Below are 115,343 nucleotides of genomic sequence, written 5' to 3' on the forward strand. Positions count from 1 at the left end.
CGGAATTGGTCTCGTGTTGGTATTATTTTATTAGGTATTATTTTAATGGTAATTATAATTGATTTGATTTCAAGCTCGATTCGGAAACGGATTGTTTAACTTATTTGAAAAGCATCGAAGTTAGATGCTTTTTTATGTTTTTAAAAACTTATTTAAAAAAGTAAGTATAGAAGGAATTTGTATAAATATACAGATAATTCCCTTTCTTTTTAAAATAAAAATAATGAAAAAGTATGTCATATTGAATGCCCATACATTCCCGGAAACATTGATTTTTTTATAAAAAATCAAAAAAATATCAACATATTTGTCGATACATGTTGTATAATCTTGCGTGGGAAGCTATCATATAAATGTATAAAACGTTTACTAATATAAGCGAAGGGAAGAATAGCATGTCACATTCAATCGAACAACTTTCTATCAACACGATTCGCACATTATCCATCGATGCGATTGAAAAAGCAAACTCTGGTCACCCAGGAATGCCAATGGGTGCAGCACCAATGGCTTATACATTATGGACTCAATTTATGAAACACAATCCAAATAACCCAACGTGGTTTAACCGTGATCGTTTCGTATTATCTGCAGGTCATGGTTCAATGTTATTATACAGTCTACTTCACCTATCTGGTTATGATGTAACAATGGATGACTTAAAGAACTTCCGTCAATGGGGAAGCAAAACTCCAGGACATCCTGAGTACGGTCATACAGCTGGTGTAGATGCAACGACTGGTCCACTTGGACAAGGTATTGCAACTGCTGTAGGTATGGCAATGGCTGAAAGACATTTAGCTGCTAAATATAACCGTGATGCGTATAATGTAGTAGATCATTATACATACGCTATTTGTGGTGATGGAGATTTAATGGAGGGCGTTTCTGCTGAAGCATCTTCATTAGCTGCTCATTTACAATTAGGTCGTCTTGTTGTGCTTTACGATTCAAACGATATTTCATTAGATGGCGATTTAAATCGTTCATTCTCTGAAAGTGTAGAAGATCGTTACAAAGCATACGGATGGCAAGTAATCCGTGTTGAGGATGGAAACGATATTGAAGCAATCGCGAAAGCAATTGAAGAAGCGAAAGCTGACGAAAAACGCCCAACGCTAATTGAAGTAAGAACGACAATTGGTTTCGGTTCTCCAAACAAATCAGGAAAATCAGCTTCACATGGTTCTCCACTTGGTGTAGAAGAAACAAAATTAACGAAAGAAGCATATGCTTGGACTGCTGAGCAAGACTTCCACGTAGCAGAAGAAGTATATGACAACTTCCGTAAAACAGTACAAGATGTTGGTGAAACTGCGCAAGCTGAGTGGAACACGATGCTAGGTGAATATGCACAAGCATACCCAGAATTAGCAAACGAATTCCAAGCAGCAATGAACGGTCAACTTCCAGAAGGTTGGGAGCAAAACTTACCGACTTATGAATTAGGATCAAAAGCAGCAACTCGTAATTCTTCTGGTGCTGTAATTAATGCAATTGCAGAGTCTGTACCATCATTCTTCGGTGGATCTGCTGACCTTGCTGGTTCTAACAAAACATACATGAATAACGAAAAAGACTTTACAAGAGATGATTACAGCGGTAAAAACATTTGGTACGGTGTACGTGAGTTCGCAATGGGTGCAGCAATGAACGGTATTGCACTACATGGTGGTTTAAAAACTTACGGTGGTACGTTCTTCGTATTCTCTGATTACTTACGTCCAGCAATTCGCCTTGCAGCATTAATGCAATTGCCAGTAACGTATGTATTCACACATGACAGTATCGCTGTTGGTGAAGATGGTCCAACACATGAACCAATCGAGCAATTAGCAGCGCTTCGTGCAATGCCAAACGTTTCTGTTATTCGTCCTGCTGATGGTAACGAATCTGTTGCAGCTTGGAGACTAGCTTTAGAATCTACAAACAAACCAACTGCTTTAGTATTAACTCGTCAAGACCTTCCAACATTAGAAGGTGCAAAAGATGATACGTATGAAAAAGTAGCAAAAGGTGCATATGTAGTTTCTGCAAGCAAGAAAGAAACGGCTGATGTAATCTTACTTGCAACTGGATCTGAAGTAAGCCTAGCTGTTGAAGCTCAAAAAGCATTAGCAGTAGACGGCGTTGACGCAGCTGTTGTCAGCATGCCATCTATGGATCGCTTCGAAGCTCAAACTGCAGAGTACAAAGAATCTGTATTACCAAAAGCAGTAACAAAACGTTTCGCAATCGAAATGGGTGCTACATTCGGATGGCACCGTTACGTAGGTCTTGAAGGAGATGTGTTAGGTATCGATACATTCGGTGCTTCTGCTCCTGGTGAGAAGATTATGGAAGAGTATGGATTTACTGTAGAGAACGTTGTTCGTAAAGTAAAAGAAATGCTTTAATGATTTTAGAAAAATCTCTCCAGCATGGAGAGGTTTTTCTATGTAAATGAGTTTTTTCGACAGAAAAAGTTTTTTATCTCTCCGCAGTCAGACAATCATTGCAAATTTTCTTATATATAATGAAGAGAAAAGGTTGTCCAGATTGGGAGTGGAAAAATGAAAACGTATGAATTGTATTTAATTCAAGAGGATATTGCGAAAGCTTATTTTGGTCGTGAATATTTGTTTTTTGATTTATTTGCTCGATTTTCAGAATCTGGGTCCCTTTCGGAGAAAAAAGTGTTATATAAGCAAATGATGTATATAACGATGCCATTGCAAGTAATGAAAATTCATCATAAATTAGAACAAGCTTTGCGCGTTCTTGGTAAATATGATAGAACACATCATACACATACACTTTATACGGGAGCGGAGTACGGCGAAATAATGGTGAAACCGCACTATATTCGTATGAATACCTCTGGAAATGTCTCTATGGAAACGACGTTCTTTGAGGTGTTAAGAAAGTGTGAATTAACATTTTTAGCTATGGATTATGAAAATACAAAGTACGGATGGCTGAATCCTCTAAAACAAGTACGAACATATGTGTAAAAAATGTCGAATTGTATCTTGTCTTATTGAAAAGGTTTTAGTACACTGTAAGGTAGACAACATGAAGGAGGAAAATATATGCCAATTTGGTTAGGTATTCTAGTGGGCGTAGTAGCACTAGTAGCAGGCGTGGCGTTAGGATTTTTCATTGCCCGCAAATACATGATGAATTACTTACAAAAAAATCCACCAATTAACGAACAAATGTTAAAAATGATGATGATGCAAATGGGACAAAAACCTTCCCAAAAGAAAATCAATCAAATGATGAGCGCAATGAACAAGCAACAAATGAAATAAGCGCTAAAAGACACTCGCTAAGAGTGTCTTTCTTTTTGTTAGTTATAGTTTTTAAAACTTTTAAAAATTCTGTATTTTTGGTAAACTGAAAACATCGCTCATTTTAAGGGAGGAGGAAAAAAATGAAAGTATTTATGAATTTAGCGTGGTTTTTTAAACAAGAAAAACGAGCGTACATAACCGGAATTATTTTATTATTTGGCGTTGCACTTTTAGAACTGGTAGCACCAAAAGTAATTGGGATTGTTGTAGATGAAATTAATGAGGGAACATTAACGACTGATAAGTTACTAAAATGGGTCGTACTCTTAGTAATTGTAGGTATTACGATGTACATATTACGTTACGTATGGCGTATTATGATTTTCGGGTCTTCATTAAAGTTAGCTCGCCAATTACGGAAAAATTTGTACGAACATTTTACAAAGATGAGTCCATCTTTCTACCAGTCAAATCGCACGGGGGATTTAATGGCACATGCGACTAATGACATTCAAGCCATTCAGCAAACTGCTGGAGCAGGTGTTTTAACACTTGTTGATTCTTTAGCTGTTGGGGGATGTGTACTCGTAGCGATGGGGTTTACAATTAGTTGGAAGTTAACATTGTTAAGCTTAATTCCGATGCCGATTGTAGCAATATCGACAAATTATTACGGATCTTTATTACATAAAAGGTTTCATAAAGCTCAGCAATCGTTTTCGGAAATCAATGATAAAGTGCAAGAGAGTATGAGTGGGATGAAGGTAATTCGATCGCTTGGACAGGAGAAAGAAGATTTACAAGCGTTTCGAAAAAAATCAGAAGATGTCGTACATAAAAATATGTTAGTTGCACGTATTGATTCGTTATTTGATCCAACAATCGCTCTTATCGTAGGATTTTCTTTTTTAATCGCAGTATGTTACGGGTCAGTATTAGTTGTGAGAGGTGAATTAACAGTAGGTGATCTCGTTACATTTACGACGTATTTAGGTACCCTCGTTTGGCCAATGTTAGCGTTTGGATGGCTGTTTAATATTATGGAGCGTGGGCGTGCTTCGTATGACCGTGTAGAAAAAATCCTCTCGCAAAAATCAGATGTAGTAAATAGAGAAAATGCTGTACATACAATAGCGAGCGGTAATGTTTCGTTTGCCGTTGATTCATTTTCGTATAAGAAAAATGAATTGTTACATTTAAACGATATTCACTTTGATTTGAAGAAGGGCGAAACGCTAGGAGTTGTAGGACGTACAGGCGCAGGAAAAACGACTTTATTAAAATGTTTAATCCGTGAGTATGATCATTTTAATGGTGAATTAAAAATTGGGGAGCGAGATATTCGAGATATAACACTTCATGGTGTCCGTTCTGCCATTTCATACGTGCCGCAAGATCATTTTTTATTTTCAGCAAGTATTGGCGAGAATATTGCCTTTGGAAAGGCGGATGCTACATATAATGAAATTACCCAAGCAGCAGAGATTGCTTGTATTCATAATGACATCCTCCAATTTTCAGAAGGATATGAAACAGTAGTAGGGGAAAGAGGTGTTTCGTTATCTGGTGGTCAAAAACAGCGAATCTCTATTGCTCGTGCTTTATTAACAAATGCTGAAATTTTAATTTTGGATGATTGTTTATCAGCGGTAGATGCAAAAACAGAAGAGACGATTTTAAGTGCCCTAAAGAGGGAGAGAGCAGGGAAAACGACGATTATTACTGCACACCGATTAAGTGCAATTCAGCATGCCAATCTTATTCTTGTTGTTGATGAAGGTAGAATTGTACAAAGAGGTACACATGAGGAATTAATGAAGGAAAACGGCTGGTATAAGGAAATGTATGAAAGCCAGCAATTAGAGGCTTTAGTCGAGAAAGGAGGCGTATGATGGTAGAGAAGAAGCGAAGTGATTTAAGTAGATTGCTTTCCTATATGAAGCCATATAAAGGGTTACTATCTTTAGCATTTATCTTTTTAGTTGGTGCGACAGTAACGGAAATGATGGGTCCTTTTTTAATTAAACAATTCCTCGATGAACACCTAGTACCGCGGGATTTTGAACGATCAGCGCTTGTTACTTTATTTGTAATTTACATAGTTGCTCATTTATTAAAAGTACTATTTACGTATTTAAATCTATTGTACTTTCAGAACATTGCTTTTAAGATTGTTCAAGATATGCGAGTTGAAGTATATGAACATGTTCAAAAGCTGTCATTAAGTTTCTTTGATCGTACGCCGATTGGTACACTTGTATCGCGTATAACAAATGATACGGAAGCGATTAAAGATTTTTATGTCAGTGTATTATCAACATTTGTAAAAAATGTAGTCTTTTTAGTAGGTATTTTAGTAGCGATGTTTTTATTAGATGTAAAATTAGCGCTATTTTCTCTCGTATTAATTCCGATAATGTTTGCGATTATGGTATTATATCGCCGGAAAAGTGCAGCTTTTTATTTAGAAGTACGTAATCAACTAAGCGTGTTAAATGCAAAGTTGAACGAGTCCATACAAGGAATGAATATTGTTCAAGTGTTCAGACAAGAAAAACGTATGAGAAAAGAGTTTGAAGAAGTGAATAATAAACATTATAGTGCAGGGCGACGTACTTTGAAGTTAGACGCATTACTTTTACGACCAGCTACGGATTTAGTACATATTGTAGCTATTGCGTTAGTACTAGGTTTATTTGGGATTGATGCTTTAAAGAGCCCTGTTGAAGTAGGAGTTTTATATGCTTTTGTTAACTATATACATCGTTTCTTCCAACCTGTAAATGAGATGATGATGAAATTGTCCTTCTTCCAACAGGCACTTGTTTCGTCATCACGTGTATTTCATTTAATGGACGAGAAAGATTTAGCACCGGTTCAAAAAGGTAATGAGAATCCTCAAATCGTGGATGGAGATATTGAATTTAAAAATGTTACTTTTTCATATGATGGAAAGCGTGACGTTTTAAAAAATGTATCATTTCACGTGAAACAAGGGCAAACGGTTGCTTTTGTTGGGCATACTGGTAGCGGAAAAAGTACGATTATGAATTTGTTAATGCGATTTTATAATATTAAGTCAGGAAATATTGTAATAGACGGTGTAGATTTAGAAAAATTTGAAGAACGAGAAATTAGAAAGAAAATAGGACTCGTATTGCAAGATGCATTTTTATTTGCTGGAAATGTAAAGCAAAATATTCGTATGTATAATGAAGAAATTACGGATGAAGAAGTAAAAGAAGCTGCTCGATTTGTGCAAGCGAATACGTTTATTGAAAAGTTACCAAAACAGTATGAAACAGAAGTAGTAGAAAGAGGTGCAGCATTTTCAAGCGGTCAACGACAATTAATTGCTTTTGCTAGAACGATAGCAACGAATCCGAAAGTATTAGTATTAGATGAAGCAACAGCTAATATCGATACAGAAACAGAAGAGGCTATTCAAACAGCGTTGCAACAAATGCGAAAAGGTAGAACGACGATAGCCATTGCGCATAGGTTATCTACAATTCAAGATGCGGATCAAATTTTTGTGATGCATGATGGAGAGATAGTAGAGAGAGGGACACATCAAGAATTATTAAGTGAGCAAGGTTTGTATTATAATATGTATTTGCTACAAAATAAAGTGAGTTTGCAAAAGGCCTTGTAATACAAGGTCTTTTTTATTTTGTATACAAAATATGTTTACTCTTTGTTTCTATAGCATAAATGTCGTGTCCTCTTATGAAACTTGTACATATTGTATGTATACGAAGTAAAAAAATGATAGGAGATTTTATATGCAAAACAGATCAAGTTCAAATGTTACGTTTATTGATGTGTCTCATTGGGAAGGGAATATTGATTGGAATGCAGTGAAGGCATCTGGAATTCCAGCAGCGTATGCAAAAGCGACAGAAGGTGTAAACTACATTGATCCTACTTTTACTAAGAATGTACAAGCAGCACGAAATGCGAATGTATTAATTGGTGCATACCATTTTGCACGCCCAGAACAAAATGATGCAATTTCAGAGGCAAAATATTTTGTGAGTATATTACAAAATAACCAGACAGACTTAATGCCAGTTCTGGATTTAGAATCACCAATAGATCCGAGTAACAGTAATTTAACTGGTAACGCTATATCGAATTGGGCAAGAAGCTTCATAAATTATGTGAAACAGGCTACTGGAAAAGATGTAATGTTATATACAGGAGTTTGGTATATTAATGAGTTCGGAATTAGCGGATTAAGTGATATACCGCTTTGGATTGCTAAATACTCGAGTACACCGCCTGCTGATGCTGGTGGATGGACAACGTGGACAGCGTGGCAGTACACAGATTCTGGACAAATTTCAGGCGTAGGAAATTGTGATGTATCAGCTGCAGTTTCATTAGAAGCTTTAAAAGGGAATGGAGCAAGTGGTGGAGGTAATGTTTCCCCGCCTAATAATGCAACTCCAGTGTACGGGGTTGCTATAATTAATGGAGATAATGTGAATTTGAGAAGTGGACCATCTTTGCAGTCTAGTGTAATTCGCCAATTGAATCGTGGCGAAACATATGAAGTTTGGGGAGAACAAGATGGATGGCTTTGTTTAGGGACAAATCAGTGGGTATATAATGATCCGAGTTATATTCAGTATAAACATTATGTGGCAACTATTACTGGTGATAATGTAAATTTGCGTGATGCTCCATCATTAAATGGAAATGTTATAAGACAGTTACATCATGGTGAATCGTATCGAGTATGGAGTAAGCAAGATGGATGGCTTTGCTTAGGGACAAATCAATGGATATACTATGATCCAAGTTATATTCAGTATGGTGTACAATAGAGTGAAAATAAAAGGTGCCCCGTCAGAGGTGCCTTTTATTAAAAATATACAACTTTTACAAAGTCTATATCGAAACCATAGTATACTATAATAGATATATTTATAAAAATAATCGAAAATGAAATAAAGGGGTAAAAATATGAATTATGTGCTAATAGGTGCGGTTTTAATATTATTAGCTGTAGTATTTGTGCTGTTTTATAAAAATAAACAGTTAGAATCAGAGAGTCAGCAAGTAGAATTTGAAAAGAAACAAGCGATTGAAACGTATAAAAATGAAATTGCAGCTACGGTGATAGAGCATAAAGAACAACAAAATAATTTAAAAAATATGGAACAGAAAAAATACAATGATTTACAAGTAAGTGCAAATAGAGAAATTGAAAATATGCGTATGATGAAAAATCAATTAGCTGTGCAGCATAGTAAAGAACGTAGTGAAATGCAAAATAAACATAATAACGAAATACATATGTTTCAAAAACTAATTGCAAATCTACGAGAATATACTAAAAACGGCGCTGAAATGAATACGTACGAAACATTACATTATATGAAACGAGGATTCATAGAGCAAGGCACCATATTAGATGCTGAAATTCAAATCATGCCGAATGTTTTTATTAAAAATAATAGTGAAATAAACGATAATCGAATCCATCATCTCATCTTGTGCAAAACTGGTATTTATCTACTTGAGACGAAAGAATGGGAAGAGAAATTAATTCATGGTTTAACGAAAGAAAATGCTGGTATATATTCATTTATGATTGATGAAATGGGTAAGTATCAACAAGAAGTTGAAAAAGAAGAGACATTTGAATATATAGTAGGTAAAGATTCGTCAACTATACAAGTGAAAAATGAAGGGAATCCAGTATATAGGGCGAAGAAACTATCTCAAATTTTATACAGTGCTTTGAAAGAAATGCAGGCTAATAGTATAAAAGAAAAAGTAAAACCAGTTGTATATTTTTATAATAAAAATGGAAAAGAAATAGTAGACCTTTCTAGTGAGGAAACACCTAGATTAAAAGATCGGGAGCAAATTGTAACGTTCTTTAGAAATGAAATATTAGCAGGGGAAGTATTATATACAGTGCAAGAATTAGAACAGATTCAAGAAATGATTAGCCGGATGAATTATATAGTGAGTTAAAAGGGGAGATCTTTCTGAACGCTATGCTACGTGGCATTTTGTATGTCTCTTTTTGTTTATATATAGTAATGTACATTGTATTTATATTCGTCATTGATATGGTCCATATACCCTTAAGTGTAAGCAGCATTTTTGTAGTATTCATACCATTTGTTTTATTAGTCATGATTCAAAGGGCTATTTTATATGTTTCTAAAAATCGTAATGAAGAAAAGAAGCAAATGTTGGGGGGGTTAATAGTAGCACTCATACCATTAATAGTGTGCACTGTACAACTAAGTGTAAATGAATATACATCAAAGTTTAATCAAAATAGATGGTTAAATCATGCAGATAAGCGGGTACATATGGTAGATGATCTATTACAAAAATATAAATTAAAAGGGAAATCAAATGAAGAAATTACACAATTGTTAGGAGCCCCAACGGAAACGAGAAGTGGGGGAGAAGGAGTTATCACTTTGTATTATCTTGGGACTGAACGTGGCTTTATCCCAATAGATAGCGAACAGCTTATTTTACAATTTGATAGAGATGGTAAAGTCATGGAATATACGGTGCATAAAGATTAAAGAAACGTGGAGGGTAGCTATATGTTATAGCTTCTTTTTTATTTTTCAATATGTCAAGGAAGGGGGAGAAGGTTTTTGAGTGGAATAAGGAATGAAAGCGGAGGTGATGCATATATATAGATGCATTGGGCGATTATTCGCCCGATTGGTGAGGGTTAATAATCAATAAGTACGGACAAAAACCCCACTGATGAAAGTTTCACTTTATCATATTGTATAAATGAAAAGGAGGTAAGACGGTGAAAGCAATCCCGACTGATGTCCTGAGTAAAGAATTGATGGAAAGAGAAGGAGTTATATCTATTACAGTAAAGGAATTTGAAAAAATAGAAGTAGCTGGAGTAGTAGTAGCTGGTCCAGCGGTTATTTTGATTAATCAAGATTAAGTACATATCATTGAAATAAAAAGCATCCATCTAGGATGCTTTTTATTTGTATGTAAGGATAAATATGATGGATAATTGTGTTACTGGAGGGAAAGTCTGTGGCAATTATTATAACAATGTTAGTAATGGGTATTTTATTAGGATTTGTTGGAGCTGGAGGAGCTGGGTTTATTATCGCGATACTCACTTTAGTATTTCATATTCCTATTCATGTTGCTCTTGCAACATCTTTAACTGCAATGGCGTTTACGACATTATCAGGTGTTGTCAGTCATTACCGTGAAGGTAATGTAGCACTTATTATAGGCGGGATTGTTGGGGGATTTGGCGCAATTGGCTCTTATATTGGTTCTAAATTTGGTTCACTTATACCAGCACATCTTCTTCATTGGTTTACAGCTGGGATGTTATTTTTATCGGCAATTTTTATGTTTATTAAATTAATTATGTTCCAAAACAAAGAACAGTCATCTTTATATAAGCATAAAGAGTTTTCCATGAACTACTTGTTGAAATGTATATGCCTTGGATTAGTTACTGGAATGATGGCTGGTTCATTTGGGATTGGTTCTGCACCGTTTATTCAGCTTGGATTAATGGTTCTATTGGGATTAACGATTCAGCAATCTGTAGGGACAACAATGCTTGTTATATTACCGATTGCAATTGGAGGCGGTCTAGGATATAGTTCGGAAGGATATTTAGATTATATATTGTTATTGCAAGTATTAATTGGGACCATGTTAGGGGCATATATTGGCGCGAAGTTTACAAATTATGCACCGCGAATGCTTTTGAGGTTTTCGATGATTATGACACCGGTTTTAGCTGGATGTATGCTATTGATGGAGTAAGGTGAAATTATAATAAGTAGGGGGTTACTGCTTACAAATAGCGGGATAAAATTAATATAGCAAACTATTAATATATTTTACGAATGAATTATGTAGGTAATTCATATTTCCCATATAAAAGGATTTGTTTTAATATTATGAGTGTAAAGTTCGAGTATTCGAAGTACTACTTGAATTATATCCCTATCCCTTTTCTAAAAATGCGAACAAGTTTTGCCCTATTCTATTCAATAGTTAATTGCATAGAAATATATTGTTCGATGACCATTATGGAACGTACATAATGGGAAAATCCCGATCCTTAAAGAGGATGCCCCTAATCTTCATGTGAAAATATGATCGGATAAGAAAGCTGACCAATTTATGGTCGGCTTTCTTTTTGTTCAAAAACAATTTTTTCTTTAATTTCTGTTTGTAATAATACAGTTTTTCCGAAGCGACGTTTGCATTCCGCACGCACTTTTTCAATGGCTAGTAGCTGAGTAGTCGCGGGAACTGTGACAATAGCTTGGCGAGCCTTTCGATTTTCTTCACAAAAGACACATTCCACAACATAATTAGAAATCATATTTTCATCCTTCCAGTTTTAATTTCTAAAAAAGGATTGTCTATGAAGTTGATGTAATTTTTCGTCATTGTTTTTTTATTTTCCTCTTTTTTTCAAGGGGAAAATAAAAAAGAGGGCGAATTTTAGTAGGGGAGGGATGTTTATGGAGAGATGGATAGGTAGTGCAGCGGTATGTGTAAATGAAAGAAATGAAGTTTTAATGGTACTGCAGGGCAAAGAGGGAGAAGAAAAAAGATGGTCTGTCCCAAGTGGAGGACTTGAAAAGGGAGAGACAATAGAAGAATGTTGTATCAGGGAAGTTTGGGAAGAAACAGGTTACAATGTGGAAGTGGTAAATAAAATATATGAAAAAGAGGGTATTACATACGGTGTTCCAGTGTATGTCCATTATTATTTTGTTAAACAAATAGGCGGTAATATGAAAATCCAAGATCCTGATGAGTTAATACATGAAATTGCTTGGAAAGGGATACATGAAATTGAACAATTGTGTTTAGCTTTTCCAGAGGATTATGAATTGCTGTGCCAATATATAGATAAAGAAGCAAGTATGTAAATACTTGCTTCTTTAATGTATCCAAGACAAGAAAAGCGGAACGATAACTAAACTAGCGCCTGCTGTTAAAAGCATGGATAAACTTGCAATTGTTCCTTCCACAGGACCGATTTCGAATGCTTTTGATGTACCGGTTCCATTTGCGCTCGTTCCTAACATAATACCTTTTGCGATTGCTGTTTTAATGCGGAAAATGCGTATGAGAGAAGGACCGAGCAATGCTCCTGTTAAGGCAGTTAAAACGACAAATACAGCAGTTAATTGTGACATACCACCAATCATTTCTGAAATAGCCATTGCGATTGGTGTTGTTACGATATGTGGCGCTAAACTATGTTCTAGTGATGAATCAATTTGAAAATAATTTGCTAGTAGTGCTGAAGTAATGACTGATAAAAACGAACCGACAATGACATTAAGTAAGATAGCCATTCCATGTTTCTTTAATAAATCAAAATATTTATAGATTGGCCATGCAAAAGCAACTGTTGCAGGCTTTAATAATTCAGTTAACCAGTGACCACCAGATTCATATGTTTCATAAGGTGTATCTAATCCGAGCAATAAAGCAATTAAAATAATGGGACAGACGAGAAGAGGAGAAAGTAGACTCCAATTCCAACGTTGATACATTTTTTTTGATATCCAATATGTGAATAGTGTTAATAGTAAACAAAGAAATCCGATCATTGCGTTGATCCTTTCCGCTTTAGTAGCAATTCTGTTAAAAGTCCTGTAACTAAGGTAACGCAAAGAGTGCTAATCATAATAATTAAAATGAGATCGATTCCATATTGTGTTAGTGTATCTCTGTAACGTATGACAGCGACTGCAGAAGGGATGAAAAATAAAATAAGTTCTTTTAATAAAAAATCTGCTCCGTCCTGTATCCATGCTTTCTTAACTAGGTTAAATTTTAATGAAATTAATAATAAAAAAATACCGATTATACTTCCTGGAACTGGGAGGTGTGCCTGTTTTGCAATCCATTCACCTGTCCAAGCGAAACAAAATAGTAACAAAATTTGTCCGCTTAACTTCCACCATTTCATACAGTAACCACCTCTTTCTTTTTTTACATAAAAATTGTAAAAAAGAATTAACAATTTCTACTATACGTTCATTCAAAATATTTGTCTAATATATAAATTATATGTTATTAATATATTAGACATATTAATCGAAAGTGAAAAGGGTGTCCAAAAATGGAATTACGGCATTTGCAATATTTTGTTGTTGTGGCAGAAGAGTTACACTTTGGACGGGCAGCTGCTCGTTTACAAATGACACAACCACCACTTAGTCAACAAATACAGCAATTAGAAAAAGAAATGGGAGTTACATTATTTTCAAGAACGAAAAGAAAGGTTGAACTAACAGAAGCAGGAGAAATGTTTTTAAAAGAAGTAAAAAAAGCGTTTGAACAAATTGAAAAAGCAGTAGAAGTTGCACAAAGTGCGCAAAGGGGAGAAGTAGGATCACTTTCAATTGGTTTTGTAGGTGCGGCGATATATGATATTTTACCATCAATTGTTAGGGAATATAGAAAGAAATTTCCGAGAGTGTCTGTTGCATTACATGAATTGTCAACACCAGATCAAGTTCATGCACTTCATGATAATCGTATTGATATTGGCTTTTTACGTCCACCAATTCCAACACAATTATTAGAATTAGAGCCAATTCAAAGGTTATCTTGTACCTTATGTTTACCAAAGGCACATCCACTTGCAGAGAAAGATGAAATACATATAGAAGATTTACGAGATGAGCCGTTTGTATTTATTACGAGACCAGTATGGCCAGCTTTGTATGATACAATTTTATCTCTTTGCAGAGAAGTTGGATTTAGTCCACGTATTGTACAAGAAGCAACAGAGTATCAAACAGTTATGGGGCTTGTAGCGGCAGGGATTGGAATTACAGTAATACCCGTATCGGCAAATAAGTTATATAAAACAGAAGTTGTATATAAAGAATTATATGATTCTAATTTTGTGGCAGAAATGTCAGTGGCTTACAAAAAAATGAATAGTAATCCAGAGTTGCTAGAGTTTTTAAAAATTGCAAGAGAGAAGAAAAGAATAGAAGTAGAAGATGAGTAATAGTAGTAACAGAAAATGAAGTTAATTCAGATTTATAAAAGTACACCTTGTTAAACAATAAAGCGGAAGTGCAACTTAAGTTGCATTTCCGCTTTATTGTTCTTTTTTTAGCTCGATACTAAATAGATAAACGTGTTCATTTTCTTTTAAGAGTAGATCAATACCTTTGTCTTCGTCAATTGTAGGGACGCTTACAGTTTCTTTACTTGTTTGGATTACAGCAGCTAAAATTGTTTTTTGATTGTATTTTAAATTTTTTATAGATTGGATTGTAGTAGTTGCGGAGCTATTTACGCTTGGTGGTGCTTCTTCATGAACAAGCGTTGAAGCACCTTCAATATTCATATACCACTGCCTTTTTTCTTGTATATCTTTATCGAATTGGAAATGTGGTGGTAAAAAAGAAAGCTTTACTTTCTTTTTTGAAAAATGTGAGGTAGCTATATTAGCAATTTCTTTTGTTTTTTTACCATTGTTATAATAATCAATTGTAGCATTTATTTCATCTTTATCATTTTTAAGCGTAACGTTATAAAACATGCTATTTCCTTCTTGAAAAGGAGTCATTTGTAAAATAGAAGCTTGCTCTTTTGTTAATTTGTATGGCTCAACAATGGCAACTTCATTGTTTTTTATTTGGCTACAACTTGTGAGTAATAATAAAAACAAGATTGATAGTAATTTTATACGCATGCAATCTCCTCCTTTTTACAATTATATTCTAAATGTGATTTTTTATCATTTCGTTTTCTAGGACTAAAGACTTAGAAGAAATTCCGATTGTAGTGCGATGTTTAAAATGTCATATTTTTATACACTAGTAGTATAGAATGCGTATGTAATAAGGTAGGGGAAGAATTTTATGTCTTTATGTCGGTTAGCGAGAAAAAATATTAGAACATTTGCTACCAAAAGGATGAAGCAATTTATGTGGATTGCTATGAGTATTATGATTTTGTTTTTTATGATATCGTTACAATTTAATGAAGGAGCTATTTTGAAAGTAGGGGATGCATTTGTATTTCAAATGTATTTTTACACACTGTTTATTGTACTAATTTTCATATGTATTTTTACTACATATAAAATGATGTACTCCTTTGCTAGTGAGGAGAGAGGAGTTTATATCTTATGTAGCAGAAAATATAAAAAGAAAAGAAGTGCTATGTTTATTATGTCAGGAGCAATTATTCATTTATGGAGCAGCGTTTGTTTTGGATTAGTTAATGGGATGTTATTTTTAAAATTATTTACGATTATCTTTATAAGAATAGCAGGAATACAAGGGATAAATAGTGCACCGATTACAATATATGCAATAGTAGTAGTGAGTATAATTATGATTGTTATCCTTCTATTATCCATGGTGCAATGTTTTCGATTTGTTCAAAGTTTACAAGATAAAAATTCGTTGCATTTCAAGAAAAAGGCATGAGAAATCATGCCTTTTTCCATTTTACACATAAAAATAATCATGTTACAGTGAAAAGACCTGACAAAGAATGGGAAGGAAAGGTTGTATAGAATGACAAATGAACAATCAATTGTAAAAGTCGATCGGTTAACGAAGCGAATCGGATCAAAGACACTTGTACAAAATATTAGTTTTGAAGTGAAAAAAGGCGAGGTTGTCGGTTTACTCGGACCAAACGGTGCTGGAAAAACGACTTTAATGAGAATGATGGTTGGTATGATCCGTATGACAGAAGGTGAGGTATGGATTGATGGTCAATCTGTGAAACAGCAATTCGAAAAAACAGCTGCGAAAATTGGAGCGGTAATTGAGACACCTGAATTTTATCCTTTTTTGAGCGGCTATGAAAATTTAACATATTTCGGACGAATGAATGGTAATGTGACCGAAGAACGTATCGATGAAGTAGTGAAATTGTTAGGGATGGGACAAGTAATTGATCGCAAAGTAAAAGCGTATTCACTCGGCATGAGACAACGTTTAGGAATCGCTCAGGCACTTATTCACGATCCAGACGTGTTGATACTAGATGAACCGACAAATGGATTAGACCCTAGTGGAATACATGAAATGAGAATGTACATAAAAAAAATTGCACATGAACAAGGAAAAGCTGTACTTGTATCAAGTCACTTACTTTCAGAAGTTGAATTAATGTGTGACAGAGTTATCATTATTCAGCACGGGGAATATGTGGCTACGCAAAATATTCAGCATAGCCAAAGCGAAGAGATGGAGACGATCCGTATACGTGTAGATGATGCGAATAAAGCAGCAGAAATATTAGGGCATGATGTTTTAGTAAAAGATAATGAATTACTTATTAATGTAAAAGATGAAGAAATCCCAAATGTTATTCGTACATTGCTTGAGAAAAATATTCAAGTGTATCGTGTATATGAAGAAAGAAAAACGTTAGAAGAGCAATTTTTAGAATTAACAGGGGGAAAAGATATTGTTTAATTTAGTATATAACGAACTGTATAAAATATTTAAGCGGAAGCGAACGATTATTCCATTTGCAGTTATTGCAGTATTAATAATCGGATTAGGATGGGTTACGGTAAAGTATTTTGAACCGGAAACAAAAGGATGGAAAGTAGATTATACAGAACGAACTGTAGAAATTGAGAAAAAGCTTGGCATGAAAAAAGAAGCTATTTTAGCAGAAAAATCAGGGGATGAGCTTGTAAAAGAATACCAGCTTAAGATGAAGCATTTAGATACGGATACAGCACCGGCAAGCAGTTCTCCACTTTCTTTCATGAGAGATACAGGTTTTATCGTATTTCCAATTTTGCTCCCATTTATCCTCGTGTATGCAAGTACAATTTTTGCGAATGAATATAGCTGGGGAACATATAAATTTTTAACGATACGACCAGCGAGTCGCTTTAAAATTTTAACAGCAAAATTTTTAGCAATCGTTATATTTGCAGCTTTATTATTTATATTTAATATGATCTTCTCCGCTTTATGTGGACTTGTTATTTATAAATTCCAACAGCCTGCATGGAGTGAGTTTATTTTCCAAGATGGAAATATAATAAAACAAAACATTTTTGTAGAAGCAAGTAAATATTATGTTTTATCGTGGTTACCAACGGTTGTGTACGCATCGTTTGCATTTATGATTTCTGTGTTAACGAGATCTAGTGGAGGTGCAATTGGTATTTCACTATTCCTTGCTTTATCAGGCAATATTGCGTTATTAGCAGCCACTAGATATAACTGGGCGAAATATTTATTGCCAGCAAACACAGATTTATATAGTATTTCAAAGAACGGAAGTTTTATTGATGGAGTAACATTCCCGTTTGCATCATGTATGTTGCTACTTTATTTGTTCGTATTTTTATGTATTTCATATACTGTGTTTTTAAAACGTGATTTAACTTAATAAGAAAAGCCGTTCAGGGTGCTGAGATGCACTTTGAACGGCTTTTTTTATGAAAATTGTTTAAGTGCTCTTTCGGCTAGTAAAGCAAAGTATTCTGCACTTATAGGCAGTGCCTCTTCATTAATTGTAAAAGCAGGATGATGCCATTCATGTGTACCGCTCGTTCCCATAAAGACGAATGAACCTGGTATTTCCTGTTGGTAAAATGAGAAATCTTCTCCAGCCATTGATAGACTAGGCGAGATGATATTAAGATTCATCTTTGTGGCAACTTGAGTAGATAAGTCTGTAAGAGCTTTATCGTTGTGAACAGCAGGAGGACCTGAATAAAAACGGAATTTCGTTTTTACACCTAATGCATCAGATACACCTTTAATAATACGCTCCATGAGTGCTGGAATCTTTTCACGTGTTTCAGCTTGGAACGTGCGAATCGTTCCTTCTAACGTAGCTTTTTCAGGAATTACGTTCCACGTATTTCCTGCGTGAATATTTGTAACACTAACAACCGCATTATGAGATGAACTTATATTTCGGCTTACAATTGTTTGCAGTGCCATCACAATTTGAGAGGATGCGACAATAGGATCTACGCCAGCATCTGGTACAGCCGCGTGTGTACCAACTCCGTGAATTTCAATTTCAAATCGATCAACTCCAGCCATCAGTGGACCATCTTTAATGCCAATTGTACCTACTGGTAAATCAGGTTTATTATGCATGCCGAAAATCGCTTGCACATTACGTAAATGTCCAGCATCAATAACTTTGCAAGCGCCATTACTACTTTCTTCAGCTGGTTGGAATATGAAGCGAACCGTTCCATTTAGGGAAGATTCTCTTTCTTTTAATAAGAAAGCAGTACCTAAAATGGCAGCTGTATGAAAATCGTGTCCACAAGCATGCATTTTTCCTCGTACTTTAGATGCATAGGACAAATGTGTTTCTTCTTGAATAGGAAGGGCATCAATATCAGCACGAACTGCTACAATTGGCCCGTTTTTATTACCAGACACTTCAGCGATAATTCCTGTTTCTAAATTGGAGTCAATGATAGTAATGTTTTTTTCTTCTAACCAATTTTTTATTGCTTTTGTTGTTTCGAACTCTTCATATGATAGTTCTGGATACTCATGTAAATGTCGACGGATGGAAATAAGTTTTTCTTTTAGTTGATTTGAAATAGATACCATGTAGTATGCCTTCTTTCTTCAGCAAAATATTTATCATAAGTATACAACAATAAAAGAGAGGATTCTCAAATGAAAATCCTCTCTCGTTTATCCCGTATTAATGGGCAGTCCGATTGGTTCAACTAATTAAAGTTTCGCTTTATGCTGCGACTTTTTTATGCGTATGATGTTTACGATAACGTCCACGCATTGCGTATGCAATTTGCGGGATTGCAATCCCGATTAAAATAAGTGATACACCGAACCATTGTGAAGATAGTACAGCCTCTTTTAAAACGAATACGGACATAATTGTTGTAACTGGTAGTTCCGCTGCACCAAGAATAGTTGCTAAGCCAGAACCGATTTTTGGAATACCGATTGTAAAGGCAATAGATGGAATTACGATACTAAATGTTCCTAATCCTAAACCGTATTTCCAAAGACCTTGAGAAATGGCACCATTAAAAATAAATGTTGGTGGGAATACAATCATGACTAAAGTTAAAGCACCAGTCATTAAGAGAACACCGCGCGGTAATGAAGGTACTTCAACAGCAACTTTTCCGCTCACGAAAATGTATGTTGCGAATGTAACAGCAGATAATAAACCTAAAATGATCCCAGTCGTATCGAAAGCACCTGCTGATTGTTCAAGTAAACCACTTGATAAAAATGTCCCTACAAGTAAGAAAATAACAGAAATAACTTTTTCTCTTGAAGGTAATGTTTTTGTTGCGACTGCTTCAATGATAATTCCGACCCAAACAAATTGGAATAAAAGAATAATTGCAATAGAAGCTGGTACAGTTTTTAATGAAGCATAATAAAAAATCCCGGTAAAACTTGCAGATGTTCCTGCAACGAATAAAAGTAGTGCTTGCTTTAAAGGAACGCGATGTCTAGAAAATAGAAGTGTAATAGCAAGCAAAATAATCCAACCGAACAAATATTGGCTGCCAATTACCTCTCCAAGTGAAAATCCTTCTGCATATGCAAGCTTAACAAAAATAGCTAAAATTCCATAACTACACGCTCCTAATAAAACTAAAAGAGAATAACGAAGCATGAAAAATTCCTCCCATCTATATGAAGTTGTTCCGTATCGAAAATATATAACTAGAGGGAAGTATACAAAATTAGAAATAAAGGGTCAAATGAAAGAAAAGTATGACATTTTATAGAATAATAATAAAAGTATGATATTTATGCATAATCTTGAAATTATTAATAGTAGAAGTATTATAAAATCAACTTTGCATTGTATAGAGCCAGCATTTGAAAAAATATTTTTAAACCAATATGTATATAGACGTACTAGTAACGTGCTAATTATTTGAGAAACTATGTTACCTTTGTTATGGTAATGACAATTAAAGGAGTTTCATAATCCATTTGAGTTTTTTCTATATAATAGAAGGAAATGAAAACGTTTTATTAGAAACTGTGAGGAAGTACGGTTTTTCTTATTGCCACGTTGTAAAAGTGATTTCACGAATTGTTCATAGTATTTTTATGTGTTTTTGTTACAATATTTAGGGAGAGGAGTGGAATGATGCAAGATATTAGTATTTTTTTAGCGTTTGGCGCCGGGTTCTTATCATTTATTTCCCCATGTTGCTTACCGCTTTATCCGGCATTTTTATCGTACATAACAGGTATGTCGGTTTCTGAATTGAAAGAAGAAAATGCAATGCTTCGCAAAAGAAGTATGATACATACAGCGTTTTTCTTACTTGGATTTTCAATTATATTTATTGCAATTGGATTTGGTACAAGTTTTATTGGAGGAATCTTTACTGACTATAAAGATTTAATCAGACAGTTAGGTGGTATATTTATCATCGTGTTCGGCTTAATTATTGTCGGGGTGTTTAAGCCGAAATTTTTAATGCAAGACCGTAAATTTACATTTAAAAATCGTCCAAGTGGCTATTTTGGATCAGTACTAATTGGATTAGCCTTTGCAGCAGGGTGGACGCCATGTACCGGACCAATTCTAGTGTCCGTAATTGGATTAGCAGCAACAAACCCAGAATCAGCAATGATTTACATGATTGCTTACATACTTGGATTTGCTATCCCGTTTTTCGTACTGTCATTCTTTATTACGAAAATGTCTTGGATTAAAAGAAATAGTATGGCCTTCATGAAAGTCGGAGGATATATTATGATTGTTATGGGGGTCTTCCTATACTTTAACTGGATGACGAAAATTATCGTATATTTCTCAAGTTTATTTGGTGGTTTTACCGGTTTTTAGTATTATTCTGCGAAAATGTTGGAAATACTAACGGAAAAGCATATAATGAAAGTATATTTTGCATATAGCCACAAAAAAGGATGAGAAAATATGAACATAGTTCTTTTATCAAGTATCGTTGCTGTTTGTATGGCTGTCGGTGCGATGTTTATTCGTTTAAAAGCAGCTAAGAAACCTGCAACATTGAAAAAAATTATACTTCCGCCATTTTTTATGAGCACGGGAGCATTGATGTATGTTTTTCCTGAATTTCGATTAACTCCAGCGGAAATGTTAGAAGCAATTGGCGTCGGTTTGTTTTTCTCTATTTTTCTTATTAAAACATCTAAATTTGAAATTAGAGGACAAGAGATTTATTTGAAGCGTTCCAAAGCCTTTGTTTTTATATTAATTGGATTACTTGTCGTGCGGATTGTATTTAAAACATACTTAAGCCAATCTCTTGATTTAGGACAACTTAGTGGCATGTTCTTTTTACTTGCGTTCGCGATGATTGTGTCATGGAGAATTGCAATGTATCGTTCCTTTACGAAATTACAGAAGGAAATGGAAAAAGAAGATGGTTTTTATAATGAAAAAGATATGAAGCTAACTTAAAAACTGTATATGTACCAAATAAAAAGACAGCGTCAAAGGCGCTGTCTTTTTTATCGAAAATAATATGAAGTTACTTTGCGAGTAAAGATCGATAGTTAGAATAATCAATCTTTTTTTCTTGTAGTTTTTTAATTAAAAATTTATGGTCACGCTTTGGTGTGGCAATGATATATCCTTTAATAATTAAGTCTTGTGTAATTTGAGAGGCATTTTCTTGTAATGCAAGTTCCCCGATTTTTCCAGCGATCTTTGATTTTGCAACATCGCGAAATAGTTCTGGAACAGGGCTTACAAGCTCTTCTAACAATTGTTTTTGTTCGTCAGCCCATAAATGTCTCGTTTTATTTATGTAGTGTTCTTCCCAATCCAAAATGGACATGCCGTCTTCTTTTGGTAAACGTTTTAAAAATTTTCTGAACATAAAGTATCCACCGATAGACATAAGCCCTAATAAAATAACCGTCCATAATACAATGAACCAACTGAACCATCCTTCAAGCAAGCATATCCCCCCTTAATGATAGCGGTTTTCTTTTATTCATATTATATACAGTGAGATTCATAGAAAGCAAGAACGCTTGGTCATTTTGACCAAGCGTTATCATTTAAACAAAGTATAGTTGTTCCACATGTAAATTATTATTATCATCTTCTACATATTCAATGATTAATGTGCCAACTTTACGATCTTTATCTTCAGTTGTGAAAATAGAGTAAGAAGTAAAACGTGTTTTTGATAGGCCGCTTATGTGTGTAGGTAAAGAAATGTAGTCGTTATCGCGGAAGAATTCCATCAGTTCAATATCCTCAAATTCTTTTCGGTCAACTTGTTTGTTTGTATAGCGGCGTTGAAGTTGTTTTAAAGATTCATTCCAAGAAATTGCTTTTGTGTCGTATACCATTGTTCTATCTCCTTACTGTATGTAATTATTAAGAACATACGTTCTAATCTAGTATACTCTTTTTATTAGAAAAGGGAAAGCAAAAAATAATGTAAGCTTGGATTTCCAAGCTTACATTATTGATGCGTCCGTCATAATCTCTATTTTTCATTATAAGTTAGATAAGAATAAGAAACAAGATGATATATATAATGTTGATAGTTTTCAAGATTCTGTATATTATAGTTTTACTAAAGCGCAAGGGAATGAGAGGAATGGCATATGTAATTTCACTCCAAGGACCGATGGCAAGCGGAAAAACGACATTGGCTAAAAGGTTAGAGCGATGTGGGTTTTCAGTTATATATGAAAATCCTTATCCAATTGTAGAAAAGCGAAAGCGATTAAAGTTGGATATGAATTCAAAAGAAGGGTTTATAGCAAATCAAAAAATGTTTATAGAAGCTAAAATAAAAGATTTTCAAAATGCAAAAGGTTCAGTCGTGATTTTTGATCGTGGACCAGAAGACATCGAATTTTATACACTTTTTTACCCAATGGTTATAGGGAAAGAGTGGGATATAGAAAATGAATTGAAAGATGAATTATATAAATTAAGAGAATGCCGTTCGGATGCTATTTTTTATTTGGATGTATCGGAAAGTAATTTATATGATAGAAAAAATAATGATAGAACAAGAAACAGAAGTACATTTGAGGAGCAATTTAAATTAGCAGAAACTGAAAAAGACTGGTATAAACAATTTCCTGTAACTTATGTGGACACGAATAGATTAACAGTTGACGATTTAGAGGTATATTTTATGGACTGGTTAAAGGAGAGAGGGCTATGAAAAAAATACTTTTATTTGTATACCCAACATTTGCGGAGTTTGAAATAACAGTAGCGACGGCATTGCTGAAAAATAAATTTGAAATCATTACAGCGGGCTTAACAAAAGAATTGATTATAAGTGAAACAGGTTTGCAAGTGCAACCACATATAGAAGTAAGTGAAGTACGTGTAGATGAGTATGAGGGGGTACTTATTCCAGGTGGAGAAGAAGTACAGTTGAAAGATGCGAAATCTCTTTTTTCAGTCATTCGTCAATTTCACGAACAAGAAAAATTAGTGGCGGCAATTTGTGCTGGACCGTATGCGCTAGCAAAAGCAGGGTTATTTAAAGGGATTTCTTATACTGCGACTATAGATTATCAAAAATTCGATTGTTTTCCAGTAGAAAATTTCGTGTATGAAGAAGTTGTGCAACACTCAAATATCATTACAGCACAAGGGCATGCATTTGTACCATTTGGAATAGCGATTGCCTCTTATTTTGGAGTGGCAGACGAACATAATACAGATTTTTATTGTGGTAAAGGCAATGTAGTAATGGAGAAACTTTTACGAGAAAACGTGTAAAAGCTAGCAAATGCTAGCTTTTTTACACCGATAAATTACTAACGTTTTTGGATCGCGCCATATACCGTTATGAAGCGATAATTCCTTGTTGATTTCTTCTGTTAGCCATTCTTTCATCTCGACTTGAAGATACATATTATCGGGTATATTTAACGATGGAAACATGCTGGAAATATAGTTTACTATTGGGGTAGCATGATGAAAAACGAGCGCATTATGAATAACTGTTTCTTCAACCATTGGAAAAGCAGATGCTACTATCTCTTTACCATTTTCTAAACAAAATGGAGAGACTGCTGGTGATGTTTTCGGTAGATCAAATGCGTCAAGCATGTTGTTACACATTTCAACTATACGAGGTAATGAAACTTTAGAATTTGTTGTAGCTAAAAGTGTTCCGCCAGGACGAATGACTTTATAAAAGCCTTGAATTGTTTTTTCAACATCTTTCACATGGTATAACATATGTCTTGCGATTATTAGGTCATAATAATTTGTTTCGAAAGGAAGTTTACTAGCATCCCCTCGTTTCCATTCTATTAAGTTACTCGTCTTAGCAGCTTCAGCAAGCATAGCTTCGGATTGATCAAACCCGGTTAATGGGCCTTTATGACCATTTGTTTGTAAAAGAGAAAGAAATTTTCCACTAGCGCACCCAACCTCTAATATGTTTTCATCCCCTTGAAGGTGTAAATGTTCAATGACGATCTTATCTAAATCTACGTGTTTTTCTTCGTAATGGGTATGTGTGTCGATGCGTGTTTGTAAATGGTTGCTAACGTTATATTGTCGTTTTACATCATTCATTTTGTCACATTCCACCTTTGTGCAAAATTGTTGGATTGCATGTGTTAATACATCTGTTTTCTTTAAACCTTCGTAATGGAGTGCTGATTCAAACCTTTCAAGTAATTTCTCTTCAATTCGAAAATGAATATCTTTTCGTTTTGTCACTGAAATTTCGCCCCTTTGCATCTGTTAGTGAGACTATAGCACGTCTGGAAATTTTGTGTAAATCATTTGTGTACACAAAATTAGGGGGATGAAAAAAATGTTTGAATATGATTTTAAACTATTGACGATTTAACCGTTTTCATATATTCTTAAATTAAGTAATATTCAAATAATTCAAAAGAAATGAGAGAGTCACATGCTTCTTCAAGGAACACATCGAATTGGTCGTATGGCCATGCTGTTGGCACTTGCGGATGAGAATGAAAGTCCTGTATTATCCATTCCAAAAGGTTGGAAGTATTGTACGGGGAAAGTGGGTTCGATGAATTCGCAAAAGGTTGTCGCAGCAATGGAAACAGCGGCTAAAAGCAACCAAGTTATTGAAACAGACGTTTACAGAGAAACACATGCACTTTATCATGCAATTATGGAAGCTTTGTACGGAGTGACGAGAGGTCAAATTCAGTTAGCAGACGTTCTTCGTACAGTAGGACTTCGTTTTGCGATTGTGCGCGGTACACCATACGACGGGAAAAAAGAAGGCGAATGGGTTGCTGTTGCATTATATGGAACGATTGGTGCACCTGTAAAAGGATCTGAGCATGAGGCGATTGGTTTAGGAATTAATCACATATGATTTGCCCATAGTCTATTAGTTAGAAGGGGGCCTTACTTTTTTAGGACAGAAGTCTGTCTTAAAAAGATAAGGTCCCCTTTTGCCTTTTTAAGGAGGAAAAATGATGATTACGTTAACAGGACATACATTGACAGTTGAAGAAATGAAGAGGTTATTACTGGAAGGAGAAGGTGTAACAGCTTGTCCAACTAGTATGCAAAAGGTAGCGGAGTGCCGCGAAGTAGTTGAGAAAATTGTAGAGGACGGAAAAGTCGTTTACGGTATTACAACTGGATTTGGAAAGTTTAGTGATGTGCTTATCCAAAAAGATGATGTAAAGGCACTTCAACATAATTTAATTCAGTCACATGCATGTGGGATAGGTGACCCATTCCCGGAAGAAGTATCGCGCGGAATGTTAATTTTACGAGCGAACACGATGCTTAAAGGAGTATCAGGCGTAAGGCCGCTTGTTGTAAATATGCTTCTTGAGTTTGTAAATCGTAAAATTCATCCAGTCGTTCCGCAACAAGGTTCACTTGGTGCAAGTGGAGATTTAGCACCTTTATCTCATCTTGCGCTCGTATTATTAGGCGAAGGTGAAGTGTTCTATAAGGGGAAACGCGTTCATGCAATGGTTGCTCTTACAGAAGAAGGGCTTGAGCCAATTGAACTTGAAGCGAAAGAAGGTCTTGCGTTAATTAATGGTACGCAGGCGATGACAGCACAAGGAGTTCTTTCTTATATAGAAGCAGAAGCAACGGCGTATCAAGCTGAACTAATTGCTTCGATGACAATTGAAGGGTTACAAGGCATTATTGATGCATTTGATGAAAATGTTCATAAAGCACGTGGCTATAAAGAGCAAGTGGATGTAGCAAGCAGAATTCGTGACATTCTTCATGATAGTAAGTTAACAACAAAACAAGGAGAACTACGTGTACAGGATGCCTATTCACTTCGTTGTATCCCGCAAGTACACGGTGCTTCTTGGCAAGTTTTGAATTATGTGAAAGAAAAATTAGAAATTGAAATGAATGCCGCAACAGATAATCCGCTAATCTTTGATGGCGGGGAAAAAGTAATTTCAGGTGGTAATTTCCATGGTCAACCGATTGCATTTGCGATGGACTTCTTAAAAGTAGGAATGGCAGAACTTGCAAACATTTCAGAGCGTCGTATTGAGCGTTTAGTAAATCCGCAGTTAAACGATTTACCGCCATTTTTAAGTCCAGAACCAGGACTTCAGTCTGGTGCAATGATTATGCAATATGCTGCAGCGTCACTAGTTTCTGAAAATAAAACGTTAGCACATCCGGCGAGTGTTGATTCAATCCCGTCATCAGCTAACCAAGAAGATCACGTAAGTATGGGAACAATCGCTTCACGTCATGCACATCAAATTATTCAAAATGTAAGACGTGTTCTTTCAATTGAAATGATTTGTGCGATGCAAGCGGCAGAATATCGCGGGATTGAAAACATGAGTACAGTGACGAAGAGCTTCTACCATCAAGGGCGTCAGCAAGTACCATCTATTACAAATGATCGCATCTTCTCAACGGATATTGAAAATATTGCACATTGGTTAAAAACGAATTATTCGATAAAAGAAAGATTGGATGTAAACGCAGCACTATAAAACGAGAAAAGGGAGAGATTGAAATGGAAAAAGTACAACAAACAATTCGCGCGCCAAGAGGTACAGAGTTACAAACGAAAGGGTGGGTGCAAGAAGCTGCACTTCGTATGTTAATGAACAATTTAGATCCGGAAGTTGCTGAAAAACCAGAAGAATTAGTTGTGTATGGCGGAATTGGCCGTGCAGCTCGTAACTGGGAAAGCTATCAGGCGATTGTAGATTCATTAAAAACGTTAGAAAGCGATGAAACGTTACTTGTTCAATCAGGAAAACCAGTTGCCATTTTTAAATCACATGAAGATGCACCTCGCGTTCTGTTAGCGAACTCAAACTTAGTACCAAAATGGGCAAACTGGGATCACTTCCGAGAACTAGAGAAAAAAGGTCTTATGATGTACGGACAAATGACAGCTGGTAGCTGGATTTACATTGGAACACAAGGGATTCTACAAGGAACATATGAAACATTTGGTGAAGCAGCTCGTCAACATTTCAAAGGTTCATTAAAAGGTACATTAACACTTACTGCTGGTTTAGGTGGTATGGGTGGTGCACAACCTCTTGCTGTAACGATGAACGGCGGTGTTGTCATTGCTATTGATGTTGATAAGCGCAGCATCGATCGTCGTATTGAAAAGAGATATTGTGACATGTATACAGAATCATTAGAAGAAGCATTAACTGTTGCGAACGAGTATAAAGAGAAGAAAGAACCAATTTCAATTGGCTTGCTAGGAAATGCGGCAGAGATTTTACCAGAACTAGTGAAGCGTGATATTACGCCAGATTTAGTTACAGATCAAACATCTGCTCATGATCCATTAAACGGTTATATTCCAGTAGGTTACACATTAGAAGAAGCAGCGAAACTTCGTGAAAAAGATCCAGAACGTTACGTACAATTATCAAAAGAAAGTATGACAAAACATGTGGAAGCGATGCTTGCGATGCAAGAAAAAGGTGCAATTACATTTGATTATGGAAATAACATTCGCCAAGTTGCTTTCGATGAAGGTTTGAAAAATGCTTTCGATTTCCCAGGATTCGTTCCAGCATTTATTCGTCCATTATTCTGTGAAGGAAAAGGGCCATTCCGCTGGGTAGCACTTTCTGGTGATCCAGAAGATATTTATAAAACAGACGAAGTAATTTTACGTGAGTTCGCTGATAATGAACATTTATGTAACTGGATTCGTATGGCACGTCAACAAGTTGAGTTCCAAGGACTTCCATCACGTATTTGTTGGTTAGGTTACGGTGAGCGTGCGAAATTTGGTCGCATCATTAATGAAATGGTTGCAAATGGTGAATTATCAGCACCGATTGTTATTGGTCGTGACCATTTAGATTGCGGATCAGTAGCATCTCCAAACCGTGAAACAGAAGCGATGAAAGACGGTAGTGATGCAGTAGCTGACTGGCCAATTTTAAATGCATTAATTAATAGTGTAAACGGTGCGAGCTGGGTATCTGTTCACCACGGTGGTGGCGTTGGTATGGGTTATTCACTTCACGCTGGAATGGTTATCGTTGCAGATGGAACAGAAGCAGCAGCAAAACGTATTGAGCGCGTATTAACTTCTGACCCTGGTATGGGTGTTGTTCGTCACGTTGATGCAGGGTATGACTTAGCTGTGGAAACTGCGAAAGAAAAAGGCGTTAACATTCCAATGATGAAATAAGGAGGAGAAAACATGCTGGACACTTTACTAATCAATATCGGTCAATTACTAACAATGGATCAAGAAGATGGCTTGTTAAGACGAGAAGCGATGAACACGCTTCCTGTTATCGGAAACGGTGCGGTTGGAATTGAAAATGGTGTAATCACTTTCGTTGGAACAGCGGAAGAAGCGAAAGGATTACAAGCGAAAGAAGTTATTGATTGCGGGGGGAAAATGGTTTCTCCTGGTCTTGTTGACCCGCATACCCATCTTGTATTTGGTGGATCGCGTGAAAACGAAATTGCGCTAAAATTACAAGGAGTTCCGTACTTAGAAATTTTAGAACAAGGCGGAGGTATTCTTTCAACTGTAAATGCAACGAAAAAGGCGTCGAAAGAAGAACTTGTTCAAAAAGCGAAATTCCATTTAGACCGTATGTTATCTTTCGGCGTTACAACTGTAGAAGCGAAGAGTGGTTACGGATTAGATGATGAGACGGAATGGAAACAATTAGAGGCAACTGCACAATTACAAAAAGAGCATCCGATCGATTTAGTTTCCACATTTTTAGGTGCTCATGCAGTTCCGAAAGAATATAAAGGTAGATCGAAAGAATTTTTACAATGGATGTTAGACCTATTACCAGAAATGAAAGAGAAACAATTGGCGGAATTCGTTGATATTTTCTGTGAAACAGGTGTGTTCTCAGTAGAAGAATCAAAAGAATTTTTATTAAAAGCGAAAGAGCTTGGCTTTGATGTGAAAATTCATGCAGATGAAATCGACCCTCTTGGTGGTGCGGAAGCAGCGGCAGAAATCGGTGCAGCATCAGCAGACCATCTAGTTGGTGCTTCTGATAAAGGGATTGAAATGCTTGCAAACTCGAATACAGTAGCAACATTATTACCAGGAACAACTTTCTATTTAAATAAAGAAAGCTTTGCTCGTGGTCGTAAAATGATTGATGAAGGTGTTGCAGTTGCGTTAGCTACAGACTTTAACCCAGGTAGCTGTCCAACTGAAAATATTCAGCTTATTATGAGCATTGCGATGCTAAAATTGAAAATGACACCAGAAGAAGTTTGGAATGCCGTAACGGTTAACTCATCATATGCCATTAACCGTGGTGATGTAGCTGGGAAAATTAGAGTTGGTCGTAAGGCAGATTTAGTTTTATGGGATGCTTACAATTATGCTTACGTACCGTATCATTACGGCGTAAGTCATGTGAATACAGTATGGAAGAATGGTAATATTGCATATACAAGAGGTGAACAATCGTGGAGCACGGCCACTATTTAAAGAAAAACGCAAAGTTTATTGATCGTGAAGTGACAAAATGGAGTGAGATGATTAAAGATTGGGAGGAAGGTGTAGAAATATTCGGTGCTGCCTTAATTGGAGCACCCCTTTCTAAACCATCTATTAGTCATTCAGGAGCGAGTTTTGCTCCAAAGACAATTCGTGCGATGTTAGATGCATATAGTACATATGCAATTACAGAAAAACACGATATGAAAGAAAGTGTCTTATATGATTGCGGCGATATTACGATGCATGTGACGGATATAAAAGAAAGTCATAAACGAATTGCGAAAACAGTTGGTCATGTAACGAAAGTAAACCCGAACATGATACCAATCGTTCTTGGTGGTGACCACTCGATTAGTTTTCCGAGTATAACAGGTTTTGCAAACAGTAAAGGAAAGGTCGGGATTATTCAATTTGATGCTCATCATGATTTACGTAATTTAGATGATGGAGGCCCGTCAAATGGTACACCATTCCGTAGTTTACTAGAAAATGATGTCATTACAGGGAAACAACTTGTTCAAATTGGAATTCGTAATTTTTCTAATGCACGTGCGTACCATGAATATGCAATAGAGCATGGTGTAACAGTGTATACAATGAAAGACGTACGAGAGCGAGAAATAAAAGATATTATCACGGAAAGTATTGAATTATTAAGAAATCAAGGTGTGACTTCTATTTATATTTCTCTTGATATGGATGTGCTAGACCAAGCGTTTGCACCAGGTTGTCCAGCAATTGGGCCTGGTGGAATGGATAGTGCGACTTTACTAGATGCGATTGAATTCCTTGGTAAAGAACCGCTCGTTCAAGGGATGGATATAGTAGAGATTGATCCAACTCTTGATTTCAGAGATATGACGAGTAGAGTAGCAGCGCAAGTGATTATGAGTTTTCTTTTAGCGAGGGAAACGGTTAGTAAGCAGGTTAGCATATAGACGGAAAAGTAGATCTTTATTTATGTCTTATCAAAAACACATCACTACTTAAATGTAGTGATGTGTTTTTGTATTAAAAGAGAATGAATATGTGTGTGGAACCGTTAATGGAATTGCGATTTTTATAGTGTATTGTGTAAATTTAATTTCTTGCTTCTGAAGTGTTGACGTGTAAAATAATTTTATGATAAAATAAAAATTTTGCTAAAAAACTAAAAGTGTGTTAAGTTTGAGAAGGTTACCATATATGGAGGTGGATTATTTGTTTCAAATTGGCGATAACATTGTTTATCCAATGCAGGGAGCAGGTATAATTAAAGCCATAGAAGAGAAGGAAATCTCAGGAGAAAAACAACAGTATTATGTTATAAAAATGTCGGCTAGTAATATGGAACTAATGATTCCAGCAGGGAGAATATTGAATTCGAATATACGTCCAGTTACGGATATAACCGCATTAGCACACATAATGGATATTTTTCAACATGGGGAATCAGATAGATTACTTACATGGAAACAAAGGTATAAATTGAACACTGATAAAATAAAGACGGGTAAAATGCAAGAAGGTGCTGAAGTTGTGCGTGATTTAATGCGTATACAGAAAGAAAAAGCACTTAATGCAAGCGAAAAGAAGATGTTAGATAACGCATATGAATTTTTGATTAGTGAACTGGGATTAATTGAAGGTATCACAGAAAATCAGATAAAAAGCTTTTGTTAAGGTTCATTACAAATAATGTATTATATCCCAAAAAAGATCTTGAATTTTTTGGGAACATAATTATAGAAAATTTATCATTTCAAAGACATTCAACTCTTTCAAACCACTTTTAGAGCATTACCTCTATTGTTATTACTACAATCAAATCCATTTTTATTTTTTAATTTCATTTATGAATGTTCGAAGTTTAATTGAATACTTCGATAAAATAGTTACTTGATTTTTGCAATCCTGATTCACACTGGCACGGACGAGGAGCCGTAAGGATGAAAGAGAGGTAGGGCTTTCATTGTTTTAGGTATATAAGTTATTATTTTTAGAAGAATACTGAACCATTTTCACTTCTATTGATAAGGTGTTTTTTTATTAAAGAGATAAACGAATTGACAGCCATATATGGTCAACAAAAAAGGTTTCCTCCTAAGGAAACCTTTTTAATATTATTTATAGCATTTTATTTTTTGGATATTCGAATTTTTTTATTGTAAAGTCGTAAAAATTGACGTTACTATCTAAAAGTAAGTATGATGCGATTATAGTAAGATTTTTTAGGGGGAAGAAAAATGACAAGTTCAAGTAATAAAGCAGCGAGTATTTATGAAGGAACAAATGTAAATGCTGGGGGATTTTTTGGAAACGTTGAAGAAACAAAGTTGTTTGATCCAATTCAAGTTGGAGCTTGGTCTCTTCGTAATCGTATAGCGATGGCACCGATGACAAGATGCTTTGCAGATAATGAGACTGGAGTAGTTGGTGCGGATGTAGTGGAGTACTACAGAAAACGTGCTGCAGATGGAATTGGACTAATTATTACAGAAGGAATTGTCATTAGTCCGAGAGCAAAAGGAAACCCAGGAGTACCAGGTATTTATACACAAGAACAAATCGATTCTTGGAAACCTGTTACAGAGGCAGTACATAAAGAAGGCGGGACGATTATTGCTCAAATATGGCATGTTGGGCGTATGAGTCATCATGAAATAATTGGTGGTCAAATGCCACAAGCACCGTCGGCTATCGCTGCAGAGGGAAATGTTCCACGCTTTCGTAAACCGTTTGATACGCCAGAAGCAATGACGTTAGAAGAAATACAAGAAGTGATCGATCAATACGCACAAGCTGCGAAAAATGCGATCGAAGCTGGATTTGATGGAGTAGAAATTCACGGTGCACACGGATATTTAATCGATCAATTTACGTATGAGTTTGCGAATAAGCGAACAGATAAATATGGCGGTGATTTAAAACAAAGGTTAACGTTTATGAAAGAAGTAACGGCTGCTGTAATAGAAGCTGTTGGAGCTAATAAAACACTTCTTCGTTTCTCTGCTTTCAAAGGTGATAATCCTACTTATATGTGGGAAAACCCTGAGTTTGCAATTGAAACGTTCATAAATATGTTTAAAGAGGTTGGGTTAACGATGATCCATCCTTCAACGATGAATTATACCCAAGAGATTGCTGACGGAAAGAATTTTCATCAACTAGTAAGAAAATATTGGGATGGTACGATTGTTGGGGTTGGTAATTTAAATCCGAAAGAGGCCGAAGAAGCGTTGCAAGAAGGAACGATTGATGTAGCGGCATTCGGAAGACCGTTAATTGCTAATCCAGACTTTGTTCATCGAATTAAACACGCTGAAAGTTTAGTTGAATATGACGCGAAAGAGCATCTTGCTACGTTAGTATGAATAAAGATAAAAGGAGAACACATCTAGTGTTCTCCTTTTATTATGGAATTTCATAGGGGGAAGCGGGATGAGTGAAACGCTACTCGTTATTATTAGTATATTACTATTTTTAATGTTGCTTTTAATCGTCTTTTTTATCATTACATTTTTTATAAAAAAACGAACACATCATTCTATTTTAAAATTACATCCGTACTTAGGAAGAATGCGCTACTTACTGGAAAAGATAGGGCCTGAATTTCGACAATATTGGTTTGATCATGATACGGATGGAAAGCCTTTCTCACGTTATGATTTTCAAAGTGTTATGTTTTTAGCAAAATATCGCTCTGAAATACTTGGTTTTGGATCAAAACGAGATTTTGAAGCTTCTGGATATTATATTGCTAATACATTATTTCCGATATTAACGGAGGAATTAAGTGTGAATCTCACGCAAGAGCGAGAAGGTAAAAAGTACGTGATTCATAAAGAAGGGTTATTTTCAAGAAGAGAAAAATTGACAGCGGATACAACGAATCTTTGGCTGTACGAAGAAGATGATGCAATTATAGTCGGTGAGAACCGTAAATATCCGTGGAAGCTACATGGCATGTTTGGTGCATCTGCGACTTCTTATGGTGCGATTGGAGAAAATTATATTTTAGCGAGTGGTCTTGGAGCAAAAATGGCAGGCGGATCGTGGATTAATACGGGTGAAGGTGGCGTTATTCCAGAACATTTACATACAGGAGCGAATATCGTTGCGCAAATTGGTCCAGGGTTATTTGGATACCGTGATGAAGACGGTAATTTTTCAATGGGAAAATTCATGGAGAAAGTGAAAGAAAGTAATATTAGAGCATTCGAATTGAAATTTGGGCAAGGTGCTAAAATACGTGGTGGTCATTTAGAGGGGCAAAAAGTAAATGAGAAAATTGCGTTTGTTCGCAACGTCCGAAAGGGAGAGACGATTAATTCACCGAATCGATTTTCATTTTTAAAGAATGCAGCGGATACACTTTATTTTATTCAACAGTTGCAAGAAAGCGGCGGTAAACCAGTTGGAATGAAAATTGTAATTGGTCAGCAGAAGCCTTTGGAAGATTTAATAAAAACAATGAAAGAACTAAACATTTATCCAGATTTTATTACAATAGACGGTTCAGAAGGCGGGTCAGGGGCAACGTATAAATCGATGGCAGATTGTATGGGACTGCCGCTTATTCCAGCATTACTTACATTTATTGATACAGCAAACCATTATGGTGTTCGTAACAAGTTTAAAGTATTTGCATCGGGTAAATTAATCACACCAGATAAAGTAGCGATTGTTTTAGCGATTGGGGCGGATGCTGTAAGTTCAGCCCGCGGATTTATGATGGCAAGCGGCTGTATTATGGCCCTTCAATGTAATTCTGGCCAATGTCCATCTGGTGTAGCCACGACGAATCCGCATTATCAAAAAGCGTTAGATCCGTATGAGAAGAAGTGGCGAGTCATGAATTATATTATTAGTATGAGATATAGTTTATTTTCATTAGCGGCAGCGGCGGGAGTGAAGAGCCCGCGCCATTTAACTAGAGAGCATATTGTGTTTAAAGACGAGGTGGGGAGAGTAGTTCCTCTTTCGGAATTGTTTCCTATAGTAAATCAAACCTAAAAGTATATTTGATATGTAAGATTTTTTTAAGGAATAATCATATTTTTGGAAAAATTAGGAGTATAATAGGGAAGTATTTTTAAAAATGACTATTTTTAGGGAGAGATTCACTTGCAACAAGGTTCTTACAGTATTACAATTTTTTTACTCGTCATAGGGCTCGTTATATTTAGACGCATGCGCTCTATGAATCGACCAATTAATAATAAAGGAAGACGACTACTATTGCCATTATTTTTCTTATTACCAGGTTTTTCTTTATACGCAGCACCGATACAACTTGCTGGTTGGCAAATTTGTATAGCTGCTGGGATCGGACTGCTATTGTCAATTCCACTTATTATTTTAAGTGGGTATGAAGTCAGAGAAGATGGTCAAATTTATGCAAAAAAAAGTATCGCTTTTATTGCTACATTTTTAGTTATCGTTCTTTTACGTGCTTATTTTAGAAGACATTTACAAGGTCTAGATCCAAAGTCAATCGGCATTCTTTTCTACACTCTTGCGGTTTGTTATATAGTACCTTGGCGTATTGGATGTTATATGAAATTTCGTAAAGTATATGTAGAGAAAGAGAAAATTGAGACGTCAATAAGCTAAAAGTCATACATTTGTATGGCTTTTTTCTTTTAAAATTTATCGGGTAAACGAATGAAAATAAGGTGTGAAAAAACACCGTTTAATTTTCTGAATATTATTACTTTAATTCCTTAAAAAATCATTGTAATCCACTGGGATAAAGGCGTTTATAAAGGTTTTCACATGTAATAAAAAGTGCTCGTTCACTTGAAAGAACAAAAAATGTTTGTTAAGGTAGGGAACCATAAGCGAAAACAAGAAAATAGAAAAAGTCATTTTTCGAAATTTTGAATGGCTTATGGACTAAGGGAGAGATTTGGTGAAGATTGAAATTATGGTATCGCTTGCTATTTATATGGCAGGTATGTTGTATATCGGATATTGGTCTTATAAGAAGACATCCGATTTATCAGATTATATGTTAGGCGGGAGGGGACTCGGTCCAGCAGTTACAGCTTTATCAGCTGGTGCTTCTGACATGAGTGGTTGGATGCTAATGGGATTACCTGGTGCGATGTATGCAACAGGATTATCAAGTGTATGGATTGCGATAGGTTTATTAATAGGTGCGTATGCAAACTATTTAATCATTGCCCCGCGTTTACGAACGTATACAGAAGTGGCAAATGATTCAATTACGATTCCAGACTTTTTAGAGAATCGGTTTAAAGATCGTACGAAAATACTTCGTTTTGTCTCCGCTATCGTCATTTTAGTATTTTTCACATTTTATGCGTCGGCTGGTTTAGTTTCAGGTGGACGTTTGTTTGAAAATTCTTTTAACCTTGATTATAAAATTGGTTTATTTGTAACAGTGGGTGTCGTTGTTGCGTATACACTATTCGGTGGCTTTCTAGCCGTAAGTTGGACGGACTTTGTGCAAGGTTGTATTATGTTTATTGCGCTTGTATTAGTGCCAATTGTTGCTTTTACGGATGTCGGTGGTGTAACAGAAACATTTAATACGATTAAGCAAGTCGATGCATCGCATTTGGATATGTTTAAAGGGACTACAGTATTAGGGATTATTTCCTTTTTAGCATGGGGCCTTGGATATTTTGGTCAACCACATATTATTGTCCGCTTTATGGCAATTACCTCTATTAAAGATTTAAAAACTTCTCGTAGAATCGGTATCGGTTGGATGACGATTTCAATTATAGGTGCAATGCTTACTGGTCTAATTGGTATCGCCTATTATGCTAAAAATAATGCGACATTACAAGACCCAGAAATGGTCTTTGTAACATTCTCAAATATTTTATTCCATCCGTATATTACAGGATTTTTATTATCAGCTATTTTGGCTTCGATTATGAGTAGTATTTCCTCACAATTACTTGTTATTTCAAGTGCAGTAACGGAAGATTTCTATAAAACATTTTTCCGTCGTAATGCAAGTGATAAAGAACTTGTATTTATCGGTAGGCTGTCAGTATTAGTTGTAGCGATGATTGCAGTTGTTTTAGCGTATCATCCGAGTGATACAATTTTAACGCTTGTTGGATATGCTTGGGCAGGATTTGGATCAGCATTTGGACCCGCTATTTTATTAAGTTTATATTGGAAGAGAACGAACAAATGGGGCGTTCTTGCTGGTATGATTGTCGGTGCAGTAGTTGTTATAGCATGGGTACAAATTCCAAGTTTAAAAGCAATTATGTATGAAATGGTACCTGGATTCTTCTGTAGTTTATTAACTGTTATCGTTGTAAGTTTATTAACGAAAGAACCCGTTAAGGCAGTTCATCGTGAATTTAATGAGATGGAAGCAGTACTGGAAGAAGAAACGAAATGATTTGAAAAGAGAGTAGACGGTGAATAACGTTTACTCTCTTTTCTTTTTAAATGAAATAAGTAACTTATTGACAAGGAAAAGTAAGTAACTTATAATAAGTATTGAGGTTGAGATAAATGACATTCTAAATCAAGTTTTATTATGATTTTAGAGTGAGTAAATGTTTTTTGGAAACTATCTTGAAATCGAGATAATCCCGATAAGTTAGACGCTAATGTGTAATTTTGTAATTAATATCTCGAATTCGAGATAAAATTATTATAACGGATTTTACTTTGTAGCATGGACAAAATGAATAATGAATTTAAATGTAAAAGAATTTTTATAATGAAATAAAAAAGGAGTGGAAGAAATGGAAAAGAAAACAATGGGAATCCATCACATTACAGCGATTGTAGGGCATCCACAAGAAAATGTAGACTTTTATGCTGGTGTATTAGGGTTACGTTTAGTGAAACAAACAGTGAATTTTGATGATCCAGGTACGTACCATCTTTATTTTGGAAATGAAGGAGGAAAGCCTGGAACAATTATTACGTTTTTCCCATGGGCAGGTGCTCGTCAAGGTATTATTGGGGACGGTCAAGTAGGAATTACGTCTTACGTTGTACCAAAAGGTACAATGGAGTTTTGGGAAAATAGATTAGAAAAATTCGATGTTTCGTATACAAAAATGACTCGTTTTGGAGAGCAGTATTTAGAATTTGATGATCCGCATGGTTTGCATATAGAATTAGTTGAAAGAGAAGCAGGCGAATTAAACAATTGGAGTTTTGGAGAAGTTACACCAGAAGTAGCAATTAAAGGGTTTGGAGGTGCTGTTCTTTTATCTGCACAGCCTCAAAAAACAGCTGAATTGTTAGAACATATTATGGGTCTTGAAAAAATTGGAGAAGAGGGCGAATTTGTTCGATTCCGTTCTTCTGCTGACATTGGAAATATTATTGATTTGAAATTATCAACAATCGGTCGTGGCCAAATGGGCGTTGGCACAGTTCATCATATTGCCTGGAGAGCGAGTGATGATGCTGATCAGCTAGACTGGAAAGAGTATGTGTCGCGTTTTGGATATCACGTAACTCCTGTACAAGATCGAAATTATTTTAACGCGATTTATTTTAGAGAACATGGTGAAATCTTATTTGAAATTGCAACAGATCCTCCTGGTTTCGCTCATGATGAATCGTTAGAGACGATGGGTGAGGAATTAAAGTTACCGGAACAATATGAACAACATAGAAAACAGATTGAACAAACGCTTTTACCATTTGAAGTGAGAAATTTAGATTAAAGTGATTGGAGGGGGAACAGGATTATGATGAAACATGTTTTTCAAAAAGGAAAAGATACGTCAAAACCAGTGTTGTTATTACTTCATGGCACAGGTGGTAATGAATTAGATTTACTACCACTTGCAGAAATAATTGATCCGGAAGCGTCGGTATTAAGCGTTAGGGGAAATGTGTTAGAGAATGGGATGCCGCGTTTCTTCCGCCGATTAGCAGAGGGCATTTTTGATGAAGAGGATTTAATTTTCCGTACGAAGGAATTAAATGAATTTTTAGATGAAGCGGCTAAAGAATATAAATTCGATAGAAATAACATTGTAGCTATCGGTTATTCGAATGGGGCAAATATCGCAGCAAGCTTATTATTCCATTACGAAAATGCATTGAAAGGTGCTGTGCTTCATCACCCAATGGTACCAAGAAGAGGAATTCAATTAGCAAATTTAGCAGGGAAATCTGTGTTTATTGCTGCTGGGACAAATGACCCAATTTGTTCATCAGCAGAGTCAGAGGAATTGAAGGTACTATTAGAAAATGCAAATGCGAATGTAACAATGCATTGGGAAAATCGAGGGCATCAATTAACGATGGGTGAAGTAGAAAAAGCAAAAGAGTGGTATGACAAAGCATTTTAAAAAAGAAGCATCTGCTAACGATTAGCAGATGCTTCTTTTTTATTTAAGACTGGATTGCAAGATGAGATGAAGAAAGTGGTAGCTCAATATCAACAATCGTACCTTTATTTAATTCGCTTGAAATGTGTAATCTACCATGATGTTCTTCAATTATTTTGTAACACATCATTAATCCTAGTCCTGTGCCTTTTTCTTTTAAACTATAAAAAGGTTCGCCTAGACGGGAGATACGATCTTCAGGAATGCCGCAACCTTCATCGATAATTCGTATTAAGATGAAATTATCCTCTAATGGTTTTGTTTGGATGAAAATATTTCCGCCATTTGGCATTGCTTCTATCGCATTTTTTAATATGTTTATAAAAACTTGTTTTAATTGGTTACCGTCACATTGAATATCATATACGTAATCAAAATGATCCATGATGATATGAACGCTATGCATAATTGCAGTCGGTAAAATAAATGTAACTACCTCTTCAATTAAAGTTTGTATGTTACAAGTTTGGATAGATAATACTTGTGGCTTAGACATCGCCATAAATTGACTCGTGATGGATTCCATTTGTGAAATCTCACTTAACATAACATCGATATACCATTTCTGCTCCTCACTTATTTCAGGGAGGAGCAACGTTAGAAAACCTTTTAGAGAAGTGAGTGGATTTCGAATTTCATGGGCAATTCCAGCTGTCAGTTGTCCGACTACTGCGAGCTTCTCTGATTTTCGTAGTAACTTTTCAGTTTCTTTTAGCTCAGTAACATCTCTCCCCATCACGATAAGACCTTTGCGAGAACCATCAGGATGATAAAGCGGAACTTTTGATATACTTAAGATTAGATCGAAATCATCTCTATGTATAATAAATTCCTCGCCATGAAGAATTTGTCTTTGTTGCCATGCTAGTTCATCGATTTCTTCACAATGTAAAAAAGCTTCTCGGTATGCTTCATTATATTGAATGAGTTCGCTATCTTTTTTCCCGTGGTAAGGTACATGATGGAAATTGAAGCAAGAAAGTGCGTAATCATTTGCCTCAAGCCAGCGCCCTTCATGATCTTTAAAAATAACAAACGCAGGCATGGAGTTTACTAATGTACGTAATCTCTTCTCACTTTCTTTTAGCATATTCTCAATTCTTTCTGATTTTTCAAGCGGCTTCATAATAGCATATACGCCAGTAAGACGATTTTGAACAAAAATAGGAACTAGTTTTGTCACAACATCTAATAAGAATCCATTTTTATGATAAATAGATAAGATATACTCTTGTTGATTATCCGCTTCAGTATTCTTTATATTTTGTAATACTTGCTCAGAAATATGGGCTTCTAAAATAGAGGTAATATTTTTCTGTTCTAATTCTAAAGAAGTGTAACCTAATATTCTTTCGGCAGAAGGATTTATATGTAGAATAACTCCTTCTAAATTTAATGAAATAATACTATCAGGATTGTGTTCGAACAGAGATGCGTACATTTCTGTTAATGAACGATCTTGTATATGGTTTCGCAAACGTCTAGAAATGTTCGGATGACGTTTGTTTTGAGTTGGTGAATATTTTTTACGACTCATAATAGTTCCTCCGTACAAATAGCATCTAAAAAGATTTGTCTATTCATAACTATAATATAGATGTAATGTGTATTTCTATAAAAAATGGAAGTTATAGAATAAATTTTGTTTTTTTTATTTTTTGCAAGGTGAATGCAGGATGGTAATAAGGGGAGCTTATATTGTTTTATAAACCTTTTGTAAGTTACAGACGGTTGTTTTCCGTATAACATTAGGGTAGAGGAGGGGGAGAGAAAATGAAAAATTATATTCAAGGGATTGATCACGTGCAAGTAGCTGCACCTGTAGGGTGTGAAGAAGAGGCGCGTGATTTTTATGGGAATACGATTGGTATGGAAGAAATTCCAAAGCCAGAAGAGTTGAAAAAACGAGGTGGATGTTGGTTTAAATGCGGAAATCAAGAAATCCATATTGGTGTCGAGCGGAACTTTACACCAGCTAAAAAGGCTCATCCAGCTTTTTATGTGAATGAAATTAATGAATTTAAGCAAACACTTATAGAGCAAGGTGTTAAAGTGATTGATGATTATGCACGGCCAGATGTAATTCGATTTTACGTGTCAGATCCATTTGGAAACCGAATTGAATTTATGCAAAATAAAGACTAGGTGGATTCCCACCTAGTCTTTAACTTCTTCTGAAAAGTCCTAACACTTCTACAGTTTCTGTAATATTAACGAATGCATTCGGGTCGATTTCAGAAATTGTTAGTTTCATACTTGCTAATTCTTCACGAGAAACGACGGTCATAAGTACACGCTTTTTCTCGCTTGAATAAGCACCTTCGCCATCAAGTAACGTTATTCCACGTACAACAGTTGAAAGAAGTTGTTTTTTCATTTTTTCTGCTTCATTTGTTACAATCATAAGTGTAACTTTACGATGTTTTGTATGAACAGCATCAATTACTTTACCAGTTACATAAATTGAAAGTAAGCTTGTAAGTGCAACATCCCAGGTGAAGAAGAATCCTGCGATTATTACAACGACTGCATTTAAAATAATAAGGAATCCGCCAAGTTTAATGTCTCGCTTGCGGGATAAAAGCATACCGATAATATCAAATCCACCAGTGGATCCATTACAGTTAAAAACAAGACCAATACCAGCTCCGGCGATTACACCTCCGAAGATAGAAGATAACAATGGATCTGTTGCTACGACTTTTACTGGAACGTAGTATAATGCAACAGATAATACAACTACAGAGACAACTGTGTTAAAAATTACTTTTTTCCCAAGACCTATGTACCCTAAAATAAGGATAGGTAAGTTTAATACAAAGTTAATAATGCCTGTGTTTACAGGGGTTACAATCCCTAAAATAATAGCAATTCCGCCAATTCCACTACTTAAAATTTTGTGGGGGATAAGGAAAAGATTAAAGGCAACCGCAATAATAATAGAACCGATAATAACACCAAGGAATCTGACCATTTCTTTCCCGTCCTTCACTGAAAAATTCATATTATTTCAAGATTATATATGATATTGAAAGTTTTGGGTAAAAACAGTTTATTTAGGTAAATTAGATTAATCAAAAGAATTTGAGTATTTTATCATTTGAAAGGGGATACAGTTGTGAAGATAAAAACATATCAACAGAAAAGCCCGTTGAAGCAAGAATGTGAGGATTCTTATTTTTGTAATAAAGAAAAAAAGATTTATGGTGTATGTGACGGTGCAACACCACTTGTCCCGTTTCGTGATGAAAAGGGACATAATGGAGCATACATCGCTTCGCATTTATTTGCAAGTTATTTTACTGTATTACGAGAGAATCATAGTTTACAATTTGCAGTTGCCAAAGCAAATGAAGCATTGCAAAGCAAAATGTTAGAATATGAAGTAGACACGAGAAAAAAAGAGCATTTGTGGTGCACATGTATCGCGGCAGTCCAAATAGTTGGTGAGAAAATTGAATATGCGCAGCTTGGGGACTGTATGATTGTCGCAACTTTTCAAAATGGAACGATGCAAGTATTAACGAAAGACACAGTTGAAGGAATTAGTAAAAGAGCAAAAAAGAAGAGGGAAGAAGATCGTAAAAAAGGGTTATCTGTACCAGAAGAATATGTTTTTCAAGATGTTCGAGAACAGTTAAAATACAATCGTTATCTTGCAAATATGCCAAATGGTTATTCAGTTGCAAATGGAATGAAAGAAGCGATACATTATTTACAACATGGTGAATTACATACAGATGAAGTGAGTGGGATTTTTATTTGTTCAGACGGGTTATTTCACCCAGATTGGTCATTAGAACAAACTGTTGCATATATAAGAAAGAATAGTATAAACGAATATATAGCAATTATTGAAGAGCTAGAAGCGGAAAAGAGAATAAGGCCAGATGATAAAACGATTATTATGATTGATTTTTAAGAGGAGGCAGTTCAAATGGAAATTAAACGTGTCAATCTAACATTTCAAGATGAATTAGTTCCTTTAGAAAAAGTAAACAAACTGATTATTCACCATACAGCTGAAGATGGATGGGACGTGTATAAAACGCATGAATTTCATCAAACTGTAAGGGGGTGGAGCGGAATTGGTTACAACTATTTTATCGAAAAGGATGGAACTGTAGTGGAAGGGCGAGGTTTACATATTGGAGCGCACGCGAAAGACCATAACCGTCATACAATTGGAATATGTATGACGGGAAATTTCGATAAATATGATCCCACTCCCCCGCAAGTGAATGCATTATATTCTTTATGCAAAATGTTTATGAAGCAATTTGCTATAAAGAAAGAAAATATACTAGGTCATAGGGAGTTAGAAGGAGTTACAAAAAGCTGTCCTGGTAATCGTTTTTCTATGGTAGAGTTAAGGAAGATATTATCTTAAATATAGAGGAGTAACAACGATGATGAATATAAAAATACCAAATGATAAAAAAGAAGAGCTTGTAGCGCAAATTCAGCAATTTTTCATGGAAGAAGATCTAGATGAAATTGGGCGTTTCCAAGCAGAGCGTTTAATAGAAGAAATGATTAAATTAGTTGGACCATTTGCATACAATCAAGCAATTGGAGATGCAAGAAAGCTTGTAAGTGAGAAATTAACGAATATGGAAGAAGATTTATACGTGTTAGAGAAAAATGAAGGGAAATAAAAAAAGAGCCGATGGGCTCTTTTTTATTTTTCTTTCTTATGTTCCTTATATTCATGTACTTTTTCTTTCACATTACCAACTGTATCTTTAGCAGTGCCTTTCACCTTATCCCATTTTCCTTCAGCTTGTAATTTCTTATTGTCAGTTACTTTCCCAACAACTTCTTTTACTTCACCTTTTACCTTATCAATGGCACCTTCTACTTTTTCTTTTAAACCATGATCATGTTTAGTCATACATTTCTCCTCCTTGTAGTTTGATTAGAATTCTCTTTTCATATTGCAAGTTGAATGATGTATCTAGTAATAGCGTAACAAATCTAGTTTGAATATTCAAATGATTAATAGGATAGAAAAGGAATTGTCATAAAATGTTTAAAAATGTAACGGGAGGAGAAATAAAGTAAATTATAATATGTCTTTTGCGGTCCATATTGATTTTGTATAAGCGATTTTCATGTGAGCACGTTCCATGTTATTTTGACTGCCGCTACCGAACCTTGCTTGTCCAACTATTAAAGTACAATTGGATTCAATAGCTTTCTTAATTCGTTTTTGAATTAATGCAGTATGACAGCCTTTACGCTGAAATTCTGGCAAAGTAGCAGAAGCAGCTAATGATGCGACACCCTTATTTATATACAGGACACCAATACCAGCAGGGATATTTTGAACTTCAGCTATGAAAAAATGCCACCCTGGTTCATTGTAAAGAATTTCATTATTTTGGCGCACGCTATCTTTTGTAAAGGATGGCATATTAAATCCACGTACATAAATGTCTGCAAAAATATCAAACTCATTTTCTTTTAGTTTTCGTATTGTAATATTAGAAGGAAGAAGTGATGAACCCTCTCTCGGTATACTATACAAAGCAGTATGGAAGCTAGATTGATAAAACCCTTTTTGAGATAAGTATTGAAATAATTCAGTTGTACCTTGTGCTGGGGTAATTTCAAAACGACAAGGGATTTGTAGTGATTCATAATAAGAAATGATTGCATCAATCGCATCTGCATTTGTAATACCTTTTACCGTATTAAAAGCTGGACCAGCAATTATTTTTGATGAAAAGGCAGTGGCGCTACCGAATTTTTTCATTTGCACTTGCATTGGGTTTCCGCTTATTGTTTGTAGTCTCTCTAATCTAGAAGAGAGCATATCAATTTCTGCATTTTCAATTTCTGTTGCTATATCGAGTGTCATAACAGTAGTCATAAAATTCCTCCGTTAATAAATATATTTCATAGTACATATACGATTTTTGTTTTGAGATTCCTGTTGAAATGTGAGAGAATAAGAGGTTTTTTGGAAGGGAAATGGAAGTGAGCTGTCGAAGGGAGTGGAAACAGATTAAAGGTGGTGCTCTCATGAAACAAAAAACCGTGCAGACATGCTCTAATTGTGGTTCTCAAAACATAGGAGAAGGTGAGTTTGTCGGATATGCACAAATACGGAAAAAGGAAACGATGTTCACATCTTCACCGGTGGATGCTTATATTTGTACAGACTGCGGAAATATCCTTTCATTAAAAGTACGACATTATGAAAAGTTTAAGCAGAAGCCGTTATGATTATTGAGTAGTGGTTTTATTAGGGTAGTTAATAAGAGTAATATTTTACATATATATGAGTATGCCTCAGATAAAGAGATGAAAACATATACAGTACATAGTTCGTTATATGACACATAAAAATATATAGAAGAAATTGTGAGGTAGTAGGAGGAAGAAAAAACAGCTCCTCTTGGAATATTTCATATTTAAAACTCCTTTAAATGAATAAAGGAGTTTTTTGATTTTTTATAACAATAATTACCTTTAATTGTTATAATTGGTTATTAGGAGAGGGTGGTTTATTAACGCCATAATCATAGAAGAATAATAGCTAAATCGTATACAAAACCACTATATAACACAATCGCAACCGTAAGTTGACAAAGTGCAACCGCAGGAAGATAGAGGTAAGAGCAATGTTTACATACAATTTAGTTAAGAAAACGAAGGGGGACACACATATGGGATTTGGTGAGAAGCTTTTTAAATTAAGAAAAGAAAAGGGTCTTTCTCAAGAAGCATTAGCCGAGAAATTAAACACAACAAGGCAAGCGGTTAGTAAATGGGAAAACGGTCAAGGTTTTCCTGAAACTGAAAAGTTAATAATGATTGGAAATGTATTTGAAGTATCACTTGACTATTTATTAAAAGAAATTGCTGAGCAAAGTAACGAAAAGGAAAATGGTTATTATGTAAGTAAGGAAATGGCAGAAGGGTATATAGTGTATGGACAAAAAATTTCTAAATATATTGCATTAGGATTTAGCTTGCTTATTTTATCTACAATACCGTACTTATTATTTAAAGAAAATGCAACAATGTCTACGTTTCTTGTCATTATCATTGCAGTGCTTGGGATCGGAGCAATGATGGCACCTGTAACGATAGAAGAGAGTCGATACAATGTATTGAAAAAGGAAGAACTACTATTTGATCAAAACTTTCTAAAAGAATTGACCAACAGATATGCGATTATTAAGAAGAAGTATGCCGCAGTGGTGATTGTTGGATTTTGTTTTATTGCCGCAGGCGCAATACCGTTTTTGTTTGAGGAAAAGCATATCACTTCAGGAGAATTAGTGCAGTATTATCCGTACTGTGTTGTACTTATTGCTATCGGAGTTTATCTTTTTGTACGTGTGTTAGGAGTGTTAGAGACGTATCGGATTTTAGTAGAAAATAAGGAATACAGTAATCGTTTTATTTTTAAACTGAAAAAGAAAGTAAGGAAAAAGGTAGATAGTTTATAAAAAATAAAAAACATGTTTCGAATCAATGTATTCAAAACATGTTTTTTATCGTTCTGAATTATTTCCAAAGAAATAATTCAGAAAATACAGAAAAATGTCGTAATCATTTGTAGAAGTCTGCTATAATAAACGAAAAATGAAAACGTTTTAAAGGGGGACATAACCAATATGATGATGAATGTACCGCTAACAATTAGTTCTATGATGGAAAGAGCAGAGAAACTGTTTTCGAAGAAAGAAATTGTTTCACGGACACATGATACAGTTACAACGTTAACGTATAAGCAGTTAGGGGAAAGAACGAGAAGACTTTCCAGTGCGTTGAAAAAGCTTGGAATTAAAGAAGGTGAACGTGTAGGAACGTTAGCATGGAACCATCATCGGCATGTGGAAGCGTATTTTGCTATTCCTGGTATTGCTTCCGTTTTACACACAATTAATATTCGTTTATCTCCTCAACATATTTCATACATTATTCAGCATGCAGAAGATCGAATTTTACTTATTGATGAAGATCTCGTACCACTCGTTGAAAATATTCAATCACAATTATCAACTGTACAAGCTTACATTATTATGACTGATAAAGATGAACTCCCAAATACTACGCTGAAGCCTGTATATCATTATGAAAAGCTATTAGAAGAAGGCGATCCAACTTTCCAATTTGTAAAAGATATTGATGAAAATACACCTGCTGGTATGTGTTATACGTCAGCGACTACAGGAAATCCAAAAGGTGTTGTATATACGCATCGTAGTACTGTACTGCATTGCATGGCACTCGGTTTAGCGGATACAGCTGCTTTATCGGAAAGTGATGCTGCAATGGCGATTGTACCGATGTTCCATGTGAACGCTTGGGGACTTCCTTTCGCTGCTACTTGGTTTGGGTCAAAACAAGTTCTTCCAGGACCGATGTTTACGCCAAAAATTTTATTAGAAATGATCCAATCTGAAAAAGTGACGTTAGCTGCCGGTGTGCCGACAATTTGGCTTGGTGTATTACAAGAGTTAGAAAATAATAGTTACGATTTATCTAGTATGACGAGAATACTATGCGGTGGTGCAGCTGCACCGAAAAGTGTTATTAAAGCATTTGAACAAAAACACAATGTTCCGTTCATCCATGCATATGGTATGACCGAAACGAGCCCACTCGTAACACTTGCACGTTTAAAAAGTTATGAAACAGAATTATCGTATGAAGAGCAATTAGAAATTAGATCAAAGCAAGGGTATCTTGTACCTGGTGTAGAGATGAAAGTAGTCGGTACAAATGGTGAAGTGAAGTGGGACGGTACGGAGATGGGAGAACTATGTTTACGAGCGCCGTGGATCGCTGAAAGCTATTATAACGATGAGCGTACTGTCGAAGGTTTTCGTGATGGTTGGTTATATACAGGAGATGTTGTTACAGTTGACGAGGAAGGATGCGTGAAAATTGTTGACCGTACGAAAGATGTTATTAAAAGCGGAGGCGAGTGGATTTCCTCAGTTGACCTTGAAAATGCTTTAATGGCACATGATGCTATATTTGAAGCGGCTGTCGTTGCAGTTCCTCACCCTCAGTGGCAAGAGCGACCAATTGCCTGCGTTGTTCAAAAGAAAAATAGTACGGTTACAAAAGAAGAAATATATGAGTTTTTAAAACCACAGTTTGCGAAGTGGTGGTTGCCAGACGATATTGTCTTTATGGAAGAAATACCGAAAACATCTGTTGGGAAGTTTTTAAAACAGGCGCTTCGGAAAGAACTGGAGCATTTGCATAGAGAGAAATAAGTGAACTTCTATTTGTAAACTCTAATACATTAATGGTTGACAAAAGAGGAGTGGAAAGATAATATAATTTTTATGATATGTTACCTAAAATAAATTTTAAGTTTACAAATAGGAGAAGCAAATATGAATACAAAAAACTTAGTTTTTGTCGCTTTATTTAGTTCTATTATGGGAGTGTTAGGGTTAATACCTCCGATTGCTCTTTCTATTACACCAGTTCCAATTACATTGCAATCACTCGGTGTTATGCTTGCGGGTGGGTTGTTAGGATCACGTCTAGGTGCGTTAAGTCAGCTTATTTTCTTACTTATTGTAGGAGTTGGAGCACCATTGCTTGCTGGTGGACGCGGTGGCCTTGGTGTATTTGTTGGACCAAGTGCAGGATATTTACTTGGTTACATCATTGGGGCGTTTGTTATTGGTTATTTAATTGAGCGTTTACGTGAAGTTTCTATTATAAAAGTATTATGTATTAATATAATTGGTGGTATTTTCGTAGTTTATGTATTTGGTATTACTGTACAAGCGTTCTTAATGGATGTTTCTGTATGGGAGACAATGAAAGTGAGTGCTGTGTTTTTACCAGGGGATTGTATAAAAGCAATTATTGCGGCAGTTCTCGTAACAAAATTACATCGTTCATTGAAACATATTATTACGCCCGCTTTAAAGAATGGAAAATATACAAATGCGGGATGATAAAGGGAAGAAACACGTTAATTGCGTGTTTCTTTTTATTATTATTGTAAAGAAAGGACGTCTCATATGGGGATTACAAAAGAATATAAAAAGCATGCCTCTGTACAACCGAATAAAATAGCGATAAAGGAAAATGATAGAGTTTTAACATATAAAGAGTGGTTTGAATCAGTTTGTAAAGTAGCAAGCTGGTTAAATGAAAAAAAATCGAAGAATAAAACGATAGCAATCCTATTAGAAAATCGTATAGAGTTTTTACAACTATTTTCTGGTGCCGCTATGGCCGGGTGGGTTTGTGTTCCGTTAGATATAAAGTGGAAACAAGATGAGCTCAGAGAAAGAATTGAAATTAGTAATCCGGATATGATTGTGACAGAACGATATAAGGTGAATGATCTATTGGATGAAGAAGGAAGAGTAATTGAAATTGATGAGTGGAAAAGAATGATAGAGAAATATCTTCCTACATATTCCACTGTAGAAAGTGTACAACATGCTCCTTTTTATATGGGATTTACATCAGGATCAACAGGAACAGCAAAGGCATTTTTACGTGCACAACAATCGTGGGTTCATAGTTTTGATTGTAATGTACATGACTTTCATATGAAAAGGGAGGATTCAATTTTAATAGCTGGGACGCTCGTTCATTCTCTTTTCTTATACGGGGCAATAAGTGCATTATATGTAGGACAAACAGTGCACATTATGAGAAAGTTCATTCCGAATCAAGTATTAGATAAGTTAGAAACTGAAAATATATCGGTTATGTATACAGTTCCGACAATGCTTGAATCTTTATATAAAGAAAATAGAGTAATAGAAAATAAAGTGAAAATTATTTCGTCAGGAGCGAAATGGGAAGCTGAAGCGAAAGAAAAAATAAAGAATATATTTCCTTATGCGAAAAGATATGAATTTTATGGTGCATCAGAGTTAAGTTTTGTAACAGCACTAGTCGATGCAGAAAGCGAAAGAAGGCCAAATTCAGTAGGAAAACCTTGTCATAATGTGCAAGTTCGAATATGTAATGAAGCAGGCGAAGAAGTACAAAAAGGTGAAATAGGAACTGTTTATGTGAAAAGTGATCAGTTTTTTATGGGATACATAATAGATGGGGTTTTAACACGGGAGTTGAATGCAGAAGGTTGGATGACAGTGCGAGATGTAGGCTATGAAGATGAAGAAGGCTTTATATATATTGTTGGTAGAGAGAAGAATATGATTTTATTTGGAGGAGTCAATATTTATCCAGAAGAAATAGAAAGTGTATTACATGAACACCCAGCTGTCGATGAAATAGTTGTAATTGGTGTGAAAGATAGTTACTGGGGTGAAAAGCCCGTCGCGATTGTAAAAGGAAGTGCTACGAAACAACAATTAAAGAGTTTTTGCTTACAGAGATTATCCTCTTTTAAAATACCGAAAGAATGGCATTTTGTAGATGGAATACCTTATACAAATAGTGGGAAAATCGCTCGTATGGAAGCAAAAAGTATGATTGAAAACCGGGAGAAAATATATGAATAGAGCAGTTATTGTAGAGGCGAAAAGAACACCTATTGGTAAGAAGAATGGGATGTTAAAAGAGTATGAAGTTCAGCAATTAGCAACGCCGCTTCTTACGTTTTTAAGTAAAGGGATTGAGAGGGAAATAGATGATGTCATATTAGGTAATGTTGTTGGGCCAGGAGGGAATGTTGCGAGACTATCTGCTTTAGAGGCGGGACTTGGCTATCATATTCCTGGTGTAACGATTGATCGGCAATGTGGTGCTGGTTTAGAAGCAATTCGAACTGCGTGTCATCTCATTCAAGGCGGGGCAGGTAAGTGTTATATCGCCGGGGGAGTAGAGAGTACAAGTACGTCACCTTTTCAAAAAAGAGCACGATTTTCACCTGAAACAATTGGTGATCCTGACATGGGAGTAGCGGCTGAATATGTTGCGGAGCGTTATAATATAACGAGAGAAATGCAAGACGAGTATGCTTGTCTTAGTTATAAGCGGACACTGCAAGCGTTAGAAAAAGGATATATACATGATGAAATATTTTCTTTTAATGGATTATTAGATGAATCTATAAAGCCAGAAATGAATTATGAACGAATCATTAAAAGAACAAAGCCCGCATTTTTACAAAATGGAACAGTGACGGCAGGTAATTCATGTGGTGTAAATGATGGGGCATGTGCTGTTCTTGTAATGGAAGAGGGACAAGCTCGAAAGTTAGGTTATAAACCTGTCCTTCGTTTCGTTCGTAGTGCTGTAGTGGGAGTGGATCCCAAGCTTCCAGGGACTGGTCCGATATTTGCGGTGAACAAATTATTAAACGAAATGAATGTAAAAGTAGAGGACATCGATTATTTTGAAATAAATGAAGCATTCGCCTCAAAAGTTGTTGCTTGCGCAAAAGAGTTACAAATTCCGTACGAAAAAGTAAATGTAAATGGTGGAGCAATTGCGCTCGGTCATCCGTACGGTGCATCTGGTGCTATGCTTGTAACACGTTTGTTTTATCAGGCTCAAAGAGAGTCTATGAAATATGGAATTGCTACATTAGGAATTGGAGGCGGGATAGGGATGGCGCTATTATTTGAGAAAATAGAAGACTAGCGAGGTAACTAGTTTTCTACTTTTTGAGGAACATAAACATTACTACCAGGCTTCGCTTTCATTTCGTTCCAAGCAGCAATCGCATCAGCTTTTGCTTTCCCTTTATTATTTGGATCTTCGAAAAAGTCACGAGTAAAGCGATTGTATTCAAATTGTGCACCGATAGTTGTTTTGTATGTAGGGTCTTTTTTTCGTTCGTTTTCTTCATGCCAAAAAGCTATCGCGTCTTCATATGTTTTTCCAACATTCTCTTTGAAAAATTTTTGAAGAGCTACTGTAAAGCTGAAGTTTGTTCCGATTTTTTCTTTGAAAAAAGCACGAACATCTTCGCTACAGCGGTGATTGTTAGTAATAATCGTTTGAAGAGAAAGGTCTTTATAGGATAGGGAAGCTTTACTCACCTTTTGAACAGAGCTGTTTTTTAATATTTTACCAGTAGTTAAATAATGTGAGATACGCTCGGTTATTTCGATCTTAGAGCCACTAGCTGGCAACCCATTCTCACGACAAAATGTTTGGAGTTCTGCTTTTAGCCAATAATAGTTTTGGAAATCTTCAATTGATATAGACTTTGTTAAAGGTGGACGCATGAATGTAACAACTACTTTCTTCCATAATTTTCTTCAATTATAAAACATATGTTCTTTTTATGGAAGGGTTAATTTGTAAATATAATGGGAAGAGGAGATTGCATATGGAAAATGTAATGCAAGTTCGTGTTACAGGAATTTTAATTGAAGATGAAAAGGTATTGCTAGTAAAGCAAAAAGTGGCTAATCGAAATTGGTCTTTACCTGGAGGAAGAGCAGAGAATGGCGAAACGTTAGAGGAAGCAATGATTCGAGAAATGAGAGAAGAGACAGGGTTAGAAGTTAACATTCAGAAGCTACTCTATGTTTGTGATAAACCAGATGCTCGCCCGTCTTTATTACATATAACGTTTTTGCTTAAAAGGATTGAAGGTGAAATTATGCTACCTTCTAACGAGTTTGATCATAATCCAATTCATGATGTGCAAATGGTGCCGATTAAAGATTTAAGTCATTATGGTTTTTCGGAAACTTTTATCAATCTTATAAGTGAAGGTTTTGTAAATGCAGGGAGTTATCAAGGTTTGAAACAAAATATAGGTCTGTAAATATAGGGGAAGGATAGCCGTTCGCTATCCTTCATAACATGTTTTAAACTGCTGACTGTAAAGAAGAAACAAGCTGATTTAAAAATTCATCTCCGCTCATAATTGCTTTCCCGCCACCGCGAGCACTCTTCTTATTTCCGCCACCTTTTCCTTCGATTGTAGGAAGAGCGTCTTTTAAAAGAGCATTCATATCGAGTGATACTGATTTTCCGCAAGCGAGAATACATTGTAGTTTGTCATCATTTTCGATGACGAAATACGTAATTGCATGCTCTTGTTGTTCTGTAATAATAGCGGAAAGCTTTGCGATTTCTTGCATAGAACGATTTGTAAATACTTTAGAAATAAGTATGCCGGCATGTATTTCCGTAGGGTGTTGAAGTAGTTCATTTGCCTCTGCAAATAATAATTTTTCATTCATTGTTTGTATTGCTTTTTCGTTTTCTTTTTGAGAAGTAAGCAGTTGCGCCACTTTTGTTGGAATATCAGTTTCGCTACTGTTTAATTGTTTGGAAACATTCTTTATAATTTGTTGTTGCTGCCCTATTAATTTAAGTGTGCGCCAGCCAGCGATAAACGTTAGTCGTATGCCACCTTTATTGCGTTCCCATCCTAGTACTTGAATAGGACCTACTTCACCAGTACGTTTCGGGTGTGTTCCGCCACAGCCGTTATAATCAAAGTTTTCGATCATAACAACGCGTATATTTTCTGTCATAGTCGGTTCTTTACGAAGGGGCAACGTTTTCGCTTCTTCTAAGTTCATCCACTGGATGCGGATTGGATGGTTTTGAAAAACAATTTTGTTTGCAATTTGTATTGCTTTTTCAACCGTTTCTGCATGAAGATTTTCTGTTTCTAAATCAATTGTTACTGTTTCTTTACCAAGATGGAATCCAATTGTAGGCATGTTAAAATGGTCCCAAAAGGCAGCAGATAAAATGTGCTGAGCCGCATGTTGCTGCATATGATCAAAACGGCGCTCCCAATTGATTTTACCTTCTACGTCTTCTGTATGTAATTGTTCTGCAATGTAATGACGAATTTCTCCGTTTATCTCTTCTACATTGATTACATTGATATCATTTAATGTACCAGTATCATATGGTTGTCCGCCACCTGTCGGATAAAATGCTGTTTCATTCAAAACAACGTATAAGTTACCGTCTTTATCATAATCTTGCTTTATAATTTTAGTAGTAAAGTCTTGCTTATAAGCGTCAGTGTAATATAATTTGTGCTCCAATTTTCTTTCTCCTCTCGCATTAACTAGTTTCATTGTAAAGCAATTGAAATTAGTTTCCTAATATTTCAGAAGAAAGAAACTATTTTTAGAATTTTCTTGCTATAATAAGAAAAAGAAAATGCGGGGGTGGAATGAATATGTTATATGAAAACGGCGTAGATAAACTGCTTAGTTTAAGCAGAAATATTTCTGAATTATATCGAGAATTAAATGAAATGACCCGGATTTTAACGGATTGTAATCGAGAAAGTGTGAAGTTTGATCGGTTATATGTAAAAGAGTTACTTTGGAAGAAAGAAGATGTAATAGAGAAATATGACCAGCTACTTGTACAACTTTGTATTAACGAATGCTTTGATCTAAAAAGTGTCATTACAGGGGAATATAAGTATACATATGAAGAAGTAGAAAACATAGTTTTACAATTTAATGAAAAGTATAATGTCGCAATCTTAATTAAAGATGTGTGTAAAGAATTACAGTTCACATATGGAATTGATATGGACATAACGAGAACAACTCGGGTATCAACAGCTCAAGTATAGAAAAAGGAAAAGAAAGCAGATCCTTTGCTTTCTTTTTTTTGTGAAAATAGAGAGAGTAGGTTTAACGATGAAGGGGAAGTTACAGCATATTCATCCGCTTGGAATGAGTATTATTTTAGGGACATTGTTTGCTAGGTTTGCAACTTCAATGAGTATCCCTTTTTTAGCGATTTATTTAACGACTGTTAAAGGTGTATCAGCTGGAATGACTGGTGCTATTATCGGAACGAGTGCACTTGTTGGTGTTTTTGCTAGTTTTATCGGAGGGAATTTATCAGATCGATTTGGCCGGAAAAGGATTATGCTCTGGTCCATGATCGTTTGGATTTTTGTGTTTATAGGTTTTTCACTTGCGGATCATGTTTTAAGTTTCTTTTTATTAAACGCTTTAAATGGATTATGTAGGTCGTTTTTTGAGCCAACATCAAGAGCATTATTATCAGATTTAACAAAGCCTGAGTATCGGTTACTCGTCTATAACTTACGATACGGTGCAATAAATGTTGGAGTTGCTATTGGACCAATTGTTGGATTACAGATTGGAAGTGCAAAATCAACAATTCCTTTTTTAGTAGCAGCTGGGGTATATATTCTATATACAGCTATATTAGCGTTCCAATTTAAGAAGTATCCAATGGAAAAAAAGAAAGTGAGTACAGAAAAACCTGTTACAATGTTAAATGCAATGCGTATATTGCGAAAAGATATAGTATTTTTAGTTGCTTTAGTCGGTATTATTTTGAGTAATTGCGGTTTTTCACATTTAACGACGACAGTATCTCAATATTTTGCAAATGCACATATATTTGAGGATGGAGTGAAGCTATTCTCATATATGCTCGCTTTAAATGCAATTGTTGTAGTGATTATCCAATACCCTGTTATTCAAATGTGCAAAAAATACACACCATTAGCATCCATTATGGTTGGAACTTTATTTGTGAGCGGAGGATTGTTTGGATTTGGAGTAGTAGAATCTATGCTAGGTGCTGCCGTCTGTACAATTATTTTTACAATTGGAGAAGTCTTAATGTTTTCAATGACGGATGTATTTATTGATGATATTGCTGTTGCGCATCTAAAAGGAACATACTTCGGTGCGATGGGTTTCTCGGGAATTGGAGCAGTAATAGGTCCATGGTTTGGAGGAGTACTTCTCGATTACTACGGGTACCAAAATGGGTTTGCAATATTTTCAGCACTAGCTATATTTTCAACTGTGGCATTTCCTGTGCTTTTAGTTACAAAAGGTTTATCGAAAAAAAGATATGATAGAAATTCTAATATAGAAATGCATGCGAAATAACATAAGCCCCAGTAACCAACTGGGGCTTAGTGTGTATTATATTAACTCTTAATTTAAAAAAAGAACTTTCTTTTCATGCTTATCAGCAACTTCATTTTTGGAAATATGAATGGCTAAATATCCATTTTCTAAGCAGGCTAGCATCTTCTTATAAATAATATTATCGGGTAAAGGAATGATCCGCTGTAAAGAAATATTATTATGAAGTATGCAAATGGTTAGGCCTGTCTTCATCTTTTTAATGACTACATTTTGTTCAGTTACATTTGGTACATCTGTTTCCAAAATGTATTCTTGTTCCGTTTCGCAAAGGTCAATATGAATTTGATTTGGGAAACTAAAGTTACTACAAGAGTCAGAACAAAATTGATCCATCCATTCTTCGAAACCATCAACATGAAAAAGACAATCCTTCTTTTTCTTGCCCATGTAAGACACCCTCCGTAAAATCTCAATTCATACTATGTTATGCATGAATGAAGTAGGGGTGAAGAATAAATGGAAAAATATAAACATTGTATGTGGAAAAGATAGCTAGTGTGCACTTTTTGTTTTACATATCATGATGCGCATGATGTTTTTGGCGTGAATGGTTACGGTTTTTTACTTTATGAGATCCGCTTAATGGTTCAGGTTGTCCTTTTTTTTCTTTCGCTTCACGATTGTTTTTTCCCATTGTATGTGACACCTCCTCTTCCTCTTTAGAATGAGAGAAGTTTGCAAATTTATACGAGAATGTTTTTAGAAAAAAAGGTAAAGATAAATGGGACTAACTATTATGGAAAGGGGATTATATAATGCCATATCATAAAGATAAACAACAAGCGTTCCAAGCAGCTCAGCAAGGTGTTACACAAGCAGAAAATGCATTTAACAACATTGTAAAAAATGATCCAAACTACGGTCATGATTTAAAAGAATTACGCCAAGAGGTTCAGGAAGCGTATGAACAAATTCAAAATGCACTAGAAGTAGCTTCAGAAACACAACGCCCACAACTTGAGCAATACGAAAATAACCTTCAAAATATTATGCAGCATGTAGATCAATTAGAAAAGTAAATGAGGTTGTTGTGTATTCGACAACCTCATTACTTTAACGAATATTATGCTAAAACAGAAAATTTTTCTACTCGTTTTTTCTTTATTATGCGCAGTACATATATTTCAAGTTGAAAAAGTGGAAGCGAAAATGTTGCTCAGAAAAGAGCTAGAACCAACTGGCTATGTAACATGGGAAGTACCTAATAATGAAAAGATTATTGCTATTACATTTGATGATGGACCGGATCCAACTTATACACCACAAATTTTAAATTTATTACGTCAATATAAAGCAGAAGCGACATTTTTTATGATTGGATTTCGGGTTCAGCGTAATCCATATTTAGTGAAACAAGTGTTAAAAGAGGGACATGAAATTGGAAATCATACGATGAATCATTTGTATGCGAGTAATTCATCAGATGAAAAATTAGAAAATGATATTTTAGATGGAAAGAAATTTTTCGAAAAATGGGTGAAAGAACCTTTGCTATTCCGTCCACCGGGTGGATATATTAACGATGCTGTATTTAAAACAGCGAAAGAAGCTGGTTATCAAACTGTTCTATGGTCGTGGCATCAAGATCCACGTGATTGGGCAAATCCAGGGGTTGAATCCATTGTAAATCATGTAGTGAAAAATGCAAAAAGTGGTGATATTGTATTGTTACATGATGGGGGAAATAATCGTAGTCAAACAGTAGCAGCGCTAGCAAAAATTTTACCTGAACTGAAAAAGCAGGGCTATCGATTTGTAACGGTTTCGGAATTGTTACGTTATAAACATTAGAAAAAATCCCAAAAGGTGAATGCTCCTTTTGGGATTTTTCGTTACTGGTTCTTTTTGCGTTTCTTATTATTTTGTCGTTCTGCAGCAGTTAAGTTTTCATTTGCAAACTCTTCGTTATAACCAGCACCTTGTCCTTGTGCAGATGCCGCATTCATTCCTGAAATAGTATGATTTGCTTTTCTTTTACCCATTTTATTTCACCTCTATAACTTTTTTTGTAAGTTGCATGATGAGCAGTTCATAGTATGTATGAACTGTAAAGAAAGCGCTAATAGAGCACTTTACTTTATGGTAATAGTATTCATAAGGAACATGAACACTATTCAAATTTAGAAACATAAAGAAAACTTATGATAATCTATAAGTTTCTTATTATTTACTTATTTAGAAAGTTGTAATAAGATATTATCGTAAGGTATTGAAAAGTTTGTCTACATTTTATATTCAGACAACTTAGTCACGTTTAACAGGGGGGAAACATAATGGTCAAACATAATCCATTTCAATCACGCGCAACTTTTGAAGTAGATGGAAAAACGTATCATTATTATGATTTGAAAGCGCTTGAAAACGCAGGGGTTGGCAACGTATCTCAATTACCATATTCCGTGAAAGTTTTACTTGAATCAGTACTTCGTCAAGTAGACGGACGTGTAATCACAGAAGAGCATGTTACAAATTTAGCGAAATGGGGAACGAAAGATGTGCAAGATATCGATGTTCCATTTAAACCATCTCGTGTAATTTTACAAGATTTCACTGGTGTTCCAGCTGTTGTTGATTTGGCTTCGCTTCGTAAAGCAATGGCAGACATGGGTGGGGATCCTGATAAAATTAATCCGGAAATTACTGTAGACCTTGTAATCGATCACTCTGTACAGGTTGATAGAGCGGGTACGGCAGACGCGCTTGCATTCAACATGGACTTAGAGTTTAAACGTAATGAAGAACGTTATAAATTTTTAAGCTGGGCACAAAAATCATTTGATAACTACCGAGCAGTTCCACCAGCTACAGGTATTGTACACCAAGTAAACCTTGAATATTTAGCACCAGTTGTTCACGCGGTGAAAAATGCTGAAGGTGACTTAGTTGCATACCCAGATTCATTAGTTGGAACAGACTCACATACAACAATGATTAACGGTATCGGCGTTCTTGGTTGGGGCGTTGGTGGTATTGAAGCAGAAGCAGGAATGCTTGGACAGCCTTCATACTTCCCAGTACCTGAAGTAATCGGTGTAAAATTAACTGGTACACTTCCAAGTGGTACTACAGCAACTGACGTTGCATTAAAAGTAACACAAGTATTACGTCAAAAAGGTGTAGTTGGTAAATTCGTTGAGTTCTTCGGTAATGGACTAAAGAGCATGCCTTTAGCTGACCGTGCAACAATTTCAAACATGGCACCAGAATATGGCGCAACTTGTGGATTCTTCCCAATCGATGATATTTCATTAGAATACTTACGTTTAACAGGTAGAGATGAAGAACAAATTCGCGTTGTTGAAGAATACTGTAAAGCGAACGGCTTATTCTATACAGCAGACAGCAAAGATCCAATTTACACTGATCTTGTTGAAATTGATTTAAATACAATTGAATCTAACCTTTCTGGACCGAAACGCCCACAAGATTTAATTCCACTTTCAGATATGAAAGATGCGTTCCACAAAGCTGTTGTAGCACCAGTTGGAACACAAGGACTTGGATTTAATGAGCAAGAGTTCGATAAAGAAGTGAAGGTTACATTAGAAGATAAAGAAGTAACGATGAAAACAGGTGCAATTGCAATCGCAGCAATTACAAGCTGTACAAATACATCAAACCCATACGTATTAATTGGAGCAGGTCTAGTTGCGAAGAAAGCAATTGAAAAAGGACTTGTAGTACCTGAGTACGTAAAAACATCATTAGCACCAGGATCTAAAGTTGTTACAGAGTACTTAGATAAGTCTGGTTTAACAACATATTTAGATCAATTAGGTTTCCAAACAGTTGGTTACGGCTGTACGACTTGTATCGGTAACTCTGGTCCATTAGCGCCAGAATTAGAAGAAGCAATCGCAGCAAACGACTTACTAGTAACATCTGTTTTATCTGGTAACCGTAACTTTGAAGGTCGTATTCATCCACTTGTAAAAGCAAACTACTTAGCATCACCACCACTTGTTGTGGCATATGCACTTGCAGGTACTGTTGATATTGACCTGAAAAATGATGAAATCGGTAAAGATGCAAATGGCAATGCTGTTTACTTCAACGATATTTGGCCATCAGCTAAAGAAATTGAAGATGTAGTTCAAAGCGTTGTTACATCTGAACTGTTCAAGAAAGAATATGCACAAGTATTTAACAGCAATGAGCGCTGGAATGAAATCCAAACTTCAAACGAAGCTTTATATACTTGGGATAATGATTCAACATATATTCAAAACCCACCATTCTTTGAAGGTTTATCTAAAGAGCCAGGTGAAGTTGAAACATTATCAGGCCTACGCGTAGTTGGTAAATTTGGTGACTCTGTAACGACAGACCACATTTCACCAGCAGGTTCAATCGGTAAGCATACACCAGCTGGACGCTACTTATTAGAAAACGGCGTACAACCAGTTGACTTTAACTCTTACGGTTCTCGTCGTGGTAACCATGAAGTTATGATGCGTGGTACATTCGCGAACATCCGTATTAAAAACCAAATCGCACCAGGAACAGAAGGCGGATATACAACATATTGGCCAACTGGTGAAGTAACATCTATCTATGATGCTGCTATGAAATATAAGGAAGATGGAACAGGTCTTCTAGTTGTTGCTGGTAAAGATTACGGTATGGGAAGTTCTCGTGACTGGGCTGCGAAAGGTACTAACTTATTAGGTATTAAAGCAGTAATCGCAGAAAGCTTCGAACGTATTCACCGCAGTAACTTAGTGTTAATGGGTGTACTACCACTTCAATTTAAAGATGGCGAAAGTGCTGAAACGTTAGGTCTTGTTGGTAACGAGTCATTTGAAATTCAAATCGACAAAACAGTTAGACCGCGCGATCTTGTAAAAGTAGTTGCAACTGATGCAGATGGCAACGAAAAACAATTTGAAGTAGTAGCTCGTTTCGATAGTGAAGTTGAAATTGATTACTACCGTCACGGTGGTATTCTGCAAATGGTTCTTCGTGAGAAAATTGAAGAGTCAAAAGTGTCGAACTAAACAATTGAAATGAATGATAAGGAAGCTAACAATTGTTAGCTTCCTTATTTTATGGAAAGGGATGAAACCATTTGGTTTCATCCCTTTCTTTTTACTACGAAAAGTGGAGGGAAAGTCATGAAAGAATATAAAAGAATATTGTTGCCGTTACGAAAAGAGAAAATATTAGTACTGGCAGCTGTATGTAGTGGGATAATTGCTGCCATTTTAAATTTATCACGCCCAATTTTCATGGGATTAATTGTAGACAATCTTATTCAAAGGGAGCTAAAAGGTACGTATTTATATATAGCTTTGTTTGCGGGTATTCGCTTTTTAATGTGGACGAACAATCTTTTATTTGATTATATAAGCTCAAAAGCCAGTCAACGTATATTACAAACGAAACGTATAGAATTATTGCGTCACTATTTCTCATTACCGTTTGAAGAGAGTGAGAAGATTAAGCAAGGAGAGTTAGAAACTTTGGTCGTGTCTGATATTCCGAACTGGGTCAGGTTATATGGCTCTATATTAATAGAATATATACATGCCATTGCGCAATTTATAGGTGCGTTCATAGCACTACAACATATAGATATACAGTTCATATTGTGGATAACTCCGTTTTTATTTTTAAGTGCAACGGTTCCGATGTTGTTTGGGGAAAAGGTAAGAAATATCGCAAGCGTTGCTCAAAAAAATCACTCAAGTGTTGTAGAGATGGTGTCACAGTTTGTAAAGGGAATACAAGATTTGCGGAGTTTACAAAAAGAAAAATGGGCAATTCGCTTATTTAAAAGAGTAACGGCACAATCGTATAAATCGGAAGTAAAGAAGACGATGATGCAACATTGTATTGGAGTAGTTGGAACGGTGATTGAAACAGGAGCATATATCCTTGTTCTCATTATAGGTGCACAAAAAATAATGAGGAGAGAAATAGAAGTTGGTTCACTCATTGCAGTGTTAGCGACAATTGAGATGCTCTTTTTCCCAGTCCGTTATGTGGGCGATTTATTAATGATGACACAAGTTGCAGTCGCTTCGGTAAATAGAGTTTTTTCCTTTTTTGATAAAAGAGTGGCAGATAGTAATGTAGAAAGAGCGATGGGGATGATAATAACAAATGTCTCATTTCAGGAAAATAATGAAGAGAAATGTAGAATTCATAATATTGATTTGCAAATTCAACCTGGTGAACTCGTTATGATTGTAGGAGAAAGTGGTGCAGGAAAAACGACGCTTTTAAAATTAATGACAGGTTTGTATAAACCATCTAACGGTAGCATTACTTATTATGGAAATGAGGCTCAATTGACTGCAGAGTGGCAAGAACCTCGTTTCTTTCGGGTGACAGTAAAAGAGAATATGTATTTTGGGGAAGAGAGGCTAGAAAACGAGTTAGAAAAAAATGCTGAACTTGTCAATGTAACGCCGATTATTAGGGGGTTACCTGAAGGTCTTCAAACTGTACTACATAAAAGCGGTGAAGAGTTTTCAGGGGGAGAAAGAAAACGCCTTGCATTATTGCGAGCAATTGTTTCAAATCCTCATCTTATTATTTTAGATGAACCGACCGCGGGATTAGATCCGAACAATCAAGAATTTTTTTGGAATATGATAGAAGAACTAGGAAGCGATGTAACGAGAATTGTGGCAACACATGATGTCGAGAGAGCGATGATAGCGGATTGGGTTGTTGTCATGAATAATGGAATTGTTGTGGAATGTGGGGATCCTAGAGAGTTATTAACATATAAATCATTTTTCAAAAAGATGTTAATAAAAAGATAAGAGCGACATAATGCTCTTATCTTTATTCATTCTTATTAAGTTGATACGTATAAGATTCAGTATCGTTAGTACTAAACTCTTTCATTAGAGTCAGTTGGTTTGTATCTGGATTATATTTGAAAATTTTGACCGTATGTTCGCTACTTAGAGATGGATTATATTCTTGAATGGCAAATGTATTTTCAGCAACCTGTGTCATATTACTGGTCGAAACATTTTCTATAGAATCGTGATTTGTAGAAATTTCAACGACTTGTTTGCCGTTAAAAAATAAAAGAACAATCACTAAAACAACTAAATATATTCGTATATATCGAAGTTCTTTGCAAATTGGATGTTCTCCCAAAACAGTCATCCTTTCTATAATTATTCTGTAGTAGTGATGGTGGTCGTCGTGAAGAAAGTAAGAACACCGAGGCCTGCTAACAGGATAAATGAAATTAAAGCGATATAGAGACAAATACGTCCAACTTGTTTTTTTTCAGGGTCTTTACTAAATAGTGAGATAATCCATGTGATAATTCCGATTGGGGAAAATATAAAACTAAGAATATATAGAAGTATTTTTTCAAATAAATTCATGAGAGCTCCTTTCATTGTAAAATATTATATTTATTTCTAATTATATTATGGAAAGGTAAATATTTCATCGCAGTTATAAAAATTCTGATTATTTAGAATGTGAATATTTCCAAGCTTGTCCGTATAAGCTAAAATAAGGTATATAGTATTTTGATGAATGTGTTAAAAGAAGATAATACGTTAGGGTGATATAAAATGTGGCGGAAGCTTACGATTATTGTAGTGTTACTTTGTTTAGCGGGATATGCAGCTTATGAACAGTTTGGTAATAAAGAGCAGGCGGTAAAAGTGAAGCAAGAAAAAAGTGAAGCTGCGATGAAAGAGATTATTGCAAGGAATGGTATTGAAATAGGGAAGAGTGCACCAGACTTCGAATTAACGAAGTTAGATGGAACGAATGTAAAGCTATCAGATTTAAAAGGAAAGAAAGTGATTTTAAACTTTTGGGCAACGTGGTGTGGACCTTGCCAACAAGAAATGCCGGATATGGAGGCTTTCTATAAAGAACATAAAGAAAACGTAGAAATTTTAGCAATCAACTATACGCCTTCAGAAAAAGGTGGGGGGGCAGAAAAGGTAAGCAATTTTGCTAAAGAAAAAGGAATTACTTTTCCTATTTTATTGGACAAGAACATTGATGTGACAACAGCGTATAAAGTAATTACGATTCCAACTTCGTATTTTATAGATACAAAAGGTGTCATTCAAGATAAGTTTATTGGGCCGATGACGCAAAAAGAGATGGAGAAAAGGGTTGCTAAATTAAAATAATGGTGAAAAGGTAGAGGGGGAGAGTTCCCATTTCTGCCTTTTCTTTTTCAAGTAGTAATAACTTCATGATATGATGTAAGAAATATAATCGTTTAGAGATAAAGGAGTGTATGGAGTGGGGAATGTATCCTTACCGTTAGATTATGTTGTAATTGATTTTGAAACAACAGGATTTAACCCTTATAATGATAAAATTATTCAAGTTGCAGCGGTGAAATATCGTAATCATGAACTCGTAGATCAATTTGTTTCATACGTGAATCCAGAGCGGCCAATTCCGGACCGAATAACGAGTTTAACCGGTATTACCAATTATCGTGTTTCAGATGCACCGACGATTGAAGAGGTATTACCTTTATTTTTAGCATTTTTACATACAAATGTTATTGTGGCCCATAATGCTTCTTTTGATATGCGCTTTTTGAAAAGTAATGTAAATATGCTTGGGTTGCCTGAACCTAAAAATAAAGTAATTGATACTGTATTTTTAGCGAAGAAATACATGAAGCATGCGCCTAATCATAAACTTGAAACGTTAAAGCGAATGCTTGGAATTCGTTTAAGCTCTCATAATGCATTTGACGATTGCATTACGTGTGCTGCTGTTTATCAAAAGTGTGCAGCTATTGAAGAAGAAGGGAAACGAAAAGTAAATAAGGTTATGCTTGATGAAACTGCGGTATATGAAGCGGTGAAAGAAATACTTGCATGTAATAAACGTAATGTAGAATGGCTACGTTGTATGAACGTAGGAAGTTATTTAGATATAAAAGCTTTTTATCCAGTTATGAGAGTAAAGGTAAAAGGACGAAAGAAATATGTATTAACAGAGATATTAGAAGAAGATGTGAAAGAAATATGTACAAGCTTAAAATGTGAACCAGCGTTAAAAAGTGAAGTTGGTAATACGAGAATTATGCTTAATAGCTTAGAGGATGTTATGAGATTAGAAAGTTATATTTTAGAGCAGTATGATTTTGTATTACAGGCGCTTCATGATTATAAAGAAAATGAAATGAATGCAGATGAAAAGTTGAAAGAGTATTTAAATATTATGGTATAAAAAACTCCGTGTGCAATATATTGTACACGGAGTTTTTTTAGGAGTACTAAAACATAAAATTTTCTTACAAATCTGATTAAAGAGTTTTTCGTTTGCTCATACTATGTAATAAGAAAGCGAAGGAGAGAGGGTGAACAACATGAGAAGAAGTCGCCGTAAATCGTTTGAAGAACTTGTAAATGAAAATAAACAACAATTATTAAGCGATCGTGATGCAATTGATCGCATTGAAGAGCGCATTGAAAAACGTTATGAAATGAAACTTTTTAAGCAAGCTGAATAATTCTTAACACTAGTACGATACTAGTGTTAAGGAGGCGATAGTAATGGGTAATCCGAAAAAAAATTCAAAAGACTTTGCACCAAATCATATTGGAACACAATCGAAAAAAGCTGGTGGAAATAAAGGAAAGCAAATGCAAGATCAAACAGGTAAACAACCGATTGTTGATAACGGTTAAAAAGGAGAATGTTATCATTCTTCTTTTTTGTGAGGAAATGAAAGATGAGTTTTTAGCAGTAATATGAAAAAAAGGGCTGACTTTTGTCAGCCCTTTTTCGTAATCGTAAAATTTTCAACGAGTAAACGCCAATTTTGTGGGAATGGTAAACCGATTTTCCAGTAACTAATACCACCTATACCTTGTTCTTTCATTAAATTGAATTTACTTTGAACAGACCGTGAATCTTCAAACCAAACTTCGTGTTGCACGCCGTTTTCATCAAAATAATTAAAATGAGGAGCTTGGGCTGTGAAATCATAACGAATAGGGACATTATATTTACGAGCTAGTGCAACAGCTGCGACAGAGCTAATTGCTTTTGCGGGTGGATTTCCTTGTTTAAATGGAAGCTTCCAATCAAACCCGTATAAATTTTGCCCCATCATAATTTTTTGGGGAGGCATTTGAGATTTTGCATATTGAAGTACTTCTTTCACCGGACCGATAGGAGAAATTGCCATCGGTGGCCCGCCCTGCCATCCCCAGTCATATGTCATAATGACGACGAAATCAACAATTTGCCCTTGCGCTTTATAATCGTGAGCTTCGAAAAATTTTCCCTTTTGATTTGAACTTGTTTTCGGTACGAGAGTTGTGCTCAATGTGTACCCGCTAGGTAAGCGTGTTTTTACATTTCGTAAAAAGCGATTATACGCCTCGCGGTCTTCAGGTGCTACACTCTCGAAATCGAAATGAATGTCTCGCATGCCATATTTTTGAGCTGTTTGCAAAATGTTAGTAATAAATTTGTTTTGAATCGTTGCGTCGCGTAAAATAACCGATGTTAGATCGGCACTGAAATTACCATTTTCAATATTTGTAATAACGAGCATAGGGATTGTTTTACCCTGCGTTGCAATATTAGCGATTTTAGCTGTTTCAGTAGGTTCTTTTAATGTGCCATCTCTTTTTGCCTCAAAACTAAAATAAGCTAAGTATGTTAAAAATGGATTGATGGCACGTGTAGCATTAACTAAACTCTCTTTAATCGGTATAGTGGAAGGCTGTAAATAAGCGATGGATTCTACAGCTCGTTTTGTACCTTTTGGTACGTATAATTGTTGTCCGACATGGAGAATAGATTTTAAAGATAAATTATTAACTTTAGCTAAACTAGCGAGGGGGACATTATATGTTTGAGAGATTCGATATAGGCTGTCACCAGGCTGTACATAATAATTATTCCCTTTCGTATTAACGATAAGTGCCTGACCAACAACGAGCGTTTCAGCTGGATTTAATCCATTGTCTTTTACTATTTCGTCAGGTGTTGATCCATATTTTGATGCCAAGCTATATACGCTATCACCACTACGAACCGTTACAATTTGAATCATATGCTTGCTCCTTTCGGTAAAAGATTCACTATTTTTATTTTATTTTTGATTCCGCTGTATTATGATTAAATGTATGCAAGGTAGCAGAAGTGAAAGAAGGGAAGAAACAGTTAGTGTATATCTACAAAAATATATAATTAGTGATAAAATATTTGTAGATGAAAAATTGTCGCCGGAGTAAAGTAGTTTCATGGGATGAAAAATATGAAAGTATATTCAATTGGTGATTTTGCAAAAAAAGGCAGGTAGGATAGAACAAACTAGTTGCCATCTTCAAGGGAAAATAAGCTAAGAAGATGGTTAAGGGGTTGCTGGAAAATGATGCTTGCGAAGAAAGTGAGAATCAAGCCGAATAAAGGACAAGAATTGCAACTTTGGAAATCTGTTGGTACGGCAAGATGGGCTTATAATTGGACACTGGCGAAGCAAGAAGAGAATTACAAGAATGGCGGAAAGTTCATATCAGACGTTTTTTTACGGAAAGAATTAACTGTATTAAAGCAGACTGAAGAATATGCTTGGTTGTACGATGTTTCAAATAATATAGCCAAACAAGCGATTAAAGATGCTTGTGAAGCATATAAGCGATTTTTCAAGGGACTGGCTGATAAACCACGATTCAAAAGCAGAAGGAAAGCAAAACTCTCTTTTTACAATGATAATGTCAAGTTAAAAGTAAAAGAAAAACAAGTTTTGATTGAGAAAGTTGGTTGGGTAAAAACATCCGAAAAGTTACCTGTAGGGGTTAAGTACTCTAATCCACGCGTTAGCTTTGACGGTAAGTATTGGTATTTGTCTGTCGGTATTGAACAGGAGTTTACAAAAGAGAAGTTAACGGCTGTTTCGTTAGGAATAGATATTGGAATCAAAGAATTAGCATATTGTTCTGATGGGCAGAGGAAGAACAATATCAACAAAACAAAAATGGTAAGACAGGTAGAGAAACGCCTTCGTAGGTTGCAACGTCAAGTTTCTCGTAAATATGAAATGAATAAGGAGGGAAACCGTTTTGTCAAAACAAGCAACATTATAAAAATCGAGAAAGAGATACGACAACTACATAGACGGTTATCAAATATCAGAAAGAATCATCTTCATCAATCCACGAGCGAAATTGTGAAAACCAAGCCATTTCGCATTGTGATGGAGACGTTGCATATGAAAGGTCTGATGAAGAATAGATATCTAGCTAAAGCGATTGCGAAGCAGTGTTTATATGAGTTCAAAAGACAAATTCAATACAAGTGTGAAAAATATGGTATTGAATTTGTAGAAGCTGATACATGGTATCCTTCTTCAAAAATGTGTTCCAGTTGTGGAAGCATTAACAAAGAACTAAAACTTTCTGACCGTGTATACAAATGTACTTGTGGTCACGAAATGGATAGGGATTTAAATGCGGCTATCAATTTGTCACGGTATGAATTAGCCAGTTAACATCTAAAAAAGTTACGGCTAATATGTAGGATTCGTTGTATCCGAATTTACGCCCTCGGAGTGTTACATCAAACGAAAGTAGCTTCTGTGAAATCGGACACGTAGAACAGGGAAATAAACAAAATTTATAGATTTTTATAAGTTTATGGCAACGGCGAATACATATGTTTGTAGCAGAACATGAAGTTGAAATCCGTTATGCGGAAACAGATCAAATGGGTGTTGTTTACCATTCAAACTACTTAGTGTGGCTTGAGTTAGGTCGCACGAAACTTATACAAGATTTAGGTTTTTCATATGTTGAAATGGAGAAAGAAGGAATTATTTCTCCTGTGTTAGATTTACAAATTTCATACCGTAAAGCGATGCGTTACGGAGAAAAAGCAATCGTAAAAACATGGGTAGATACTGTGAGCCCACTTCGCGTTGTATATGGATATGAAATATATAATGGTGATGGTGAACTTTGTATTACTGCAAGTACAACGAATATTTGTGCGAAAAAAGAAGGGTTCCGCCCTGTATCATTTAAAAAGTTATATCCTGAGTGGTATGCGAAATATGAGGAAATTAAGAAAAAATAAAAAAGCGTGGCAGAAGCCACGTTTTTTTATTTTTCATAATTAAATTGTGGGAAGTCGTCACCTTCGTTAAGTGTAACAGATAAATTATGTCCATCGAAGAACCATTCATCATCGCCTTCAATAAAGAAGTTAATACCTTCTTCTTGAATTTGAACAGCAGGATGTGCAGGATCATCTTTACGAATACCTAAAGAAAGTCCTTTTTGCACAGTACTGCAACCACCGTATTGTACGAAAAAGCGTAGTGTTTCATTTGATTGTAAGTTTAATTCATTTTTATACCATTGTGCTGCTTCTTTTGTTACGGAAAGATTCATGTATAGTTCCTCCAAATTATGTTGCTTTTTCTTTAGTATAAAAAATAACGCAAAAAGACGCTATTAATATGCTTCACGTTTTCTTTTTGCGTTATGTGGGTTACGATCTTATTTTTGCTTTTTTGAAAAGTTTGCTTTTGGTTCAGTTTTATTTATAATTCGTCCGATATTTGCACGGTGTTTATAAATAACCATACCTGCTAATAAACACATCGCAATAATGAAGATTTTATCCCCGCTAACAATGGATGCAATAACAGCAACAACTGCTGTTACCATAGAAGAAAGTGATACGTATCTTGTTGTAAATAAAAGGGTGAAAAATACAACAGCCAATATTGCAAAAACAACTGGTGAATAGCATAATAGCACCCCAGCAGAAGTTGCAACTGCTTTACCACCGCGGAATTTCGCGAAGATTGGATAGACATGTCCAAGAACAGCCGCTAACCCGAACCATAGTGGATGAATATCTAATCCGAAAATCATTGGTAGACTTGTTGCTAATGTCCCTTTTAAAATGTCAGCAATTGTAACGGTAAAACCTGCTTTTTTCCCTAATGTGCGGAATGTGTTTGTTCCGCCTAGATTACCGCTCCCGTGCTCACGAATATCGATTCCGTAGCCGATTTTTCCAACAACTAGTGCAAATGGAATCGAGCCAAGTAAGTAGGCAACGATAAATAAAAGATATGTAGTAACCATAAGTTCAGTCTCCTTTATTCAAATGTGTTGATAAAGGGTAAAAAGAGTTTTTCCCGTATATTGTACCATACATTTGTAAAGAGCACATTTCTTTTTTGTAAATGAAAAATTCATTATTTCGTGAAAAAAATTTCACAGTAATGTTACATTTCTCACAGAAACAGTAAGACTATATGTAGTAACATTTTAATCAAAAGATAACAACATATTGGTGGAGGGTTATAAATGTTACAAAATAATACACGTGGAGAAGAATTAATGAAAGTGTTTGAGACAATAGTCCACGGCAATGAACAAGATTTGATGCAAGAAAATGCAAATGTAGACGGCCGCTCTCCAATGGGCGTAATGGGAACGTTCGCATCTGAGAGTGCAAAATATTATGCTGTTGAGAATTTATTGTCAGATCAAGTGAAAAAAGCGATAAATGAAAATATATTATATCCACATGATTTAGATTTTTATGCAACAGGAACGACGACTTGTTCACAAATTCCGTTAGCGCAAATGCTTGCTAACGGTTTTCATACTGGACATGGACATATGAGACAACCGCAAGACATTAAAAGTGCATTGGCTCTTTCGTCTATTATTTTTCAAGCGAATCAAAATATGCAGCATGGTGGTCAATCGTTTGCACTCTTTGATATTGATTTAGCACCTTATGTACGAAAAACAATTGAGAGACATAAAAAACGATTACAATCATATCCGCTTACGAAAGAACAAATAGAAGAATTTGCATGGAAAGAAACGGAAAATGATACGTATCAAGCGTGTGAGGCTTTCGTTCATAATTCGAATAGTATGCATAGTAGGGGCGGAGGACAAGTACCGTTTATTTCTATTAATTATGGAACAGATACATCAAAAGAAGGAAGAATGTTAATTAAACAACTTTTAAAAGCGACACAAGCTGGACTTGGTAAAGGAGAGACACCGATTTTTCCGATTCAAATTTTCAAGATGAAAAAAGGTGTGAATTTTGAAGAAAGTGATCCGAACTACGATTTATTTGAATTAGCATTAGAGACAACCGCAGAGCGATTATTCCCTAACTTTTCATTTTTAGATGCTCCGTTTAATGCAGTGCATTATGATGGAAGACCAGAAAGTGAAGTATGTTACATGGGATGTCGTACCCGTGTTATGTCTAATATACATGGAGAAGAAACAGCGATTGGTAGAGGGAATTTATCATTTACGTCTATTAATTTAGTGAAATTAGCGTTAATTAGTGGTTCAAAAGAAGCGTTTTTTGAAGCGCTAAACTATTATTTAGATTTAGGAATTAAGCAGCTATTAGAAAGATATGCGTATCAATGTACGAAGCGAGCAAGAGATTTTCAGTTTTTATATTCACAAGGTGTATGGCGTGGTGGAGAAACGTTGCAGCCTGAAGACTCCGTAGCCTCGATTTTAAAACAAGGGACGTTAAGTATTGGTTTTATCGGTCTTGCGGAATGTTTAGTAGCTTTAACAGGAAAGCATCATGGGGAAGATGAAGAATCATGGAAACTTGGGTATGAAATTATTTCCTTTATGAGAGATAGAATGGATAAAGCGACAGAAGAACATCAACTGAATTTCTCAGTAATTGCAACTCCAGCAGAAGGATTATCAGGGAAGTTTGTGAAAAAAGATAGAAAAGAATTTGGCGTGATTAGCGGCATAACGAACCATAATTACTATACGAATTCATTCCATATTCCAGTTTATTATAACATTCAAGCGATAAATAAAATTCGTTTAGAAGGTCCGTTCCATGCTCTATGTAACGGGGGACATATTACTTATATTGAACTAGACGGAGCAGCAATGCATAACAAAAAGGCATTAAAACAAATTGTACAAGCCATGGCAGAACATGGCGTTGGATACGGTTCAATTAATCATCCTGTTGACCGTTGTAAGTGCTGTAGTTATCACGGGGTTATTGGGAATGAATGTCCAAGTTGCGGGAATGAAGATGAGGCTAATATAGAAAGAATTCGCCGTATAACAGGCTATCTTGTAGGAGATATGTCAAAGTGGAATAGTGCGAAACGTAGTGAAGAGATAGATCGGGTGAAACATAAATGAAAGTGATGAATATTATTCATGATAGTGTAGTAGATGGAGAAGGATTGCGGACAGTCGTGTTTTTTGCGGGCTGTCCGCATCGTTGCGTTGGTTGCCACAATCCGAAATCGTGGAATATTTGCAACGGAACGGAAATGACAGTAGAAGAAATTGTGAAAGAGATTGCAAGTAATCCATTAACTGATGTAACATTTTCAGGTGGAGATCCATTTTTTCAAGCTGCTGAAGTGAAAAAGGTAGCAAAAATCGTGAAAGATTTGAAAAAAAACCTATGGATGTATACAGGTTATACGTTAGAAGAGATACAGAGTTCTCAAAATAATGATATGATAGAGTTGTTACATTATGGGGATGTTTTAGTCGATGGAAGGTTTGAAATTGAGGAAAAAGATTTAACACTTCCATTTCGCGGAAGCTCCAATCAACGTATTATTCGATTGAAAGAGTAAAAAGGCGGGATAGATTATATGAACAAAACGGTATTGCTTGTTGAAGATGAAAGAAGATTACGTGAAATTGTTAGTGATTATTTTCGTAATGAAGGCTTTGAAGTAATCGAAGCAGAAGATGGAAAAAAAGCGCTAGAGTTATTTGCAGAGCATGAAATTGATTTAATTATGTTAGATATTATGTTACCGGAAATAGATGGATGGTCTGTTTGTAGAAGAATTAGAAAAGAATCAGCAGTACCAATTATTATGTTGACAGCGCGTTCGGATGAGGATGATACATTGCTAGGTTTCGAATTAGGTGCAGACGAGTATGTAACGAAACCATTTAGCCCGAAAGTATTAGTAGCTCGTGCAAAGACGTTATTGAAACGTGCGGAGGGTGCGGTAGGAGTAGCGGAAGAAAATGCTATGTCTTTAGCTGGAATAGAAGTGAATCGTCTATCTAGAACTGTTTTAGTAGATGGAGAAGAAATTATATTGACACATAAAGAATTTGAACTTCTTGTGTATTTAATGGAGAACAAAGGAATTGTGTTATCACGTCAACATTTATTAGACCAGTTATGGGGATATGACTATTACGGTGATGACCGAACGGTTGATACCCATATTAAAAAACTTCGAAATAAGCTAGGAGATAAAGCGAAGCATATCGGTACTGTTATTCGAGTTGGTTATAAATTTGAAGAATAATCTAGAACGATTTGTGTAATTTAGCCTAGGGAAATGGTAATTTTATACTCTCTTTTGAAGGTAAAATGTACAAAAAATACTTTTTTTGTCTACAATGTTAGATAAGTGTATTTTTTTAATTGGATTTCACGATGAGTTCACAAGAAGGACACAAAACGTGACTATACTGAAAATACGAATTCACCAGAGAGGGGAAATAAAACATGGGATATTACGACGGACCAAATTTAAATGAAGAGCATAGTGAAACGAGAGAAGTGAGAAAATCAGGTAGTAAAAAAGGCTATTTCTTCACAGGTTTAGTGGGAGCTGTAGTCGGAGCGGTTTCGATTAGTTTTGCAGCACCATATATGCCATGGGCTCAAAATAATGGAGCGCCAGTATCATCATTTAGTTCGGATTCAAAAGTAGAAGGTACTGTAGTTCCTGTTGTAAATAAAGCGAAAAATGAAACTGATTTACCTGGTATGATTGAAGGGGCGAAAGATGTTGTTGTAGGTGTTATTAATATGCAACAAAGTGTTGATCCATTTGCAATGCAACCGACAGGTCAAGAACAACAAGCCGGTTCAGGATCAGGTGTTATTTATAAAAAAGCAGGAAATAAAGCATATATTGTAACAAACAACCACGTAGTAGATGGAGCAAATAAACTTGCTGTGAAGCTGAGCGACGGAAAGCAAGTTGATGCGAAATTAGTTGGTAAGGACCCTTGGTTAGACTTAGCGGTTGTTGAAATTGATGGATCTAATGTAAATAAAGTTGCCACTTTAGGTGATTCAAGTAAACTTCGTGCGGGTGAAAAAGCCATTGCAATCGGTAATCCACTTGGATTTGATGGAAGTGTAACGGAAGGTATAATCAGTAGTAAAGAACGCGAAATTCCGGTTGATATTGATGGAGATAAACGACCAGATTGGCAAGCACAAGTTATTCAAACGGATGCAGCGATTAATCCAGGTAATAGTGGTGGTGCATTATTTAACCAAAATGGTGAAATAATTGGGATTAATTCAAGTAAAATTGCACAACAAGAAGTTGAAGGAATTGGATTTGCTATTCCAATTAACATCGCAAAACCAGTTATTGAATCTCTTGAAAAAGATGGAGTAGTAAAACGTCCAGCTCTTGGAGTAGGTGTTGTTTCACTAGAAGATGTGCAAGCTTATGCAGTCAATCAATTGAAAGTACCGAAAGAAGTAACAAACGGCGTTGTATTAGGTAAAATTTACCCAATATCACCAGCTGAAAAAGCTGGTTTAGAGCAATATGATATTGTAGTAGCATTAGATAATCAAAAAGTAGAGAATGCTCTTCAATTCCGTAAATATTTATATGAAAAGAAAAAAGTAGGCGAGAAAGTAGAAGTTACATTCTACCGTAACGGTCAAAAAATGACGAAATCGGCTACTTTAGCAGATAATTCAGCTACAAAGAATCAATAATCGAAATAAAAGAAAGTCTCTTTCATATTGAAAGAGACTTTCTTTATCGGCTATACTAAAGGAATAGGAGGGATTAATTATGACAATTGAAAACCCAACTCGTACGGAAATTGGTGAAGTGTTAAAGAAAAGCAAAACAATTGCGGTTGTTGGATTATCAGATAAGCCAGAACGTACATCGTATATGGTTTCAAAAGCAATGCAAGATGCTGGATACCGCATTATTCCAGTTAATCCAACAGTAGATGAGGTGCTCGGAGAAAAGGCAGTTTCTTCACTAAAGGATATTAAGGAACACGTTGACATTGTAAATGTATTTCGTCGCTCAGAGTTTTTAATGGATGTTGCAAAAGAATTTGTAGAGATTGATGCAGATGTTTTTTGGGCACAATTAGGAGTACAAGATGAGGATACATATAAACTTTTAAAAGAAAAAGACTATACTGTAATAATGGATCGTTGTATTAAAGTAGAACATGCGATGACAAAATAGTATAGATTTAAAGGTAGAAAGATTGATTCAGCCCTCATTATAGATAAGTAGGGCCGATGAACGAGGTGTTCATCATGAGATTTTTTAAAGGCTGTTTTTGGGGATTGTTACTTGTAATCCCATTTTGGATCTTGATCATTTGGATCATAATAAAGGTTTGGAATGTGTAATCTTGGAATACATATCCATTTCTCGTTGACAAACGATTATTTTTCTGAAATAGTAGCCTAGAGGAATCCTTGTGAGAAAACAAGGATTTTTCTATTGAAAATGGTATATAAAAGAGATAAGATAACTTGCCAAAACGATAGTCGAGGCGTTATTCTATAATAGAAACATATGTTCTGATTTTGGATTAGGAAAGGGGCAAGGAGTTTGGCGAAGCATCAGTTCCAATATAATGAAGATGCGATTCAAGTGTTAGAAGGACTTGAAGCCGTTCGAAAACGCCCGGGTATGTATATCGGGAGCACGGACAGCCGTGGATTGCATCATTTAGTATATGAAATAGTAGATAACTCCGTTGACGAAGCGTTAGCGGGATTTGGCGACGAAATTTCAGTCGTAATACATAAAGATAATAGTATTAGCGTTATAGATAAAGGGCGAGGAATGCCTACGGGAATGCATAAACTTGGGAAACCTACACCTGAAGTTATTTTAACTGTACTTCATGCCGGTGGTAAGTTTGGTCAAGGTGGTTACAAAACGAGTGGTGGTTTACACGGTGTTGGGGCATCGGTTGTAAACGCCTTATCAGAATGGTTAGTCGTAACGATTAAGCGTGACGGAAATATTTACGAACAACGCTTTGAAAATGGCGGTGTTCCTGTAACGACGCTTGAGAAAATCGGGAAGACGAAAGAGTCTGGTACTACGATGCATTTCAAACCAGATACAACGATTTTCAGCACAACAAATTATAATTATGAAACATTATGTGAGAGATTACGTGAATCTGCATTCTTATTAAAAGGGATGAAAATCTCAATAAAAGATGAACGAAATGATTTAGAGGATGTATTTCATTATGAAACGGGAATTGAAGCTTTCGTTTCCTATTTAAACGAAGAAAAAGATTCCATTCATCCAGTTGTATATTTCACTGGTGAACAAAATGGAATTGAAGCAGAACTAGCATTTCAATTTAACGATGGCTACTCAGAAAACATTTTATCGTTTGTAAATAACGTACGTACAAAAGATGGTGGAACACACGAAGCTGGATTTAAAACAGCGATGACGCGTGTGTTTAACGAGTATGCTCGTAAAGTAGCACTATTAAAAGAAAAAGATAAAAACTTAGAAGGTACAGATATTCGTGAAGGTGTAGCGGCTATCGTTTCGGTACGTGTACCAGAAGAAGTGCTTCAGTTTGAAGGGCAAACGAAGGGGAAACTAGGTACAAGTGAAGCGCGTTCTTCAATTGATGCCATTGTATCTGAGCATTTAGCATACTTTTTAGAAGAAAATCCTGATGTAGCTACACTTCTTGTGAGAAAAGCAATTAAAGCAGCACAAGCACGTGAAGCAGCCCGTAAAGCAAGAGAAGAAGCGCGTAGTGGTAAGAAAAAGAAAAAATCAGAAGGTACGTTAAGCGGGAAATTAACACCTGCACAATCACGTAACCCGCAAAAAAATGAACTATACCTAGTAGAGGGTGACTCTGCCGGTGGTTCTGCAAAACAAGGACGAGACCGACGTTTCCAGGCCGTATTACCGTTACGTGGTAAAGTAATTAATACAGAAAAAGCAAAGCTTGCTGATATCTTTAAGAATGAAGAGATTAATACAATCATTTATGCGATTGGCGGCGGTGTAGGAAATGAATTTGATGTTGAAGATATTAACTACGATAAAGTTGTAATTATGACCGATGCCGATACGGATGGGGCTCATATTCAAGTATTGTTATTAACGTTCTTCTACAGATATATGAAGCCACTTATCGAAGCTGGTAAAGTATTTATCGCACTTCCCCCTTTATACAAAGTAAGTAAAGGAAAAGGTAAGAGTGAGGTAATTGAATACGCTTGGTCAGATGAGGAATTAGACGGTGTAACGAAAAAAGTTGGAAAAGGCTATATGTTACAACGTTATAAAGGACTTGGTGAAATGAATGCGGATCAATTATGGGAAACAACGATGAATCCTGAAACGCGTACATTAATTCGCGTGAAAATTGATGATGCAGCTAGGGCAGAGCGCCGCGTTACAACGTTAATGGGCGATAAAGTAGAACCGCGCCGTAAATGGATTGAACGTAATGTACAGTTTGGTATGCAAGAAGAAGGAAATATTTTAGAAAATGAAATGATTATGGAGACGGAGGTGGAATAACATGCAAGCAGAGAAGTTTCATGACCTCCCGCTTGAAGACGTGTTAGGTGATCGCTTTGCACGTTATAGTAAATATATTATTCAAGATCGTGCACTTCCAGATGCGCGTGATGGCTTAAAGCCAGTACAAAGACGTATTTTATATTCTATGTATGTAGAAGGTAATGTACATGATAAAGCGTTCCGTAAGTCAGCTAAAACAGTCGGTAACGTTATTGGTAATTATCATCCACATGGTGATTCCTCTGTATATGAGGCGATGGTACGTTTAAGCCAAACTTGGAAAGTACGTAATGTTTTAGTTGAAATGCATGGTAATAACGGTAGTGTTGACGGGGATCCAGCAGCAGCAATGCGTTATACGGAAGCTCGTTTATCACCAATTGCATCTGAGTTATTACGTGATCTTGATAAAGAAACAGTAGAATTCGTATCAAACTTTGATGATACGAGTGAAGAACCAGTTGTATTACCAGCAGCGTTCCCGAATTTATTAGTGAACGGATCTACAGGGATTTCCGCTGGTTATGCAACAGAAATTCCTCCGCATCATCTTGGAGAAGTTATTGATGCTACAATGATGCGTATTGATAAGCCAAATAGTACTGTTGATGATTTATTAACAGTTATGAAAGGACCAGATTTCCCAACAGGCGGTATTATTCAGGGGATTGATGGTATTAAAAAGGCGTATGAAACAGGTAAAGGTAAAATTATTATTCGCGGAAAAGCAGAAGTTGAAACAGTGCGTGGTGGGAAACAACAAATTGTAATCACTGAAATTCCTTACGAAGTGAATAAGGCAAACCTTGTAAAGAAAATGGATGAATTACGTCTAGATAAAAAGTTAGATGGTATTGCTGAAGTGCGTGATGAGACAGATCGTACTGGTTTACGAATTGTTGTTGAATTAAAGAAAGAAGCAAACGCCGAAGGTATTTTAAATTATTTATATAAAAATACAGATTTGCAAATTCCATATAACTTTAATATGGTAGCGATCAATAATCGTCGTCCAACACTTATGACATTACCGAAAATTTTAGATGCTTATATTGGACATCAAAAAGAGGTTATTACGAGACGTTCGCAATATGAATTAAGAAAAGCAGAAAATCGTCAACATATTGTAGAAGGTTTAAAGAAAGCATTATCGATTTTAGACCAAGTAATTGAGACAATTCGAGCTTCAAAAGATAAACGTAACGCGAAAGATAATTTAAGTGCAAAATTTGGTTTTACAGAAGCACAGGCAGAAGCAATTGTTTCCTTGCAATTATATCGCTTAACGAATACAGACATTACGGCGTTACAAGAAGAAGCAGATGAGCTTAATAAGAAAATTATTGAGCTACAGGCAATTTTACAAAGTGAAAAAAGATTACTTCAAGTAATTAAAACTGATTTAAAGAGAGTTAAGAAAACGTATAGTGATGATCGACGCGCGATTATTGAAGATCAAATCGAGGAAATTAAAATCGATGTAGAAGTGATGATCCCACAAGAAGATGTCATCGTTACTGTAACGAAAGAAGGATATGTGAAACGTACTGGATGGCGCTCACATAATGCCTCAAACGGCAAAGACTTCGGTATGAAAGAGGGTGACATCTTACTTGAACGATTCGATACGAATACGACAGAGACAGTCCTCTTATTTACGAATAAAGGAAACTATATATATCTGCCAGTATACGAAATGCCAGATATTCGTTGGAAAGATTTAGGTCAGCACGTTGCTAATATCGTTTCACTCGACCGGGATGAAACAATCATTTGGGCAACGGTTGTACCGAACTTTGAGGAAGAAAAACGATTTATCGTATTTGTAACACGAAATGGTATGATAAAGAAAACAGAATTAAATCAATATAAAGTTCAGCGTTATTCAAGGGCATTCGTTGCTGTAAACTTGAAAAAAGATGATGAAGTTGTCGATATATTTGCGACAGATGGAACGAGTGATATTGTTCTTGCTACACACGGTGCATATGCACTTATTTTCCATGAAGAGGAAGTAAGTCCAGTCGGGGTAAGAGCTGCTGGAGTGAAAGCAATTAATTTAAAAGAAGATGACTATGTCGCTTCTGGTAAACCGTTAAATGGTGACAAAGATCAACTTATTCTCGTAACACAGCGCGGTGCTGTAAAACGCCTAAAAGCATCAGAAATTGAGAAATCAACGAGGGCGAAGCGAGGTCTTGTTATTTTCAAAGAATTAAAACGTAATCCGTACCGCATTGTCGGTATTGAAATCGTTCGGGACGATGAATTAGTTTACATGAAGACAGAGAAAAACATTGTAGAAGAAATTGATCCGAAAGCGTATCGAAATAAAGACCGGTATAGTAATGGTAGCCTTGTGCTAGATGTTAATGATACTGGTGAAGTAGTAGAAACGTGGACGAAGAAAAGACCAGAATAAAGAGGGCATCTTGCTATGAATAGTAGCAAGATGCTTTTTTCTAGGCAATTTATTATGTAAATAATAATAATCTTGTTATAATAACTGAATGAAATCGTTCTCATAAAGTTCAACTAATCGGGCTTTAACAAGCAGTTGATTCCTCACCTAATTCCTTAGCTTTCACTGAATTTTGGGTTAGGAATCTTACTGCTCGTTAAAGCGGCACAAATGGAGGGGCAACATGAAAAAAATAGGTGTAGGGATTGTAGGATTTGGTTTTTCTAGTACGACATTTCATATCCCACTATTACAAACAATAGAAGAATATGATATTCGTGCTGTATTATCCTCAAAAGAAGAGGTAGTAAAAGACACATTACCAAACGCTAATGTTGTTAGTACAATTGATGAATTGGTGAAGCGAGCTGATGTTGACTTAGTTGTTATTACATCACCTAATACAACTCATTTTCCATATGTAAAAGAAGCAATTTTAAAAGGTAAGCATGTTGTTGTAGAAAAACCATTTGTTGTCTCAATTGAAGAAGGGGAAGAGCTTATTTCATTAGCAGAGCAGCATAATGTAATGTTAAGCGTATATCATAATCGTCGTTTTGATAATGATTTCTTAACAATTAAGAAATTGTTAGGAGAAAACAGAGTAGGGAATGTATACGCATATGAATCGAATTTTGATCGTTTCCGTCCACATGTACGTGATCGATGGAGAGAAAAAAATCTACCAGGCTCCGGTATATTATACGATTTAGGATCACATTTAATTGACCAAGCGTTATCAATATTCGGGAAACCAGATGCGATAAGTGCAGATGTAATAAAACAACGACCAGGTGCAGAGGTGGATGATTATTTCCACATAGTACTTCATTACGGAGTTAAACGTGTCATTTTACGTAGTAGCAGTTATGTGAAAAAAGCTGGACCACATTTTATAGTGCATGGAGAGAAAGGTTCTATCGTGAAGTACGGTATGGATTCGCAGGAAGAGCAATTAAAAAATGGAATGAAGCCAGGTGATAACGGTTATGGAGTAGACGATGAAGAGAATTTTGCTACTTTAGAAACAGAAGAAAGATTAGAGCGTATTCCAACAGAAGTCGGTTGTTATGACAATTATTATAAAGGTGTACGAGATAGTATATTAAATGGTGAGGAACTACCTGTAACAGCAAAAGAAGGTTTAGATGTTATTAAAATGATTCAATTAGCGATTGAAAGTAGTGAAAAGGGTAGAGTCATTTCTATAAAATAAAAAGACACGAAATTCGTGTCTTTTTATTAGGAATATGTGAATATGATTAATTAATTAGTTTAGTCGTTTATCATACATTAATTGGATTTGTATGCCATAAGGATCTTCAATAATACCATATGCTTCACTAAATATATTTTTTCTAGCGGAGAGATTATTTTCACATGCTTATCGGAAATTAAATTATTATAAAACCGTTGTATTTCTTCTAAATTAGCGCTTTGAATGCAAAGTGACATGTTATTTCCAACGTTATAACGTTCATTATGCTTCATTGTATCTTCTGCTATCATTAGCTTTGTATTCCCAATTTGTAAAACAGAGTGAGCAATATGATCTTTATTTTCACTTGTAATTTTAAAAGAACTATCTCTTTTCGCCAGTTCTTCATACGTAACAATCATTAATTTTTTGGCTTCTAAATTACGTGTATAAAAGTTAATTGCCTCCTTTGCTTGCCCGTTCATTGAAAGAAAAATAGCTATCTCTAATGTCATAAATATATAACTCCTTTATTAGTTGATAATTATAATATAGATTAAAAGGTTTCAATACATGATACCTTTTTGGGAGGGAAATATGAAAAAACTGAACGAATAAATGACATGCTTATTTTCTTAAATAATAAAAGATATTTTAATTTAAAAGATTTAATGGCTAGATATGATATTTCTAAAAGTACTGCGTTGCGAGATATTCAATCATTGGAAGAAATAGGTGTACCCATATATTCTGAATTAGGTAGAAATGGAAGTTATAAAATTATAGAAAATAGTGTGTTATCGCCAATTTATTTTAGTGTGGATGAAATGTATGCGTTATACTTTTCAATTCTTACGCTAAATGGATACAAGACAAAACCATTTAATGTAGAAAGTATTGCGCTTGAAAATAAATTTAAACATGTATTACCTGATAATGTGAGTAAAAATATTTCAATTATGGAACGAACGCTTTCCTTTGAAGTAACAAATCATAGTAATTTTAGTCCGTTCTTAAAAGAAATTTTACAGGGAATTTTTGCTGAGCAAGTTTATCATTTAACATATTTAAAAAAAGGTGAGGAGAAAGCATTGGTTGCCCAATTTATTCGAATAGAATCTAAATTTGGCCAGTGGTATGCTAAAATCTTTAATTTTGAGACAAATCATGTTCAAATAATTAGATGTGATAAAATTCTTTCTATTGTGGAAACAAGCAATGTTCATCCAAAAAATCTTGAAGAATTATTAAGTTATCTTACTACCTTTCACAGAAAGTCTGATGCAATTGATTTTAACGTCATTGTTAATCAAAAAGGAAAAGACATTTTTGATAAAGAGAATTACCCTTCCATGAGGTTGCAAAAGGAAAATGAAAATTACATTATAACAGGCTATTTTAACAAGCAAGAATCTGATTTTATTTCAAATTATTTTCTGAATTTCGGTGAAACGATTATTTCAATTCAGCCTGTTATGCTAAAAGAGTTAATCTATAATAAGGTGTTATCTATAAAGCAGCATTTAACTTCTTTAAGATAAAGTTAGTTTTAGCTATTTATTTGATATGAAAAAGCCCTTGAGATTTAAATATCCAAAGGGCTTTTTGGTGATTGTATTTGTTTTTTAGAAACAATTATTTTTCTGGGACGGACAGTCCATAAAAGAACATCGTAACGATATCTTTTATATGTTTTTCCCGATCTCCTTCAAGAAGTTGTGCTCCAAATTCATCACCTAATTTTGTAAACATTTGAATGTAAAGTAACATCATTTCTTTAGTAAGGTGTGGATTAATTTCGTTTTTGCGCTGAGCTTGTTCTAATATTTCTAAATACCAGGGTAGGATTTTTTCATTTTGATAACTATAAATAAACTTACGGAGTTCTTCGTCCCTTTGCATCATTTGTAGTAACATATCAGGTTGAAATAATCCGCCAGTATTCATTTTTCTTACAATCATTTTTTGCATCATATCATGAAAAGGTAATTTTTCTTCTGCAAGCTCTTTATAATATTGAAATTCAGATATGATAAATTCTTGTATAAGCTCCCTAAATAACGCATCTTTACTTCCGAAATGATTATAAATTGTAACTTGAGAAACGTTTGCTTCTTTTGCGATATGTTCTATTTTCACTTCATTAAATCCACGTTCTGAAAATAATACGAATGCTGCTTCTTTAATGGCACGCTTTTTCTTTTCTTTTACTCTTTCAAAGCCGTTCAATGCAATCACCTCACTTAAAATATACAAGAAAAAATAATGGAAAACAATAATTTTGAAATATGGACTAATAAATATTTCAAAAAGTTGTTGCGAATATGGAAGATGAGGAGTGCAATAATTTTGAAATATCAAACATTAAATATTTCAAAAAATGAGGTGGAATTATGATTTCAGTTCAAGATGTCACAAAACAGTTTTCGAATGGAAAAGGTTTGTTTCATATTACATTTGATGTAAAAGAGGGAGAAGTATTTGGTTATTTAGGACCGAATGGTGCCGGAAAATCAACGACGATTCGTAATTTAATGGGATTTATAAAACCGACAGCTGGTAAAGCGACAATTTTTGGATTAGATTGTTGGAATGAAGCAGCGAAAATTCAAAGGGAAGTTGGTTACTTGCCAGGTGAAATTTCTTTTATTGAAGGAATGAATGGATTAGAGTTTTTAAAATTAATGCAGGGAATGCGTGGATTAAAGGATACGAAAAAACGAGATGAACTGATAGAGCGTCTGCAATTTGATGTGAAAACACCGATTCGCAAAATGTCTAAAGGAATGAAGCAAAAAGTAGGGATAGTCGCTGCATTTATGCACGATCCAGAGGTGTTAATTTTAGATGAACCAACATCTGGACTTGATCCACTTATGCAACAAGTGTTTATAGATTTAATATTAGAGGAAAAGCAAAGAGGAAAAACAATCCTAATGTCATCACATATTTTTACTGAAATTGAGAGAACTTGTGACAGAGTAGCTATTATTAAAGATGGTCGACTCGTAACGGTTGAAAATATTCACGATTTACAAAGTATGAGAAGACAGGTGATAGATGTAACAGTATCATCACAAGAAGAGATTGAGTCCCTTACAAAGTGTAATTTGCAATTTGAAGCGGTAAAAGGTAGAGAGGCATCTATCATTGTACAAGGAAACTATCAAATTGTTTTACAAACACTTTCAAACTATAATGTAACGGCACTTCAAACGAGAGCGATGGATTTAGAACATTTATTTATGCATTATTACGATAAGAAAGAAGGGGTAACGCATGAATAAGCAATTATTTTTAGCTAGTTTGAAAGAAACACAAAAAAGTATTTTGAGTTATGCGTCTGGTGCAGCTTTATATCTGTGGTTATTAATTTGGATATTCCCGTCAATGGTATCAGCGAAAGGGCTAAATGAATTAATAGCTGCCATGCCTGATAGTGTGAAAAAAATCGTTGGTATGGAAAGTCCGATTCAAAACGTAATGGATTTTCTAGCGGGCGAATACTATAGTCTATTGTTTATTATCATTTTAACAATTTTTTGCGTAACAGTTGCGACACATTTAATTGCTCGTCATGTAGATAAAGGAGCAATGGCATACTTGCTAGCAACACCTGTATCTAGAGTGCAAATTGCGATTACACAAGCTGCTGTTCTCATATTGGGACTTCTAATTATTGTATCTGTTACGTATGTAGCTGGGTTAGTAGGTGCAGAATGGTTTTTACAAGATAACAACTTAAATAAAGAATTATTTTTGAAGATAAATGTAGTCGGAGGGCTCATATTTTTAGTCATTAGTGCGTATTCATTTTTCTTTTCTTGTATATGTAATGACGAAAGAAAAGCACTAAGTTATTCAGCGAGTTTAACTATTTTATTTTTCGTATTGGATATGGTAGGGAAGTTAAGTGATAAGTTAGAATGGATGAAAAACCTATCATTATTCACGCTGTTTCGTCCGAAAGAAATTGCTGAAGGATCATATAATATATGGCCGGTAAGTATAGGTTTAACTACTGTAGCGCTTTGTATTTTTATCGTAGCGATTGTATTATTTAGGAAGAGGGATTTACCGTTATAGAGTAGAAAGTCCACTGAGAAAGTGGGCTTTTTTTATTTGTAAATTTAAACTAGTATGTTTATCGCATAACACTTATAAAGGATATTTATCTTTTTAATTAAGAAAATATTCAAAAAAATGAACCTTTTTCTAGGTTCATACGTCTAATACATGTAAAGTTAAATTGGAAGTGATGAAGTGAGGATGAAACAGGAGGAGCAATTGTGAAAGTAATCCCTTTATATAAAATGATTGTAAAAGAAGAAACGGATGTTTCTTTAGCGAAAAAAGGTGATCATGAAGCCTTTATAGCGCTTATACATACAGAAAAAGCGAAGATGTATCGAATAGCAAAGGCGATGTTACGTGATGAGACAAATATAGAGGATGCGATACAGACAACAATTTTAAAAGCCTATGAAAATATAAAAAAATTAAAAAAAGAAGAATTTTTTCAAACTTGGTTAATTCGAATACTAATAAATGAGTGTAACAATATTATTAGAGCGTATAAAAATGTAATTGTGACAGAAGAGAATGATTACATTATGAGTGCGTGTGATCAGTATGAAGATATAGATTTGTGTAATGCGATTCAATCGTTACATGAAGAATTAAGAGCTGTTACGGTGCTTTATTACTATGAAGACATGCATCAAGAGAGTATAGCAAAGCTGTTAGAAATACCGAAAGGAACAGTGAAATCAAGATTATCACGTGCGAGGGAACAACTACAAAAACGATTAAAGATGGAATAGGGGGTGTAAAGGATGGATAATGAAAAATTATTTGATGAGAAATTAAAAAAGAGAATAAAAGATGAAAATGTTATAGTACCTCCAGAGTTAAATGAAAAGATTAATAGCACGCTACATAATCTTAAGGTAAAAAAGAAGAGTTACAAAATTCATATGATGATAATTAGTGCAGCGGTTTGTATACTTTCAGTGGTATCTATGACTGAGTTTTCTATACAAAGTTTTGCGCAAAATGGTGGAGTATTTGAATATGTAAAGAAAAAAGCGTTTTCTGATTATGAAAATGAAGAAGAAATAAAATCGAATGTACATTATCCAGATAAAGAAAAGATTCATCAAAAAATGCTAGATTCTATTGATTATTTTAAAAATATTTCAGGACAATTTGAGGAATATTCTAGCTCATCAAGAATTGCTACAACATATAAGTATGCGATTGATACGGAGAAACAAAGAGGTATCTCTTCGAAAGAAGATAAACTAGCCAAAAAACGAACAATTATATATAACGAGGGGAAGAAAAAAGAGTTTGATGATGAGAAGTATACCTATAAAGAGACAAAATGGAACCCGAAAGAAAGAAACAATGAACTATTAAAATTAAATCCTACGGAAAGGTTAGTGAGAAAATCAGATGAGAAAAAGAGATATGATGATGAATATGTAGGGCTAGCTAAATATAGTATTCAATCAGAATTCGCAGATTTATTAATTCGATATAAAGATTGGAATTATAAAGAAACGAAATATCTTGGATTAGATTGTTACAAAATTGAAGGAGTTATAAACATAGAGATGCCTGTTAGCACCTCTGAAGATTTAAGAGGGAAATTCGAAATGGTTGTGGAGAAAAATACAGGGATTATGTTGAAATTTCTTAGTTTTCAAGAAGGCTTGATTCAATATTCAGTTACGACTGAATGGATACAAATAGATAAGGGATTGAAAGAAAGTATGTTTCAAAAGGATAGCGCTAAATATGAAAAAATGAAAAACATATTGGATGAATAGAAACAGGAGGAGAGTAAATGGGGAATCATTCATCTTTAAGAGAAGAGAAAAATAAGCAAAAATATAAAAAGAAAAAGATAATAAGTTTACTACTGGCGGTATTACTATTTGGTGGAATTGGCTATGGGGCCTATGTATATATGAAAACTTCTAGTCTTGTACAAAAATCTAATTTGAATTTAGCACGAGGTGAAAAATCCAATTTACGTGAGAAATCTGTAAAGCCAATTGCAAATCATGTTTCACTTTTAATTATGGGAATTGATGAAAATCAAGAACGACAAAAGGAATATAATGGTGCATTTCATACAGATGCATTATTGTTAGCGACTTTTAATAAAGACGATAAAACAGTGAAATTAACGAGCATACCGCGTGATACATATACATATGTTCCAGTTGAAAAGAAAAAAGATAAAATAACCCATGCATATGGAAGTGGTTTCGTTAAAAATGGTAAAGATGGAGGACCGCAAGCTTCTGTGGAAGCGGTAGAAAAATTGTTACAGGTGCCTGTTGATTATTTTGTGAAATTTAATTTTGGTTCCTTTACTAAAATTGTTGATGGGTTAGATGGTATTGAAGTGGATGTCCCAGTTGAATTTACGGAGCAAAATAGTAAAGATGAACCTGATGCGATTCATTTGAAAAAAGGATTACAAAAATTAAATGGGGAAGAAGCACTTGCACTAGCAAGAACGCGCCATATTGATAGTGATGCAATGAGAGGACAGCGCCAACAACTTGTTATTGAAGCGATTTTAAGTAAATTAAAAAGTGTAGGATCGATTACGAAGCTAGAAAAAATAGTTGAGGCGGTTGATGGTGATTTTAAAACAAATTTAGTAATGGATGATATTTTATCTTTTTATAAATACGGTTTAAACGGTTCAGTTGAAAAAATACAATTAGCTGGTGATGATTTATACTTACCTAATGGCCCAAACGGGCAACGTGTATATTATTATAATCCTAATAAAAAAGATCTACAGAGTTTGAGTAATACTCTTAGAACACATCTAGGATTAAGTGAAAAACAGATTGAGGAGAATTAAAGCAGATGTAATGTCTGCTTTTTATTACGTTAAATAGTATGTCTTTTATTCGTGAATATTATATACTATTTTCAAGTTTAAGATAATAGTGTAACATAAAGTTATAGTTTAAGTTAAATAACAGGGGGGCTATTACATAGAATATATCATTAGCAATTATTGAAATAGTATGGGAGAAATGAAAATACAGGGGAGTATCAAAAATGAGAATCGTAAAGAATTTAACATTCCAAGTTATTGTGGCCATTATTTGTGGTATTGCAGTAGGGCAATTTGGCCGAGTGTTGGACAACAAATGAAGCCAATTGGTGAAACATTCATCAATATGATTAAAATGGTTATTGCACCGATTATCTTTTTAACAATTGTGCTCGGTATTGCAAGTATGGGAAGTATGAAAAAGGTAGGCCGTGTTGGTGGGAAGGCACTATTATATTTTGAAATTGTTACAACAGCGGCTTTAATTATTGGTATCATCGTAGCGAATGTTGTACGTCCAGGAGATGGATTAGATCCCTCAAAACTAAAAGGCGGAGATGTTTCGCAATATGTACAAAGTGGGCAAGAAATGAAATGGATGGATTTCTTTTTACATATCGTGCCGTCTAACATGTTTGAAGCATTTGCCAAAGGTGATATTTTACAAGTTCTGTTCTTCTCCATTTTATTCGGAGCAGGGTTAACGATGTTAGGAAAAAATGGACAACCGGTTATTGACTTTTTTGAAAGATTATCGAAAGTATTTTTTAACATTTTATCAATTGTAATGAAATTAGCACCAGTTGGAGCATTCAGTGGGATGGCATTTACAATTGGGAAGTATGGTTTAAGCACGCTCATACCACTTGGTAAATTAATGATTTGTGTATATGCGACAATGGCATTATTTGTTTTTATTGTTTTAAATTTTATTTGTAAATTGTATAAATTTAGTTTGTGGAAATATTTAGCGCATATTAAAGAAGAATTACTTATTGTTCTCGGGACATCATCGTCAGAATCAGTACTGCCGCGGATGATGACAAAGATGGAAGACTTCGGGTGTTCGAAGCCGGTAGTAGGTTTAGTCATTCCAACAGGTTACTCTTTTAACTTAGATGGAACAACGATTTATTTATCAATGGCAACTATATTTTTAGCGCAAGTTTTTCACGTCGATCTTTCACTAGGTCAACAATTAACTATAATAGCTATTTTGTTAGTTACATCTAAAGGAGCAGCAGCAGTAACCGGCGGGGGATTCATTGTACTAGCATCTACCCTATCGGCAATGAATGTTATCCCATTAGAAGGTTTAGCGTTATTACTTGGTGTAGATCGTTTCATGTCAGAAGCACGTGCTATCGTTAATTTAATTGGTAACGGTATTGCAACTGTAGTTGTTGCGAAAAGTGAAAATGAATTTGATGATGAGAAGTATACGAGAGTAGTAGAGGAAATGAAAAGAGAAAAAATGGTCGGGTAAAAAGTCAGCTTTGCTGACTTTTTTATTTTTGTAGAAAAGATGTTTTTAGATATATGCATTATTTATTAGCAATAATTAACAAGTATTCAAGTGGTAAATGAGATGAAAGTGATTAAAACAACGAATGTGTATGAATGCGAAATAAGGTTTGAACAAAATATGGAATTTTTATGAATATTACTGTAAAAAATAATTTTTTAAAAATTTTCAATAATAATACTTTACAAAAATTAAAAAATTAGTAGAATAAGAATTAGTAAGAATCGTCTGATAAATATATAGAGAAAAACAGAATTATCAGAAAATTCTTTAATAGCTATCGTTAAGAATTAGGGAGGGTACAAAATGAAAAAGAAACAAATGAAAAAACTAACAGCAGTTGTAGCACCGGTTTTAGCAATGAGCATGGCGTTAACAGCATGTTCTACATCAGGTGGAGATAAGAAGACAAGCACAAATTCTAGCTCTAGTGGAGATAGTAAATCAGGGGAAAAATTAGCAGCAAAACAAGTGTTAAATCGTACAGAAACAAATGAGATCCCAACAATGGATACTTCAAAAAATACAGATACATTAGGTTCTCAAATTTTAGGGAACACAATGGAAGGGTTATATCGATTAGATAAAGATAATAAACCAATCCCAGCTGCAGCAGAATCTAGTACGAAAAGTGAAGATGGTAAAAAATATACATTTAAACTACGTAAAGATGCAAAATGGTCAAATGGTGATCCTGTAACAGCAAAAGACTTTGCTTATGCATGGCAACGATTATTAGATCCAAAAACAACTGCAGAATATGCGTTTATCGCATTCCCAATTAAAAATGCAGAGGCGATTAATAAAGGTGAAAAACCAGTAACTGAACTAGGAGTTAAGGCGGTAGATGACTATACATTAGAAGTTGAATTAGAACAAGCGGTACCATACTTCTTAAACTTAGTAGCGTTCCCATCGTACTATCCATTAAATGAGAAGTTCGTAAAAGAAAAAGGTGATAAATACGGTTTAGAGTCTGATACAACAGTATATAACGGACCATTCGTTCTTACTGATTGGAAGCATGAGCAAGGCTGGAAACTAAAGAAAAATGATCAATATTGGGATAAAAAGACTGTAAAATTAGATGAAATCAACTATAGTGTAGTAAAAGAAATAAATACAAGGGTTAACTTATTTGATACAGGTGCAATTGATTTCGCACTTCTATCAGGTGAATTCGTTGACAAATATAGAAATAACAAAGAGGAGTTTGGCACATACTCACAAGTAAGTACATTCTTCTTACGTATGAATCAAAAACGTGGTGGACAAGATACACCATTAAAGAGTCAGAAATTACGTGAAGCAATCGCGCTTTCTATCGATAAGAAAAACTTAGCAAACGTTATTTTAAATGACGGATCTAAACCAGCAGACTTCTTAGTACCGAAAGGGTTAGCGACTGGACCAGACGGAAAAGACTTCCAAGAAACATTTAAAAATGGTATCAAACCAGATGCGAAAAAAGCTGCTGCGGCCTGGGAAGAAGCGAAAAAAGAACTTGGTAAAGACCAAGTTACAATTGAGTTATTAAACTATGATACTGGTAATGCGAAAAAAGTAGGGGAATATGTAAAAGACCAAATTGAGAAAAATTTAAAAGGTGTAACAGTTAATATTAAACTTCAGCCATTCAAACAAAAACTAAAACTAGAAACAGAGCAAGATTATGATTTATCATATGCTGGTTGGGGACCTGACTATGCTGACCCAATGACATTCTTAGATATGTTCCAGTCTAATCATTCTCATAACCAAATGAGCTTCGCTGATTCTAAGTATGATGATATGATTAAAAAAGCTGGCACTGAATTAATGGGTGACGCGAAGAAACGTTGGGAAGAGCTAGGAAAAGCTGAGAAATTACTTCTTGAGAAAGATGTAGCACTTGTACCTTTATACCAACGTGGTGATGCATATGTTCTAAAACAAAATATTAAAGGTATTGTAAAACATAATATCAGTCCGGAATATAGCTTTAAATGGGCATATGTAACTGAAAAATAATAGAGTTAAAAAAGCATTTCAAAGTAGCTAAGCTACTTTGAAATGCTTTTTTGTGAGCTTAAAATACTAATTTTTAGTATGGTTAAATAGAGGAGAATAAGGTGTATAGTATGTACATATAGTAGATGGGGATAAATCCTACTAAAACAAAAAGTCAGAATATTTAAAATTAAACTATTTACAAATGCGAAAAAAAGAGTAGAATAACATTAGTTGTAATTTTCCGAAAAATTAATCTTTAGTAAGGGGTCTCTCAAGGGTTGGTAATGTACATATAATTAGGGAGGGTACAAAAATGAAGAGAAAAAAGATGAAAAAGTTAACGGCAGTTGTGGTACCAGTTTTAGCGATGAGTGTTGCATTGACAGCATGTTCTGTGTCAGGTGGGGAAAAGAAAACGACTACTACATCAAATAGTGGGGAAGAAAAAAAATCTGATATTAAATATGCAGCGAAACAAGTATTAAATCGTACGGAAAACCAAGAAATTCCGACAATGGATACTTCTAAATCTACTGATACATTAGGTGCGCAAATTTTAGGGAACACGATGGAAGGCCTATATCGCCTTGATAAAGATAATAAGCCAATTCCTGCTGCGGCAGAGTCTAGTACGAAAAGTGAAGATGGTAAAAAGTATACGTTTAAACTGCGAAAAGATGCAAAATGGTCAAATGGTGATCCTGTAACAGCGAAAGATTTCGTTTTCGCATGGCAGCGCTTACTTGATAAGAATACTGCGGCAGAATATGCATTTATTGCTTACTATATTAAAAATGCAGAAGCGATTAATAAAGGGGAAAAACCTGTAACTGAATTAGGAGCGAAGGCGGTAGATGATTACACGCTAGAAGTAGAATTAGAAAAACCGGTACCGTATTTCTTAAATTTATTAGCATTCCCATCATACTATCCATTAAATGAAAAATTCGTAAAAGAAAAAGGTGATAAGTACGGTTTAGAAGCAGATACAACTGTGTATAACGGTCCATTCGTTATGTCTTCATGGAAACATGAACAAGGTTGGCAGCTGAAGAAAAATGATAAGTACTGGGATAAAAAGACTGTGAAATTAGAAGAAATTAACTATAGTGTAGTAAAAGAGGTTGCAACGAAAGTAAACTTATATGATACAGGATCAATTGATTTTACATTACTATCAGGAGAGTTTGTAGATAAATATAAATCGAACAAAGAAGAATATGGTGAGTATGCGGAATCAAGTACATTCTTCTTACGTTTAAATCAAAAACGTAACGGACAAGATACACCTTTAAAGAGCAAAAAACTACGTGAAGCAATTGCATTATCAGTTGATAAAAAAGGATTGGCAAATGTAATTTTAAATAATGGATCAAAAGCAACAGATCAATTGGTTCCAAAAGGACTTGCGACAGGGCCAGATGGTAAAGATTATCAAGATACATTTAAAAATGGTCTGAAATATAATCCGAAAAAAGGAGCAGCAGCTTGGGAAGCGGCGAAAAAAGAACTTGGAAAAGATCAAGTGACAATTGAATTACTAAGTTATGATGATGGAACTGCGAAAAAGATTGCTGACTATGTAAAAGATCAAATTGAGAAAAATTTAAAAGGTGTAACGATTAATACGAAAATTCAGCCATTCAAACAAAAATTAAAATTAGAAACTGCGCAAGATTATGAAATTTCTTATGCAGGTTGGAGTCCAGACTATGCGGATCCAATGACATTTATTGATATGTTTGAATCGAAGAGCCCGTACAACCAAATGAGTTATTCAAATCCAAAATACGATGAAATGGTAGGAAAAGCAGGTAATGAATTAATGAGTGATGCGAAAAAACGTTGGGAAACGTTAGGGAAAGCTGAAAAATTATTCCTTGAAGAAGATGCAGGGTTAGTTCCTTTATATCAAACAGGAAGATCGTACGTAATGAAACCGAATGTAAAAGGAATTGTGAAACATAACATCAGTCCAGAATATAGCTTTAAGTGGGCGTATGTAACTGAGGATGGCGGAAAAAAATAAAGTGAAAGCATTTCAAAAGTGGCTGAGCTGCTTTTGAAATGCTTTTTAGTATGTATAAGGGAATAAATCTCTTTAGCCTATTGAGAATTGGATAGGTGATTAGGAAGGTTCTATCTGAGGAAATTAGAGAGGTCAGTAAGTGGTAAGAAAGATGAATGATAGTAAGAGACCTCATGCTAATAAGAAAAATATAGAATGTAGTAATAGAGTGGAATAAGAGAAGGGATGTTTACATATAGTAGACGGGGGATAATTCATATAGTAGTTAAAACAACAAGATACTATAATAAAAAATAAATATTTAGAAAATTTACAAAAATACTTTACAAAATTTAAAAAACAGTAGAATATTAATTAATAAGAATTTTCTGATAACGAAAGTTAGTAGAGAATTTCTAAATGTTAATATCGTACATATAATTGGGGAGGGTACAAAAAAATGAAGAGAAAAAAGATGAAAAAATTTACAGCGGTCGTAGCACCAGTTTTAGTAATGAGTATGGCATTAACAGCTTGCTCTGGATCAGGAGATAAAGAGAAGGCAAGCACAACACCAAAAAGCGGTGAAAAAGAAGGCGGAAAGCTAGCGGCGAAGCAAGTGCTTAATTTAACAGAGTCTCAAGAGATTCCATCTATGGACTCTGCTAAAGCGACAGACCAAGTATCGTTTCTAGCTTTAAACAACGTAATGGAAGGTTTATATCGACTTGATAAAGATAATAAAGCAACACCAGGAGTTGCTGAATCATATAAAAAGAGTGATGATGGTAAAAAATACACATTTACATTAAATAAAAATGCAAAATGGTCAAATGGAGAGCCTGTAACAGCGAAGGATTTCGTGTTTGCTTGGAAACGTGCGGTAGATAAAAATACAGCAGCAGAATATGCATACATTATGTTTGATTTGAAAAATGCACAAGCGATTAATGAAGGAAAAGCTGAACTAGATACGTTAGGAGTAAAAGCTGTAGATGACTATACGTTAGAAGTAGAATTAGAAAATCCAGTTCCTTACTTTGTAGAATTAACTTCATTTGGAACATTTTATCCATTAAACGAGAAATTTGTAAAAGAAAAAGGAGAAAAGTACGGTTTAGAATCAGATACGACGTTATACAATGGACCGTTTACATTAACAGACTGGAAACATGAAGAAGGTTGGAAGTTAAAGAAAAATGCACAATATTGGGATAATAAAACAGTTAAGTTAGATGAAATCAACTTTGACGTAGTAAAAGATAGCGGTACACGTGTTAACTTATATGAAAGTGGACAAATCGATCGTTCAGGACTTACATCTGAATTTGTTGACAAATATAAATCAAACCCCGACTTCTTTACACAAAAAACACCGTCAACATTCTTCTTACGCTTAAACCAAAAACGTGGTGGGCAAGATACAGTGTTAAAGAGCAAAGATCTACGTTTAGCGATTGCAAAAGCGTACGATAAAAAAGGCTTAACGAATGTAATTTTAAATGATGGTTCTACACCTGCAGATTATTTAGTGCCAAAAGAATTTGCTAAGAGCCCAGATGGAAAAGACTTCCGTAAAGAAAATGGAGATATTTTAAAAACAGATGTGAAAAAAGCAAAAGAGCATTGGGAAAAAGCGAAAAAAGAGCTTGGAAAAGATGCAATTACAGTAGAACTATTAAACTATGATGGTGATGGTGCGAAAAAAGTAGGAGAATTCTTAAAAGGAGAACTTGAGAAAAACCTACCAGGTTTAACGGTGAATTTGAAAAACCAGCCATTTAAACAAAAGTTAAAATTAGAATCAGATCTAGATTATGATTTATCTTACGCTGGTTGGGGGCCTGACTACTTAGATCCAATGACATTCATTGATATGTTTGTTACAAATGGCCCTCATAACCAAACAGGATATTCAAATCCTAAATATGATGAGATTGTACAAAAAGGTAAAGGTGAGCTATTAACGAAAACGAAAGAGCGTTGGGATAGCTTACTGAAAGCGGAGAAAATGTTATTGGAAGATGCTGTAATTGCACCATTATATCAACGTGGTGATGCTATCGTTCAAAGACCTAAAGTAAAAGGTATTGTTCACCATCCAGTTGGTGGAGACTACAGCTATAAATGGGCATATATTACAGAGGATAAGTAAGATGAGGGGCGTACAATACGCCCTTTTTTCTATGCACTTTTCTTCCTTGCTCGAATATATAAAATAAAAAAGGGAGAATCCCATGAAGCGAAACACATACATCGATTTCCTAGCTTATTACGGAATAGGAAGCGCTCATCCTGGTGGCTTTACGTTAACAAAACAATTGTTAGCACAACTGCCTTTTAAATATGGAGCGAATGTCCTTGAGATAGGTTGCGGTACGGGGAAAACAGCGGCATATATGACAAGGGAATTTGGTTATAAAGTAACAACGGTTGAAAAGAATGAAATTATGATTCAAAAGGCAAAAGATAGATGGTTGTTTGAAGGGTTAGCTATACAATTAATTGAAGGAAATGTGGAGCATTTACCGTGTTTGAATAACTCATTTGAGTTCGTACTTGGAGAATCAATCATCGCTTTTACAGACAAAGAAAGGGTTATCTCGGAGTGTTATCGTGTATTACAGCAGGACGGTAAGCTTGTTGTCATTGAAATGATTATTGATAGGCACATTGATAAGGGTGAGGAAGAAAAAATCGCCCAATTATATGGTATGAAAGAATTATTAACGGAGAATGAGTGGGTACAATTATTTCAGAAAGCAAATTTTAAAAGAATTACAATTGCTGGCGGTGGCACGATTGCAGAAACGATCTCTGGCTATGTAGAAGAGCCAGAATGGAATGTATCCTCACATATTCCGAATGAGTTATATGAGGCGTGGGTACAGCATGAAAATATACGGCTTATGTACCAACACATTTTAGGGCATCGTATTTTTATATGTGAAAAATAAAGAAAAAGAGTTGGCTAAAGGTAGCCAACTCTTTACTATGTTAAATGAAAAATAATGCAGCTAATGTAATTCCGAAGATGAAACCAAATCCGAGTTCAACACCCCAGCCACAACTGCCGCCTCCCCAGCCACCGCAACCACAACTACTACAACCACGACCACCACATCCGCAGCTGCTGAATCCACCACCGCATCCGAATCCACAACTATCACACCTGCTAAGGCCTCCACAAAGGTCACAACCACCGTTTGCATAAGCGTCATAGTAGCCGAATCCTGAATCAAAAGATGAGCGCTGTTGCACCGGTTCAATCCATACAGAGCTTTGTGTCACATCGATTATTTTCCCTAAATGTATACGGCCATCACGGTCTTCAATCCGAACAACTTTTCCGAAGTAACGTCGGCATGTATCATAACATTTTTGTCTATGCATGTTCTTTCCTCCTTCCGCATTACAGTAATACGATATGTAAGGGGGACAAGTGCGGCTTGTACGAATGCCCTATCTATCATAATTGTTATAGGAAAGGGGAAATATAAGAAGAGGATATATAAGGAGGAAAAGGCATGAAATCTACAAATCAGTTTCAGACATACGAAGTACCGTGGGAAGAATTTATTGAAGCGTTGCGAGAGGAAATGAAGAAGCAAGTAGGGGCAGATATTATTGATACAGTAGTTTGCAATTTAGAAGATGGTTTTGAAGTGTATACATATGTGCAGGGGGATTTAGATTTTGAATATAAGGAAGCGCTTGAGAGAAAATACGGAAGTGATGCGAAGACACCTAATGTGTTAACGATAATGTTATTAGCTAGTATTTATAATACAAGTGAAGAGAATATACGCTTGCATGCGGATCATAAAGAGAATCCGATTGTTGAAGTGTATGTAAAGCAAGGAAACACGCTGTGAAAGGCGTGTTTTTTAATTGTATGATAAAATGTTAGAAAATTAAGAAATAAGGTGATGAATTGGGAATTAAACATCTTAATTTAACAGTTGCAGATGTAGTAGCTGCAAGAGAGTTTTTAGAAAAGTATTTTGGCTTAACTTGTAGTGGAACAAGGGGGAATGCCTTTGCAGTTATGCGTGATAATGATGGATTTATACTAACGTTAATGAAAGGAAAAGAAGTTCAGTATCCAAAAACATTTCATGTAGGATTTCCACAAGAAAGTGAAGAACAAGTAGATAAGATAAATCAAAGATTGAAGGAAGATGGATTTTTGGTCCAGCCTCCTAAGCATGCCCATGCGTATACGTTTTACGTTGAAGCACCTGGTGGATTTACAATAGAAGTGATGTGTTAAGTTAAAAATCAAACTTTTTGTCATGTGTTTTTAAAATAAAAAGTAGGAAAAGTCTGTTTTAAGCGTGGAGCTTAAACAGGCTTTTTTACTTATATAATTGGATAGAGAATGCTAGAAGGAATATTACCAAGTGTATGATCTGTTTACATAATAAAGTTATGGTGGGTTAGTTGTCCTAAAATACAAGTCATATATCTTGTTTCCTCTCATAAATTTAAACATAGGAATTTGTCTACAAAGGTGGCGAAGCCTCATCATGAAAATTCGAATTTGTGCCACATTCATGTTGTTTCTATTTATATGGTTACATCCTTTTTGGACTTTTGCAAAAGGAGAGGAGGCAAAGGAAAGGGTCGTTTCACTTGTATATGATGATTCGGGCAGCATGAGAAATAACGATCGCTGGAAATATGCCAATTATGCTTTGCAAAGTTTAGTTGCGCTATTAGATGAAAAAGATAAATTTTCTTACGTTCCAATGAGTAAGCCGAATGATCCATTAAACATTTCGTTAGCGAAGGATAAGAGACAAATGGAAATTGAGGGAATTGGAGCGTGGAAAACGTATTTAAATACTCCATTTAGCGCGGTAGAAACGGCGATGCAATCTATAAAAAAGGAAGCAGATATAGATGGGAAGCGTGAATTTTGGCTTATTGTCTTAACTGACGGGGCATTTAATGATTTAGAGAAAGATAAGGTTGGCGGAAAAGAACAAATTACACAAAAGTTAGCACAGTTTAAGAAGGATATGGATGCAAAAAAGATATCGCTACATCCAATTTTAATTACGATGGAAGAGGATTTAGGGCAACAAGAAAAAGCACAACTAAATACGTTTAAAGAAATATGGAAGAAAGAGCTCAACGGGGTTACGATGCCATCTAGTGGAGAGGATGGGATTGTAAAAAGCGTCAATCAAGTGGCAGCATTAGTTGCAAATCGTGATCCGTTCTCTTCCGTTGAATCGATTGTAAAAACGAAAGTAATAGGGAAGAAAGTAGAGATTACAACACCATTTCCGTTAAAACGTATGACACTTGTACGACAATCGCCTTCTTTGCCCGATTATCAGGTCACACAAATTTCTAAACCATTACAATTACAATCTTCTTTTTCCATACATGCACCAGGTGAAGCGAAATTGTTCGGAAATATAGTTCATATCAGTACGGAAAATGAAGAAGTTATTAAACCAGGAACGTATACGATAGAAGTGGACCGAGATATTGAGAAAGAAGGATTACAAGTACTAGTCGAACCGGCACTTAATTATACTGTTTCTACTTATGACAAAGAGGATAAGGATAGAAAAAATGTTGAGGAAATGTATGAAGATGTGACAGCTGTTATTCAAGCAAAACCTACTGAGTTGCCAGTTCAGTCTTCTTACTTTCAGGCAGAAGTAGAAATAGACGGGAAGCAATATGCGATGAAGTGGGACGATAAAAGACATGTATTTTATTACGAAACGAAGCTTACTAAAGGGTTAGTACGCGGGAAAGTTCATATGAACATAAAGGGGTTTTACAGACAGACGAAAGAATTTAAAATCGAAACAACGAAAAAGCCTAAATTATCACTTCAAACTGTCACGAAAGATTATGAAGAAAAAGTAACAAATTTAGAGAATAGTAAACCATTTATTATACAACCACAGTTAGATGATAAGCCGATGACAGAAGAGGCTGTAAAAAAACTATTAAAATCTACTGGTGTCACATCTAAACAATCAATCAATTATGAAATAAAGCAACATGGAAATCAAATCTATGTTTATCCTCGTCCCTATTACTCCGACACATTTAATTTTACAGATACCGGCACCGTAGAAGCTACCATCGTAATGCAGGATTCAAAGTTACAAGAAGTAAAGAAAAACATAACATTCCATATTCAAGATGCTCCGTTTTATGAAAAATATGCGCTTATTTTTAAGTTTGTCATTCCTATCACTTTATTACTGCTAGTAGTAGGAATCATTGTTTTAGGATGGATTATTCGGCCAAGATTTCACCGGAAAGCACTACTGTATTATGAATGGGATCAAGAGGTAGCGAAAGATTGGCTATATCAATCTGAACCAGAATTACTTCGAAATAAATGGTGGAACCATTATTTTGGTATTCCGTATAGAGCAGAAAGAAAAACCGTGCAATCCGTTACGTTTATAGCGAAGAAAGGTTCGAAATCTGTCTTTGTAGCGAAAGAATCACAAGTAGTTGGAATGATTATTGATGGAATGTTTATAGCAGAGGATGAAGTAGGAATGGAACATAAGACACTATATCCAAATGAACTTTTACTAATTGATAGGGGATATGGTAAAGAGATTTACAAGTACGAATGTGAATAGTAGGTAGGGATAAGAAGGGGATGGAGTATTAATCCTCTTTCCCTTTTTTCCAACAAGCAAGAATAGGAAGGTGGTTCACATGACATTACAAGTTCCAACAATATTAATTGGTTTAGGTGGAATCGGTAGTACTGTGACGCATCAAATATATGAAAAACTGCCTGAAGAGCGCCGGAAAAAGGTAGCAATGCACGTATTTGATACAGATGTGAATACATTAAGTAAATTCGATCATATTCGAAAGTTTAAGACACAAACAAGTTCTAGTAAAACGCCTAGGGAGTATATTGCGGGAGATCCAACGATCCCAGAGTGGTTTCCGATGGATCCGACTATACTTGATAAACCATTAACAGAAGGAGCAGGACAGTTACGCGTCATTTCACGTTTAGCGTTACGTGCTGCGATGAAAGAAGATAAATTGACATCTTTTTGGCAAGAAATCGAGAAAATCTTTCCGGTTACAAGTGATCAAACGGAATATGGTGTGCGTGTCATTATAGTAACATCACTAGCAGGCGGAACAGGTTCAGGGATGTTTCTGCAAATTGCTTTATATTTACGTGAAATGCTTCGGAAGAAATTGCAGCATCATAACATTTTAATACGCGGTGCGTTTTTAATGCCGGATGTTTTAGTAAAGACGAGAACGGTTAGCGCGAAAGAATTTGAAACGGTGCAAGCAAATGGCTATGCATCGTTAAAAGAATTACATGCTATTACGCTCGGGTCTACTGGAGAATTATCAAAACGCGGCGGTGTAACAATTGAATTAGAGTATCGCCCTGATCAAGTAGATGAAGACGGAAGAACGAATCATACAATTAAACAACATCATTTACCGTACAATTATTGTTTCTTATACGATTACGAAAACCTACATGGACACCATTTACACAATTTATCAGACTATATGGAACAGATGGCAAATACAATTTATTTACAGTTATTTAGCCCGATGTCCACAAGTCATTTTGCACAGGAAGACAATCAAATTCAGCAATTAGCAGAATCAAGCGGAAAAGGACGATATTGCGGGGCAGGAACGGCAAAACTCATTTATCCATATGAACATGTGTTAAAATATTGTGCTTTAAAATGGGCTGTGCAAGGTTTAGATGAATCGTGGCTTCATTTAGATCAACTGTTTCAAGAGAAGAAGCAAAGATACGATCAAGATGTAAAACGTGGGATGCAACGTGAAAAGCCGGAGAGAGGTAAAAGTTATTTAGAGGACTTGGAGCATCTTGCTACCCGTCCAGAGCAAGCTCATATTTTCTATAGACAAATGTACAATGAAACACGTGAAGGAGCAGAGGGTGGTAAGCTCGGAGTTGCGAAATCAAAACTGTTTTTAGAAGCTGTAGAAAGTTATGTACAACGAACGGTGCAAAAAGATGAGGAATTAAATCGTCTGCAACATGAGTGTAAAATTTCAGCTACGAAACTGAAAATGATGGAACAGATGAAGGGTGAAGTGGCAAGAGTGGATCATGCGGTGCGTTTATATGCGTATGCGATTCCGAGCCGGGTACATGAACATGTAACGACACTTTTATATGACATGATTGAATCAGACCGCTTTTCACCAAGTGGTTCTGAAGGGCAGTCCTATCAATTAAATACATGGTTTTTAAAGAAAACAGATCCCGTTCACCCAGTAGCAGCGCGTTTTATGTTATATGAAATTCGAAAGCAGTTAGTAGAAAAAATGAATCGACTACATGAAAATAATGAACAAAAGCGTAATGTAATTCAAAATTACGATAAAAAATTTAATGTGGGTAATATTGATGGAACGGTAACGGCTGTACGCCGAGTAGAAATTGCTCAACAACAAGGCTGGTTCGGAAAAATGATTAATAATCAGCAACGTTTATTCAAAAGAGAATTTGAAGACATCGTAACGCAATATGTACACAAATTAAATGAATATCGAAAAGAAATGCTATTAGAACTTGTATATCAATCGCTATATCAAGCAGTTAATAAAATGATTCAATATTGGGAAAGATTTTTTGATAATTTACATGAAACACGTGAAAATTTACTGTTTGAAATCCAAAAGCGCAGTAAGGAATTTGAAGGGAAAACAAACCCGACGAATGTATATGTATTAGCTGAGGAACAGCTGCAAGAAAAGATATGGCAAGATATGCAGCAACATTTAAATTTAGGTGTACTACCGAAAGATATATCAGCGGAAATTTACATGAGTTTGTACGGGGAATATTGTCGTGATGCGAAAACAGAAGAGATTCAGTCGAAAAAGGTAGAGGATTTCTACCGAGAACATATACTGAGCTATTGTTATGACGAACTGCAAGTACGCTATCGTGATAAATTAGAACTGAATATTATTGAAGCGTTGCGAAAAGAAGCAGATTATAAGAAACGTGATCGCGATGAATACGTTCGTGAAAAAATTGAAGACCTGTTCCATTTAGCGAGTCCATTCGTTCCGAAAGTTGCTCATCATAGGGAATTACAATATTGGGGTATACATCCTTCTTTAAAGAAAGAGTTGCAAGAGGAATTAATTCAAGAAATGTTTAAAGAAAAAGATACAGTACATGAAGCCTTTTCGCCATTTGAAGTGATCTGTTATCGAGCGCATTACGGCTTATCGCTGCAAGACTTTCCTAAATTATCATCAGGACATATTTCAAATGGATTTATGAATGATAAAGGTGACTATTTCCAATCGTATTATCGCCGTGTAAACAAATTAAATAGTAAAAAATCTAGTTTAACGCCGCATTTAGATAAGTATTGGCACTTACCAGCCTTTATGCCAGATTTAAATGCGACTCAAACAAAATTAGATTATGATAAATGTAATCGTGCATTACTATACGCATATATGTATCGCTGGATTAGTTTAGTTGCTGTTGATGGACAGTTTGTGTATCAATATAACGGTGTAGGACGTAGCTTTTTAATTCAGTCAATGGGGAAAAATATTTCAAGCGAAAGTTATAAATTACACAGAGCGTTGCTTCATAATCCGTTTATTTATGAAAACATCTTGTCACGATTTGAAGAAGAGCAAGAAAAGGCGATGATACAAGGTGGACATTTATATACACATCCGTTCGTATTAGGAGCCCAAGATGTAAGATGGCTTAGAAAAGAACATGTCCACAATCTTTTAGATATGATTTTAATGTATGATCGTGAAGCGAAGTATGATCCGACGTTAGAAGAAACATCAGATGAATTATTAAGACTATTCCTTGATGAAATCGAGTTGTATTTCCAGAACTATTACGGTACAGGTGCCGATATGGTGGCAAAGAAAGAGAAAGAAATGTTTATTAAACAATTGTGGGATCGCTCGCATGCGAAAGGATATGTAGATCCAAATAGCGCTCCGTATAAAAAATGGCAAAATTTATTAGGTGTTCAAGATGAAGAAGAAACGTCAAAAACGAATGTATAATGAATGAAAAGGGAATCCTTAAAAGTGGCAATACAACTTTAGAAAAGAGGGATTCTGATGCCGTTTTTAGGAAGTGTATATCAAATATTTGGGTTATATCCGGAACTTTATTATGGGATGATTTCAGCGGAGCTGCAAGAGGAAGCTCAGAAGGAGCATCTTGGAAATAGTAGTGCAGAAGCTGAAGCGGAAGAATAAAAAAAGTGCAGATGAAAATCTGCACTTTTTTGTTAGTATTAAAATGGTAAAATAACCTCAAATGAATTATTATTTTTAAATAATAATTCATTTGAGGTTATTATAATTTTTATTGCATTGTATGTAATGAAAATTGTATGAAAATCAATGTAATAAAATGTGTATGAATATTAAGGTGGAAAACAACAATGTTTTTGAGAAAATAATTATGTATAAAAATAACATTTGATACATAATCAACCGATTATTTTTGATTGATTTATTATTGACAATATAATTAATTGTATGATAAATTCAATCAGCATTCTTAATGGTTTTTGGTACGATTAATATTTTGAAAATTCAATACGGCATAAAGAGATTGATTTTTCTGTTTTTTTGAGGTGGGTTACTAAGTCTATAGGGAAGTGAACTATGTATATTTTTATTTTTAAAATAGAACAGTAATAAAGAATGTAACAAGTAAGAGATAAACTTGAAAAAGAGGTTTCAAAGAATGAGTCTTTTCATAAAGAAAGCAATGGATGAAGAAAAGAAAAAAGTATTGAATCAAACTTTAGGAGCGATTGATCTAACTCTTTTAGGGATTGGAGCAATTATTGGTACAGGTATTTTCGTATTAACTGGTATTGTAGCAGCGAAACATGCTGGTCCAGCGATTGTATTATCTTTTGTATTAGCGGCAATTATATGTGCATGTGTAGCTTTCTGTTATGCTGAATTTGCATCTACAGTTCCAGTTTCGGGAAGTGTATATTCATATACATATATGACACTAGGTGAGATTTTTGCATTTATAGTTGGCTGGTGTGTTATGCTGGAGTATTTATTAGCGACTTCTGCGGTTGCAGCAGGCTGGTCAGCATATTTTCAGTCATTGCTACTAGGTTTTAATATTCACATTCCTACGATTTTTGCTTCGGCACCAGGAATGGGGAAGGGTGGAATCATTGATTTACCAGCAGTTCTTATTATTTTAGTTGTTACATTTTTATTAAGCCGTGGTGCAAAAGAAAGTGCACGAATAAATAATATAATGGTTATTATTAAACTGGCTGTTATTGTAGGATTTATTGTTGTAGGGACACAATATGTAAGACCAGAGAATTGGCAACCATTTCTACCGTTTGGTTTTCACGGTGTGGTAGGAGGCGCTGCTACTGTATTTTTTGCTTTTTTAGGATTTGATGCAGTTGCAACAGCCGCAGAAGAAGTGAAGCGTCCACAACGTAACGTGCCAATTGGGCTACTTGTTTCCTTGTTCATTTGTACGGTTCTATATGTAGGTGTTTCATTCGTGTTAACTGGAATGGTTCCGTTTACGGAATTAAATGTTGCTGATCCTGTTGCATATGCGTTGCGCACTGTAGGAGAAGATAGAATTGCTGGGTTGTTATCGGTGGGAGCGATAGCAGGGCTAACAACAGTTCTGTTAGTAGCTATGTTTGCATTTGTTCGTGTATCTTACTCGATGAGTCGAGATGGATTGTTACCAAAAAGACTTTCAAGTGTTCATAAACGTTTACAAACTCCATTTTTTAATACATGGGTTACAGGTATACTAGCAGCTTTATTAGCGGGATTAGTGGATTTGAATTTATTAGCTAATTTAGTGAATATGGGAACGATAACAGCGTTTGTGTTTGTATCTATAGCTGTCATTGTATTAAGAAAGACACATCCTAATATGAAGAGGCCATTCCGTGCTCCTCTAGTACCTTTTTTACCTATCGTTTCGATAGTAAGTTGTATATATTTAGCTTTGAACCTTTCTAAGCTTACTTTAATTAGTTTTGTTGCATGGATTATAGTAGGTGTTTTCATATATTTTGTATATGCTAAAAAACATAGTAATGTTAGAAATAGAAATAAAGTATAGTCCATTGAAATAATACTTGTAATGGAAATGAAAACACGCTACTTATTCATATAAGAACAAGTAGCGTGTTTTTTCTATTTAATAATCCCATTTTCTAAAATTTTAATAGTTGGTGCCACTTTCACATTAGCTTTTGAAAAGGCACTCGGCCAATCATCTTCGACTTGTTTCCATTCTTTATATTGAAACGCTCTCGCATAATCACCAAATCCGAATGGATCAAGTTGCTGTTTTTGAATGTTGTGGATTAAATCGTTCAAATCTTTGTTTAGTTGTTTTGTAATAAGAGAAGTTAATTTCTTTCTATCTTTGTCTATATCCATATTGAATGTAAGTTCAGAGACAGCAATTTTCAAATCCATTTCAACATGAAATTTGAAGTGGTTATCGCTATAATCTGTATGGATATCACGATTCATGCTAAGAACATTTATTGTTACGAAATCGCCGCCATCGGTATCTTTTAAATCACTATTACTTTCAACTGAAGTAGAAGGGATTTTCAATGTAAGCGAAACCGGTGTATTCGCTTTCTTTTGTAACAAAAGAAGAAGGGCGCTTTCATAACGATTTAATGACATTTTATAAATTCCGCGAGAAGTTAATAGCGCGGAACCAGTAACGATAACATCCTTTTTACCTTTTTTTATTTCTGAAATAGCAGGTGTTATACCTTTATTAAACGTTTGCCTGTGAAATTCATGGAATGTCGTAAAAACGGTCCGATTGTACAGTTTGTTCGTATTAATTAAATCTGTTAAATACTCGGGAAGGGCAGGCTTATCTTTAAAGTTATTATATATAACTGAAGAAATTGGACCGTCTACTGCAACCATGCGCATGTTTCCAGTGTTTTTAGGATCACGATACCAAACATCAAGGTAAGGCATAGCCCCTTCTTGTTTTAAAAAATTTGTGCTAAATAAAATGAGCTGTAACTTTTCTGTAGATACTAAACCGCCACTTGAGCTATTAAACGTTGCTTTTGCTTCTCGAGGTGTACGTACTTTCGCTTCATGTGTTTCGTACTTTTTTTCTACGTCTTCATTAAAAATAGGATTCACGTGGTACACAATTAATTTTCCTTTTGCTTTTGCGTCAAAGCCGTAAATTAATGAAATCGATTGTTTTTCTAAGTCGAGTCGATCTCCACAGCCTGTTAAAAAGGTTATGAGAAAGTAAAGTATAGTGAAATGAATAAAGCGCCTCATTTAAACTCTTCTCCTTTTCCAATGCTGATAAAGTGTCATGTATAAGAGAAATACGACTGGGAATAGAAAAACGATAAAATAACTAGCAGTTCCCCAAAATTCCCGCAACGCACTTATCTGATAAGAAGAAGGGATATAAAAGAATAAGATGAAAATACACCCGAATAATAAAACATAAATAGGTAATGAACTGCCTTTTTTGTTAAGAAATTGATTAATTCCATCTGAAGCAGTGAAAATATAAGGAATACAGGAATCAAAAATAATAAAGAGATAAAATGACAAAAAGATAATTTCAAATCGCTCAAGAAATGAGAAGTGAAACGGTGTAACAAGAGAAAGAGTCGGCCATAAAAACTTTGTTATACCATCTGGACTAAAATAAACAAAAGAGACAAAGGTGACTTGAAGATAAATAAATAGCGTAATCAAATTCGCAAGAACAATTCCTTTTTTTGCAGATGATTTATTACTGAGATAAGGATAAAGGACAAATGCAAACTCAAATCCGAGAAACGCAATGATAGTTGATTTTACTGTGTTTAAAACTGGTATCCAGCCTTCTTTAAGAAGAGGAAGAAGATAAATCCAATGCCCATCTTTAAGCGGAATAAACAATAGAAAAGGCATCCATAGTGTGAAAAATACAGTGAAAACAGCATAGCGACTTATAATAAGAACGCCTTTACATGCTAGCATTAACATTGGAATAGATAGTAAAATCATAATTAAAAACATTGGAGTTCTAGGTAAAATCCAAATGTGAATAACGTATAAGAGGGAAAAAATTAAGGAAATAGCTGCAAGGACAGCATATAAAATCCAAAAAATCATTCCTACTCTTCCTAGCCACTTCCCAAGATAACGAGTTAGCACATCGAGTAAAGTATATCCAGGATGCTTTTCCATAATTTTCACAATACATAAACTGACTAAAGTAGTGAGAGCACATCCAATAATAATAGACATCCAGCCATCTGTATTTGCCCCTTGTGCAACTTCACGCGGAAGTGTAAGGACACCGAATCCTACTTGAACACCACTAATCGTTAAAATGTATTGAAATAAACTAATCTCCCTCTTTGCACGTTTTGTCACTTATTATCCTCCTTTTCCTCAACATCTCTTTGCCGGTTATCTTGTTTTAATTGTAGAGATAGTGGCCGTTTCTTCATAATTTTCCATGGGAAACGTACAAGGGTATCTTTTAAATCCGAAGCAAATAACGGAGAAAAAGGACTACCATAAGGAACACCGAGAGATTCCATAGAAAGTATATGAATAATAATGATTGCCATCCCAACCATAATTCCAATGACGCCAAATAAAGAGGCGGCTATCATCATTGGGAATCGAAGAAGCCGAATTCCTGCTGACATTTCTAAGTTAGGAATAATGAAGGAGGCAACCGCAGTAATTGATACGACGATAACCATAACGTTACTAACAATCCCAGCTTGAACGGCAGCTTGTCCAATTACAATTCCTCCTACGACGCCGATTGTTTGCCCAACAGGTCCAGGAAGCCGAATCGCTGCTTCTCGGAGCATTTCGAGAACTAATTCCATTAATAAAGCTTCTAATATGGGAGGAAAAGGAATTTTGGCTCGAGATTCTCCAATCGTTAACAACAATTTGAGCGGAATCACTTCATAATGGAAGGAAATCATAGCAATATAAAGAGCAGGAGCAAATATTGCAATAAATAGCCCAGTGAAACGAAGGAGTCGTATAAAAGATGGAATCATAGGTCTGAAGCTGTAATCATCTATCGTCTGAAAAAAGGATGAAAAGGTCATAGGTCCTATTAATACGCCTGGTGAGCGATCTACAACAACGGCAATTCGCCCATCAAGAATATGATGTGCTGTTGTGTCGGGGCGTTCAGTTATTGATAATTGCGGAAAGAGAGTAAATGAATTATCTTCAACAAACCCCTCTAATTCACCAGTAGTAAGAATCGCATCAACTTTTACTGACTCGATACGGGATGCCATTTCTTTTACGACATTTTCGTTCGCAACATCTGCTAGATAAAGCAAAAAAACCTTTGAAGTAGCTCGTTCACCAACAGTGAATTCCTTCACTTTCAGTTCGCGATTTGGAATATATCGACGAATAAGTGCAAGGCTGTCGCTCGCTACTTCATTAAATCCTTCGTGTGAGCTTTTTATGGAGCTCTCTGTTGTAGGTTCTTCAATACTCCTTTTTGGTGCCGCTTGCGTATCGAGCTCTAAAGCGGATAGTTGTCCGTTTATAAATAAAATACTTTTGCCGTGTAAAAGAGATTGTTCAATGTCTGCCCACTGTTGAACTTTTTTAATATTTCCGATAGAAACAGAGGCTTTCCAAAAATCGTCTTCATTCCACTCTTTAAATAAGAGAGGACGAAGAATGTTTACGTTAATAACAGTTTTGTCTACAAGTCCTTCCATATATATGAGTGCAGCTTCCTGTCCGTTTTTTAATGGAAAAGTGCGTGTTATTAATTCTGGAATACCGCTAAACAGTTTGGACAAGTGCTTTAAATTAAGGGAAAGGGAAGAAGAGATAGATTTATTTAATGCGTAATCAGCTTGCTCTTGGGTAGAAAGAGATTTTTCACCACGAATCCATTTATTAAAAGACCCCATTTGTTCGCTTACTCCTTGTTATGTTTTATCCCGCTTTAATGGGCAGTAAGACCCCCTTCAAAATTCAGAAGAAGTTAGGTAGGGGATCACCTGCCCATAAAAGCCCGATTGGTGAGGGCTGATAATCAGTGGGGGATGAAGAAAACCCCCCACTGATTAAAGTTTCACTTTATATGGGTTATTATGGATAGTTACAAGCTGACATATGCGTAGTTTAAATTTTATATTGTATATTTTTAACTTTAACGCTATAATTATAGTGTTAAAGATGGAATCGTGATATGACCTGTTATGACTCTATCGTTTTATTTATGAATAAATGGATTGGTATTTTAGCAAGATGTGCTAATAAACTACTCCACCATGATAATAACGTGCCGAAATGTGGTGCGTATATTTTCGTGGTGGAGTTTTTTTATTCTCAAAAAGGGGGAAAGACCATGAATAACAACATGGTTCATATTACAATTGACGGAAAAAAGTATACAGCGGAGCCCGGTTCAACGATATTGGGTGTTATTAATGAGAACGGGATTGAACATCCGCAAATTTGTTACGTGCCAGAAGTAGATCCTATTCAAACATGTGACACTTGTATTGTAGAAGTTGACGGAAAGTTAATGCGTTCTTGTTCGACGATAGCAACGGAAGGTATGAACATTGAACGTGCTTCTGTTCGCGCAAAAGAAGCACAAACAGAGGCGATGGATCGGTTACTAGAAAATCATTTATTATACTGTACAGTATGTGACAACAACAATGGGAACTGTAAACTGCATAATACAGCAGAATTAATGGAAATTGAACATCAAAAATATCCGTATGAACCGAAAGTAGATGTAAGTGAAGTTGATATGACGCATCCGTTTTATCGCTATGATCCTAATCAATGTATTGCATGCGGTCAATGCGTTGAGGTGTGTCAAAACTTACAAGTAAATGAAACGTTATCGATAGACTGGGAAGCGGAACGCCCACGAGTTATTTGGGATGAAGGAGTAAATATTAATGATTCTTCATGCGTTAGCTGTGGTCAATGTGTAACGATTTGTCCTTGTAACGCTTTAATGGAGAAAACGATGCTCGGTGAAGCTGGATTTATGACGGGATTAAAACCAGATATTCTTGAACCAATGGTAGATTTAATTAAAGAAGTTGAGCCTGGATATAGCGGTATTTTTGCGGTATCAGAAGTGGAAGCGGCCATGCGTGATACTCGTACGAAGAAAACGAAAACAGTATGTACATTTTGTGGTGTAGGGTGTTCATTTGAAGTGTGGACGAAAGGACGTAAAATTCTTAAAGTACAACCTTCTTCTGATGCACCAGTTAACGCAATTTCTACTTGTGTCAAAGGAAAATTTGGTTGGGACTTCGTAAATTCTAAAGAACGAATTACGAAACCTTTAATTCGTAAAAATGGAACGTTTGTTGAATCTACATGGGAAGAAGCATTGAATGTAGTTGCAAATAAATTAGGCGCTATTAAAGAAGAGTACGGTAAAGGTTCTATCGGATTTATTTCTTCCTCTAAAATTACAAATGAAGACAATTATGTAATTCAAAAATTAGCTCGACAAGTATTTGGAACGAATAATATTGATAACTGCTCACGTTATTGCCAATCACCAGCAACGGATGGTTTGTTCCGTACAATTGGTATGGGCGGTGATGCCGGAACGATTAAAGATATTGCGCAATCTGGTCTTGTTATTATTGTAGGATGTAATCCGACAGAAGGTCATCCTGTTCTAGCTACACGTATTAAACGTGCACATAAATTACACGGACAAAAGTTAATTGTAGCTGATCTTCGTAAAACCGAAATGGCAGAGCGATCAGATGTCTTTATTAGTCCAAAACAAGGAACAGATCAAGTTTGGTTAATGGCTGTTACGAAATATATGATTGATCAAGGTTGGCATGATCAGGAATTCATTAATGAGAATGTAAACTTCTTTGAAGATTTCAAAGAAAGCCTAGAGGAATATACACTTGAATATGCAGAAGAAGTAACAGGCATTTCAAAAGAAACGCTTATTCAAATGGCTGAAATGATTCGTGATGCAGATGGTACATGTATCCTTTGGGGTATGGGGGTAACGCAAAATACAGGTGGTTCTGATACTTCCGCTGCAATTTCAAACTTACTTCTTGCAACAGGGAACTACCGTCGTCCAGGAGCAGGCGCATACCCACTTCGAGGCCACAATAACGTACAAGGTGCTTGTGATATGGGTACTTTACCAGGATGGCTTCCAGGATATCAGCACGTTACTAACGAAATGGAACGTGCGAAATTTGAAACTGCTTACGGAGTGAAAATTGATAGTGAACCAGGTCTTAATAATATCGAAATGCTTCACGCAATTGACGAAGGAAAAATGAAAGCAATGTATCTTGTCGGAGAAGATATGGCTCTTGTAGATTCTAATGCAAATCATGTACATGAAGTGTTATCGAGCCTTGATTTCTTCGTTGTGCAAGATGTTTTCCTTTCTAAAACTGCTCAATATGCAGATGTTGTATTACCAGCAGCGCCATCTCTTGAGAAAGAAGGTACTTTCACAAATACAGAGCGCCGTGTCCAAAGATTATATCAAGTTCTTCCTACGCTAGGAGATGCGAAACCAGACTGGTGGATCGTCCAGGAAGTTGCGAATAAACTAGGTGCAAACTGGAATTATAGCCACCCAAGTGAAATCTTTGCTGAGATGGCAAGTTTATCACCATTGTTCTCGCAAGCGAACTATGAAGTGCTTGAAGGATGGAACAGTTTCCATTGGGGAAGTTTTGATGGAACGAATACACCACTTCTGTTCCAAGACGGATTTAACTTCCCAGATAAAAAGGCTCGTTTTGCGATTGCTGACTGGGTACGTCCAGCTGAATTTCCAGCTGAGTTTGACCTTCACATTAACAACGGTCGTATGCTTGAGCATTTCCATGAAGGGAATATGACAAATAAATCAACAGGTATTCAAACGAAAGTACCTGGTGTTTTCGTTGAAATCTCTCCAGACCTTGCAAAAGAACGTGGCGTAAAAACAGGTTCGTTAGTTCGTCTTGTCTCTCCTTTTGGAGCATTAAAATTACGTGCACTCGTTACAGATCGTGTAAAAGCGAATGAGTTATATTTACCGATGAACTCTACAGATAACGAAACGGCAATTAATTTCTTAACAGGTCCTGCTGTGGATGTACGTACGAATACACCTGCGTATAAACAAACAAAAGTACGTATGGAAGTATTAGAAGTTGATGGCGAAAATCCGATGCCAAAAGCGAACCCACGCAATAAAAAACGTCACCCTCAAGCTGGAATTGAGGTACATCGTAAGTGGGCACGTCCAGGGTATGTGCATTTAACGGATAAGTAGGAGGAGAAAACTATGGCTGCACCTATAAAAATGATTCAAAAACAAGAATTAACTGAGGAAGAAATAAAACAGCAAAAGTTAGATGATTTAAAAGAGCTTCTAACTAATAATGAAGAAGCTCTAAATCAGATGTTTAATATAGTAGGGGAATTAAATGACATTGGAATGCTAGAAGCTGCAAATTCAATGCTAAAAGCGAAAGAACCAATTGCGAAAATTGTTCTAGGTCAAGTAACTCGTGAGCCTGTTACAAATTTAATTAATAATATGATGGGCGCTGCAGGTGCGTTAACTGAACTTGACCCAGAACTTACGAAAAAGCTTATAGGTAGTTTATTAGTCGGGCTAGAAGAAGGTAATGAACATCTAGAAAGTAATAAAAAAGTAGGGGTATTCGATCTTATGAAAGTATTGAAAGACCCAGATATTAACCGTGCTATCGGGTTTGGGCTTCATTTCTTAAAAGGTATGGGGAAAGGGTTAAAAGACGAATAAACTTCATGAAGTGAACCTTTCCGCCCAAATATTTGTAGGAAATAGTTTGGGCGGAAGGCTCATTTTGGTAAAATATATAATAGAGTAAAATGAGGCTTTTGGGAGGTATAATTGTATGTCAAAAAAAGTACATGAATTTAATGATATGATACGAAAACTTCGAAAGGAACTTTTCGGAAAAGGACCAGAACGAATTCATACTGTTTTTGCGGAAAATATGGCTATAGCGACTCTTTATGGAAACTTAACACCTACTGAAAAATTTATTTCAAGTACGATGGACGGTGCGGAAATGGTTCATATGGCTAGAACGAAAATGATTCAAGAAGTGTATGCTGCGAATTCCCGTGAACATTTGGAGGAACTTGTTGGAGCGAAATTAGTGAATTTGTTTTCAGATATGAAAGTAGAAGAAGATATTGCAGTTTCTGTATTTGTTTTTGATAAAAATATAACGTGAGAGAAGGATACTGATCGTGAAACCGATACAGGTAGAAAGAGAAATCTTTCGTTATGAACAAGGAGCAATTAAACATATAGAGGACAGCATTGTAACAGAGTTTCCTGTCACCATTAAAATGAACGGACAGGAGTTTGTTACAATGGTTAGTACTCCAGAATATATAGAAGATATGGTAATAGGCTTCTTAGCGTCTGAAGGAATCATTCGGAAGTATGAAGACATTGATAGTGTATGGGTGCAGGAGAAAGAAGGATTTGTGCATGTAACAACGACAAAAGTAAATCCGTATTATGAACAAATGCAAAATAAACGCTATATTACGTCTTGTTGTGGTATGAGTAGGCAAGGGTTTGTTTTTGCAAATGATGCACTAAGTGCAAAAAAAATGAAGGGTGTCCATGTACAGGTTGCTGCCGATGATTGTTTTCGGTTAATGAAAGAAATGCAGCAATCTGCGGATACGTTTCATCGTACTGGTGGGGTTCATAATGCAGCTTTATGTGATGTTAATGGTATTATTTTAAGCCGAATGGATATTGGTAGGCATAATGCACTAGACAAAATTTATGGTTATTGTTTAAGAAACGATATTTCTATAAAAGATAAAATCATTGTTTTTAGTGGCCGTATTTCTTCGGAAATATTATTGAAAGTTGCAAAAATCGGTTGTGAAATTATACTATCAAAATCAGCTCCAACTGAGTTAGCTTTGCAACTAGCGGAAGATTTAGGTATTACGACAATAGGATTTATTCGTAATCACTCCTTAAATGTATATACCCATCCAGAACGTGTTTTAAATATAAAATAAAAGTGAGGCAATGAAGATGAAATCAGTTACATTAGACAAGTTGCAACGTCCGTTAAAGGATTTACGTATTTCAGTTACTGATCGCTGTAATTTTCGCTGCCGATATTGTATGCCAGAAGAAATATTTGGTCCTGATTACTCGTTTTTGTCTAATGATAAAATTTTATCTTTTGATGAAATTGAAAGGATAACA

The 115,343-nt window shown here is 35.3% G+C and carries 112 protein-coding genes and 3 pseudogenes (2 of these 115 cut by a window edge); 86 read left to right on the forward strand and 29 right to left on the reverse strand.

Annotation, left to right across the window (positions count from 1 at the left end; genetic code table 11):
- The 11 genes from phnE to IQ781_RS25085 form a co-directional block, all read left to right on the forward strand.
- Positions 1 to 99: the end of a phosphonate ABC transporter, permease protein PhnE gene (phnE, locus tag IQ781_RS25035; protein ID WP_000047893.1), read on the forward strand. Its footprint begins 705 nt before the window's first position; the window shows 99 of its 804 coding nt (coding positions 706-804); the start codon falls outside the window, past its left edge; the stop codon is at positions 97 to 99.
- Between the two features lie 296 nt (positions 100 to 395).
- Positions 396 to 2,396 (forward strand): transketolase, encoded by a 2,001-nt coding sequence (gene tkt, locus IQ781_RS25040; RefSeq protein WP_000019766.1) that lies wholly within the window; start codon positions 396 to 398, stop codon positions 2,394 to 2,396.
- A gap of 156 nt (positions 2,397 to 2,552) precedes the next feature.
- Complete coding sequence (gene sirA, locus IQ781_RS25045; RefSeq protein ID WP_000860645.1) at positions 2,553 to 2,993, forward strand: sporulation inhibitor of replication protein SirA; 441 nt, start codon at positions 2,553 to 2,555, stop codon at positions 2,991 to 2,993.
- A gap of 78 nt (positions 2,994 to 3,071) precedes the next feature.
- Positions 3,072 to 3,293 carry a YneF family protein gene (locus IQ781_RS25050; RefSeq protein WP_001123317.1) on the forward strand — a complete coding sequence of 74 codons (222 nt, stop codon included), beginning with the start codon at positions 3,072 to 3,074 and terminating at the stop codon, positions 3,291 to 3,293.
- 122 nt (positions 3,294 to 3,415) lie between these two features.
- Entirely contained in the window at positions 3,416 to 5,167 is a 1,752-nt protein-coding gene (locus IQ781_RS25055; protein ID WP_139846896.1) for an ABC transporter ATP-binding protein, read from the forward strand.
- Positions 5,167 to 6,930, forward strand: coding sequence for an ABC transporter ATP-binding protein (locus IQ781_RS25060; RefSeq protein WP_000229520.1), 1,764 nt, complete (start codon positions 5,167 to 5,169; stop codon positions 6,928 to 6,930). Before IQ781_RS25055 ends, IQ781_RS25060 begins: the two co-directional genes overlap by 1 nt.
- Before the next feature lie 130 nt (positions 6,931 to 7,060).
- Positions 7,061 to 8,107, forward strand: a complete 1,047-nt coding sequence (locus tag IQ781_RS25065) for a GH25 family lysozyme (protein ID WP_001181393.1) — start codon at positions 7,061 to 7,063, stop codon at positions 8,105 to 8,107.
- 139 nt (positions 8,108 to 8,246) lie between these two features.
- Complete coding sequence (locus IQ781_RS25070) at positions 8,247 to 9,266, forward strand: NERD domain-containing protein (RefSeq protein WP_016125126.1); 1,020 nt, start codon at positions 8,247 to 8,249, stop codon at positions 9,264 to 9,266.
- 23 nt (positions 9,267 to 9,289) lie between these two features.
- Positions 9,290 to 9,838: a hypothetical protein gene (locus IQ781_RS25075; RefSeq protein WP_016125125.1), complete on the forward strand. Its 549-nt coding sequence runs from the start codon at positions 9,290 to 9,292 to the stop codon at positions 9,836 to 9,838.
- A 239-nt stretch (positions 9,839 to 10,077) separates the two neighbouring features.
- A complete protein-coding gene (locus IQ781_RS25080) occupies positions 10,078 to 10,224 on the forward strand; it encodes a BC1881 family protein (RefSeq protein ID WP_000644411.1) in 147 nt (48 codons plus the stop codon).
- A gap of 98 nt (positions 10,225 to 10,322) precedes the next feature.
- The gene (locus IQ781_RS25085; RefSeq protein ID WP_000974659.1) at positions 10,323 to 11,078 is read left to right on the forward strand and encodes a sulfite exporter TauE/SafE family protein; all 756 of its coding nucleotides are present in this window, start codon (positions 10,323 to 10,325) and stop codon (positions 11,076 to 11,078) included.
- Positions 11,079 to 11,439: 361 nt separating this feature from the next.
- On the opposite strand, the gene IQ781_RS25090 is transcribed toward IQ781_RS25085, so the two are convergent.
- On the reverse strand, positions 11,440 to 11,646 hold the full coding sequence (locus tag IQ781_RS25090; RefSeq protein ID WP_000625222.1) for a DUF3903 domain-containing protein: 207 nt from the start codon (positions 11,644 to 11,646) through the stop codon (positions 11,440 to 11,442).
- 142 nt (positions 11,647 to 11,788) lie between these two features.
- Between IQ781_RS25090 and IQ781_RS25095 the strand changes: the two genes are divergently transcribed.
- Positions 11,789 to 12,202 carry an NUDIX hydrolase gene (locus IQ781_RS25095; RefSeq protein WP_016125124.1) on the forward strand — a complete coding sequence of 138 codons (414 nt, stop codon included), beginning with the start codon at positions 11,789 to 11,791 and terminating at the stop codon, positions 12,200 to 12,202.
- Positions 12,203 to 12,214: 12 nt separating this feature from the next.
- Here IQ781_RS25095 and IQ781_RS25100 read toward each other — a convergent pair whose 3' ends face one another.
- Positions 12,215 to 12,892: an LrgB family protein gene (locus tag IQ781_RS25100; RefSeq protein ID WP_016118473.1), complete on the reverse strand. Its 678-nt coding sequence runs from the start codon at positions 12,890 to 12,892 to the stop codon at positions 12,215 to 12,217.
- Positions 12,889 to 13,254: a CidA/LrgA family holin-like protein gene (locus tag IQ781_RS25105; protein ID WP_139846895.1), complete on the reverse strand. Its 366-nt coding sequence runs from the start codon at positions 13,252 to 13,254 to the stop codon at positions 12,889 to 12,891. Before IQ781_RS25105 ends, IQ781_RS25100 begins: the two co-directional genes overlap by 4 nt.
- Positions 13,255 to 13,407: 153 nt before the next feature.
- Between IQ781_RS25105 and alsR the strand changes: the two genes are divergently transcribed.
- A complete protein-coding gene (gene alsR, locus IQ781_RS25110; RefSeq protein ID WP_000423234.1) occupies positions 13,408 to 14,307 on the forward strand; it encodes an acetoin biosynthesis transcriptional regulator AlsR in 900 nt (299 codons plus the stop codon).
- A gap of 93 nt (positions 14,308 to 14,400) precedes the next feature.
- Here alsR and IQ781_RS25115 read toward each other — a convergent pair whose 3' ends face one another.
- On the reverse strand, positions 14,401 to 15,000 hold the full coding sequence (locus IQ781_RS25115) for a hypothetical protein (RefSeq protein WP_001220617.1): 600 nt from the start codon (positions 14,998 to 15,000) through the stop codon (positions 14,401 to 14,403).
- Between the two features lie 169 nt (positions 15,001 to 15,169).
- On the opposite strand from IQ781_RS25115, the pseudogene IQ781_RS25120 reads away from it, so the two are divergent.
- The 3 genes and pseudogenes from IQ781_RS25120 (at position 15,170) to IQ781_RS25130 (ending at position 17,681) form a co-directional block, all read left to right on the forward strand.
- Positions 15,170 to 15,742 (forward strand): annotated as a pseudogene (locus IQ781_RS25120) (ABC transporter permease).
- A gap of 90 nt (positions 15,743 to 15,832) precedes the next feature.
- Positions 15,833 to 16,744, forward strand: coding sequence for an ABC transporter ATP-binding protein (locus IQ781_RS25125; RefSeq protein WP_000180622.1), 912 nt, complete (start codon positions 15,833 to 15,835; stop codon positions 16,742 to 16,744).
- Positions 16,737 to 17,681, forward strand: coding sequence for an ABC transporter permease (locus IQ781_RS25130; RefSeq protein ID WP_000482759.1), 945 nt, complete (start codon positions 16,737 to 16,739; stop codon positions 17,679 to 17,681). Before IQ781_RS25125 ends, IQ781_RS25130 begins: the two co-directional genes overlap by 8 nt.
- A gap of 47 nt (positions 17,682 to 17,728) precedes the next feature.
- Here IQ781_RS25130 and IQ781_RS25135 read toward each other — a convergent pair whose 3' ends face one another.
- Together IQ781_RS25135 and IQ781_RS25140 are read right to left on the reverse strand one after the other, a co-directional pair.
- The gene (locus IQ781_RS25135) at positions 17,729 to 18,874 is read right to left on the reverse strand and encodes a M20 peptidase aminoacylase family protein (RefSeq protein WP_000253675.1); all 1,146 of its coding nucleotides are present in this window, start codon (positions 18,872 to 18,874) and stop codon (positions 17,729 to 17,731) included.
- A gap of 139 nt (positions 18,875 to 19,013) precedes the next feature.
- Positions 19,014 to 19,922, reverse strand: a complete 909-nt coding sequence (locus IQ781_RS25140) for an EamA family transporter (RefSeq protein ID WP_000947043.1) — start codon at positions 19,920 to 19,922, stop codon at positions 19,014 to 19,016.
- Between the two features lie 320 nt (positions 19,923 to 20,242).
- On the opposite strand from IQ781_RS25140, the gene IQ781_RS28340 reads away from it, so the two are divergent.
- From IQ781_RS28340 to IQ781_RS25150, 3 genes are all read left to right on the forward strand, one after another.
- Positions 20,243 to 20,392 carry a peptidase T gene (locus tag IQ781_RS28340; protein WP_071732505.1) on the forward strand — a complete coding sequence of 50 codons (150 nt, stop codon included), beginning with the start codon at positions 20,243 to 20,245 and terminating at the stop codon, positions 20,390 to 20,392.
- 16 nt (positions 20,393 to 20,408) lie between these two features.
- Positions 20,409 to 21,116, forward strand: a complete 708-nt coding sequence (ccdA, locus tag IQ781_RS25145; RefSeq protein WP_001152676.1) for a cytochrome c-type biogenesis protein CcdA — start codon at positions 20,409 to 20,411, stop codon at positions 21,114 to 21,116.
- A 90-nt stretch (positions 21,117 to 21,206) separates the two neighbouring features.
- The gene (locus IQ781_RS25150; RefSeq protein ID WP_001028439.1) at positions 21,207 to 21,713 is read left to right on the forward strand and encodes a CcdC family protein; all 507 of its coding nucleotides are present in this window, start codon (positions 21,207 to 21,209) and stop codon (positions 21,711 to 21,713) included.
- Between the two features lie 70 nt (positions 21,714 to 21,783).
- On the opposite strand, the gene IQ781_RS25155 is transcribed toward IQ781_RS25150, so the two are convergent.
- Together IQ781_RS25155 and IQ781_RS25160 are read right to left on the reverse strand one after the other, a co-directional pair.
- Entirely contained in the window at positions 21,784 to 22,215 is a 432-nt protein-coding gene (locus tag IQ781_RS25155; RefSeq protein ID WP_000889373.1) for a DUF2621 domain-containing protein, read from the reverse strand.
- A gap of 103 nt (positions 22,216 to 22,318) precedes the next feature.
- Complete coding sequence (locus IQ781_RS25160; RefSeq protein ID WP_000262401.1) at positions 22,319 to 22,615, reverse strand: hypothetical protein; 297 nt, start codon at positions 22,613 to 22,615, stop codon at positions 22,319 to 22,321.
- Positions 22,616 to 22,869: 254 nt separating this feature from the next.
- On the opposite strand from IQ781_RS25160, the gene IQ781_RS25165 reads away from it, so the two are divergent.
- Together IQ781_RS25165 and IQ781_RS25170 are read left to right on the forward strand one after the other, a co-directional pair.
- Positions 22,870 to 23,448: an ATP/GTP-binding protein gene (locus tag IQ781_RS25165; protein ID WP_000332129.1), complete on the forward strand. Its 579-nt coding sequence runs from the start codon at positions 22,870 to 22,872 to the stop codon at positions 23,446 to 23,448.
- Positions 23,445 to 24,017 carry a DJ-1/PfpI family protein gene (locus IQ781_RS25170; RefSeq protein WP_000722200.1) on the forward strand — a complete coding sequence of 191 codons (573 nt, stop codon included), beginning with the start codon at positions 23,445 to 23,447 and terminating at the stop codon, positions 24,015 to 24,017. The genes IQ781_RS25165 and IQ781_RS25170 overlap by 4 nt, the downstream gene beginning before the upstream one ends.
- Before the next feature lie 3 nt (positions 24,018 to 24,020).
- Here the strand turns inward: IQ781_RS25170 and IQ781_RS25175 are convergent, their stop codons facing one another.
- The gene (locus IQ781_RS25175) at positions 24,021 to 24,971 is read right to left on the reverse strand and encodes a class I SAM-dependent methyltransferase (protein ID WP_139846893.1); all 951 of its coding nucleotides are present in this window, start codon (positions 24,969 to 24,971) and stop codon (positions 24,021 to 24,023) included.
- A 196-nt stretch (positions 24,972 to 25,167) separates the two neighbouring features.
- On the opposite strand from IQ781_RS25175, the gene hutP reads away from it, so the two are divergent.
- From hutP to IQ781_RS25235, 12 genes are all read left to right on the forward strand, one after another.
- The gene (hutP, locus tag IQ781_RS25180) at positions 25,168 to 25,608 is read left to right on the forward strand and encodes a histidine utilization transcription antiterminator HutP (RefSeq protein ID WP_000926516.1); all 441 of its coding nucleotides are present in this window, start codon (positions 25,168 to 25,170) and stop codon (positions 25,606 to 25,608) included.
- 103 nt (positions 25,609 to 25,711) lie between these two features.
- Positions 25,712 to 27,229: a histidine ammonia-lyase gene (gene hutH, locus IQ781_RS25185; protein WP_000631874.1), complete on the forward strand. Its 1,518-nt coding sequence runs from the start codon at positions 25,712 to 25,714 to the stop codon at positions 27,227 to 27,229.
- A 23-nt stretch (positions 27,230 to 27,252) separates the two neighbouring features.
- Entirely contained in the window at positions 27,253 to 28,911 is a 1,659-nt protein-coding gene (gene hutU / locus IQ781_RS25190) for a urocanate hydratase (RefSeq protein WP_139846892.1), read from the forward strand.
- A gap of 12 nt (positions 28,912 to 28,923) precedes the next feature.
- On the forward strand, positions 28,924 to 30,195 hold the full coding sequence (gene hutI, locus IQ781_RS25195) for an imidazolonepropionase (RefSeq protein WP_139846891.1): 1,272 nt from the start codon (positions 28,924 to 28,926) through the stop codon (positions 30,193 to 30,195).
- Positions 30,174 to 31,145: a formimidoylglutamase gene (gene hutG, locus IQ781_RS25200; protein ID WP_016125114.1), complete on the forward strand. Its 972-nt coding sequence runs from the start codon at positions 30,174 to 30,176 to the stop codon at positions 31,143 to 31,145. Before hutI ends, hutG begins: the two co-directional genes overlap by 22 nt.
- A 262-nt stretch (positions 31,146 to 31,407) precedes the next feature.
- Positions 31,408 to 31,869: a CarD family transcriptional regulator gene (locus IQ781_RS25205; protein ID WP_170317877.1), complete on the forward strand. Its 462-nt coding sequence runs from the start codon at positions 31,408 to 31,410 to the stop codon at positions 31,867 to 31,869.
- Positions 31,870 to 32,432: 563 nt separating this feature from the next.
- Positions 32,433 to 33,560: an alkene reductase gene (locus IQ781_RS25210; protein WP_139846890.1), complete on the forward strand. Its 1,128-nt coding sequence runs from the start codon at positions 32,433 to 32,435 to the stop codon at positions 33,558 to 33,560.
- Positions 33,561 to 33,627: 67 nt separating this feature from the next.
- On the forward strand, positions 33,628 to 35,202 hold the full coding sequence (locus tag IQ781_RS25215; protein WP_139846889.1) for an FMN-binding glutamate synthase family protein: 1,575 nt from the start codon (positions 33,628 to 33,630) through the stop codon (positions 35,200 to 35,202).
- Between the two features lie 111 nt (positions 35,203 to 35,313).
- Positions 35,314 to 35,802 (forward strand): CcdC family protein, encoded by a 489-nt coding sequence (locus IQ781_RS25220; RefSeq protein WP_001183921.1) that lies wholly within the window; start codon positions 35,314 to 35,316, stop codon positions 35,800 to 35,802.
- A gap of 298 nt (positions 35,803 to 36,100) precedes the next feature.
- Positions 36,101 to 37,579: a sodium/proline symporter PutP gene (putP, locus tag IQ781_RS25225; RefSeq protein WP_063220559.1), complete on the forward strand. Its 1,479-nt coding sequence runs from the start codon at positions 36,101 to 36,103 to the stop codon at positions 37,577 to 37,579.
- Between the two features lie 352 nt (positions 37,580 to 37,931).
- Positions 37,932 to 38,870 (forward strand): ring-cleaving dioxygenase, encoded by a 939-nt coding sequence (locus IQ781_RS25230; protein ID WP_000412739.1) that lies wholly within the window; start codon positions 37,932 to 37,934, stop codon positions 38,868 to 38,870.
- A 24-nt stretch (positions 38,871 to 38,894) separates the two neighbouring features.
- Positions 38,895 to 39,503 carry an alpha/beta hydrolase gene (locus IQ781_RS25235; protein WP_000975454.1) on the forward strand — a complete coding sequence of 203 codons (609 nt, stop codon included), beginning with the start codon at positions 38,895 to 38,897 and terminating at the stop codon, positions 39,501 to 39,503.
- A 43-nt stretch (positions 39,504 to 39,546) separates the two neighbouring features.
- On the opposite strand, the gene IQ781_RS25240 is transcribed toward IQ781_RS25235, so the two are convergent.
- Positions 39,547 to 41,079, reverse strand: a complete 1,533-nt coding sequence (locus IQ781_RS25240) for a BA3702 family sensor histidine kinase (RefSeq protein ID WP_000087662.1) — start codon at positions 41,077 to 41,079, stop codon at positions 39,547 to 39,549.
- A gap of 236 nt (positions 41,080 to 41,315) precedes the next feature.
- Between IQ781_RS25240 and IQ781_RS25245 the strand changes: the two genes are divergently transcribed.
- Complete coding sequence (locus tag IQ781_RS25245; protein ID WP_000800772.1) at positions 41,316 to 41,687, forward strand: VOC family protein; 372 nt, start codon at positions 41,316 to 41,318, stop codon at positions 41,685 to 41,687.
- A 19-nt stretch (positions 41,688 to 41,706) separates the two neighbouring features.
- Here the strand turns inward: IQ781_RS25245 and IQ781_RS25250 are convergent, their stop codons facing one another.
- Positions 41,707 to 42,516 carry a YitT family protein gene (locus IQ781_RS25250; RefSeq protein ID WP_000251344.1) on the reverse strand — a complete coding sequence of 270 codons (810 nt, stop codon included), beginning with the start codon at positions 42,514 to 42,516 and terminating at the stop codon, positions 41,707 to 41,709.
- 126 nt (positions 42,517 to 42,642) lie between these two features.
- Between IQ781_RS25250 and IQ781_RS25255 the strand changes: the two genes are divergently transcribed.
- The 3 genes from IQ781_RS25255 to IQ781_RS25265 are packed head-to-tail and all read left to right on the forward strand — an operon-like array spanning position 42,643 to position 44,200.
- Positions 42,643 to 43,464, forward strand: a complete 822-nt coding sequence (locus IQ781_RS25255) for a protein phosphatase 2C domain-containing protein (RefSeq protein WP_069461620.1) — start codon at positions 42,643 to 42,645, stop codon at positions 43,462 to 43,464.
- Positions 43,465 to 43,479: 15 nt separating this feature from the next.
- Positions 43,480 to 43,932, forward strand: coding sequence for a peptidoglycan recognition protein family protein (locus tag IQ781_RS25260; RefSeq protein ID WP_000404002.1), 453 nt, complete (start codon positions 43,480 to 43,482; stop codon positions 43,930 to 43,932).
- Positions 43,933 to 43,951: 19 nt separating this feature from the next.
- Positions 43,952 to 44,200: a DUF2164 domain-containing protein gene (locus IQ781_RS25265; protein WP_000981066.1), complete on the forward strand. Its 249-nt coding sequence runs from the start codon at positions 43,952 to 43,954 to the stop codon at positions 44,198 to 44,200.
- 23 nt (positions 44,201 to 44,223) lie between these two features.
- On the opposite strand, the gene IQ781_RS25270 is transcribed toward IQ781_RS25265, so the two are convergent.
- Together IQ781_RS25270 and IQ781_RS25275 are read right to left on the reverse strand one after the other, a co-directional pair.
- Positions 44,224 to 44,436 (reverse strand): CsbD family protein, encoded by a 213-nt coding sequence (locus IQ781_RS25270; protein ID WP_000160410.1) that lies wholly within the window; start codon positions 44,434 to 44,436, stop codon positions 44,224 to 44,226.
- 171 nt (positions 44,437 to 44,607) lie between these two features.
- On the reverse strand, positions 44,608 to 45,417 hold the full coding sequence (locus IQ781_RS25275; RefSeq protein ID WP_000214341.1) for a GNAT family N-acetyltransferase: 810 nt from the start codon (positions 45,415 to 45,417) through the stop codon (positions 44,608 to 44,610).
- A gap of 152 nt (positions 45,418 to 45,569) precedes the next feature.
- On the opposite strand from IQ781_RS25275, the gene IQ781_RS25280 reads away from it, so the two are divergent.
- The 6 genes from IQ781_RS25280 to IQ781_RS25305 all read left to right on the forward strand — a co-directional run bounded on the left by IQ781_RS25280 (position 45,570) and on the right by IQ781_RS25305 (position 52,100).
- Positions 45,570 to 45,773, forward strand: a complete 204-nt coding sequence (locus IQ781_RS25280) for a hypothetical protein (protein WP_033693195.1) — start codon at positions 45,570 to 45,572, stop codon at positions 45,771 to 45,773.
- 443 nt (positions 45,774 to 46,216) lie between these two features.
- The gene (locus IQ781_RS25285) at positions 46,217 to 47,005 is read left to right on the forward strand and encodes a helix-turn-helix domain-containing protein (protein WP_063220557.1); all 789 of its coding nucleotides are present in this window, start codon (positions 46,217 to 46,219) and stop codon (positions 47,003 to 47,005) included.
- Between the two features lie 168 nt (positions 47,006 to 47,173).
- Positions 47,174 to 48,787 (forward strand): long-chain fatty acid--CoA ligase, encoded by a 1,614-nt coding sequence (locus tag IQ781_RS25290; protein WP_048655775.1) that lies wholly within the window; start codon positions 47,174 to 47,176, stop codon positions 48,785 to 48,787.
- A 123-nt stretch (positions 48,788 to 48,910) separates the two neighbouring features.
- Positions 48,911 to 49,486, forward strand: a complete 576-nt coding sequence (locus IQ781_RS25295) for a biotin transporter BioY (protein WP_001093334.1) — start codon at positions 48,911 to 48,913, stop codon at positions 49,484 to 49,486.
- Positions 49,487 to 49,552: 66 nt separating this feature from the next.
- Positions 49,553 to 51,016 (forward strand): acyl-CoA synthetase, encoded by a 1,464-nt coding sequence (locus IQ781_RS25300; protein ID WP_063220556.1) that lies wholly within the window; start codon positions 49,553 to 49,555, stop codon positions 51,014 to 51,016.
- The gene (locus IQ781_RS25305) at positions 51,009 to 52,100 is read left to right on the forward strand and encodes an acetyl-CoA C-acyltransferase (RefSeq protein WP_063220555.1); all 1,092 of its coding nucleotides are present in this window, start codon (positions 51,009 to 51,011) and stop codon (positions 52,098 to 52,100) included. Before IQ781_RS25300 ends, IQ781_RS25305 begins: the two co-directional genes overlap by 8 nt.
- An 8-nt stretch (positions 52,101 to 52,108) precedes the next feature.
- On the opposite strand, the gene IQ781_RS25310 is transcribed toward IQ781_RS25305, so the two are convergent.
- Positions 52,109 to 52,690 carry a DUF6434 domain-containing protein gene (locus IQ781_RS25310; RefSeq protein WP_063220554.1) on the reverse strand — a complete coding sequence of 194 codons (582 nt, stop codon included), beginning with the start codon at positions 52,688 to 52,690 and terminating at the stop codon, positions 52,109 to 52,111.
- Positions 52,691 to 52,794: 104 nt separating this feature from the next.
- On the opposite strand from IQ781_RS25310, the gene IQ781_RS25315 reads away from it, so the two are divergent.
- On the forward strand, positions 52,795 to 53,238 hold the full coding sequence (locus IQ781_RS25315) for an NUDIX hydrolase (RefSeq protein WP_000432568.1): 444 nt from the start codon (positions 52,795 to 52,797) through the stop codon (positions 53,236 to 53,238).
- 43 nt (positions 53,239 to 53,281) lie between these two features.
- Here IQ781_RS25315 and IQ781_RS25320 read toward each other — a convergent pair whose 3' ends face one another.
- Complete coding sequence (locus IQ781_RS25320) at positions 53,282 to 54,484, reverse strand: alanyl-tRNA editing protein (RefSeq protein WP_148663867.1); 1,203 nt, start codon at positions 54,482 to 54,484, stop codon at positions 53,282 to 53,284.
- 137 nt (positions 54,485 to 54,621) lie between these two features.
- Here IQ781_RS25320 and IQ781_RS25325 point away from each other — a divergent pair, with 137 nt between their 5' ends.
- Both IQ781_RS25325 and IQ781_RS25330 read left to right on the forward strand, forming a co-directional pair.
- Positions 54,622 to 55,029, forward strand: a complete 408-nt coding sequence (locus IQ781_RS25325; RefSeq protein WP_000965149.1) for a hypothetical protein — start codon at positions 54,622 to 54,624, stop codon at positions 55,027 to 55,029.
- Between the two features lie 67 nt (positions 55,030 to 55,096).
- Complete coding sequence (locus IQ781_RS25330) at positions 55,097 to 56,335, forward strand: MDR family MFS transporter (protein WP_063220552.1); 1,239 nt, start codon at positions 55,097 to 55,099, stop codon at positions 56,333 to 56,335.
- Between the two features lie 48 nt (positions 56,336 to 56,383).
- Here the strand turns inward: IQ781_RS25330 and IQ781_RS25335 are convergent, their stop codons facing one another.
- Positions 56,384 to 56,764 (reverse strand): Hsp20/alpha crystallin family protein, encoded by a 381-nt coding sequence (locus IQ781_RS25335; RefSeq protein ID WP_000516747.1) that lies wholly within the window; start codon positions 56,762 to 56,764, stop codon positions 56,384 to 56,386.
- 124 nt (positions 56,765 to 56,888) lie between these two features.
- Complete coding sequence (locus tag IQ781_RS25340) at positions 56,889 to 57,011, reverse strand: small acid-soluble spore protein P (protein WP_000517649.1); 123 nt, start codon at positions 57,009 to 57,011, stop codon at positions 56,889 to 56,891.
- A gap of 121 nt (positions 57,012 to 57,132) precedes the next feature.
- On the opposite strand from IQ781_RS25340, the gene IQ781_RS25345 reads away from it, so the two are divergent.
- Both IQ781_RS25345 and pdaB read left to right on the forward strand, forming a co-directional pair.
- Positions 57,133 to 57,396: a hypothetical protein gene (locus IQ781_RS25345; RefSeq protein WP_001146294.1), complete on the forward strand. Its 264-nt coding sequence runs from the start codon at positions 57,133 to 57,135 to the stop codon at positions 57,394 to 57,396.
- Positions 57,397 to 57,442: 46 nt separating this feature from the next.
- Entirely contained in the window at positions 57,443 to 58,168 is a 726-nt protein-coding gene (gene pdaB, locus IQ781_RS25350; protein WP_002041622.1) for a polysaccharide deacetylase family sporulation protein PdaB, read from the forward strand.
- A 41-nt stretch (positions 58,169 to 58,209) separates the two neighbouring features.
- Here pdaB and sspO read toward each other — a convergent pair whose 3' ends face one another.
- Positions 58,210 to 58,359: a small acid-soluble spore protein SspO gene (sspO, locus tag IQ781_RS25355; RefSeq protein ID WP_000518051.1), complete on the reverse strand. Its 150-nt coding sequence runs from the start codon at positions 58,357 to 58,359 to the stop codon at positions 58,210 to 58,212.
- A gap of 291 nt (positions 58,360 to 58,650) precedes the next feature.
- Between sspO and acnA the strand changes: the two genes are divergently transcribed.
- Positions 58,651 to 61,374: an aconitate hydratase AcnA gene (acnA, locus tag IQ781_RS25360; protein WP_000238565.1), complete on the forward strand. Its 2,724-nt coding sequence runs from the start codon at positions 58,651 to 58,653 to the stop codon at positions 61,372 to 61,374.
- Positions 61,375 to 61,491: 117 nt separating this feature from the next.
- Positions 61,492 to 63,150: an ABC transporter ATP-binding protein gene (locus IQ781_RS25365; protein ID WP_139846888.1), complete on the forward strand. Its 1,659-nt coding sequence runs from the start codon at positions 61,492 to 61,494 to the stop codon at positions 63,148 to 63,150.
- 22 nt (positions 63,151 to 63,172) lie between these two features.
- Here IQ781_RS25365 and IQ781_RS25370 read toward each other — a convergent pair whose 3' ends face one another.
- Positions 63,173 to 63,505 carry a YmzC family protein gene (locus tag IQ781_RS25370; RefSeq protein ID WP_072770202.1) on the reverse strand — a complete coding sequence of 111 codons (333 nt, stop codon included), beginning with the start codon at positions 63,503 to 63,505 and terminating at the stop codon, positions 63,173 to 63,175.
- An 11-nt stretch (positions 63,506 to 63,516) separates the two neighbouring features.
- A complete protein-coding gene (locus IQ781_RS25375; RefSeq protein WP_001047911.1) occupies positions 63,517 to 63,732 on the reverse strand; it encodes a hypothetical protein in 216 nt (71 codons plus the stop codon).
- Positions 63,733 to 63,927: 195 nt separating this feature from the next.
- Here IQ781_RS25375 and IQ781_RS25380 point away from each other — a divergent pair, with 195 nt between their 5' ends.
- The 4 genes from IQ781_RS25380 (at position 63,928) to sspN (ending at position 66,027) form a co-directional block, all read left to right on the forward strand.
- Positions 63,928 to 64,503: a redoxin domain-containing protein gene (locus IQ781_RS25380; RefSeq protein WP_000269082.1), complete on the forward strand. Its 576-nt coding sequence runs from the start codon at positions 63,928 to 63,930 to the stop codon at positions 64,501 to 64,503.
- A gap of 115 nt (positions 64,504 to 64,618) precedes the next feature.
- The gene (locus IQ781_RS25385; protein ID WP_061457590.1) at positions 64,619 to 65,566 is read left to right on the forward strand and encodes a 3'-5' exonuclease; all 948 of its coding nucleotides are present in this window, start codon (positions 64,619 to 64,621) and stop codon (positions 65,564 to 65,566) included.
- Between the two features lie 139 nt (positions 65,567 to 65,705).
- The gene (locus tag IQ781_RS25390; protein ID WP_001254699.1) at positions 65,706 to 65,849 is read left to right on the forward strand and encodes an FbpB family small basic protein; all 144 of its coding nucleotides are present in this window, start codon (positions 65,706 to 65,708) and stop codon (positions 65,847 to 65,849) included.
- A gap of 43 nt (positions 65,850 to 65,892) precedes the next feature.
- Complete coding sequence (gene sspN / locus IQ781_RS25395; protein ID WP_000527987.1) at positions 65,893 to 66,027, forward strand: acid-soluble spore protein SspN; 135 nt, start codon at positions 65,893 to 65,895, stop codon at positions 66,025 to 66,027.
- An 86-nt stretch (positions 66,028 to 66,113) separates the two neighbouring features.
- Here the strand turns inward: sspN and IQ781_RS25400 are convergent, their stop codons facing one another.
- Complete coding sequence (locus IQ781_RS25400) at positions 66,114 to 67,406, reverse strand: glycoside hydrolase family 18 protein (RefSeq protein WP_000614858.1); 1,293 nt, start codon at positions 67,404 to 67,406, stop codon at positions 66,114 to 66,116.
- A 318-nt stretch (positions 67,407 to 67,724) separates the two neighbouring features.
- On the opposite strand from IQ781_RS25400, the gene IQ781_RS25405 reads away from it, so the two are divergent.
- Positions 67,725 to 68,843 carry an RNA-guided endonuclease InsQ/TnpB family protein gene (locus tag IQ781_RS25405; protein WP_000978856.1) on the forward strand — a complete coding sequence of 373 codons (1,119 nt, stop codon included), beginning with the start codon at positions 67,725 to 67,727 and terminating at the stop codon, positions 68,841 to 68,843.
- Positions 68,844 to 69,007: 164 nt separating this feature from the next.
- On the forward strand, positions 69,008 to 69,427 hold the full coding sequence (locus tag IQ781_RS25410; RefSeq protein WP_000495812.1) for an acyl-CoA thioesterase: 420 nt from the start codon (positions 69,008 to 69,010) through the stop codon (positions 69,425 to 69,427).
- Positions 69,428 to 69,453: 26 nt separating this feature from the next.
- Here the strand turns inward: IQ781_RS25410 and IQ781_RS25415 are convergent, their stop codons facing one another.
- A complete protein-coding gene (locus IQ781_RS25415; RefSeq protein WP_001054453.1) occupies positions 69,454 to 69,744 on the reverse strand; it encodes a HesB/YadR/YfhF family protein in 291 nt (96 codons plus the stop codon).
- Between the two features lie 108 nt (positions 69,745 to 69,852).
- Complete coding sequence (gene plsY / locus IQ781_RS25420) at positions 69,853 to 70,449, reverse strand: glycerol-3-phosphate 1-O-acyltransferase PlsY (RefSeq protein ID WP_000258974.1); 597 nt, start codon at positions 70,447 to 70,449, stop codon at positions 69,853 to 69,855.
- Positions 70,450 to 70,674: 225 nt separating this feature from the next.
- Between plsY and IQ781_RS25425 the strand changes: the two genes are divergently transcribed.
- The 8 genes from IQ781_RS25425 (at position 70,675) to IQ781_RS25460 (ending at position 81,634) form a co-directional block, all read left to right on the forward strand.
- Positions 70,675 to 72,531 (forward strand): anaerobic ribonucleoside triphosphate reductase, encoded by a 1,857-nt coding sequence (locus tag IQ781_RS25425; protein WP_063220550.1) that lies wholly within the window; start codon positions 70,675 to 70,677, stop codon positions 72,529 to 72,531.
- Positions 72,528 to 72,980, forward strand: coding sequence for an anaerobic ribonucleoside-triphosphate reductase activating protein (nrdG, locus tag IQ781_RS25430; RefSeq protein ID WP_000867076.1), 453 nt, complete (start codon positions 72,528 to 72,530; stop codon positions 72,978 to 72,980). The genes IQ781_RS25425 and nrdG overlap by 4 nt, the downstream gene beginning before the upstream one ends.
- An 18-nt stretch (positions 72,981 to 72,998) precedes the next feature.
- Complete coding sequence (locus IQ781_RS25435; RefSeq protein WP_063220549.1) at positions 72,999 to 73,676, forward strand: response regulator transcription factor; 678 nt, start codon at positions 72,999 to 73,001, stop codon at positions 73,674 to 73,676.
- A 203-nt stretch (positions 73,677 to 73,879) separates the two neighbouring features.
- The gene (locus tag IQ781_RS25440; RefSeq protein ID WP_000542646.1) at positions 73,880 to 75,121 is read left to right on the forward strand and encodes a S1C family serine protease; all 1,242 of its coding nucleotides are present in this window, start codon (positions 73,880 to 73,882) and stop codon (positions 75,119 to 75,121) included.
- A 79-nt stretch (positions 75,122 to 75,200) separates the two neighbouring features.
- Positions 75,201 to 75,614, forward strand: coding sequence for a CoA-binding protein (locus tag IQ781_RS25445; RefSeq protein ID WP_000151390.1), 414 nt, complete (start codon positions 75,201 to 75,203; stop codon positions 75,612 to 75,614).
- 375 nt (positions 75,615 to 75,989) lie between these two features.
- Positions 75,990 to 77,954, forward strand: coding sequence for a DNA topoisomerase IV subunit B (parE, locus tag IQ781_RS25450; protein WP_001062202.1), 1,965 nt, complete (start codon positions 75,990 to 75,992; stop codon positions 77,952 to 77,954).
- A gap of 1 nt (position 77,955) precedes the next feature.
- Positions 77,956 to 80,379: a DNA topoisomerase IV subunit A gene (gene parC, locus IQ781_RS25455; RefSeq protein WP_001147464.1), complete on the forward strand. Its 2,424-nt coding sequence runs from the start codon at positions 77,956 to 77,958 to the stop codon at positions 80,377 to 80,379.
- Between the two features lie 223 nt (positions 80,380 to 80,602).
- Complete coding sequence (locus tag IQ781_RS25460) at positions 80,603 to 81,634, forward strand: oxidoreductase (protein ID WP_139846887.1); 1,032 nt, start codon at positions 80,603 to 80,605, stop codon at positions 81,632 to 81,634.
- Between the two features lie 54 nt (positions 81,635 to 81,688).
- Here the strand turns inward: IQ781_RS25460 and IQ781_RS25465 are convergent.
- A pseudogene (locus IQ781_RS25465) lies at positions 81,689 to 82,131 on the reverse strand (VOC family protein).
- A gap of 108 nt (positions 82,132 to 82,239) precedes the next feature.
- Between IQ781_RS25465 and IQ781_RS25470 the strand changes: the two are divergent.
- Positions 82,240 to 83,157, forward strand: a complete 918-nt coding sequence (locus IQ781_RS25470) for a helix-turn-helix transcriptional regulator (protein WP_242808318.1) — start codon at positions 82,240 to 82,242, stop codon at positions 83,155 to 83,157.
- Between the two features lie 94 nt (positions 83,158 to 83,251).
- Here the strand turns inward: IQ781_RS25470 and IQ781_RS25475 are convergent, their stop codons facing one another.
- Positions 83,252 to 83,854 carry a TetR/AcrR family transcriptional regulator gene (locus IQ781_RS25475; RefSeq protein ID WP_002041614.1) on the reverse strand — a complete coding sequence of 201 codons (603 nt, stop codon included), beginning with the start codon at positions 83,852 to 83,854 and terminating at the stop codon, positions 83,252 to 83,254.
- A gap of 155 nt (positions 83,855 to 84,009) precedes the next feature.
- On the opposite strand from IQ781_RS25475, the gene IQ781_RS25480 reads away from it, so the two are divergent.
- The 10 genes and pseudogenes from IQ781_RS25480 (at position 84,010) to IQ781_RS25525 (ending at position 96,966) form a co-directional block, all read left to right on the forward strand.
- Entirely contained in the window at positions 84,010 to 84,903 is an 894-nt protein-coding gene (locus IQ781_RS25480; protein WP_063220814.1) for an ABC transporter ATP-binding protein, read from the forward strand.
- Positions 84,896 to 85,702: an ABC transporter permease subunit gene (locus IQ781_RS25485; protein ID WP_001041427.1), complete on the forward strand. Its 807-nt coding sequence runs from the start codon at positions 84,896 to 84,898 to the stop codon at positions 85,700 to 85,702. The genes IQ781_RS25480 and IQ781_RS25485 overlap by 8 nt, the downstream gene beginning before the upstream one ends.
- A gap of 203 nt (positions 85,703 to 85,905) precedes the next feature.
- Positions 85,906 to 86,439 (forward strand): sigma-70 family RNA polymerase sigma factor, encoded by a 534-nt coding sequence (locus IQ781_RS25490; protein ID WP_000864729.1) that lies wholly within the window; start codon positions 85,906 to 85,908, stop codon positions 86,437 to 86,439.
- Between the two features lie 12 nt (positions 86,440 to 86,451).
- Positions 86,452 to 87,450: a hypothetical protein gene (locus tag IQ781_RS25495; protein WP_063220815.1), complete on the forward strand. Its 999-nt coding sequence runs from the start codon at positions 86,452 to 86,454 to the stop codon at positions 87,448 to 87,450.
- A gap of 17 nt (positions 87,451 to 87,467) precedes the next feature.
- On the forward strand, positions 87,468 to 88,505 hold the full coding sequence (locus IQ781_RS25500) for an LCP family protein (RefSeq protein WP_000526726.1): 1,038 nt from the start codon (positions 87,468 to 87,470) through the stop codon (positions 88,503 to 88,505).
- Positions 88,506 to 88,708: 203 nt separating this feature from the next.
- Positions 88,709 to 89,970 (forward strand): annotated as a pseudogene (locus IQ781_RS25505) (dicarboxylate/amino acid:cation symporter).
- 345 nt (positions 89,971 to 90,315) lie between these two features.
- Positions 90,316 to 92,019 (forward strand): peptide ABC transporter substrate-binding protein, encoded by a 1,704-nt coding sequence (locus IQ781_RS25510; protein WP_000730163.1) that lies wholly within the window; start codon positions 90,316 to 90,318, stop codon positions 92,017 to 92,019.
- A gap of 295 nt (positions 92,020 to 92,314) precedes the next feature.
- A complete protein-coding gene (locus IQ781_RS25515) occupies positions 92,315 to 94,030 on the forward strand; it encodes a peptide ABC transporter substrate-binding protein (RefSeq protein ID WP_063220816.1) in 1,716 nt (571 codons plus the stop codon).
- Between the two features lie 439 nt (positions 94,031 to 94,469).
- The gene (locus IQ781_RS25520; RefSeq protein ID WP_000823435.1) at positions 94,470 to 96,164 is read left to right on the forward strand and encodes a peptide ABC transporter substrate-binding protein; all 1,695 of its coding nucleotides are present in this window, start codon (positions 94,470 to 94,472) and stop codon (positions 96,162 to 96,164) included.
- An 82-nt stretch (positions 96,165 to 96,246) separates the two neighbouring features.
- Positions 96,247 to 96,966, forward strand: a complete 720-nt coding sequence (locus IQ781_RS25525) for a class I SAM-dependent methyltransferase (protein WP_000828243.1) — start codon at positions 96,247 to 96,249, stop codon at positions 96,964 to 96,966.
- Positions 96,967 to 97,006: 40 nt separating this feature from the next.
- On the opposite strand, the gene IQ781_RS25530 is transcribed toward IQ781_RS25525, so the two are convergent.
- Positions 97,007 to 97,402 (reverse strand): hypothetical protein, encoded by a 396-nt coding sequence (locus tag IQ781_RS25530; RefSeq protein WP_033695952.1) that lies wholly within the window; start codon positions 97,400 to 97,402, stop codon positions 97,007 to 97,009.
- 134 nt (positions 97,403 to 97,536) lie between these two features.
- On the opposite strand from IQ781_RS25530, the gene IQ781_RS25535 reads away from it, so the two are divergent.
- From IQ781_RS25535 to IQ781_RS25560, 6 genes are all read left to right on the forward strand, one after another.
- Entirely contained in the window at positions 97,537 to 97,884 is a 348-nt protein-coding gene (locus IQ781_RS25535; RefSeq protein ID WP_063220817.1) for a hypothetical protein, read from the forward strand.
- 59 nt (positions 97,885 to 97,943) lie between these two features.
- Complete coding sequence (locus IQ781_RS25540; protein WP_033695953.1) at positions 97,944 to 98,282, forward strand: VOC family protein; 339 nt, start codon at positions 97,944 to 97,946, stop codon at positions 98,280 to 98,282.
- A gap of 256 nt (positions 98,283 to 98,538) precedes the next feature.
- Positions 98,539 to 100,638 carry a vWA domain-containing protein gene (locus IQ781_RS25545; RefSeq protein ID WP_000702081.1) on the forward strand — a complete coding sequence of 700 codons (2,100 nt, stop codon included), beginning with the start codon at positions 98,539 to 98,541 and terminating at the stop codon, positions 100,636 to 100,638.
- Between the two features lie 79 nt (positions 100,639 to 100,717).
- Positions 100,718 to 104,080 carry a tubulin-like doman-containing protein gene (locus IQ781_RS25550; protein ID WP_000175124.1) on the forward strand — a complete coding sequence of 1,121 codons (3,363 nt, stop codon included), beginning with the start codon at positions 100,718 to 100,720 and terminating at the stop codon, positions 104,078 to 104,080.
- A gap of 57 nt (positions 104,081 to 104,137) precedes the next feature.
- Positions 104,138 to 104,278 (forward strand): hypothetical protein, encoded by a 141-nt coding sequence (locus IQ781_RS25555; protein WP_001116195.1) that lies wholly within the window; start codon positions 104,138 to 104,140, stop codon positions 104,276 to 104,278.
- Between the two features lie 496 nt (positions 104,279 to 104,774).
- Positions 104,775 to 106,157, forward strand: coding sequence for an APC family permease (locus IQ781_RS25560; protein ID WP_000051656.1), 1,383 nt, complete (start codon positions 104,775 to 104,777; stop codon positions 106,155 to 106,157).
- A 74-nt stretch (positions 106,158 to 106,231) separates the two neighbouring features.
- Here IQ781_RS25560 and gerSC read toward each other — a convergent pair whose 3' ends face one another.
- From gerSC to IQ781_RS25575, 3 genes are read right to left on the reverse strand one after another with little or no spacing between them, the layout of a single operon-like run.
- Entirely contained in the window at positions 106,232 to 107,368 is a 1,137-nt protein-coding gene (gene gerSC, locus IQ781_RS25565) for a spore germination protein GerSC (RefSeq protein ID WP_063220818.1), read from the reverse strand.
- Positions 107,369 to 108,466, reverse strand: coding sequence for an endospore germination permease (locus IQ781_RS25570; protein WP_000166517.1), 1,098 nt, complete (start codon positions 108,464 to 108,466; stop codon positions 107,369 to 107,371).
- Positions 108,463 to 110,001 carry a spore germination protein gene (locus IQ781_RS25575; RefSeq protein ID WP_000534525.1) on the reverse strand — a complete coding sequence of 513 codons (1,539 nt, stop codon included), beginning with the start codon at positions 109,999 to 110,001 and terminating at the stop codon, positions 108,463 to 108,465. Before IQ781_RS25575 ends, IQ781_RS25570 begins: the two co-directional genes overlap by 4 nt.
- 440 nt (positions 110,002 to 110,441) lie before the next feature.
- Here IQ781_RS25575 and fdhF point away from each other — a divergent pair, with 440 nt between their 5' ends.
- The 5 genes from fdhF to moaA form a co-directional block, all read left to right on the forward strand.
- Positions 110,442 to 113,381 carry a formate dehydrogenase subunit alpha gene (gene fdhF, locus IQ781_RS25580; RefSeq protein ID WP_001063637.1) on the forward strand — a complete coding sequence of 980 codons (2,940 nt, stop codon included), beginning with the start codon at positions 110,442 to 110,444 and terminating at the stop codon, positions 113,379 to 113,381.
- Between the two features lie 12 nt (positions 113,382 to 113,393).
- The gene (locus IQ781_RS25585; protein WP_000729897.1) at positions 113,394 to 113,876 is read left to right on the forward strand and encodes a helical membrane plugin domain-containing protein; all 483 of its coding nucleotides are present in this window, start codon (positions 113,394 to 113,396) and stop codon (positions 113,874 to 113,876) included.
- 115 nt (positions 113,877 to 113,991) lie between these two features.
- Positions 113,992 to 114,336 (forward strand): Na-translocating system protein MpsC family protein, encoded by a 345-nt coding sequence (locus IQ781_RS25590; protein WP_000039582.1) that lies wholly within the window; start codon positions 113,992 to 113,994, stop codon positions 114,334 to 114,336.
- A 16-nt stretch (positions 114,337 to 114,352) separates the two neighbouring features.
- Positions 114,353 to 115,150, forward strand: a complete 798-nt coding sequence (gene fdhD / locus IQ781_RS25595; RefSeq protein ID WP_000802695.1) for a formate dehydrogenase accessory sulfurtransferase FdhD — start codon at positions 114,353 to 114,355, stop codon at positions 115,148 to 115,150.
- Positions 115,151 to 115,166: 16 nt separating this feature from the next.
- Positions 115,167 to 115,343: the 5' portion of a GTP 3',8-cyclase MoaA gene (gene moaA, locus IQ781_RS25600; protein ID WP_000844124.1), read on the forward strand. It continues 840 nt past the right edge of the window; the window shows 177 of its 1,017 coding nt (coding positions 1-177); its start codon is at positions 115,167 to 115,169; its stop codon lies off the right edge, out of view.

The sequence above is a fragment of the Bacillus sp. N447-1 genome (assembly GCF_022701035.1).
GTDB lineage: Bacteria > Bacillota > Bacilli > Bacillales > Bacillaceae_G > Bacillus_A > Bacillus_A cereus.

Coding starts and splice junctions, on each gene's coding strand:
- IQ781_RS25415 (WP_001054453.1), bottom strand. CDS start 69,744: ATGAATCTTTCCGTAACAAAAGAAGCAGCACAATGGTATAAAAATGAA.
- IQ781_RS25485 (WP_001041427.1), top strand. CDS start 84,896: ATGAATAAGCAATTATTTTTAGCTAGTTTGAAAGAAACACAAAAAAGT.
- IQ781_RS25245 (WP_000800772.1), top strand. CDS start 41,316: ATGAAAAATTATATTCAAGGGATTGATCACGTGCAAGTAGCTGCACCT.
- IQ781_RS25370 (WP_072770202.1), bottom strand. CDS start 63,505: ATGACTGTTTTGGGAGAACATCCAATTTGCAAAGAACTTCGATATATA.
- IQ781_RS25140 (WP_000947043.1), bottom strand. CDS start 19,922: ATGCTTCGTTATTCTCTTTTAGTTTTATTAGGAGCGTGTAGTTATGGA.
- IQ781_RS25270 (WP_000160410.1), bottom strand. CDS start 44,436: ATGACTAAACATGATCATGGTTTAAAAGAAAAAGTAGAAGGTGCCATT.
- IQ781_RS25400 (WP_000614858.1), bottom strand. CDS start 67,406: ATGATTCAAATTGTAACGGTTCGTAGTGGTGATAGCGTATATAGCTTG.
- IQ781_RS25500 (WP_000526726.1), top strand. CDS start 87,468: ATGGGGAATCATTCATCTTTAAGAGAAGAGAAAAATAAGCAAAAATAT.
- IQ781_RS25260 (WP_000404002.1), top strand. CDS start 43,480: ATGGAAATTAAACGTGTCAATCTAACATTTCAAGATGAATTAGTTCCT.
- IQ781_RS25590 (WP_000039582.1), top strand. CDS start 113,992: ATGTCAAAAAAAGTACATGAATTTAATGATATGATACGAAAACTTCGA.
- IQ781_RS25105 (WP_139846895.1), bottom strand. CDS start 13,254: ATGAAATGGTGGAAGTTAAGCGGACAAATTTTGTTACTATTTTGTTTC.
- IQ781_RS25310 (WP_063220554.1), bottom strand. CDS start 52,690: ATGCGTCCACCTTTAACAAAGTCTATATCAATTGAAGATTTCCAAAAC.
- hutU (WP_139846892.1), top strand. CDS start 27,253: ATGGAAAAAGTACAACAAACAATTCGCGCGCCAAGAGGTACAGAGTTA.
- IQ781_RS25055 (WP_139846896.1), top strand. CDS start 3,416: ATGAAAGTATTTATGAATTTAGCGTGGTTTTTTAAACAAGAAAAACGA.
- IQ781_RS25380 (WP_000269082.1), top strand. CDS start 63,928: ATGTGGCGGAAGCTTACGATTATTGTAGTGTTACTTTGTTTAGCGGGA.
- IQ781_RS25295 (WP_001093334.1), top strand. CDS start 48,911: ATGAATACAAAAAACTTAGTTTTTGTCGCTTTATTTAGTTCTATTATG.
- IQ781_RS25480 (WP_063220814.1), top strand. CDS start 84,010: ATGATTTCAGTTCAAGATGTCACAAAACAGTTTTCGAATGGAAAAGGT.
- IQ781_RS25440 (WP_000542646.1), top strand. CDS start 73,880: ATGGGATATTACGACGGACCAAATTTAAATGAAGAGCATAGTGAAACG.
- IQ781_RS25160 (WP_000262401.1), bottom strand. CDS start 22,615: ATGGTATACGACACAAAAGCAATTTCTTGGAATGAATCTTTAAAACAA.
- IQ781_RS25425 (WP_063220550.1), top strand. CDS start 70,675: ATGTTACAAAATAATACACGTGGAGAAGAATTAATGAAAGTGTTTGAG.
- hutH (WP_000631874.1), top strand. CDS start 25,712: ATGATTACGTTAACAGGACATACATTGACAGTTGAAGAAATGAAGAGG.
- parC (WP_001147464.1), top strand. CDS start 77,956: ATGCAAGCAGAGAAGTTTCATGACCTCCCGCTTGAAGACGTGTTAGGT.
- sirA (WP_000860645.1), top strand. CDS start 2,553: ATGAAAACGTATGAATTGTATTTAATTCAAGAGGATATTGCGAAAGCT.
- IQ781_RS25365 (WP_139846888.1), top strand. CDS start 61,492: ATGAAAGAATATAAAAGAATATTGTTGCCGTTACGAAAAGAGAAAATA.
- IQ781_RS25065 (WP_001181393.1), top strand. CDS start 7,061: ATGCAAAACAGATCAAGTTCAAATGTTACGTTTATTGATGTGTCTCAT.
- IQ781_RS25215 (WP_139846889.1), top strand. CDS start 33,628: ATGAGTGAAACGCTACTCGTTATTATTAGTATATTACTATTTTTAATG.
- IQ781_RS25315 (WP_000432568.1), top strand. CDS start 52,795: ATGGAAAATGTAATGCAAGTTCGTGTTACAGGAATTTTAATTGAAGAT.
- tkt (WP_000019766.1), top strand. CDS start 396: ATGTCACATTCAATCGAACAACTTTCTATCAACACGATTCGCACATTA.
- IQ781_RS25545 (WP_000702081.1), top strand. CDS start 98,539: ATGAAAATTCGAATTTGTGCCACATTCATGTTGTTTCTATTTATATGG.
- hutP (WP_000926516.1), top strand. CDS start 25,168: ATGCTTCTTCAAGGAACACATCGAATTGGTCGTATGGCCATGCTGTTG.
- IQ781_RS25275 (WP_000214341.1), bottom strand. CDS start 45,417: ATGACTACTGTTATGACACTCGATATAGCAACAGAAATTGAAAATGCA.
- IQ781_RS25520 (WP_000823435.1), top strand. CDS start 94,470: ATGAAGAGAAAAAAGATGAAAAAATTTACAGCGGTCGTAGCACCAGTT.
- IQ781_RS25405 (WP_000978856.1), top strand. CDS start 67,725: ATGATGCTTGCGAAGAAAGTGAGAATCAAGCCGAATAAAGGACAAGAA.
- IQ781_RS25330 (WP_063220552.1), top strand. CDS start 55,097: ATGAAGGGGAAGTTACAGCATATTCATCCGCTTGGAATGAGTATTATT.
- IQ781_RS25290 (WP_048655775.1), top strand. CDS start 47,174: ATGATGATGAATGTACCGCTAACAATTAGTTCTATGATGGAAAGAGCA.
- IQ781_RS25435 (WP_063220549.1), top strand. CDS start 72,999: ATGAACAAAACGGTATTGCTTGTTGAAGATGAAAGAAGATTACGTGAA.
- IQ781_RS25445 (WP_000151390.1), top strand. CDS start 75,201: ATGACAATTGAAAACCCAACTCGTACGGAAATTGGTGAAGTGTTAAAG.
- IQ781_RS25470 (WP_242808318.1), top strand. CDS start 82,240: ATGCTTATTTTCTTAAATAATAAAAGATATTTTAATTTAAAAGATTTA.
- alsR (WP_000423234.1), top strand. CDS start 13,408: ATGGAATTACGGCATTTGCAATATTTTGTTGTTGTGGCAGAAGAGTTA.
- IQ781_RS25170 (WP_000722200.1), top strand. CDS start 23,445: ATGAAAAAAATACTTTTATTTGTATACCCAACATTTGCGGAGTTTGAA.
- IQ781_RS25125 (WP_000180622.1), top strand. CDS start 15,833: ATGACAAATGAACAATCAATTGTAAAAGTCGATCGGTTAACGAAGCGA.
- IQ781_RS25300 (WP_063220556.1), top strand. CDS start 49,553: ATGGGGATTACAAAAGAATATAAAAAGCATGCCTCTGTACAACCGAAT.
- IQ781_RS25305 (WP_063220555.1), top strand. CDS start 51,009: ATGAATAGAGCAGTTATTGTAGAGGCGAAAAGAACACCTATTGGTAAG.
- IQ781_RS25530 (WP_033695952.1), bottom strand. CDS start 97,402: ATGCATAGACAAAAATGTTATGATACATGCCGACGTTACTTCGGAAAA.
- IQ781_RS25100 (WP_016118473.1), bottom strand. CDS start 12,892: ATGATCGGATTTCTTTGTTTACTATTAACACTATTCACATATTGGATA.
- pdaB (WP_002041622.1), top strand. CDS start 57,443: ATGCTAAAACAGAAAATTTTTCTACTCGTTTTTTCTTTATTATGCGCA.
- IQ781_RS25265 (WP_000981066.1), top strand. CDS start 43,952: ATGATGAATATAAAAATACCAAATGATAAAAAAGAAGAGCTTGTAGCG.
- IQ781_RS25325 (WP_000965149.1), top strand. CDS start 54,622: ATGTTATATGAAAACGGCGTAGATAAACTGCTTAGTTTAAGCAGAAAT.
- IQ781_RS25235 (WP_000975454.1), top strand. CDS start 38,895: ATGATGAAACATGTTTTTCAAAAAGGAAAAGATACGTCAAAACCAGTG.
- IQ781_RS25095 (WP_016125124.1), top strand. CDS start 11,789: ATGGAGAGATGGATAGGTAGTGCAGCGGTATGTGTAAATGAAAGAAAT.
- IQ781_RS25550 (WP_000175124.1), top strand. CDS start 100,718: ATGACATTACAAGTTCCAACAATATTAATTGGTTTAGGTGGAATCGGT.
- IQ781_RS25070 (WP_016125126.1), top strand. CDS start 8,247: ATGAATTATGTGCTAATAGGTGCGGTTTTAATATTATTAGCTGTAGTA.
- IQ781_RS25115 (WP_001220617.1), bottom strand. CDS start 15,000: ATGCGTATAAAATTACTATCAATCTTGTTTTTATTATTACTCACAAGT.
- IQ781_RS25575 (WP_000534525.1), bottom strand. CDS start 110,001: ATGGGGTCTTTTAATAAATGGATTCGTGGTGAAAAATCTCTTTCTACC.
- IQ781_RS25090 (WP_000625222.1), bottom strand. CDS start 11,646: ATGATTTCTAATTATGTTGTGGAATGTGTCTTTTGTGAAGAAAATCGA.
- nrdG (WP_000867076.1), top strand. CDS start 72,528: ATGAAAGTGATGAATATTATTCATGATAGTGTAGTAGATGGAGAAGGA.
- sspO (WP_000518051.1), bottom strand. CDS start 58,359: ATGGGTAAAAGAAAAGCAAATCATACTATTTCAGGAATGAATGCGGCA.
- fdhF (WP_001063637.1), top strand. CDS start 110,442: ATGAATAACAACATGGTTCATATTACAATTGACGGAAAAAAGTATACA.
- IQ781_RS25535 (WP_063220817.1), top strand. CDS start 97,537: ATGAAATCTACAAATCAGTTTCAGACATACGAAGTACCGTGGGAAGAA.
- IQ781_RS25560 (WP_000051656.1), top strand. CDS start 104,775: ATGAGTCTTTTCATAAAGAAAGCAATGGATGAAGAAAAGAAAAAAGTA.
- acnA (WP_000238565.1), top strand. CDS start 58,651: ATGGTCAAACATAATCCATTTCAATCACGCGCAACTTTTGAAGTAGAT.
- IQ781_RS25375 (WP_001047911.1), bottom strand. CDS start 63,732: ATGAATTTATTTGAAAAAATACTTCTATATATTCTTAGTTTTATATTT.
- ccdA (WP_001152676.1), top strand. CDS start 20,409: ATGCAAGATATTAGTATTTTTTTAGCGTTTGGCGCCGGGTTCTTATCA.
- IQ781_RS25240 (WP_000087662.1), bottom strand. CDS start 41,079: ATGAGTCGTAAAAAATATTCACCAACTCAAAACAAACGTCATCCGAAC.
- sspN (WP_000527987.1), top strand. CDS start 65,893: ATGGGTAATCCGAAAAAAAATTCAAAAGACTTTGCACCAAATCATATT.
- IQ781_RS25585 (WP_000729897.1), top strand. CDS start 113,394: ATGGCTGCACCTATAAAAATGATTCAAAAACAAGAATTAACTGAGGAA.
- IQ781_RS25460 (WP_139846887.1), top strand. CDS start 80,603: ATGAAAAAAATAGGTGTAGGGATTGTAGGATTTGGTTTTTCTAGTACG.
- hutI (WP_139846891.1), top strand. CDS start 28,924: ATGCTGGACACTTTACTAATCAATATCGGTCAATTACTAACAATGGAT.
- plsY (WP_000258974.1), bottom strand. CDS start 70,449: ATGGTTACTACATATCTTTTATTTATCGTTGCCTACTTACTTGGCTCG.
- IQ781_RS25250 (WP_000251344.1), bottom strand. CDS start 42,516: ATGGTCAGATTCCTTGGTGTTATTATCGGTTCTATTATTATTGCGGTT.
- IQ781_RS25525 (WP_000828243.1), top strand. CDS start 96,247: ATGAAGCGAAACACATACATCGATTTCCTAGCTTATTACGGAATAGGA.
- IQ781_RS25050 (WP_001123317.1), top strand. CDS start 3,072: ATGCCAATTTGGTTAGGTATTCTAGTGGGCGTAGTAGCACTAGTAGCA.
- IQ781_RS25135 (WP_000253675.1), bottom strand. CDS start 18,874: ATGGTATCTATTTCAAATCAACTAAAAGAAAAACTTATTTCCATCCGT.
- IQ781_RS25410 (WP_000495812.1), top strand. CDS start 69,008: ATGTTTGTAGCAGAACATGAAGTTGAAATCCGTTATGCGGAAACAGAT.
- IQ781_RS25390 (WP_001254699.1), top strand. CDS start 65,706: ATGAGAAGAAGTCGCCGTAAATCGTTTGAAGAACTTGTAAATGAAAAT.
- IQ781_RS25335 (WP_000516747.1), bottom strand. CDS start 56,764: ATGGGCAAGAAAAAGAAGGATTGTCTTTTTCATGTTGATGGTTTCGAA.
- IQ781_RS25515 (WP_063220816.1), top strand. CDS start 92,315: ATGAAGAGAAAAAAGATGAAAAAGTTAACGGCAGTTGTGGTACCAGTT.
- IQ781_RS25210 (WP_139846890.1), top strand. CDS start 32,433: ATGACAAGTTCAAGTAATAAAGCAGCGAGTATTTATGAAGGAACAAAT.
- IQ781_RS25075 (WP_016125125.1), top strand. CDS start 9,290: ATGCTACGTGGCATTTTGTATGTCTCTTTTTGTTTATATATAGTAATG.
- IQ781_RS25495 (WP_063220815.1), top strand. CDS start 86,452: ATGGATAATGAAAAATTATTTGATGAGAAATTAAAAAAGAGAATAAAA.
- IQ781_RS25510 (WP_000730163.1), top strand. CDS start 90,316: ATGAAAAAGAAACAAATGAAAAAACTAACAGCAGTTGTAGCACCGGTT.
- IQ781_RS25340 (WP_000517649.1), bottom strand. CDS start 57,011: ATGGGAAAAAACAATCGTGAAGCGAAAGAAAAAAAAGGACAACCTGAA.
- IQ781_RS25280 (WP_033693195.1), top strand. CDS start 45,570: ATGAAACAAAAAACCGTGCAGACATGCTCTAATTGTGGTTCTCAAAAC.
- IQ781_RS25285 (WP_063220557.1), top strand. CDS start 46,217: ATGGGATTTGGTGAGAAGCTTTTTAAATTAAGAAAAGAAAAGGGTCTT.
- IQ781_RS25555 (WP_001116195.1), top strand. CDS start 104,138: ATGCCGTTTTTAGGAAGTGTATATCAAATATTTGGGTTATATCCGGAA.
- IQ781_RS25345 (WP_001146294.1), top strand. CDS start 57,133: ATGCCATATCATAAAGATAAACAACAAGCGTTCCAAGCAGCTCAGCAA.
- IQ781_RS25060 (WP_000229520.1), top strand. CDS start 5,167: ATGGTAGAGAAGAAGCGAAGTGATTTAAGTAGATTGCTTTCCTATATG.
- IQ781_RS25230 (WP_000412739.1), top strand. CDS start 37,932: ATGGAAAAGAAAACAATGGGAATCCATCACATTACAGCGATTGTAGGG.
- gerSC (WP_063220818.1), bottom strand. CDS start 107,368: ATGAGGCGCTTTATTCATTTCACTATACTTTACTTTCTCATAACCTTT.
- IQ781_RS25150 (WP_001028439.1), top strand. CDS start 21,207: ATGAACATAGTTCTTTTATCAAGTATCGTTGCTGTTTGTATGGCTGTC.
- IQ781_RS25165 (WP_000332129.1), top strand. CDS start 22,870: ATGGCATATGTAATTTCACTCCAAGGACCGATGGCAAGCGGAAAAACG.